General features: G+C 64.6%; 115 protein-coding genes and 4 tRNA genes (2 of these 119 only partly in view). 51 read left to right on the top strand and 68 right to left on the bottom strand.

Annotated features, from left to right (window positions below; genetic code table 11):
* The 3 genes from JYK05_RS05240 to JYK05_RS05230 form a co-directional block, all read left to right on the top strand.
* Positions 1-757, top strand: the 3' portion of a protein-coding gene (locus tag JYK05_RS05240; protein WP_206468007.1) for a haloacid dehalogenase type II. Its footprint begins 53 nt before the window's first position; the window shows 757 of its 810 coding nt (coding positions 54-810); its start codon lies off the left edge, out of view; the stop codon is at positions 755-757.
* 42 nt (positions 758-799) lie between these two features.
* Entirely contained in the window at positions 800-2,410 is a 1,611-nt protein-coding gene (gene aceB, locus JYK05_RS05235) for a malate synthase A (protein WP_206468006.1), read from the top strand.
* A gap of 164 nt (positions 2,411-2,574) precedes the next feature.
* Positions 2,575-2,835, top strand: coding sequence for a DNA-binding protein (locus tag JYK05_RS05230; protein WP_175940097.1), 261 nt, complete (start codon positions 2,575-2,577; stop codon positions 2,833-2,835).
* Between the two features lie 6 nt (positions 2,836-2,841).
* Here JYK05_RS05230 and JYK05_RS05225 read toward each other — a convergent pair whose 3' ends face one another.
* Both JYK05_RS05225 and bamC read right to left on the bottom strand, forming a co-directional pair.
* Positions 2,842-3,132 (bottom strand): putative quinol monooxygenase, encoded by a 291-nt coding sequence (locus JYK05_RS05225; protein ID WP_175940096.1) that lies wholly within the window; start codon positions 3,130-3,132, stop codon positions 2,842-2,844.
* A 478-nt stretch (positions 3,133-3,610) separates the two neighbouring features.
* Positions 3,611-4,813 carry an outer membrane protein assembly factor BamC gene (gene bamC / locus JYK05_RS05220; RefSeq protein WP_206468005.1) on the bottom strand — a complete coding sequence of 401 codons (1,203 nt, stop codon included), beginning with the start codon at positions 4,811-4,813 and terminating at the stop codon, positions 3,611-3,613.
* Between the two features lie 395 nt (positions 4,814-5,208).
* Here bamC and JYK05_RS05215 point away from each other — a divergent pair, with 395 nt between their 5' ends.
* Both JYK05_RS05215 and JYK05_RS05210 read left to right on the top strand, forming a co-directional pair.
* A complete protein-coding gene (locus tag JYK05_RS05215; RefSeq protein ID WP_206468004.1) occupies positions 5,209-5,667 on the top strand; it encodes a DUF2844 domain-containing protein in 459 nt (152 codons plus the stop codon).
* Positions 5,668-5,684: 17 nt separating this feature from the next.
* Positions 5,685-6,998 (top strand): DUF3443 domain-containing protein, encoded by a 1,314-nt coding sequence (locus tag JYK05_RS05210; RefSeq protein WP_206468003.1) that lies wholly within the window; start codon positions 5,685-5,687, stop codon positions 6,996-6,998.
* A gap of 55 nt (positions 6,999-7,053) precedes the next feature.
* Here JYK05_RS05210 and pcaC read toward each other — a convergent pair whose 3' ends face one another.
* Genes pcaC through JYK05_RS05180 form a run of 6 tightly spaced genes read right to left on the bottom strand, consistent with a single transcriptional unit; the run spans position 7,054 to position 12,234 of the window.
* Positions 7,054-7,446, bottom strand: a complete 393-nt coding sequence (gene pcaC / locus JYK05_RS05205; protein WP_175940092.1) for a 4-carboxymuconolactone decarboxylase — start codon at positions 7,444-7,446, stop codon at positions 7,054-7,056.
* The gene (gene pcaD, locus JYK05_RS05200) at positions 7,443-8,237 is read right to left on the bottom strand and encodes a 3-oxoadipate enol-lactonase (protein WP_206468002.1); all 795 of its coding nucleotides are present in this window, start codon (positions 8,235-8,237) and stop codon (positions 7,443-7,445) included. The genes pcaC and pcaD overlap by 4 nt, the downstream gene beginning before the upstream one ends.
* A gap of 4 nt (positions 8,238-8,241) precedes the next feature.
* Positions 8,242-9,618 carry a 3-carboxy-cis,cis-muconate cycloisomerase gene (locus JYK05_RS05195; protein ID WP_206468001.1) on the bottom strand — a complete coding sequence of 459 codons (1,377 nt, stop codon included), beginning with the start codon at positions 9,616-9,618 and terminating at the stop codon, positions 8,242-8,244.
* A 5-nt stretch (positions 9,619-9,623) separates the two neighbouring features.
* Complete coding sequence (gene pcaF / locus JYK05_RS05190; protein ID WP_175940089.1) at positions 9,624-10,826, bottom strand: 3-oxoadipyl-CoA thiolase; 1,203 nt, start codon at positions 10,824-10,826, stop codon at positions 9,624-9,626.
* A gap of 37 nt (positions 10,827-10,863) precedes the next feature.
* Entirely contained in the window at positions 10,864-11,520 is a 657-nt protein-coding gene (locus JYK05_RS05185; protein ID WP_175940088.1) for a 3-oxoacid CoA-transferase subunit B, read from the bottom strand.
* A gap of 12 nt (positions 11,521-11,532) precedes the next feature.
* The gene (locus JYK05_RS05180) at positions 11,533-12,234 is read right to left on the bottom strand and encodes a 3-oxoacid CoA-transferase subunit A (RefSeq protein WP_175940087.1); all 702 of its coding nucleotides are present in this window, start codon (positions 12,232-12,234) and stop codon (positions 11,533-11,535) included.
* 219 nt (positions 12,235-12,453) lie between these two features.
* Here JYK05_RS05180 and JYK05_RS05175 point away from each other — a divergent pair, with 219 nt between their 5' ends.
* The 6 genes from JYK05_RS05175 (at position 12,454) to JYK05_RS05150 (ending at position 16,329) form a co-directional block, all read left to right on the top strand.
* On the top strand, positions 12,454-13,272 hold the full coding sequence (locus JYK05_RS05175; protein WP_206468000.1) for an IclR family transcriptional regulator: 819 nt from the start codon (positions 12,454-12,456) through the stop codon (positions 13,270-13,272).
* A 21-nt stretch (positions 13,273-13,293) separates the two neighbouring features.
* The gene (locus JYK05_RS05170) at positions 13,294-14,217 is read left to right on the top strand and encodes a LysR family transcriptional regulator (protein ID WP_206467999.1); all 924 of its coding nucleotides are present in this window, start codon (positions 13,294-13,296) and stop codon (positions 14,215-14,217) included.
* A 42-nt stretch (positions 14,218-14,259) separates the two neighbouring features.
* The gene (locus JYK05_RS05165; protein WP_206467998.1) at positions 14,260-15,150 is read left to right on the top strand and encodes a LysR family transcriptional regulator; all 891 of its coding nucleotides are present in this window, start codon (positions 14,260-14,262) and stop codon (positions 15,148-15,150) included.
* 103 nt (positions 15,151-15,253) lie between these two features.
* Entirely contained in the window at positions 15,254-15,643 is a 390-nt protein-coding gene (locus JYK05_RS05160) for a hypothetical protein (RefSeq protein WP_206467997.1), read from the top strand.
* A 95-nt stretch (positions 15,644-15,738) separates the two neighbouring features.
* Positions 15,739-15,815 (top strand) — tRNA-Pro (locus JYK05_RS05155).
* A 190-nt stretch (positions 15,816-16,005) separates the two neighbouring features.
* The gene (locus JYK05_RS05150) at positions 16,006-16,329 is read left to right on the top strand and encodes a hypothetical protein (RefSeq protein WP_206467996.1); all 324 of its coding nucleotides are present in this window, start codon (positions 16,006-16,008) and stop codon (positions 16,327-16,329) included.
* Between the two features lie 6 nt (positions 16,330-16,335).
* Here JYK05_RS05150 and JYK05_RS05145 read toward each other — a convergent pair whose 3' ends face one another.
* The 15 genes from JYK05_RS05145 to JYK05_RS05075 all read right to left on the bottom strand — a co-directional run bounded on the left by JYK05_RS05145 (position 16,336) and on the right by JYK05_RS05075 (position 30,621).
* Positions 16,336-16,935 carry a short chain dehydrogenase gene (locus tag JYK05_RS05145; RefSeq protein WP_206467995.1) on the bottom strand — a complete coding sequence of 200 codons (600 nt, stop codon included), beginning with the start codon at positions 16,933-16,935 and terminating at the stop codon, positions 16,336-16,338.
* Between the two features lie 127 nt (positions 16,936-17,062).
* The gene (locus JYK05_RS05140) at positions 17,063-17,446 is read right to left on the bottom strand and encodes a MerR family transcriptional regulator (protein WP_206467994.1); all 384 of its coding nucleotides are present in this window, start codon (positions 17,444-17,446) and stop codon (positions 17,063-17,065) included.
* 83 nt (positions 17,447-17,529) lie between these two features.
* The gene (locus tag JYK05_RS05135) at positions 17,530-17,937 is read right to left on the bottom strand and encodes an integration host factor subunit alpha (RefSeq protein WP_159835930.1); all 408 of its coding nucleotides are present in this window, start codon (positions 17,935-17,937) and stop codon (positions 17,530-17,532) included.
* A gap of 47 nt (positions 17,938-17,984) precedes the next feature.
* Entirely contained in the window at positions 17,985-20,417 is a 2,433-nt protein-coding gene (gene pheT / locus JYK05_RS05130) for a phenylalanine--tRNA ligase subunit beta (RefSeq protein WP_206467993.1), read from the bottom strand.
* A gap of 77 nt (positions 20,418-20,494) precedes the next feature.
* Positions 20,495-21,508 carry a phenylalanine--tRNA ligase subunit alpha gene (pheS, locus tag JYK05_RS05125; RefSeq protein ID WP_175940078.1) on the bottom strand — a complete coding sequence of 338 codons (1,014 nt, stop codon included), beginning with the start codon at positions 21,506-21,508 and terminating at the stop codon, positions 20,495-20,497.
* Positions 21,509-21,722: 214 nt separating this feature from the next.
* The gene (rplT, locus tag JYK05_RS05120; RefSeq protein WP_008350196.1) at positions 21,723-22,082 is read right to left on the bottom strand and encodes a 50S ribosomal protein L20; all 360 of its coding nucleotides are present in this window, start codon (positions 22,080-22,082) and stop codon (positions 21,723-21,725) included.
* 25 nt (positions 22,083-22,107) lie between these two features.
* Positions 22,108-22,305: a 50S ribosomal protein L35 gene (rpmI, locus tag JYK05_RS05115; protein ID WP_004191477.1), complete on the bottom strand. Its 198-nt coding sequence runs from the start codon at positions 22,303-22,305 to the stop codon at positions 22,108-22,110.
* A 241-nt stretch (positions 22,306-22,546) separates the two neighbouring features.
* Complete coding sequence (gene infC / locus JYK05_RS05110) at positions 22,547-23,074, bottom strand: translation initiation factor IF-3 (RefSeq protein WP_175940639.1); 528 nt, start codon at positions 23,072-23,074, stop codon at positions 22,547-22,549.
* Positions 23,075-23,121: 47 nt separating this feature from the next.
* Complete coding sequence (gene thrS, locus JYK05_RS05105) at positions 23,122-25,029, bottom strand: threonine--tRNA ligase (protein WP_206467992.1); 1,908 nt, start codon at positions 25,027-25,029, stop codon at positions 23,122-23,124.
* 302 nt (positions 25,030-25,331) lie between these two features.
* Positions 25,332-25,408 (bottom strand) — tRNA-Val (locus JYK05_RS05100).
* A 117-nt stretch (positions 25,409-25,525) separates the two neighbouring features.
* A complete protein-coding gene (locus tag JYK05_RS05095; RefSeq protein ID WP_206467991.1) occupies positions 25,526-27,748 on the bottom strand; it encodes a bifunctional (p)ppGpp synthetase/guanosine-3',5'-bis(diphosphate) 3'-pyrophosphohydrolase in 2,223 nt (740 codons plus the stop codon).
* Positions 27,749-27,782: 34 nt separating this feature from the next.
* Complete coding sequence (locus tag JYK05_RS05090) at positions 27,783-28,136, bottom strand: RidA family protein (protein WP_206467990.1); 354 nt, start codon at positions 28,134-28,136, stop codon at positions 27,783-27,785.
* A 63-nt stretch (positions 28,137-28,199) separates the two neighbouring features.
* Positions 28,200-29,120, bottom strand: coding sequence for an alpha/beta fold hydrolase (locus tag JYK05_RS05085; RefSeq protein ID WP_206467989.1), 921 nt, complete (start codon positions 29,118-29,120; stop codon positions 28,200-28,202).
* A 152-nt stretch (positions 29,121-29,272) separates the two neighbouring features.
* Entirely contained in the window at positions 29,273-29,914 is a 642-nt protein-coding gene (locus JYK05_RS05080; RefSeq protein WP_206467988.1) for a CoA transferase subunit B, read from the bottom strand.
* Between the two features lie 2 nt (positions 29,915-29,916).
* Positions 29,917-30,621, bottom strand: coding sequence for a CoA transferase subunit A (locus JYK05_RS05075; protein WP_206467987.1), 705 nt, complete (start codon positions 30,619-30,621; stop codon positions 29,917-29,919).
* Positions 30,622-30,808: 187 nt separating this feature from the next.
* On the opposite strand from JYK05_RS05075, the gene JYK05_RS05070 reads away from it, so the two are divergent.
* Positions 30,809-31,354, top strand: a complete 546-nt coding sequence (locus tag JYK05_RS05070) for a LuxR C-terminal-related transcriptional regulator (RefSeq protein ID WP_175940071.1) — start codon at positions 30,809-30,811, stop codon at positions 31,352-31,354.
* 9 nt (positions 31,355-31,363) lie between these two features.
* On the opposite strand, the gene JYK05_RS05065 is transcribed toward JYK05_RS05070, so the two are convergent.
* Entirely contained in the window at positions 31,364-31,834 is a 471-nt protein-coding gene (locus JYK05_RS05065; protein WP_206467986.1) for a thioesterase family protein, read from the bottom strand.
* A gap of 55 nt (positions 31,835-31,889) precedes the next feature.
* Positions 31,890-32,663, bottom strand: coding sequence for an SDR family oxidoreductase (locus JYK05_RS05060; RefSeq protein ID WP_175940069.1), 774 nt, complete (start codon positions 32,661-32,663; stop codon positions 31,890-31,892).
* Between the two features lie 213 nt (positions 32,664-32,876).
* Between JYK05_RS05060 and JYK05_RS05055 the strand changes: the two genes are divergently transcribed.
* Positions 32,877-34,550 carry an electron transfer flavoprotein-ubiquinone oxidoreductase gene (locus tag JYK05_RS05055; protein WP_206467985.1) on the top strand — a complete coding sequence of 558 codons (1,674 nt, stop codon included), beginning with the start codon at positions 32,877-32,879 and terminating at the stop codon, positions 34,548-34,550.
* Positions 34,551-34,592: 42 nt separating this feature from the next.
* On the opposite strand, the gene aroC is transcribed toward JYK05_RS05055, so the two are convergent.
* The 3 genes from aroC to JYK05_RS05040 form a co-directional block, all read right to left on the bottom strand.
* Positions 34,593-35,699 (bottom strand): chorismate synthase, encoded by a 1,107-nt coding sequence (gene aroC, locus JYK05_RS05050; RefSeq protein ID WP_206467984.1) that lies wholly within the window; start codon positions 35,697-35,699, stop codon positions 34,593-34,595.
* Positions 35,700-35,776: 77 nt separating this feature from the next.
* Positions 35,777-37,729: an MFS transporter gene (locus JYK05_RS05045; RefSeq protein ID WP_206467983.1), complete on the bottom strand. Its 1,953-nt coding sequence runs from the start codon at positions 37,727-37,729 to the stop codon at positions 35,777-35,779.
* Between the two features lie 160 nt (positions 37,730-37,889).
* Positions 37,890-38,357, bottom strand: a complete 468-nt coding sequence (locus tag JYK05_RS05040; protein ID WP_175940065.1) for a CBS domain-containing protein — start codon at positions 38,355-38,357, stop codon at positions 37,890-37,892.
* A gap of 230 nt (positions 38,358-38,587) precedes the next feature.
* On the opposite strand from JYK05_RS05040, the gene JYK05_RS05035 reads away from it, so the two are divergent.
* The 3 genes from JYK05_RS05035 to JYK05_RS05025 all read left to right on the top strand — a co-directional run bounded on the left by JYK05_RS05035 (position 38,588) and on the right by JYK05_RS05025 (position 41,167).
* Positions 38,588-39,922, top strand: a complete 1,335-nt coding sequence (locus JYK05_RS05035) for an O-acetylhomoserine aminocarboxypropyltransferase (RefSeq protein WP_206467982.1) — start codon at positions 38,588-38,590, stop codon at positions 39,920-39,922.
* Complete coding sequence (locus tag JYK05_RS05030) at positions 39,919-40,749, top strand: alpha/beta fold hydrolase (RefSeq protein WP_206467981.1); 831 nt, start codon at positions 39,919-39,921, stop codon at positions 40,747-40,749. The genes JYK05_RS05035 and JYK05_RS05030 overlap by 4 nt, the downstream gene beginning before the upstream one ends.
* Before the next feature lie 97 nt (positions 40,750-40,846).
* Positions 40,847-41,167: an Mpo1-like protein gene (locus JYK05_RS05025; RefSeq protein ID WP_206467980.1), complete on the top strand. Its 321-nt coding sequence runs from the start codon at positions 40,847-40,849 to the stop codon at positions 41,165-41,167.
* Positions 41,168-41,173: 6 nt separating this feature from the next.
* Here the strand turns inward: JYK05_RS05025 and JYK05_RS05020 are convergent, their stop codons facing one another.
* Positions 41,174-42,481: a YihY family inner membrane protein gene (locus JYK05_RS05020; RefSeq protein ID WP_241269850.1), complete on the bottom strand. Its 1,308-nt coding sequence runs from the start codon at positions 42,479-42,481 to the stop codon at positions 41,174-41,176.
* Positions 42,482-42,597: 116 nt separating this feature from the next.
* Between JYK05_RS05020 and wrbA the strand changes: the two genes are divergently transcribed.
* The 5 genes from wrbA (at position 42,598) to JYK05_RS04995 (ending at position 46,759) form a co-directional block, all read left to right on the top strand.
* Positions 42,598-43,215 (top strand): NAD(P)H:quinone oxidoreductase, encoded by a 618-nt coding sequence (gene wrbA, locus JYK05_RS05015; RefSeq protein WP_175940060.1) that lies wholly within the window; start codon positions 42,598-42,600, stop codon positions 43,213-43,215.
* A gap of 7 nt (positions 43,216-43,222) precedes the next feature.
* A complete protein-coding gene (locus JYK05_RS05010) occupies positions 43,223-43,615 on the top strand; it encodes a DUF2069 domain-containing protein (protein ID WP_206467978.1) in 393 nt (130 codons plus the stop codon).
* A 158-nt stretch (positions 43,616-43,773) separates the two neighbouring features.
* On the top strand, positions 43,774-45,231 hold the full coding sequence (locus JYK05_RS05005; RefSeq protein ID WP_206467977.1) for an FAD-binding oxidoreductase: 1,458 nt from the start codon (positions 43,774-43,776) through the stop codon (positions 45,229-45,231).
* A complete protein-coding gene (locus tag JYK05_RS05000) occupies positions 45,228-46,031 on the top strand; it encodes a metallophosphoesterase (protein ID WP_206467976.1) in 804 nt (267 codons plus the stop codon). The genes JYK05_RS05005 and JYK05_RS05000 overlap by 4 nt, the downstream gene beginning before the upstream one ends.
* Positions 46,032-46,051: 20 nt before the next feature.
* The gene (locus tag JYK05_RS04995) at positions 46,052-46,759 is read left to right on the top strand and encodes an SOS response-associated peptidase (protein ID WP_206467975.1); all 708 of its coding nucleotides are present in this window, start codon (positions 46,052-46,054) and stop codon (positions 46,757-46,759) included.
* Here JYK05_RS04995 and JYK05_RS04990 read toward each other — a convergent pair.
* On the bottom strand, positions 46,756-46,908 hold the full coding sequence (locus tag JYK05_RS04990) for a hypothetical protein (protein WP_206467974.1): 153 nt from the start codon (positions 46,906-46,908) through the stop codon (positions 46,756-46,758). The genes JYK05_RS04995 and JYK05_RS04990 overlap by 4 nt on opposite strands.
* A 155-nt stretch (positions 46,909-47,063) precedes the next feature.
* Positions 47,064-48,002, bottom strand: a complete 939-nt coding sequence (locus tag JYK05_RS04985; RefSeq protein ID WP_175940054.1) for a LysR family transcriptional regulator — start codon at positions 48,000-48,002, stop codon at positions 47,064-47,066.
* A 253-nt stretch (positions 48,003-48,255) separates the two neighbouring features.
* Between JYK05_RS04985 and JYK05_RS04980 the strand changes: the two genes are divergently transcribed.
* Genes JYK05_RS04980 through JYK05_RS04965 form a run of 4 tightly spaced genes read left to right on the top strand, consistent with a single transcriptional unit; the run spans position 48,256 to position 53,021 of the window.
* Positions 48,256-49,725, top strand: a complete 1,470-nt coding sequence (locus JYK05_RS04980) for an efflux transporter outer membrane subunit (RefSeq protein WP_206467973.1) — start codon at positions 48,256-48,258, stop codon at positions 49,723-49,725.
* Between the two features lie 11 nt (positions 49,726-49,736).
* A complete protein-coding gene (locus JYK05_RS04975; protein WP_206467972.1) occupies positions 49,737-51,917 on the top strand; it encodes an FUSC family protein in 2,181 nt (726 codons plus the stop codon).
* Positions 51,907-52,107 carry a DUF1656 domain-containing protein gene (locus JYK05_RS04970; protein ID WP_206467971.1) on the top strand — a complete coding sequence of 67 codons (201 nt, stop codon included), beginning with the start codon at positions 51,907-51,909 and terminating at the stop codon, positions 52,105-52,107. Before JYK05_RS04975 ends, JYK05_RS04970 begins: the two co-directional genes overlap by 11 nt.
* A gap of 50 nt (positions 52,108-52,157) precedes the next feature.
* Entirely contained in the window at positions 52,158-53,021 is an 864-nt protein-coding gene (locus JYK05_RS04965) for an HlyD family secretion protein (RefSeq protein WP_206467970.1), read from the top strand.
* Positions 53,022-53,091: 70 nt separating this feature from the next.
* Here the strand turns inward: JYK05_RS04965 and JYK05_RS04960 are convergent, their stop codons facing one another.
* The 13 genes from JYK05_RS04960 to JYK05_RS04900 form a co-directional block, all read right to left on the bottom strand.
* A complete protein-coding gene (locus JYK05_RS04960) occupies positions 53,092-53,904 on the bottom strand; it encodes an ABC transporter substrate-binding protein (RefSeq protein ID WP_371826406.1) in 813 nt (270 codons plus the stop codon).
* A 262-nt stretch (positions 53,905-54,166) separates the two neighbouring features.
* Positions 54,167-55,180, bottom strand: coding sequence for a succinylglutamate desuccinylase (astE, locus tag JYK05_RS04955; protein ID WP_206467969.1), 1,014 nt, complete (start codon positions 55,178-55,180; stop codon positions 54,167-54,169).
* Complete coding sequence (astB, locus tag JYK05_RS04950; protein ID WP_206467968.1) at positions 55,164-56,540, bottom strand: N-succinylarginine dihydrolase; 1,377 nt, start codon at positions 56,538-56,540, stop codon at positions 55,164-55,166. The genes astE and astB overlap by 17 nt, the downstream gene beginning before the upstream one ends.
* Positions 56,541-56,555: 15 nt before the next feature.
* A complete protein-coding gene (astD, locus tag JYK05_RS04945; protein WP_206467967.1) occupies positions 56,556-58,028 on the bottom strand; it encodes a succinylglutamate-semialdehyde dehydrogenase in 1,473 nt (490 codons plus the stop codon).
* A 12-nt stretch (positions 58,029-58,040) separates the two neighbouring features.
* Positions 58,041-59,069 carry an arginine N-succinyltransferase gene (gene astA, locus JYK05_RS04940; protein WP_206467966.1) on the bottom strand — a complete coding sequence of 343 codons (1,029 nt, stop codon included), beginning with the start codon at positions 59,067-59,069 and terminating at the stop codon, positions 58,041-58,043.
* The gene (gene aruF / locus JYK05_RS04935) at positions 59,066-60,112 is read right to left on the bottom strand and encodes an arginine/ornithine succinyltransferase subunit alpha (protein ID WP_206467965.1); all 1,047 of its coding nucleotides are present in this window, start codon (positions 60,110-60,112) and stop codon (positions 59,066-59,068) included. The genes astA and aruF overlap by 4 nt, the downstream gene beginning before the upstream one ends.
* 34 nt (positions 60,113-60,146) lie before the next feature.
* Positions 60,147-61,376: an aspartate aminotransferase family protein gene (locus tag JYK05_RS04930; RefSeq protein WP_206467964.1), complete on the bottom strand. Its 1,230-nt coding sequence runs from the start codon at positions 61,374-61,376 to the stop codon at positions 60,147-60,149.
* A gap of 132 nt (positions 61,377-61,508) precedes the next feature.
* Positions 61,509-62,477: a GlxA family transcriptional regulator gene (locus JYK05_RS04925; protein ID WP_241269882.1), complete on the bottom strand. Its 969-nt coding sequence runs from the start codon at positions 62,475-62,477 to the stop codon at positions 61,509-61,511.
* Between the two features lie 70 nt (positions 62,478-62,547).
* A complete protein-coding gene (locus tag JYK05_RS04920; protein ID WP_206467962.1) occupies positions 62,548-63,363 on the bottom strand; it encodes an ABC transporter ATP-binding protein in 816 nt (271 codons plus the stop codon).
* Between the two features lie 33 nt (positions 63,364-63,396).
* On the bottom strand, positions 63,397-64,110 hold the full coding sequence (locus JYK05_RS04915) for an ABC transporter permease (protein WP_206467961.1): 714 nt from the start codon (positions 64,108-64,110) through the stop codon (positions 63,397-63,399).
* A gap of 11 nt (positions 64,111-64,121) precedes the next feature.
* Entirely contained in the window at positions 64,122-64,811 is a 690-nt protein-coding gene (locus tag JYK05_RS04910) for an ABC transporter permease (RefSeq protein WP_206467960.1), read from the bottom strand.
* Positions 64,812-65,081: 270 nt separating this feature from the next.
* Entirely contained in the window at positions 65,082-65,480 is a 399-nt protein-coding gene (locus JYK05_RS04905; RefSeq protein WP_206467959.1) for a hypothetical protein, read from the bottom strand.
* 19 nt (positions 65,481-65,499) lie between these two features.
* Entirely contained in the window at positions 65,500-67,086 is a 1,587-nt protein-coding gene (locus JYK05_RS04900; protein WP_206467958.1) for an EAL domain-containing protein, read from the bottom strand.
* A 332-nt stretch (positions 67,087-67,418) separates the two neighbouring features.
* On the opposite strand from JYK05_RS04900, the gene JYK05_RS04895 reads away from it, so the two are divergent.
* From JYK05_RS04895 to rpsU, 4 genes are all read left to right on the top strand, one after another.
* Positions 67,419-67,946: a GNAT family N-acetyltransferase gene (locus JYK05_RS04895; protein WP_206467957.1), complete on the top strand. Its 528-nt coding sequence runs from the start codon at positions 67,419-67,421 to the stop codon at positions 67,944-67,946.
* A 30-nt stretch (positions 67,947-67,976) separates the two neighbouring features.
* Entirely contained in the window at positions 67,977-68,570 is a 594-nt protein-coding gene (locus JYK05_RS04890; RefSeq protein WP_175940033.1) for a YigZ family protein, read from the top strand.
* Positions 68,567-68,899: a 2Fe-2S iron-sulfur cluster-binding protein gene (locus JYK05_RS04885; protein ID WP_371826405.1), complete on the top strand. Its 333-nt coding sequence runs from the start codon at positions 68,567-68,569 to the stop codon at positions 68,897-68,899. The genes JYK05_RS04890 and JYK05_RS04885 overlap by 4 nt, the downstream gene beginning before the upstream one ends.
* Positions 68,900-69,074: 175 nt before the next feature.
* Complete coding sequence (gene rpsU / locus JYK05_RS04880) at positions 69,075-69,287, top strand: 30S ribosomal protein S21 (protein WP_006999077.1); 213 nt, start codon at positions 69,075-69,077, stop codon at positions 69,285-69,287.
* Between the two features lie 468 nt (positions 69,288-69,755).
* Here rpsU and JYK05_RS04875 read toward each other — a convergent pair.
* The 4 genes from JYK05_RS04875 to JYK05_RS04860 all read right to left on the bottom strand — a co-directional run bounded on the left by JYK05_RS04875 (position 69,756) and on the right by JYK05_RS04860 (position 73,514).
* Positions 69,756-69,832, bottom strand: a tRNA-Met gene (locus tag JYK05_RS04875).
* 55 nt (positions 69,833-69,887) lie between these two features.
* The gene (locus tag JYK05_RS04870; protein ID WP_175940032.1) at positions 69,888-71,414 is read right to left on the bottom strand and encodes a peptide MFS transporter; all 1,527 of its coding nucleotides are present in this window, start codon (positions 71,412-71,414) and stop codon (positions 69,888-69,890) included.
* A gap of 247 nt (positions 71,415-71,661) precedes the next feature.
* Positions 71,662-72,288: a LysE family translocator gene (locus tag JYK05_RS04865; RefSeq protein ID WP_206467956.1), complete on the bottom strand. Its 627-nt coding sequence runs from the start codon at positions 72,286-72,288 to the stop codon at positions 71,662-71,664.
* A gap of 47 nt (positions 72,289-72,335) precedes the next feature.
* Complete coding sequence (locus JYK05_RS04860) at positions 72,336-73,514, bottom strand: porin (protein WP_206467955.1); 1,179 nt, start codon at positions 73,512-73,514, stop codon at positions 72,336-72,338.
* A gap of 204 nt (positions 73,515-73,718) precedes the next feature.
* Here JYK05_RS04860 and JYK05_RS04855 point away from each other — a divergent pair, with 204 nt between their 5' ends.
* Positions 73,719-74,462, top strand: coding sequence for an SDR family oxidoreductase (locus tag JYK05_RS04855; protein WP_206467954.1), 744 nt, complete (start codon positions 73,719-73,721; stop codon positions 74,460-74,462).
* Between the two features lie 3 nt (positions 74,463-74,465).
* Here JYK05_RS04855 and JYK05_RS04850 read toward each other — a convergent pair whose 3' ends face one another.
* A complete protein-coding gene (locus JYK05_RS04850) occupies positions 74,466-75,158 on the bottom strand; it encodes a ribonuclease HI family protein (RefSeq protein WP_206467953.1) in 693 nt (230 codons plus the stop codon).
* 173 nt (positions 75,159-75,331) lie between these two features.
* On the opposite strand from JYK05_RS04850, the gene JYK05_RS04845 reads away from it, so the two are divergent.
* Complete coding sequence (locus JYK05_RS04845) at positions 75,332-75,868, top strand: PRC-barrel domain-containing protein (RefSeq protein WP_206467952.1); 537 nt, start codon at positions 75,332-75,334, stop codon at positions 75,866-75,868.
* Between the two features lie 35 nt (positions 75,869-75,903).
* Here JYK05_RS04845 and JYK05_RS04840 read toward each other — a convergent pair whose 3' ends face one another.
* On the bottom strand, positions 75,904-76,149 hold the full coding sequence (locus JYK05_RS04840; RefSeq protein ID WP_175940026.1) for a hypothetical protein: 246 nt from the start codon (positions 76,147-76,149) through the stop codon (positions 75,904-75,906).
* A gap of 86 nt (positions 76,150-76,235) precedes the next feature.
* Between JYK05_RS04840 and JYK05_RS04835 the strand changes: the two genes are divergently transcribed.
* The gene (locus tag JYK05_RS04835; protein ID WP_371826404.1) at positions 76,236-76,514 is read left to right on the top strand and encodes a hypothetical protein; all 279 of its coding nucleotides are present in this window, start codon (positions 76,236-76,238) and stop codon (positions 76,512-76,514) included.
* 25 nt (positions 76,515-76,539) lie between these two features.
* Here the strand turns inward: JYK05_RS04835 and JYK05_RS04830 are convergent, their stop codons facing one another.
* Entirely contained in the window at positions 76,540-77,277 is a 738-nt protein-coding gene (locus JYK05_RS04830) for a DUF2968 domain-containing protein (protein ID WP_206467951.1), read from the bottom strand.
* A gap of 272 nt (positions 77,278-77,549) precedes the next feature.
* Entirely contained in the window at positions 77,550-78,131 is a 582-nt protein-coding gene (locus JYK05_RS04825) for a hypothetical protein (RefSeq protein ID WP_206467950.1), read from the bottom strand.
* Between the two features lie 213 nt (positions 78,132-78,344).
* Between JYK05_RS04825 and JYK05_RS04820 the strand changes: the two genes are divergently transcribed.
* Complete coding sequence (locus JYK05_RS04820; protein ID WP_175940023.1) at positions 78,345-78,626, top strand: hypothetical protein; 282 nt, start codon at positions 78,345-78,347, stop codon at positions 78,624-78,626.
* A 205-nt stretch (positions 78,627-78,831) separates the two neighbouring features.
* Positions 78,832-79,206: a hypothetical protein gene (locus JYK05_RS04815; protein WP_175940022.1), complete on the top strand. Its 375-nt coding sequence runs from the start codon at positions 78,832-78,834 to the stop codon at positions 79,204-79,206.
* A 694-nt stretch (positions 79,207-79,900) separates the two neighbouring features.
* Here JYK05_RS04815 and JYK05_RS04810 read toward each other — a convergent pair.
* The 5 genes from JYK05_RS04810 to acs form a co-directional block, all read right to left on the bottom strand.
* Positions 79,901-80,290, bottom strand: coding sequence for a DUF3597 domain-containing protein (locus tag JYK05_RS04810; RefSeq protein WP_206467949.1), 390 nt, complete (start codon positions 80,288-80,290; stop codon positions 79,901-79,903).
* 315 nt (positions 80,291-80,605) lie between these two features.
* Positions 80,606-80,695: transfer RNA gene (locus tag JYK05_RS04805), tRNA-Ser, on the bottom strand.
* 43 nt (positions 80,696-80,738) lie between these two features.
* Positions 80,739-82,769: a sodium:solute symporter family protein gene (locus tag JYK05_RS04800; protein ID WP_175940020.1), complete on the bottom strand. Its 2,031-nt coding sequence runs from the start codon at positions 82,767-82,769 to the stop codon at positions 80,739-80,741.
* Positions 82,766-83,122: a DUF4212 domain-containing protein gene (locus JYK05_RS04795; protein ID WP_206467948.1), complete on the bottom strand. Its 357-nt coding sequence runs from the start codon at positions 83,120-83,122 to the stop codon at positions 82,766-82,768. The genes JYK05_RS04800 and JYK05_RS04795 overlap by 4 nt, the downstream gene beginning before the upstream one ends.
* Before the next feature lie 80 nt (positions 83,123-83,202).
* Positions 83,203-85,185: an acetate--CoA ligase gene (gene acs, locus JYK05_RS04790; RefSeq protein ID WP_206467947.1), complete on the bottom strand. Its 1,983-nt coding sequence runs from the start codon at positions 85,183-85,185 to the stop codon at positions 83,203-83,205.
* 383 nt (positions 85,186-85,568) lie between these two features.
* Between acs and JYK05_RS04785 the strand changes: the two genes are divergently transcribed.
* From JYK05_RS04785 to JYK05_RS04745, 9 genes are all read left to right on the top strand, one after another.
* Positions 85,569-86,489 (top strand): DMT family transporter, encoded by a 921-nt coding sequence (locus JYK05_RS04785; protein WP_206467946.1) that lies wholly within the window; start codon positions 85,569-85,571, stop codon positions 86,487-86,489.
* 170 nt (positions 86,490-86,659) lie between these two features.
* Positions 86,660-87,247, top strand: coding sequence for a TIGR00645 family protein (locus JYK05_RS04780; protein ID WP_206467945.1), 588 nt, complete (start codon positions 86,660-86,662; stop codon positions 87,245-87,247).
* 47 nt (positions 87,248-87,294) lie between these two features.
* Positions 87,295-88,818, top strand: a complete 1,524-nt coding sequence (locus tag JYK05_RS04775; protein ID WP_175940015.1) for a fumarate hydratase — start codon at positions 87,295-87,297, stop codon at positions 88,816-88,818.
* Between the two features lie 211 nt (positions 88,819-89,029).
* The gene (bfr, locus tag JYK05_RS04770) at positions 89,030-89,503 is read left to right on the top strand and encodes a bacterioferritin (RefSeq protein WP_175940014.1); all 474 of its coding nucleotides are present in this window, start codon (positions 89,030-89,032) and stop codon (positions 89,501-89,503) included.
* Positions 89,504-89,516: 13 nt separating this feature from the next.
* Entirely contained in the window at positions 89,517-90,371 is an 855-nt protein-coding gene (murI, locus tag JYK05_RS04765) for a glutamate racemase (protein WP_206467944.1), read from the top strand.
* A gap of 194 nt (positions 90,372-90,565) precedes the next feature.
* Positions 90,566-90,790: a bacterioferritin-associated ferredoxin gene (locus tag JYK05_RS04760; RefSeq protein WP_175940012.1), complete on the top strand. Its 225-nt coding sequence runs from the start codon at positions 90,566-90,568 to the stop codon at positions 90,788-90,790.
* A 250-nt stretch (positions 90,791-91,040) separates the two neighbouring features.
* Positions 91,041-91,799 (top strand): energy transducer TonB, encoded by a 759-nt coding sequence (locus tag JYK05_RS04755; protein WP_206467943.1) that lies wholly within the window; start codon positions 91,041-91,043, stop codon positions 91,797-91,799.
* A gap of 28 nt (positions 91,800-91,827) precedes the next feature.
* Positions 91,828-92,574 carry a MotA/TolQ/ExbB proton channel family protein gene (locus JYK05_RS04750; protein ID WP_206467942.1) on the top strand — a complete coding sequence of 249 codons (747 nt, stop codon included), beginning with the start codon at positions 91,828-91,830 and terminating at the stop codon, positions 92,572-92,574.
* 12 nt (positions 92,575-92,586) lie between these two features.
* A complete protein-coding gene (locus JYK05_RS04745) occupies positions 92,587-93,009 on the top strand; it encodes a biopolymer transporter ExbD (RefSeq protein WP_206467941.1) in 423 nt (140 codons plus the stop codon).
* A gap of 323 nt (positions 93,010-93,332) precedes the next feature.
* Here JYK05_RS04745 and JYK05_RS04740 read toward each other — a convergent pair whose 3' ends face one another.
* Complete coding sequence (locus tag JYK05_RS04740) at positions 93,333-94,295, bottom strand: LysR family transcriptional regulator (protein ID WP_175940008.1); 963 nt, start codon at positions 94,293-94,295, stop codon at positions 93,333-93,335.
* A gap of 167 nt (positions 94,296-94,462) precedes the next feature.
* Here JYK05_RS04740 and JYK05_RS04735 point away from each other — a divergent pair, with 167 nt between their 5' ends.
* The 4 genes from JYK05_RS04735 (at position 94,463) to JYK05_RS04720 (ending at position 96,763) form a co-directional block, all read left to right on the top strand.
* The gene (locus tag JYK05_RS04735; RefSeq protein ID WP_206467940.1) at positions 94,463-95,329 is read left to right on the top strand and encodes a pirin family protein; all 867 of its coding nucleotides are present in this window, start codon (positions 94,463-94,465) and stop codon (positions 95,327-95,329) included.
* A gap of 126 nt (positions 95,330-95,455) precedes the next feature.
* A complete protein-coding gene (locus tag JYK05_RS04730) occupies positions 95,456-95,863 on the top strand; it encodes an OsmC family protein (protein ID WP_206467939.1) in 408 nt (135 codons plus the stop codon).
* Positions 95,864-95,896: 33 nt separating this feature from the next.
* Complete coding sequence (locus JYK05_RS04725) at positions 95,897-96,385, top strand: SRPBCC family protein (protein WP_206467938.1); 489 nt, start codon at positions 95,897-95,899, stop codon at positions 96,383-96,385.
* Positions 96,386-96,517: 132 nt separating this feature from the next.
* Entirely contained in the window at positions 96,518-96,763 is a 246-nt protein-coding gene (locus JYK05_RS04720; protein WP_206467937.1) for a hemin uptake protein HemP, read from the top strand.
* A gap of 230 nt (positions 96,764-96,993) precedes the next feature.
* Here the strand turns inward: JYK05_RS04720 and JYK05_RS04715 are convergent, their stop codons facing one another.
* The 6 genes from JYK05_RS04715 to uvrB form a co-directional block, all read right to left on the bottom strand.
* Positions 96,994-97,407, bottom strand: coding sequence for a heme-binding protein (locus tag JYK05_RS04715; RefSeq protein ID WP_206467936.1), 414 nt, complete (start codon positions 97,405-97,407; stop codon positions 96,994-96,996).
* A 24-nt stretch (positions 97,408-97,431) separates the two neighbouring features.
* Entirely contained in the window at positions 97,432-98,784 is a 1,353-nt protein-coding gene (locus tag JYK05_RS04710) for a 4Fe-4S binding protein (RefSeq protein ID WP_206468217.1), read from the bottom strand.
* A 71-nt stretch (positions 98,785-98,855) separates the two neighbouring features.
* Positions 98,856-99,707: an FTR1 family protein gene (locus JYK05_RS04705; RefSeq protein WP_206467935.1), complete on the bottom strand. Its 852-nt coding sequence runs from the start codon at positions 99,705-99,707 to the stop codon at positions 98,856-98,858.
* Positions 99,708-99,779: 72 nt separating this feature from the next.
* Positions 99,780-100,109, bottom strand: coding sequence for a cupredoxin domain-containing protein (locus tag JYK05_RS04700; RefSeq protein WP_175940001.1), 330 nt, complete (start codon positions 100,107-100,109; stop codon positions 99,780-99,782).
* 67 nt (positions 100,110-100,176) lie between these two features.
* Positions 100,177-100,722 (bottom strand): iron transporter, encoded by a 546-nt coding sequence (locus JYK05_RS04695; RefSeq protein WP_371826403.1) that lies wholly within the window; start codon positions 100,720-100,722, stop codon positions 100,177-100,179.
* Positions 100,723-101,012: 290 nt separating this feature from the next.
* Positions 101,013-103,109 carry an excinuclease ABC subunit UvrB gene (gene uvrB / locus JYK05_RS04690; RefSeq protein ID WP_206467933.1) on the bottom strand — a complete coding sequence of 699 codons (2,097 nt, stop codon included), beginning with the start codon at positions 103,107-103,109 and terminating at the stop codon, positions 101,013-101,015.
* A gap of 375 nt (positions 103,110-103,484) precedes the next feature.
* Between uvrB and JYK05_RS04685 the strand changes: the two genes are divergently transcribed.
* Positions 103,485-104,684, top strand: coding sequence for an amino acid aminotransferase (locus JYK05_RS04685; RefSeq protein WP_175939998.1), 1,200 nt, complete (start codon positions 103,485-103,487; stop codon positions 104,682-104,684).
* Between the two features lie 100 nt (positions 104,685-104,784).
* Here JYK05_RS04685 and JYK05_RS04680 read toward each other — a convergent pair whose 3' ends face one another.
* Positions 104,785-105,003: a hypothetical protein gene (locus JYK05_RS04680; protein WP_175939997.1), complete on the bottom strand. Its 219-nt coding sequence runs from the start codon at positions 105,001-105,003 to the stop codon at positions 104,785-104,787.
* A gap of 259 nt (positions 105,004-105,262) precedes the next feature.
* Here JYK05_RS04680 and JYK05_RS04675 point away from each other — a divergent pair, with 259 nt between their 5' ends.
* The gene (locus JYK05_RS04675) at positions 105,263-105,790 is read left to right on the top strand and encodes a hypothetical protein (protein WP_206467932.1); all 528 of its coding nucleotides are present in this window, start codon (positions 105,263-105,265) and stop codon (positions 105,788-105,790) included.
* Positions 105,791-105,882: 92 nt separating this feature from the next.
* Here the strand turns inward: JYK05_RS04675 and JYK05_RS04670 are convergent, their stop codons facing one another.
* Together JYK05_RS04670 and JYK05_RS04665 are read right to left on the bottom strand one after the other, a co-directional pair.
* Positions 105,883-107,295 (bottom strand): lactate utilization protein B, encoded by a 1,413-nt coding sequence (locus JYK05_RS04670; protein WP_206467931.1) that lies wholly within the window; start codon positions 107,293-107,295, stop codon positions 105,883-105,885.
* 9 nt (positions 107,296-107,304) lie between these two features.
* Positions 107,305-108,039: a (Fe-S)-binding protein gene (locus JYK05_RS04665; protein WP_206467930.1), complete on the bottom strand. Its 735-nt coding sequence runs from the start codon at positions 108,037-108,039 to the stop codon at positions 107,305-107,307.
* Positions 108,040-108,175: 136 nt separating this feature from the next.
* Between JYK05_RS04665 and JYK05_RS04660 the strand changes: the two genes are divergently transcribed.
* Positions 108,176-108,979: an IclR family transcriptional regulator gene (locus JYK05_RS04660; RefSeq protein WP_175939993.1), complete on the top strand. Its 804-nt coding sequence runs from the start codon at positions 108,176-108,178 to the stop codon at positions 108,977-108,979.
* Positions 108,980-109,077: 98 nt separating this feature from the next.
* Here the strand turns inward: JYK05_RS04660 and pbpG are convergent, their stop codons facing one another.
* Positions 109,078-110,253, bottom strand: coding sequence for a D-alanyl-D-alanine endopeptidase (gene pbpG, locus JYK05_RS04655; protein WP_206467929.1), 1,176 nt, complete (start codon positions 110,251-110,253; stop codon positions 109,078-109,080).
* Positions 110,254-110,948: 695 nt separating this feature from the next.
* On the opposite strand from pbpG, the gene JYK05_RS04650 reads away from it, so the two are divergent.
* Positions 110,949-111,022 carry the beginning of a phasin family protein gene (locus JYK05_RS04650; protein WP_175939991.1) on the top strand. The gene runs 505 nt beyond the window's last position, so the window shows 74 of its 579 coding nt (coding positions 1-74); it begins with the start codon at positions 110,949-110,951; the stop codon falls past the right edge of the window.

Raw genomic sequence — 111,022 nt, 5'->3', positions numbered from 1 at the left:
CGCAGTCATCTTCGACGCTTACGGTACGCTCTTCGACGTCCACTCGGTCGTCGCTGCCGCCGAGCAGCTTTTTCCCGGCAACGGCCAGGCGCTGTCTGAGCTTTGGCGGCAGAAGCAGATCGAATATACGCAGCTACGCAGCCTCGCCGATCCTTCCGGCAGCCATTACGCGCCGTTCTGGGACATCACCATCGACGCGCTGCGATACGCAGCCGCGCGCCTCGGCCTGACAGACGCGCTCACGGCCGCCGCCGAGAAGCGCCTGATGGACGAATACGCCTGCCTCTCCGCCTTTCCGGACACGCTGCCCGCGCTGAAAACGCTGCGCGAACGCCACGGTCTACCGCTCGCGATTCTGTCGAACGGCAATCCGCCGATGCTCGACGTTGCCGTCAAAAGCGCCGGCATGACGGGCTTCTTCGATCACGTGTTGTCGGTCGAGCCCGTGCGCGCATTCAAGCCGGCCGCCGCTGCCTATGAACTCGGCCTTCAGGCGTTCGGCGCGGCGGCGCGCGAGATCGTGTTCGTCTCGTCCAACGGATGGGATATCGCGGGCGCGACGTGGTTCGGCTACACCACGTTCTGGCTGGATCGCGCGAGCTTGCCGGTCGAGGAACTCGGCGTCGCGCCACGCGGGATGGGGCGCGACATGAACGACCTCGTCGCGTTCATCGAAGGGGGTTGCGTGCAGCAGCCGATTCCCCTCGCCGCCGATCGCGCGGGCGCGCGAAAGCGCTCGTCATCGCCAAAACAGTAGAACCCAAAAGCAAAACCGTCTGACCGACCAAGGAGAAAACACATGACGCACCCTTCGAACCCGCTCGCGTTGCCGGAAGGCATGGCCATTTCGGCTGAGATCAAGCCCGGCTTCGAAGCCATTCTGACGCCCGAGGCGCTCGCGTTCGTCGCGATGCTGCATCGCCGGTTCGAGCCGCGTCGTCAGGAACTGCTCGCCGCGCGCGTGGAGCGCACCCAGCGCCTCGACGCGGGCGAGCGCCCCGGCTTTCTCGAAGAAACGAAAGCGATCCGCGAAGGCGAGTGGACCGTCGCGCCGCTGCCGAAGGACCTGCAGTGCCGGCGCGTCGAAATCACCGGCCCGGTCGAGCGCAAGATGATCATCAACGCGCTCAACTCCGGCGCGGATTCCTACATGACCGACTTCGAGGATTCGAACGCGCCCGTGTGGGAGAACCAGATCGTCGGCCAGATCAATCTCAAAGAAGCCGTGCGCCGGACGATCTCGCTCGAGCAGAACGGCAAGTCGTACACGCTCAACGACAAGATCGCGACGCTGATCGTGCGTCCGCGCGGCTGGCATCTCGACGAAAAGCACGTGACCGTCGACGGCCAGCGCGTGTCGGGCGGCATCTTCGACTTCGCGCTATATCTCTTCCATAACGCGAAGGAACTGATCGCTCGCGGCAGCGGCCCGTACTTCTATCTGCCGAAGATGGAAAGCCATCTCGAAGCGCGTCTGTGGAACGATATCTTCATCGCGGCGCAGGAAGGCGTCGGCATTCCGCGCGGCACGATTCGCGCGACCGTGCTCGTGGAGACGATTCTCGCCGCATTCGAGATGGACGAGATTCTCTATGAGCTGCGCGAACATAGCTCCGGCCTGAACGCCGGCCGCTGGGACTACATCTTCTCGGCGATCAAGAAGTTCAAGAACGATCCCGACTTTTGCCTCGCGGATCGTTCACAGATCACGATGACGGTGCCGTTCATGCGCGCCTACGCGCTCGAATTGCTGAAGACGTGCCACAAGCGCAACGCGCCCGCCATCGGCGGCATGTCCGCACTCATTCCGATCAAGAACGACCCCGCCGCGAACGACAAGGCAATGGGCGGCGTGCGCTCCGACAAGGCGCGCGACGCCACCGACGGCTACGACGGCGGCTGGGTCGCGCATCCGGGGCTCGTGCCGGTCGCGATGGAAGAGTTCGTCAAGGTGCTCGGCGACAAGCCGAACCAGATCGACAAGCAGCGCCCCGACGTGCAAGTGACCGCGCACGATCTGCTCGATTTCCGCCCGGAAGCGCCGATCACCGAAGCGGGCCTGCGCAACAACGTGAACGTCGGCATCCATTACCTCGGATCGTGGCTCGCCGGCAATGGCTGCGTGCCGATTCACAACCTGATGGAAGACGCGGCCACGGCGGAGATTTCGCGCTCGCAAGTCTGGCAGTGGATTCGTTCGCGGAAGGGCAAGCTCGAAGACGGCCGCAAGGTCACGGCCGCGATGGTGCGCGAGATCATCATCGACGAACTGGAGAAGGTGAAGCAAAGCGTCGGCGGCGCGGGCAGCGATACGAAGCCGTATGAACGCGCCGCGAAGATCTTCGAAACGATGTCGACCTCGGAGCAGTTCACCGAATTTCTGACGCTGCCGCTGTACGAAGAAATCTGAAACGCGCGTCGTTGATTGCCGCATGAAAAACGGCCCGCGGGTTCACGCCCGCGGGCCGTTCGCACATGCGGGGCGCGTCACGGGGAACGCATGGCGTGTGCTACATTGCGCATCGTCTTTTTCAACGATTCAACCGTGGAGCGCACTCGCGTGCGAACGACAGCATGAGCAATATTCAACTCGATATCGAATGGACGGAAGCGGCATCGCGCAAGATCGAGAAACTGATGCCGCGCAACGCCAACAAGGACGCGTTTCTGGCGCTGCCGCCGGTCGAATGTCTGCCGATGGAAGGCGACGTGCTGTTTCTCGGGCCGGCAGGCAAGCAGCAGCCGTTTATCGTGGCGGAGCGTCAGTATCACCATGACGGCGAAGCGGACTGGACCATCATCCTGATCCTCGACATCCCGCACGAAACGCACTGATGCCGCTTAAAGCAGCTTGCTCGCGACGTGCACATCGCCCTGTTCGCACAGTTCGGGCGCCTTCGCCCTGAACGCCTGGATGTGCGCGGTCTGGCCGTGGTCCGCGAGCGCAGCTTCGCTTTCCCAACGTTCGACGAAGATAAAGCGGCGCGGCTCCTTGATGTCGCGGTGCAGATCGTACTGAAGCGCGCCGCGTTCCTGGCGCGTCGGCGCGACGTTGGCTTCCAGCACTTGCCGCAACTCTTCTTCCCTGCCCGGCTTGGCCACGAAAATGGCGACGACGGCGACTTCTGACATACGCTTTTTCTCCTATCTTCAATAAACGATTGAAAGCGAAGCATAAACGCGCGGCACAAATCGCGCCGAAAACGATTTAAACGCGCAAAGAAAAAACCCGCGTTCCGGGTGGAACGCGGGCAAAAGCCGTCGCCCTACGAGGATAGGCGACGGGGCCATCGGGACTCGCTGCCGCGAGCCGTTATCGGGTATTGTCTGCGAGTAACTTGCTGCTCTGAATCGAGCGGCGGCGCGTCAATCACGCCATGGACGCAATGTACTGTCCCCCGAGAATTTTTTATAAGCTATTGCGCACATTGAACGGTGAAAAGAATCCTCTGCGCAATATAAGCATGCTCTTCGCATGCAATTCGTCTGGCGGCGCACTTTGCATTCGGCGCGAGAAGCACGTTATTCGCGTCCACGCGGGCAAAAAAAACCGCCTCGTGAAGAGGCGGTTCTCATAGCACTGAGCGATTAGTGCGGTTCAGACGCTGCGTCAGCTGATCTGATCGGCGAGCAATGCCATGATCTGCCGCGCTTGCGGAGACGAATCCACCTGGCCCTTGTCATCGACGATCGCGACGCGCGTTTCGCCTTCGGTAATGGCGCGCACGTTGACCTGATACTGCTTCACGGCGATTTCCTTGCGGCCGTGGAAAACCTGACTCCAGAAGCCTTGCTCGCGCGCCGACTTGTCGTTCGGGTCCGCATAACGCACGAAGTAGACGCCGCGCGCCCGATCCCGATCGTCCACCGTGAAGTTCGCCCGGTCGAGCGCGATGCCCACGCGCAGCCACGCGCGGTCGTACGCTTCGGGCAAGGTCAGTTGCGCCGAGTCGGCTTGCGGCACGGTCTCGTTGCGAATCGGGCTATTGCCGGCGTTCGCGACGTTCTGCGCGGCCGTGGCGGCCGCCTTGCTGTCGCCGCCCTTCGCGGGCTGCGCGTTCGCGGACGCTGTGGTGTCCGCTGCGCCCGCGACACCCGCCGCCTGACGCGAATCAGCGACGGCAAGCGACGACATCAGCCGCTTCAGATATTCGCTTTCGAGCGCCGGGTCGTTCGGACGCGCCTGCCACTGGCTCGTGTCGTTATTCACGCCGGTCAGCGCCTCGCGCATGCCCTTCTGGCTGATGAACACGTACGTGCCGCCGTTCGATCCCGCTTCCAGACGCGTGCGGTACTTGTTGCGCTCGGCGGTCACATAGGAGTTGCCGGTGGCCTTCGCGAGCGTGTCGCGAATGAGGCCGTCCGAAATCTGCGGGTGGGTTTCGTTCCAGTCGGTTTCCATCACGCCCTTGTCGCGCGAATCCACGACGAGCAGGAAGCCCTGCTCCTGCCAGAAGCGGCGAATTTGCGGCCAGACCTGATCGGGCGATTTGTTGTCGATGACGAGCCAGCGTTCCGCGCCGTCGCGCTGGATATGCATGCCGGAAACCGGCGGCACCACGGTCGGCGCGCTCGGCGCGACTTTCTGAACCTGCTGGAGATCCGAGAGCGACGCCTGGCCGCCTTGCGGCGGCAACGAACGCTGGTCGACCGCTTCGTCGAGAAGGTTCGGCGGAACGGCGAGCGACGATTGCTTCGAGCGTTGGTCGCTCTTGTAGTTGATCGCGGTGGGCGATGAGGTGCCGCAACCCGCCACGATTCCGGCCACCGCGAAAAGCGCAGCCATCCGCTTGGTTACACGAAAATCTGTCATGTCTGGAAAGTCCTTCCGCTACGCCACGGGGTCGTCCGTGGATCAACCCAGCATTTTACCGGTCCGGCGCAACGCCGTGCAAAAAGAGGGGTAAGCGCCTCGCGCAGCAAGCTCGACGGGCAGTCAGACCGCGGACCGCCGTCCGTCATCCGGCCCGCCGAGATCGCATCGGGCGCCATCAGCATTCGACCGCTCCCCACACATTTGACAATTTATGACATCCCCGCAAATCGTCAATGGGCAGCGCCGGCTCTGCGCAAGGTCTTGTTTTTTCGGATTTATCTGTCTCATTCTTCAGTTTCCGAGTAAGCCGCGTCCGGTATCGCCCTGCTCCGCATTCATCTTAAAATTCGATCCCAAAAATAGGACTGCTCCTAAAACGATCGGAGAGAACGATGCGGAACTTAAGACATCCTCAGTACCTTGCTGCGACCCTGTGTTTCTCGCTCGGCGTCAGCACGCTGTGCCATGCGCAGCTCGGCGCGACCAAACGCGCGTCGGATGCTTCGGACGGCGCGGTCGTCCACCGGGCGCAGAGCGGGCTCGTGACCTACCGCGAGACGACCGATTCGCACAGGATCGTCGTGCGCGAATACATCGATGCGGCCGGCACCGTGTACGCCGTGTCGTGGCGCGGACCGGCGATGCCGAACGTCGAGGCGCTGCTCGGCGCTTACTTCTCGCGCTTTCGGGACGGCGCGAGCGCAACGGCGGGCGATGCCGGACTGCACACGGCGCGCGTGTCGGACGCGGATCTGACGGTCGAGAATCGGACGCGATTGCGCGAATTCAGCGGGCGCGCATGGCTCGCGAGCGCGTTGCCCCCGGGCGTATCGGCAGCCGATATTCAATAAAGCGCGAGAGACCAGCCATGACCATCCGCACGCTTTGCCGGTTGCCCGTGATCGCCGTCTGCCTGCTGCTTCATGCATGCGGCGGCGGTGGCTCGGGGAGCACGGCCGCCTCGCCCGCCACGCCCGCGCCGACGGCCGCAAGCACGCCCGCGCCGGCCAGCACGCCGGTTGCCGCGAGCGCGCCGCCCGCCGCGAGCGCACCGAGCGCCGCGAGCAACGTCGTCGTTCAGTCGACGACGCCCAACGTGCAGCCGATCCAGGTGACGCGCATTCCCACCGGCACGCGCAACATGCTGCAAACGAGCGTCACGCTCTGCGTGCCCGGCACGAACACGTGCCAGACCATCGACAACATTCAGGTGGATACCGGCTCGCAAGGCTTGCGCGTGCTCGCGTCCGCGCTCGATCCGTCAATTGCGTTGCCTCTGGTGGCGGGTAAGGCGGGCAGCGCGGGCAGCGCGGGCAATTCGGCGGTCGCGGAATGCGCGGTGTTCGGCTCCGGCTACACGTGGGGCGCGGTCCGCCAGGCCGATGTGCGGCTCGCCGGTCAAGTGGCGAGCGCGGTCTCCGTTCAGCTGATCGCGGATTCGGCCGTCCCCTCCGCCGCCACGGATTGCGGCCAGTCCGGTCTGCCGATGCTCACTGCGTCGAACCTGCGCGGCAACGGCATTCTGGGCGTCGGGCCGTTCACGGCCGATTGCGGCGGCGGTTGCGCTGCATCTGCGATGCCGCGCTGGTACTACGACTGCACGTCGAGCGCGTGTTCCGCGACCACGGTCGCCGTCGCGCAGCAAGTGACGAATCCGGTCGCGCGCTTCGCCACGGACAACAACGGCGTGCTGATCGAATTGCCGGCCGTGCCGCCCGAAGGCGCGTCCGCGGTCGCGGGGACGATGACCTTCGGCATCGGATCGCAGGCGAATAATCTGTTGGGCTCGGCGACGGTGCTGAAGTCCAACTCGATCACAGGCTACGTCTCGACGAACTTCGGCGGCAACGACTACGGTTCGAGCTTCATCGACAGCGGATCGAACGGCCTCTTCTTTCCGTCGACCACGCTCGCGTCGTGCGGCGTCTGGTACTGCCCAGCCACGACGCAAACGCTCAACGCCACGCTCAGTTCCGCGACCGGCGCGTCGGCCGGCGTGTCGTTTTCCGTCGCCAAAGCGACGACGCTTCTATCGAGCGGCAACAACGCATTCAGCAATCTGGCCGGGCCCGCGAGCGGCTTCTTCGACTGGGGCCTGCCTTTCTTCTACGGCCGGCGCGTGTTCACCGCACTCGAAGGCCGCCCGACGCCAGCGGGCAACGGCCCGTACTACGCGTTCTAAAAGCGCAAAAGCCGTCTCCGGCATCGCGGAGACGGCTTTTTCGAAGGTGACCCGGTTACTGCCCGCCCGACCGCGCTTCCTCCTCGAAAATCTTCTGCGCGAGGTGGAACGCCGAGTTCGCCGCAGGCACGCCGCAATAGACCGCGGTCTGCATCAGCACTTCCTTGATCTCGTCCTGCGTCACGCCGTTGTTTTTCGCGGCGCGCAGGTGCAGCGCGAGTTCTTCGCTGCGGTTGAGCGCCACCATCATCGCGATGGTGATGAGACTGCGCGTGTGGCGCGGCAAGCCTTCGCGGGTCCAGATCTCGCCCCACGCATAACGCGTGATGAAGTTCTGGAATTCGGTCGTGAGGTCCGTGCGGTTGGCAAGCGACCGGTCCACGTGCGCGTCGGACAGCACCGCGCGGCGCACCTTCATGCCGGCTTCGTAGCGTTCGTCGTCCGTCATTGCTGTTCTCCGAAGAAGTCGAGCACGGCGTGCGTATAGGCGTCGTGCTTCTCGATGTTCGACAGATGCGCGGCATCCAGTTCGACGTAGCGCGATCCGCCGATGACGCCCGCGAGTTCGCGGCCCTGCTCGGCCGTCGTCGACATGTCGTGCGTGCCCGCGATCACGAGCACCGGCAGCGCGATGGTCTTCGCTTCTTCGCGAAGGTCCGCGTCGCGGATCGCCTCGCAGTTGGAGGCGTAGCCGTCGCCCGAGGTGTGGCGGAACACATCGCGGATATTCGCGAGCACGAGCCGCTCCCGCTCGATAAACGGCGCCGTGAACCAGCGCGCGATGACGCTATCGGTGAGCGCGGCCATGCCGCCCGTCTCGCGCGCTTTCGCGGCGCGCGGCGTCCAGACGGCGTCCGAGCCGATCTTCGCGGCCGTGTTGGACAGCACGACGCGCGAGAACCGCTCGGGATGACGCGCGGCGAGGCCGATGCCGGTCAGGCCGCCCATCGACAGTCCGCAGTAATTCGCGCGCTCGATGCCGAGATGATCCATCAGCGCGACGACGTCGCCGATCAGCTGATCGACGGTGTACGGGCCGGGCGGCACATCCGAATGGCCGTGACCGCGCGTGTCGTAGCGCAGCACGCGGTAGTGTTTCGCGAACGCCTCGACCTGCGGGGTCCACATCGACACGTCCGCGCCGAGCGAATTCGAGAGCACAAGCCACGGCGCGTCGTTGCCGGCGGTGGCGTCGATCCGGTAGTGAATCCGGGTTTGATTGATAGCGGCGAAAGGCATGCTGTTATTGCTCCGTATCTTGATCTTGATACTGGCGATGCTGCGCGAGCGCGGCATCGACGAACGCCTGAGCCTGACCGACGTAGTTCGCCGGATCGAGGAGTTCCTTCAGGCGCTCTCGCGAGAGATGCGCGCTGACCGTTTCGTTCGCGGCGAGCACGTCGAAGAGCGACTGACCGCTCGCGACCGCCGCCTTCGACGCGCCTTCGACGAGCTTGTGCGCGTCGAGCCGGCCGATGGCGTCGCCGAGCGCGAGCATCACGGCTTCGCCGAGCACCAGGCCGTTCGTCGCGTTCAGATTCGCCGCGAGCCGCCCGACGTTCACTTCCAGGCCCGGCACGATGTCTTTCACGTTGGCGAGCGCGCCCGCCGTCAGCCGCGCGAGGTCCGGCAACGCTTCCCACTCGGCTTGCCAGCCGCCGAGCGCGCGCTCGTGTTCCTGCACCATGCCCGCGAAGATCGTCGCGACGAGATTCGGGGCGCGCGTGGCCGCCGTGAGCACGGCCGCGCAGCCGACCGGGTTGCGCTTGTGCGGCATCGTCGACGAGCCGCCCTTGCCCGCCGCCGACGGCTCGGCCACTTCGCCGAGCTCCGTCTGCATCATGAGCGAAATGTCCCGCGCGATCTTGCCGAGCGTGCCCGTCAGCATGCCGAAGAACGACGCCGCTTCCGCGATGCGATCGCGCTGCGTATGCCAAGGCAGCGCGGGAAGCGCGAGGCGCAGGTCGTCGGCGAGCGCGTGCGCCGTCGGCAGCGCCTTGTCGCGCAGGCTCGCGAGCGTGCCCGCCGCGCCGCCGAACTGGAGCGCGAGCGCGCGTGCGCGCACATCGGCGAGACGCGCGCGATGACGCGTCACCGCGTCCAGCCATTGCGCGAACTTCAGGCCGAGCGTGATCGGCAGCGCTTGCTGCAGCCAGGTGCGGCCGATCATCGGCGTCGCGCGATGCTTGTCCGCCTGATCCGCAAGCGCGTGTGCGAGCGCTTGCAGATCAGCGTCGATGAGATCGAGCGCCGCGCGCAATTGCAGCACGACGCCCGTGTCGATGATGTCCTGGCTCGTCGCGCCCCAATGCACGTACTTCGCGGCTTCGGCGTCGCGCGCCTTGACGACGGCGGTCAGTTGCTTGACGAGCGGAATCGCGAGATTGCCGCCCGCCGCCGCGCCCGACATGAGCGCGGCCGCGTCGATGTTGGCGGCGTCGCACGCGGCGACGATCGCATCTACGGCGCTCGCGGGAATCACGCCCGCTTTGGCCGACGCGCGCGCGAGCGCCGCTTCGACATCGAGCATGGCCTGCACGGTGGCGCGCGGCGACCAGACCGCGTTGGCCGCTTCGCTGCCGCAGATGAGGTCGGTCAGGCGTCCGGTGGTTTCGAACATGCTCGTCAGACGCGTTCGATGACCATCGCGATGCCCTGCCCCACGCCGATGCACATGGTGCACAGCGCGAAGCGGCCGCCGGTGCGTTCCAGCTGATACGTCGCCGCCGTGACGAGCCGCGCGCCGCTCGCGCCGAGCGGATGGCCGAGCGCGATCGCGCCGCCATTCGGATTGACGCGCGGATCGTCGTCGCCGACGCCGAGCATGCGCAACACCGCGAGCCCTTGCGAGGCGAACGCTTCGTTCAGCTCGATCACGTCCATCTGATCGATGGTCATGCCAAGACGCGCCAACAGCTTTTGCGACGCCGGGCCGGGACCGATGCCCATCACGCGCGGCGGCACGCCTGCGGTCGCCATGCCGAGAATGCGCGCGCGCGGCGTCAGGCCGTGGCGCTTCGCGCTGTCTTCGTCGGCGATCAGAAGCGCGCACGCGCCGTCGTTCACGCCCGATGCGTTGCCCGCCGTCACGCTGCCGTCCGGGCGCACGACGCCCTTGAGCTTCGCCAGCGCTTCGAGGCTCGTTTCGCGCGGATGCTCGTCGCGATCGACGACGATGGCATCGCCCTTTTTCTGCGGGATCGTGACCGGCGTGATTTCCTGCGCGAGCGAGCCGTCCTTCTGCGCGCGCGCCGCCTTCTGCTGGCTGCGCAGCGCGAACGCGTCCTGATCTTCGCGGCTCACCTTGTAGTCGTCCGCGACGTTCTCGGCGGTTTCGGGCATCGAGTCGACGCCGTACTGCTTCTTCATCAGCGGATTGACGAAACGCCAGCCGATGGTCGTATCGTAGATATCGGCCTGACGCGAGAACGCGCTCGTCGCCTTGCCCATGACGAACGGCGCGCGACTCATGCTTTCGACGCCGCCCGCGACGAGCAACCCCGCCTCGCCCGATTTGATGGCGCGCGCCGCGATGCCGATGGCGTCCATGCCCGAACCGCAGAGCCGATTCACCGTGGAACCCGGCACGCCGACCGGCAAGCCCGCGAGCAGCGCGGACATGCGCGCGACGTTGCGGTTGTCTTCGCCCGCCTGATTCGCGCAACCGTAGATGACTTCCTCGACCGCTTCCCAGTCCACTTCCTTGTTGCGCTCCATCAGCGCGCGCAGCGGCACGGCGCCCAGATCGTCCGCGCGCACCGATGACAGCGAGCCGGCGTAGCGGCCGAACGGCGTGCGGATCGCGTCACATACGAATGCATCTTTCATCGCTTGCTCCAATTCTGTTTGTCTCTGCCTATGTCTCTCAGGCTGCCTCGGATACCGGCGTGTACTGAAGCGGCACGTTGGCCAGCTTCTGCAATTCCTCGAACGACAGACCGTCGACGATCTCGCGCACCGCGAAGCCATCGGGCGTGACGTCGAACACGGCGAGGTCCGTGTAGACGCGGTCCACGCACTGCACGCCCGTCACCGGATAGGAACACTCTGCCACGAGCTTGCTCTCGCCCTGCTTCGTGAGCAGTTCCATCATCACGTACACCTGCTTTGCGCCGATGGCGAGGTCCATCGCGCCGCCGACAGCCGGAATCGCGTCGGGCGCGCCGGTGTGCCAGTTGGCGAGATCGCCTTTCGCCGACACTTGGAACGCGCCCAGCACGCAGAAGTCGAGATGTCCGCCGCGCATCATCGCGAACGAATCCGCGTGATGGAAGAACGCGCCGCCCGTCAAGAGCGTGACGTGCTGTTTGCCCGCGTTGATGAGTTCGTCGTCTTCTTCGCCTTTCGCGGGCGCCGGGCCCATGCCGAGCAGTCCGTTTTCGCTGTGCAGGAAGATCTCGCGGTCCGCCGCGAGATGGTTGGCGACGAGCGTCGGCACGCCGATGCCCAGATTCACATAAGCGCCTTCGGGAATGTCCGCGGCCACGCGCTTGGCCATTTCGTCACGAGTCAGTTTCTTCATGGCATTGATCCTTTATGCGGCTTCGGCGGCGAGTTCGGCGGCATGCACCGCTTGCGGCACTTCCACGACGCGCTGCACGAATATGCCGGGCGTCACGATGTGTTCCGGGTCGAGTTCGCCGAGCGGCACGACTTTCGACACCTGCACGATGGCCGTCTTTGCGGCGCTCGCCATGATCGGCCCGAAGTTGCGCGCCGTCTTACGATAGACCAGATTGCCCCAGCGGTCGCCCTTGAACGCCTTCACGAGCGCGAAGTCCGCGTGCAGCGGCGATTCGAGCACGTAATGCTTGCCGTCGATTTCGCGCGTTTCCTTGCCTTCCGCGAGTTTCGTGCCGTAGCCGGTGGGCGTGAAAAATCCGCCGATGCCCGCGCCCGCCGCGCGAATGCGCTCCGCGAGATTGCCCTGCGGCACGAGTTCCAGCTCGATCTCGCCGGCGCGGTAGAGGGCGTCGAATACATGCGAATCCGTCTGCCGCGGGAACGAGCAGATGATCTTGCGCACGCGCTTTGCCTTCAGGAGCGCGGCGAGGCCGGTGTCGCCGTTGCCCGCGTTGTTGTTCACGATGGTCAACTCGCGCGCGCCCTGTTCGATGAGCGCGTCGATCAGTTCGGACGGCATGCCCGCCGTGCCGAATCCGCCGATCATGATGGTCGCTCCGTCGTGAACATCCGCCACCGCGGACGCGAGCGATTCGAAAATCTTGTTGATCATTGCCGTTCTTCTCCGGTCCCGTTCGGCGCGCGCAGACACTGCGCGCTGCGTCGAACTTCGGGTTTACCTGCGCGTCGGTGACGCTTGCGTGAGTATGTTCGATATGCGAACATCGATTCGTTTAGCGAACAACCGAATGGTAGGCCCGCGTTCGTTGCAGTGTCAACGAAACCCGCGCAATTCGCGGGTTTGTACGGAGCCAGAGCCGTCGAGAATGTCATGAACAAGCTTCCAACGCCCTCTTTCGATACCGACGTGCAGGACGCGCCCTCGCGTCCCGGCGACGCCTACGTGCAGTCGTTCGCGCGCGGCCTGGCCGTGATTCGTTCGTTCGATGCGAGCCGCCCCGCGCAGACGCTCACCGATGTCGCCGCCGCCACGGGCCTCACGCGCGCCGGCGCGCGGCGCATTCTGCTCACGTTGCAGTCGCTCGGCTACGTGGAAGCCGACGGCCGGCTCTTTCAACTGACGCCGAAGATTCTCGATCTCGGCTTCGCCTATCTCACGTCGATGCCGTTCTGGAATCTGGCCGAGCCCGTCATGGAGGATCTCGTCGAGCAGGTTCACGAGAGCTGTTCGGCGGCCGTGCTGAACGGCGCCGAGATCGTCTATGTGCTGCGCGTGCCGACGCACAAGATCATCACGCAGAATCTGTCCATCGGCAGCCGTCTGCCCGCGTTCTGCACGTCGATGGGCCGCGTGCTGCTCTCGGCGCTCGACGACGCGCGGCTCGACGCGGTGCTCGACGCCAGCAACATTGTCGCGAGAACGCCGCATACGATCACCGACCGCAATGCGTTGAAAGACGCGATCGCGCTCGTGCGCCGTCAGGGCTGGGCGATTGTCGATCAGGAGTTGGAAGAAGGACTGATTTCGATGTCCGCGCCGATCCGCGACCGGCAAGGCCGCGTGATCGCGGCGCTCAATATCAGCGGCAACGCGCAGCGCAAGAACGCGAAGCAGATGGTGAAGGCGTTTCTCGACCCGTTGCAAAGCGCGGCGCAACGCGTGTCTGAACTGGTCGCGCGACGCGGCTGACGGCGGCCCGCGGTCCACATCATGAACGACCTCGACCTGAACCTGATTCCGTTTCTCGTCGCCATCGAGGAGACGCGCAACGTAAGCCGCGCAGCCGAACGGCTCGGCGTGAGTCAGCCGCGTGTCTCGACGGCGCTCGGGCGGCTGCGCGAGTACTTTAACGATCCGCTCTTCGTGCGGACGTCGCGCGGCATGGAACCGACGCCGCGTGCGCTCGCGCTCGTGCCCGCGGCGCGCGAGGCGCTGAGCCGCATCGAGCGCGGCCTGCTCGACACGCAGCATTTCGATCCGTCTTCGAGCACCGACACGTTCGCGATCGCGCTCTCGGATGTCGGCGAGATCGTGTTTCTGCCGCGTCTGTTGCAGGCGTTCGCGAAGGAAGCGCCGCACGCGAATCTGCGCTCGGTGTCGGCATCGCACGTCGAAGTCGAGCGCGGGCTCGCGTCCGGCGACATCGATCTGGCCGTCGGTTATTTCCCCGACCTGCACGGCAACAACTTCTTCCAGCAGCGGCTTTTCTCACATCGCTTCATCTGCCTGATGCGGCGCGATCATCCGTTTGCGAATGCGCCGCTCACGCTGGAACGCTTCGTCGAATGCGGACACGCGGTGGTGCGCGCCGAAGGTCGCAGCCAGGAAATCCTTGAGAATTATCTGGACAAAGAGCGCGTGCGACGCCGTGCCGTGCTGGAGACGCCGCACTTCATGAGCCTGCCGTTCATCCTCTCGCGCACCGATCTGATCGCGACGGTGCCGCATGCGATCGGCTTCGCCTATGTCGCCGAGCACGCGTCGATCACGCTCGCCGAGCCGCCGCTGCCGTTGCCGCGCTTCGACTTGAAGCAGCACTGGCATCGCAAGTATCACAACGATCCGCGCACGACCTGGCTGCGCGGCGTCGTCGCCTCGCTCTTCAACGACGCGCTCGATGAATGGCCGAAGTGATCCGGCTAAGATCGCGCTTTTCCTTTCCCGCGGACTCTGACGATGGATGCGCTCACCAGCCTGCGCGTGTTTCGCGAAGTAGTCGAAGCCGGCAGCTTCGTGAAGGCGGCCGAGCGCCTCGACATGTCGACGGCGATGACGAGCAAGCATGTCGCGAATCTCGAACGTCAGCTCGGCGTGCGGCTGCTGAACCGCACGACACGGCACCTGAGCCTGACCGAAGCCGGCAGCGTGTATTACGAGCAGTCCCGCGAGGCGCTCGACATATTGCAGGCGGCCGAGGCGGCGGTCGGCGCGCAAACCGCCGAGCCGAAGGGCGTGTTGAAGGTGACCGCGCCGGGCTGGTTCGCGAATCGCCGGTTCGCGGATCTGCTCGTCGCGTATCAGGCGCGCTATCCGGGCGTGCTCGTCGACTTGCGGCTGGAGAACCGCTTCGTCGATCTCGTCGAAGAAGGCTACGACATGGCATTGCGCGCGACGTCGGAGCCGTCGCCTTCGCTAATCGTGCGGCCGCTATGCACGATGCCGTTCGTGCTGGCCGGCTCGCGCGCTTATCTCGAACGTCACGGCGAGCCTCGCCATCCCGACGATCTCGCGCGGCATCGCATGGTCTTGCCGACATATACGAACATCGAGTCCGTCAAGCTCTCCGGCCCGGACGGCGCTGTCATCGTCAAAAATCAAGCCGTGTTGAAAACAAACGACACTTCGATGGCGCTGCAACTGGTGAAAGCCGGCATCGGGCTCGCGTATTTCCCGGTGTGGATTGTCGAAGCGGAGTTGGCATCGGGCGCGCTCGTGCGCGTGCTGCCGAGCTACGCGGCCTTTGCGCCAGCCGTCTACGCGGTGTACACGAGCCGCAAGTACATGACGACGAAGGTGCGCACGTTCATCGACTTTCTCTCCGGGGCGCTGGCGGATCGGCCAAACTGATTAGGAATACTCTTATTCTAGCGAAACGGGACTGCGTGTGAAGATCGCGCCCGGCGTCCGGTTGGCGGACTGCCGATCTCTTCAGCGCATGAGGCATCCGCACATGGACTTCCCCTGGATTCCGTTGTTTTTCAATCTGTTACTGCTGGGCGCCGTGCTCTTCGCGTGCCGCACGGCCAATGCGGCGATCGGCAAACCGGTCTGGAACGGCGCGCTGATTTACTGCGTCTTTTGCGTGCTGGCCATGGTGCTCGACTTCACGCTGACGATGGTGTTCGCGTCCGCTGGCTTCCATGCACATACGCGATATGAGGCCGTCGGGTCGCGCACGGCGTGGAGCGCGCGCGTGCTCGGCTATCTCGTTCCGTGCGCGATGTCGCTGGTGCTGGCGCTGCGGTTCCGGCAGCGGCAACGGAGCGCCCAGCCGCGCGTCGTGGAAGCGAAGATGCCGGACATGGTGGACGCCGAAGCCACTTCCGCTGCGGCGTCGTAACGCATGAGCGGCAGAAGTGGATTCTTCGACGTTTGCCGTAAAAATCGCCGAAGCAGTTCTACTATCCGTTTCGCTCTGATATACTTTCGCTCTTTCGGGGCGTAGCGCAGCCTGGTAGCGTACCTGCATGGGGTGCAGGTGGTCGGAGGTTCAAATCCTCTCGCCCCGACCAAAATTCAAAAGGCTCTCCGGCTTCTGGCCGGAGAGCCTTTTGTCTAATGCGGCAACGGTTTCCTCTCTTCGCCGCGACGAAGCTCCGCGTCGAGCGCGTGTCTCAAAACCGCTGCGGCGCGCAAGAATTCACTTGCGCAACAGCCACTTAAGCTCTAATGTTCGACTGACACATAAGGAGCGGCACCGCAATGCCTCTGTCCGCTTGCGCGCCTGTCGATCACAGGCGCGCCCAGCCCGATTACATCCCATCCTCGTTGCGCAGTGAGATCGCCAGAAGGTTCGATGCGCGAAGTGCTGCGCGCGTCGCGCGCTTCGGCCGCATCTATCCCGGCGGAAGCCGCTATGTCTGTGTCAGCGCGCCCGACACAATACGCGGCGGCTTCTACGCGCTCTATTTCTTTCACCACGGCGCGAACGACTGGCGCATTTACCCACCCCGCGGTATCGGGCCCAGCATCGTCTATTGGTCGGTCGCGGGATCGGAGAAAAGCGTCAAAGCCGCACCGGGCTGACGCTGTTCATCCCTTGGCGACGAGCAGCACTTCTCCGGTCATCGCTTCGTCGATCGTGCGCTTGTATGCCCGCGCCACATCGGCGGCCGGGATGCCGCTCGACGGATCCTTGCCCATCGACTGAAGCGTTTCCGCGACCCATCCCGGACTCACCACGTTGACGCGCATTTTCCCCTGCAACTCCAGCGCCGCCGCACGCGCGAATCCTTCGACGCCCGCGTTGACGATGCTGACCGCCGCGCTGCCGATCATCGGCTGTTGAGCGAGCGTGCCGCTCGTCAGCGTGATGCAGCCGCCCTCGTTCACATGGCCGATCGCGCAGCGCACGAGGTTGACCTGTCCCATCAGCTTGTTGGCGAGACTGAACGCGAAGTCGTCGTCGGAAAGCGCGTCGAGCGGCGCGAACTTCGCCGTTCCGCCGACGCATAGCACCGCGCTCACATTGCCGACCTTCGAGTACATGGCCGCGATGCTCGCCTTGTCGGACAAATCCACGGCCACATCCGAGCCTTTGCGGCTGGCCGTTATCACATCGTGCTCGGGCGCAAGAACGCGCGCGATCTCCGTGCCCAGCAATCCCGTCGCGCCCACGATCAACACTCGCATAAAGCCTCCCTGAAGAGAACGAGAAAGACACGCGGGTATCGTACAGCCGGCGCTCCATGCACGCTCGATGCAAACGAAAAAGCCGCGATACGCGATCGCGGCTTTCTCGTATTCATGCAACCGGCGCTTACCCGCCGAGCAAATCGATCACCTGCATGATCTCCTTGCGAAGCTGATCCACGTCGACGGCGGGCTGCTGCGCCTCTCCCGCGCCGGACGTCTCGGCGGACATGGCATCGTCGCCATTGGCGCGCCCTTGCGCATCGAGCCGATTACGCGCGCCGTTGATCGTGAAGCCCTGCTCGTAAAGCAGTTCGCGAATTCGCCGGATCAGCAGTACTTCGTGATGCTGATAGTACCGGCGGTTGCCGCGCCGCTTGACCGGCCTCAACTGCGTGAACTCCTGTTCCCAATAGCGCAGCACGTGCGGCTTGACACCGCACAACTCGCTGACTTCGCCAATCGTGAAATAACGCTTGGCCGGGATCGGAGGCAAGACGACTTTTTCCATCGTCGATCAACCATCGTGGTGAGTGATGTCGATGAAGCGCGGCGGTCGGACAGCGGGATGCGCCCTTCGGCGCGAGATACGCGTCAGCGAGTCAGACTCGTCTCCGCTCCCGTTTCGACCAGCGCCTTCAACTTCTGGCTAGCATGAAACGTGACGACCCGCCGCGCCGCGATGGGAATGGCTTCGCCAGTCTTCGGATTGCGTCCCGGACGCTGCGGCTTGTCGCGCAACTGGAAGTTGCCGAAGCCCGACAGCTTGACGCTGTCGCCGCTTTCGAGCGCGTCGCGGATGACCTCGAAAAACGCTTCGACCATGTCCTTCGCTTCGCGCTTGTTCAAACCGACGTGGTCGAACAGCATTTCCGCCAGTTCGGCTTTGGTGAGCGTCGGCGTGTCATTCGACAACGCGCCCGAAGTGGTGTTGTCTCGGGTCATGGCGCTACGCTGCGCCGAAAGAAGGGCTTCGAAATCACTCGAGTTCATTTGGTTCATATCGGTAAAACGGCAAATGCGATTGAGACGGAGGGGCCAACTGCAGGCTATCCGCGCAACCGCGCGCCGTGTACTCGAGCCAGGCGATCCACCAGCGTGTTGATGGCCGTGTCGACCGTTTCGTCCTGAAGCGTGCCGCCAGTATCTTGCAACGTTACACGGAAGGCAAGACTTTTCTCATGCGCTCCCAAACCGCCGGAAGTGTTTGATTTTGGACGGAATTCGTCGAAAAGCACAACCCGCGTGACGTACTTGCAGGCGGGCTCCGAACGGGCGTTTTCGAGCTCGTCGAGCAGCGCCTGCACGGGCACGTTCTGATCCACGACGACGGCGATATCGCGGCGCACCGGCGGAAATTTCGATACTTCGGACGGCGTCGGCAGCGCGCGTTCCATGAGCGCCTCCGCATCGATTTCGAAGAGAATCGGCGCGTGCGGCAGGTCGTACTTCTGCATCCAGCGCGGATGCAGTTCGCCAATCCAGCCGACCGCGCGCCCAGCCACGTCGATGCGCGCGCTGCGTCCCGGATGCAGCGCCGGATGCTCGGCCTTGACGAAGCGCGGCACGACCGGCGCGAACAGCGCCTCGACATCGCCCTTCACGTCGAAGAAGTCGACCTGGCGCGACGCCACGCCCCACTGCTCTTCCAGCGCGGGACCATACGCGAGACCGCCGATGCGCTTCGGCTGCGCGAAGCCTTCGACGGTGAGTTCGCCCGCCTTCACCGATGCATCGCGCAGAAACACGCGCCCTGCTTCGAACACGCGGATGCGGTCTGCGCGGCGGTTCAGGTTGTAGCGCAGCACGTCGATCAGACTGCCGAAGAGCGTCGTGCGCATGACCGAGAGCTGGCTCGCGATCGGATTGATGAGCTTGACGGGATTCTCGTTGCCGGCGAAGTCCTTCTCCCACTCGGCATCCACGAAGCTGAAGTTGACCGTCTCCGAATAGTCCCGTGCGGCAACGGCATGACGCAGCACGTGAATGGAGCGGACCATCTCGTTCGTGCGGCGCATCTCGCTCGCGGCCACGGGCGGGCGCGCCGGAATCTTTTCGAAGCCGTAGATGCGCGCGACTTCCTCGATCAGATCCTCTTCGATCTCGATATCGAAGCGATACGGCGGCGGCGTGACCTTGAAGGTGTCGCCGTCGCGCTCGAACGCGAGGTTCAGGCGCGTGAAAATCTGCGCGATCTCTTCCGCGCCGATCTCGACGCCGATGATGCGATGCGCGCGCTCGACGCGCATCGTCACCGGCCGAAGCTCGGGTACGTTGAGGATCTGGTCGTCGACCGGGCCGGCTTCGCCGCCGCAGATATCGAGGATCAGTTGCGAGATGCGCTCGATGTGCTCGACCGTCGTCGAATAATCGACGCCGCGCTCGAAGCGATGCGCCGCGTCCGTCGAGAAGTTGTACTTGCGCGCGCGGCCACGGATGGCGTCGGGCCACCAGAACGCGGCTTCCAGATAGATGTTCGTGGTATCGAGCGACACGGCCGTGCTGTCGCCGCCCATGATGCCCGCGAGACTTTCCACCTGACGATCGTCCGCGATCACGCCGACGCTTTCGTCCAGCTCGACGGTGTTGCCATTCAAGAGCTTTAGCGATTCGCCCTTCTTGCCCCAGCGCACTTCGATGCCGCCGTGAATCTTGTCGAGATCGAACACGTGCGTCGGGCGGCCGAGTTCGAGCATCACATAATTCGAGATATCGACGAGCGCGGAAATGCTGCGCTGGCCCGCGCGTTCGAGACGCTCGACCATCCATTGCGGCGTCTTCGCGCGTGCATTCACGCCGCGGATCACGCGGCCGGAGAAGCGTCCGCACAAGTCCGGCGCGAGCACCTTGACCGGCAGCTTTTCGTCGAGCGTCGTCTTGACGGGCGGCATGTCGAGTGTCTTCAGCGTCGCGCCGGTGATGGCAGCCGTTTCGCGCGCGACGCCGAACACCGAGAGGCAATCCGCCTTGTTCGGCGTGAGCTTGATTTCGAAGACGGTGTCGTCGAGGTTCAACACTTCGCGGATGTCCTGGCCGACCTTCGCATCCGCCGGAAGAATCAGCAAACCGCTGTGGTCTTCCGACAGCTTCAGTTCGCGTGCCGAGCACAGCATGCCCTGGCTGTCGATGCCGCGCAGCTTCGTCGGCTTGATGGCGAACGGCTCGCCGCCCGCTTCGACCGGCGGCAACACCGCGCCGATCAATGCCACCGGCACTTTGATGCCCGGCGACACGTTCGGCGCGCCGCAGACGATGTTCAACTGCTCGCCCGTGCCGGCGTCGACCTGGCAGACGTTGAGCTTGTCGGCGTTCGGATGCTTCGCCACTTCCAGCACTTGCCCGACGACGATCTTCGCGGTCGGCGGCGCGACCAGGCGCAGGTCTTCGACTTCGAGACCGGCCATCGTCAGCGCGTGAGCGAGCTCGTCGGTCGAGAGCTTGGGATCGACGAAGCTACGGAGCCATGATTCGGGGAATTGCATGTGTGTCTACGTTCGAATGAGGTGGTGTCTCTCGCCCGATGCTTTTGCGCAAACCGGGCGTCGCGGGCTGTGCGGCTTCAGGCGAACTGGCGCAGGAAACGCAGATCGTTCTCGAAGAAGAGGCGCAAGTCCTGCACGCCGTAACGCAGCATGGTCAGACGCTCGAGGCCGCTGCCGAACGCGAAGCCGATATACCGCTCCGGGTCCAGGCCCATGTTGCGGATGACGGTCGGATGCACCTGGCCCGAGCCGGAGATCTCCAGCCATTTACCCGCGTTCTTGCCGTGTTCGAACATCATGTCGATCTCGGCCGACGGCTCCGTGAACGGGAAATACGACGGGCGGAAGCGCACGAGAATGTCGTCGCGCTCGAAGAACTTCTTGAGAAAATCGGTGTAGACGCCCTTCAGGTCCGCGAAGCTGATGTTTTCCTCGATCCACAGGCCTTCGACCTGATTGAACATCGGCGAGTGCGTGGCGTCGCTGTCCACGCGATACGTGCGGCCCGGCACGATCACCTTGATCGGCGGCTTGTTCATGCGCGCGTAGCGCACCTGCATCGGGCTCGTGTGGGTGCGAAGCAGCAGCGGGCGTCCTTCGGCGTCCTTGCCATCGACGTAGAACGTGTCCTGCATCGAGCGCGCCGGATGGTTCTCCGGGCTGTTCAGCGCCGTGAAGTTATACCAGTCGGTTTCGATTTCGGGACCATCGGCCACGTCGAAACCGATCGAGCCGAAAATCTGCTCGACGCGTTCCCACGTGCGCATCACCGGATGCAGCGTGCCCGCGCCCGCGCCGCGCCCGGGGAGCGTGACGTCGATCGCTTCGGCGGCGAGACGCTGATTCAGCAGCGCATCGGCCAGCGCCTGGCGGCGCGCGTTGAGCGCGGCCTCGACCTGCTGCTTGGCGAGATTGATGCGCGCGCCTTCCGTTTTCTTCGCTTCGGGATCGAGCTTGCCCAAGCCCTTCAGCAGTTCGGTCAGCGCGCCGGACTTGCCGAGAAAGCGGGCCTTCTCGTTTTCGAGCGTCGTGGCATCGGTGGCGTGTTCAAAGGCGCTTTTCGCGTCGGCGACAATCTGGTCCAGATCCATTGATCCCATCTTTTCAACGTCGAAAGTTCAATCTGATTTACGGTTTTGCGCGTGACCTGGCTGCAACAAAGCCAACGAAGCCCACAGGCCAAGTCATGCGCAAAACCGTCCGGCCAACAAAAACGGGGCTCGGTGAGAGCCCCGTTTTCTGCCTTCGCGCAACCGTCTACGACACGGCGACGCTCAGGCAAACCACGCAGTACTAATTTCGCAATTAGGCTGCGACGGCGGCTTTCACCTGCTTGACGATCGCAGCAAAAGCAGCCTTGTCGAACACAGCCATGTCAGCCAGCACCTTGCGGTCGAGTTCGATCGAAGCCTTCTTCAGGCCGTTGATGAACACGCTGTAGGTCATGTCGTGCTGACGCACCGCCGCGTTGATACGCGTGATCCACAGTGCGCGGAACACACGCTTCTTGTTGCGGCGATCGCGGTAGGCGTACTGCCCAGCGCGCATGACCGCTTGCTTGGCGATGCGATAGACGTTATTGCGACGGCCGCGGTAACCCTTGGCCAGACGAATGATCTTCTTGTGACGGGCCCGTGCGGTAACCCCACGTTTTACTCGAGGCATGTTGCTCTCCTTAAGTTAGATGAGGTTAGGCGAACGGCAGCATTGCGCGGACGGAGTTCAGATCGGAATCATGAACGGCCGTGGCGCCACGCAGATGGCGTTTGTTCTTGGTGGTTTTCTTGGTAAGAATGTGGCGCTTGAAGGCCTGACCGCGCTTGACGGTACCGCCCGGACGCACCACGAAGCGCTTTGCAGCACTCTTCTTGGTCTTCATCTTCGGCATGAAACTACTCCAGTTTATTAGATGGTCATGGGTGTGCGGCTGATCTTCACGTACCGGCCAAGATCCCTTCCCGCCCTTCGAAACCCACGCGCCACTTGTATGCGGACGATCTCGTAAGTAGACCGCCGCTTTTCATGAACCGCGCCACTGAACCGGCGCGCTTCTGAAACCGCTGGCGATGCCGCGCTGTCCACCCTATCTAAAGACCTGGCGGCGCGCGATCCATCGCTGACTACTGTGCTTACTTCGCCTTCTTCTTCGGCGCCAGCACCATGATCATCTGGCGGCCTTCCATCTTCGGCATCTGCTCGACCTGGCCGACTTCGTCCAGATCCGCCTTCAGGCGTTCGAGCATGCGCATGCCGATTTCCTGGTGCGCCATTTCGCGCCCACGGAAACGCAACGTGATTTTCGTCTTGTCGCCGTCTTCGAGGAAGCGCGTGAGGTTGCGCAGCTTGACGTTGTAGTCACCGTCATCCGTGCCGGGGCGGAATTTGACTTCCTTCACCTGCACGATTTTCTGCTTCAGCTTTGCCTCGTGCTGCTTCTTCGCTTCCGAGTACTTGAACTTGCCGTAATCCATCAAACGGCAGACAGGCGGCGAAGCCTGCGGCGCGATTTCGACGAGATCCACGTCGAGCTGTTCCGATTGACGGAACGCCTCGGCCAGTTTCACGATTCCGAGCGGCTCGTTGTCCACTCCGACCAAGCGCACTTCCGGCGCGGTAATTTCACCGTTGATGCGATGTGACGACTTATCAGTAGCGATGTTACGTTTCCTCTAAAAATGAAAAAACTAGCCGCGCTGCGAGTGACTTACTTGAACGCCCGCACTTCCTGCTGCAGACGTTCGAGGAATGCGTCGACCGGCATGACGCCCAGATCGACACCGCCACGAGCACGCACGGCCACGGTTTGCGCTTCACGCTCCTTGTCCCCGACAACCAGCAAATACGGGACCTTTTGCAGCGTGTGCTCGCGTATTTTATAGCTAATCTTCTCGTTGCGCAAATCGGCCTCAACTCTAAGCCCTTGTTTTTGCAACGATTGGACGAGCGATGCCGCGTATTCGGTCTGACTTTCGGCAATATTCAGCACGACTGCCTGCACAGGCGCGAGCCACGGCGGCATGGCACCGGCATGGTGCTCGATCAGGATGCCGAGGAAACGCTCCATCGAACCGACGATCGCGCGGTGAAGCATGACCGGGCGGCGACGGCTGTTGTCCTCCGCGACGTATTCCGCGCCGAGACGCTCCGGCAGCACCATGTCGAGCTGCAACGTGCCGCACTGCCAGGACCGGCCGAGCGCGTCCTTGATGTGATACTCGATCTTCGGGCCGTAGAACGCGCCCTCGCCCGCCAGCTCTTCCCACTTGAGACCACACGCGGTCAGCGCTTCCCGCAGACCCTGCTCCGCGCGGTCCCAAATCTCGTCGGTGCCCGCGCGCTGTTCCGGGCGCAGCGACAGCTTGATGTCGATGTGCTCGAAGCCGAAGTCCTTATACACGCTCATGGCGAGCGTGTTGAAGGCGATCGACTCGGCGATGAACTGGTCTTCGGTGCAGAAGATATGCGCGTCGTCCTGAACGAAGCCCCGCACACGCATGAGACCGTGCAGCGCGCCCGACGGCTCGTTGCGATGGCACGAGCCGAACTCGGCGTAACGCAGCGGCAGATCGCGGTACGAGCGCAGGCCGTGGTTGAAAACCTGCACGTGGCCCGGGCAGTTCATCGGCTTGATCGCATAGTCGCGCTTTTCCGATTCGGTCGTGAACATGTTTTCACGATAGTTCTGCCAGTGACCCGACGCTTCCCACAGCGAACGGTCCATGACCATCGGAGTCTTGATCTCCAGATAGCCGGCTTCGTTCACGCGACGGCGCATGTACTGCTCGACCTGTTGCCACAGCGACCAGCCCTTCGGATGCCAGAACACCATTCCGGGCGCCTCGTCCTGCAAGTGGAACAGGTCGAGTTGCTTGCCGAGCTTGCGATGGTCGCGCTTTTCCGCCTCCTCGAGCATGTGCAGGTACTGATCCTGATCTTCCTTCTTGGTCCAGGCGGTGCCGTAAATGCGCTGCAATTGCTCGTTCTTCGAATCGCCGCGCCAGTACGCGCCCGCGACCTTCATCAGCTTGAAGACCTTGAGCTTGCCGGTGGACGGCACGTGCGGACCGCGGCACAGATCGATGAAATTGCCGTGCGAGTAGAGCCGAATCTCGTCGGATTCGGGAATCGACGAGATGATTTCGGCCTTGTACTGCTCGCCGATGCTCTTGAAGTACTCGACCGCCTCATCGCGCGAGACGACGCGGCGCGACACCGGCTCGTCCTTCTTCGCGATTTCCTGCATGCGCTTCTCGATCTTCTCGAGGTCTTCGGGCGTGAAGGGACGGCTGTACGAGAAGTCGTAGTAAAAGCCGTTGTCGATGACCGGCCCGATGGTCACCTGCGCTTCAGGAAACAGGTCCTTCACCGCGTAGGCGAGCAAGTGCGCCGTGGAGTGGCGAACGACATCGACGCCTTCGGGGTCTTTGTCGGTGACGATGGCGAGCGAAGAATCGTGGTCGATCACGAAGGACGTATCGACGAGCTCGCCGTTCAGCTTGCCGGCGAGCGCCGCCTTGGCGAGGCCCGCGCCGATCGATGCCGCGACTTCCGCGACGGTCACCGGGTGGTCGTATTGGCGGACCGACCCATCAGGCAAACGTACCGAAACCATTTCGTTCTCCAGGACGCCGGCGCACGCCGAGCGAGTTCGAATAAGCACTGGCCCGCGGTGTCGAGAAACAGGAACCGACGGACAAAAAAAATGCGGCCCCGCTTTCGAGGGGCCGCATTCACTTTTCACACATACCGCGAAACAAAAAGGGCAGAAGGCGAAAGAGGTCCTCGACTAGCGTCGCTCCGAATATGTTTCGGTCAACGTTCGAAGTGCCATTTTTTTGTTCGCCTTTTGCGCCTTCGCGCTTCTTGCGGAGTGAAACTCCGTGAACCGATGATTCGCCGAAGTCTCGTTTTCGTTGGTAGGCTCGATTGGACTCGAACCAACGACCCCCACCATGTCAAGGTGGTGCTCTAACCAGCTGAGCTACGAGCCTGAAAGAAGTGAGATTATATGGAGCGTTTCGTATTTTGGCAAGTGTATCTGTACATGAATCGCGAAAATATTCGCCGATCCGTTCAACTTTCCGCGCGATCAGTCTAGGCGCGCCCCGCTAGGCGCGCCGCGACGCGCGGATAACGCCCGGAACCTCGCCGAGCAACGTGCATGCGCGCTGGATCTGCGCCGCGTTCGACACCTCGACCGTGAACTGCATGAACGCGATGTTCCGCCGGCTCTGGCTCTTGACGCCGATCACGTTCATCTTCTCCCGCGCGAACACTTCGGAGATATCGCGCAGCAGCCCCTGCCGGTCCGCCGACTCCACCGCGAGGTCCACCGGATAGACCGACGATCCACCTCCGTTCATCACTTCGGCGGACCACGTCGTATGCAGCACGCGCTCGGGCGAGCGATGCGCCATGCGCTGGAACGTCGCGCAGTCGGTGCGGTGAATCGACATGCCTTTGCCGCGCGTGACGAATCCTGCGATCGGATCGGGCGGCGCGGGACGGCAGCAGCGCGCAAGCTGCGTGAGCAACGCGTCGACACCGACGACCAGCACGCCCGTCGACGCGCCGTGCGCCACGCTCTGCCCGCTGCTGCGCTTTTCGAACTGCGCGGGCGCTTCCGGCTCCGGCTCGGGCGGCGGCGCGTCCGAGAGCGCCTGCTCGATGTTGCGAAGGCTGAACTCGTCCTTCGCGACGACCGCGTATAGCTCCTCGGGCGCCTTGAAGCCCAGCTTCGCCGCGAGCTGATCCAGATTGACCGACGTCTTGCCCTCGCGCTGCAACGTCTTTTCGACGATCGCGCGGCCCTGCGCGACGTTTTCGGCCGCGTCGATCGCGTTGAACCAGGCTCGCACTTTCTGCCGCGCGCGCGGGCTATGCAGATAGCCGAGTTGCGGATTGAGCCAGTCCCGCGACGGCCCGCCCTCCTTCACCGCGATGATCTCGACCGTCTGCCCATTCTGCAGCGGCGTGTTGAGCGGCACCATCGCGCCATCGACACGCGCGCCCCGGCAGCGATGCCCGAGCTCGCTGTGCAGGTGATACGCGAAGTCGACGGCCGTCGAACCGTGCGGCAGCGCGATCACGCGCGCCTGCGGGGTCAGCACGTAGATGTGGTCGTCGTCGAGCGTGGCGTCGCGCAGATGCTGCCAGCCGGGTCGATCGCCTTCCACGTCGTCTTTCCACGCAAGAAGCTGACGCAGCCAGGCAATCTTTTCGTCGTACTTCTCGCTTGCCATGACCTGGCCCGCGTAGCCGCGCGCCCCGGCCTCCTTGTAACGCCAGTGCGCGGCCACGCCGTACTCGGCGAACTGATGCATCTCGTGCGTGCGAATCTGGACTTCGAACGCGCGCCCGTCGTCGCCGACGACGACCGTATGCAGCGATTTGTAGCCGTTGGGCTTCGGCCGCGAGATGTAGTCGTCGAATTCGCGCGGCACCGGCTGCCAAAGGTTATGCACGATGCCGAGCACCGTGTAGCAATCCTTGATATCGCCGACGATCACGCGGAACGCGCGCACGTCGTTGAGTTCCGAGAAGTCGAGATGCTTGCCGCGCATCTTCTTCCAGATGCTGTAGATGTGCTTCGGCCGGCCGCTCACTTCGGCCTTGATGTGCGCGGTATCCAGTTCCTTTTGCAGCCGCGCGATTGCCTCGGTCACATACGATTCGCGCTCGATGCGCTTTTCGTCGAGCAGCTTGGCGATGCGCTTGTACGTCACCGGATCTTCGAAGCGGAACGACAGGTCTTCGAGTTCCCACTTCAGTTGCCAGATGCCGAGGCGGTTGGCGAGCGGCGCGTAGATGTCGAGCGTCTCGCGCGGCACCTCGGGCGGCGGCTCGGTCTTGTTCGCGGCGTGGTAGCGCAGCGTCTGCAGGCGCGAAGCGAGCCGGATCAGCACCACGCGAATATCCTGCGCGAACGCGAGCAGCATCTTGCGCAGCGATTCGACCTGCGCGCGGCGCGCCGCCTGCGCGTCGCGCGTGTTGTCGGGCAAAGCGGCGAGCGTCGCACGGGAACTGACCGAGCCGAGGCGCAAGAGCTTGCGCACGTCGCTCACGAGCCGCTGCACTTCCGGCCCGAAGCGTTCGGCGATCAAGGTCTCGGGATGGTCGAGATGCGGCGCGAGCGCGAACAACGCGGCGGCGGCGACCGCGTGCGGGTCGACGTTGAGCGTCTGCATGATGCGCGCGGTGCCCGCGGCGTGGTCCGCCAGCGATTCGCCCGTCGAGAGCCGCGCGTCCTTCGCGTGCTCGCGCACGAACGCGAGCGCGTCGTCGAACGACGGCTCGGGCAGCGTGTCAGCGGGGACGGTGCTCTCGGTCATACCGTAAAGCCACGACGATGTACTGCTGGCAGGATCAGCTACGCTGCGCAGCCACCACGACGACTTCGACGAGGCAAGCCGGGTTCGCGAGCTTCGCCTCGACGGTGGCGCGCGGCGGCGTGTGGCCCGGCGCGACCCACGCGTCCCACACGGCGTTCATGCCGGCGAAGTGCGCCATGTCCGAGATGAAGATTTGGACGGACAGCAGGTGCGACTTGTCGCTGTTCGCCTCTTCGAGCAGACGGTCGATGTGGCCCAGCACTTCGCGCGTCTGGCCGGTGATGTCCTGATCCGTGTCCTCCGCGATCTGGCCTGCGAGATACACGGTGCCATTGTGAATGGCGATCTCGGAGAGGCGTGCGCCGACGTGATGACGAGTAACTGCCATGTGCTTATCCAGTCCTGTAAAGGGTTCAAAATCGAGACAGAGCGTCACGCGCTCAGCCCGATATTATGCCCCGCGGGCCTCGTTTTCGAGAAAGAAGCGCCGCGCGACGGCGATCTGCTCGCTGTCGAGAAACGCGGGCGCATGGCCGGCGTTCGGCACTTCCACGCTCGATACCGCCTGCCCCTTCTCGACCATGTGCGCGACCGTCTCGCGCGACAGCAGGTCCGAGCTTTCGCCGCGCACGACGAGCACCGGCGTCGCGATCGACGCGAACGAATGCCACAAGAACGCTTCGCCTGCGGCATTCTGTTCGTCCGTGGCCTCGGAAAACGGCGCGGCGATGCCCGGGTCGTAGCGGAACGTCCACGCGCCGTCGCGCTCATGCAGAAGCGGCGCGTTGATGCTCGCCCACTCCTCGTCGGTAAGCGGCCCGAACGACGCCGCGAGCGCCGCCGCCTGCCGGATGCCTTCATCGAGCGATGCAAAACGCGCGGGCTTACCGAGGTAGCTGCGGATACGCTCGAGCGCCACCGGCTCGATATGCGGCCCGACATCGTTCAGGAGCAGCTTGCGGATCGGCGTATTCTTCAATCCGCCGAGCACCATGCCGATGAGCCCGCCCATCGACGTGCCGAACCAGTCGACCGTTTCCACATTGAGCCGCGCGATCAGCGTGACCATGTCGGCGACGTACTGCGCGAGACCGTAGTAACGCGAATCGGCGAGCCAGTCCGAGAGGCCGCGGCCGACCACGTCCGGACACACCACGCGATACTCGCTTGCGAACGCCTGCGCGACCTTGTCGAAGTCGCGGCCCGAACGCGTCAGCCCGTGCACGCACAGCAGCACGCGCGGATTGGCCGGATCGCCCCACTCGGTGTAAGCCATGCGATGCAGCCCCGCCGGACTCGCGCACTGCACGAAACGCTGGCGCGGTGCGGTGAGCGTGGAATGCGAAGCTTCGACGACGATGGATGCGCTCATGGAGATTCCTCGTGGAAGATGTCCGATCGATTCTAAAGCGTCCGGCGCACGGCCGAGCAGTTAGCCGAACGGACGATGCCTTGCGCGCCCCAAAAGCAAAGCGGGCGAAGCCTTCCGCCCCGCCCGCTTCCGAACCGCGTTCTCTTGCGAACTTACTGCACGCCGCTGACGTCGAGCGGCGCGCCGGTCTTGCGCTGAATCTCTTCGACGGTCACGCCGTCGGCGAGTTCGACGAGCTTGAGGCCGTTATCGGTCACGTCGATGACGCCGAGATCCGTGATGATGCGATTCACGACGCCCACGCCCGTCAGCGGCAGCGTGCATTCTTCGAGAATCTTGTGCTGGTCGCCCTTCGCGACGTGTTCCATCAGCACGACGACGCGCTTCACGCCCGCGACGAGGTCCATCGCGCCGCCCATGCCCTTGATCATCTTGCCGGGGATCATCCAGTTGGCGAGATCGCCCTTCTTGCTGATCTGCATCGCGCCGAGAATGGCGAGGTTGATGTGGCCGCCGCGAATCATCGCGAACGAATCCGCCGACGAAAAGATCGACGAACCGGGCAGCGTCGTCACCGTCTGCTTGCCCGCGTTGATGAGATCGGCGTCGACTTCTTCCTCGGTCGGCGACGGCCCGATGCCGAGCAGCCCGTTTTCCGATTGCAGCCACACTTCGACGCCCGGCGGCACATGGTTCGCGACGAGCGTCGGCAAGCCGATGCCCAGGTTCACATAGAAGCCGTCCTGCAATTCCTTCGCCGCACGCGCGGCCATCTGGTCACGAGTCCAAGCCATGGTCATTCTCCTTTCGCGCGGACGATGCGTTGTTCGATGCGCTTTTCCGGATGCGCATTCAGGACGAGCCGTTGCACGAAGATGCCCGGCGTGTGGATCGCGTCCGGATCGAGTTCGCCGACTTCCACGATCTCTTCCACTTCCGCGACCGTGATCTTGCCGGCCATCGCGCACATCGGATTGAAATTGCGCGCGGTGCGGCGATAGATCAGATTGCCCGACTTGTCGGCTTTCCACGCCTTGACGAGCCCGACGTCCGCCGTCAGCGAATGCTCCAGCACGTAGTGGTTCTCGCCGAACTGACGCGTTTCCTTACCTTCCGCGATGATCGTGCCGTAGCCCGTGTTCGTGAAGAACGCCGGAATGCCCGCGCCGCCCGCGCGCAGCTTTTCGGCGAGCGTGCCCTGCGGCGTGAATTCGAGTTCGAGTTCGCCGGCCAGATATTGCCGCTCGAATTCCTTGTTCTCGCCCACGTACGACGAAATCATCTTCTTGATCTGGCGCGTCTCCAGCAACAGGCCGAGACCGAAGCCGTCGACGCCCGCGTTGTTGCTGATGCACGTGATGCCCTTCACGCCCGAATCGCGCAGCGCGGCGATCAGCGCCTCCGGAATGCCGCACAAGCCGAATCCGCCGACGGCGAACGTCTGCCCGTCCTTGACGATGTCATCGAGCGCCGCTTTCGCGCTGGGATAGACCTTGTTCATCTGTTTGTCCCTTCCATGTTGAACCCGACTAAAGAACCGGTTTTAGCACCGCCAGACAGCGCGCGGCGGCGTTTTCATCTGGCCGAAAGGGTACGCTGCGCGATCCATCCTGCACAATACGCAAAAATACATAAGTCATTGCCCGCGCCCGTCGTTGCTTGCGACGCGGCCGGGCGCCGGAATCGACATGCGTGAACTGGACTATCAAACCGCGTTTCATCTCGCGCCCGTCGGGCTCGTGTTGTCGCGAGAGCGCACCATCGAGGACTGCAACGAGGAGGTCTGCGCGATTTTCGGCGCGACGCGCGAGACGCTCATCGGCTGCTCGTTCGAGGTGCTCTATCCGACGCCGGACGAATTCGCGCGCATCGGGGAGCGCATCGCGGCGCATATCAGCGGCCGCGGCACGTACAGCGACGACCGCATCATGAAACGCGCAAACGGCGAACTCTTCTGGTGCCACGTGACCGGCCGCGCGCTCGACCGCGCCGCGCCGCATGCGGCGGGCGTCTGGACGTTCGAGGACCTGAGCGCGACGCGGCGCGTCGCCATCGAACTGACGCCGCGCGAACGGGAGATCGCCGCGCAACTCGTCACGGGCAAGACGAGCAAGCAGATCGGCCGCGTGCTCGATATCAGCCCGCGCACGGTGGATATCTACCGTGCGCGGCTCATGCGCAAATACGACACCGGCAACGCAACGGAGCTTCTGCAGCGGCTGCTCGGCAACTGAGCCGCGCGATCAGGATGCGACGGGCGCGGCCGTTTCAATCATCTGACGCAGCAGGTCGGGAATCGGCACCGACTTGCTTGCCGCGTAGTCCACCCACACGACCTTCGCCGCGCCCCGCGCGTAGAGCGTGCCGGGCGCGTCGGCGCGATAGAGCTCGAAGCGCGTATCGAAACTGCTGCGTCCCGGCTTGCCGACCGACATCCGCGCGATGACGTCGCCGGGATAGTGGAGCTGCTTCAGGAACTCCATCGACGCATTCACGATGACGGGCCCCTGGCCCTCGCCGTTGCCGCCCGCCGCGCCGATCTGCTCGAACCACGAGATGCGGACCTGCTCCATGTAGCGGAAGTAGACCGTGTTGTTGACGTGCCCGAAGGCGTCCATGTCGCCCCAGCGGATGGGCATGGACATTTCGAAGACCGTGTGAAATTCGGGGTCTGCGTTCAAAGGCGCGTTCTTGGGCGTATCGGTGTTGCTCATTCAACCTTCCAGTGTCTGAAAACAGCGCACCGCGCGGCCTTTTCCCGCGCGATGCTCATAGTGAAAAACCGTCGTCCGCCGAAATGACCGAACCGTTCATGAACTGCGATTCGTCGGCCGCGAGCAGCAGCAACAGGCCGTCGAGGTCTTCGGGCGCGCCGACGCGCCGGCGCGGCAGCATCGACACGAGCTTCTGGCCCTGCTCGGTCTTCCAGTGGTGGTGATTGATCTCGGTGTCGATATAACCCGGGCAGATCGCGTTCACGTTGATGCCGTGGCGGCCCCATTCCATGGCCATCGCCTTGGTCATCTGCACGACGGCGGCCTTGCTCATGGAGTACAGGCCGATTTGCGGAAACACGCGCAGCCCCGCCACGGAGGCGATGTTGATGATGCGATAAGCGGGCTTGGCCGCGCCGTTGCCGCGCATGATCATGCGCTTGGCCACTTCCTGCGCGACGAAGAACGCGCCGCGCACGTTCGTGCCGAAGACGAACTCGAAGTCCGCCGGCGTCACGTCGGTCAGCTTCTGCGTGGTGGAGACGCCCGAGTTGTTGACGAGAATGTCGATGGTACCGGCTTCCGTCTCCGCGTGCGCGACCGCCGCCTTGACGCTCAGGTAGTCCGTCACGTCGAGCGAAACGACGTGCGCCGCGCCGCCGGACGCCTCGATTTCGGCGCGCAGCTCCTTCAGCCGCTCGACGCGGCGGCTCGCGAGCACCACTTTCGCGCCCGCCTGCGAGAGCACCTGCGCAAAACGCTTCCCGAGCCCACTGGACGCGCCGGTAATCAGCGCGACCTTGCCTTCCAGGTTGATCGAACGGCCCATTGTGCTTCCTTCTTGTACGGTTGATTCAGCCTTGCGGGGGACGCGGGCAGCGCGAGGCGCGCGGTCGCGCCACTTGGCGTAGACACCGATACCACGGTATCACGAAAAATAGTACGATCGTGCAGATCAAGACACCTTCGGTTGCAGCCCGCCTGACGTTCGCTGACAATACGCGATCTTGGAAGGCCATTCTAACGGTAGAGAGGAACATTGATGACCCCGGCGAGCCTCATCGAGCAATACGGTCCCCGCGAATCGATGGAATACGACGTGGTGATCGTCGGCGGCGGCCCAGCGGGTTTGTCGGCAGCGATTCGCCTGAAACAACTGGCGGCGGAAAAAGGCGTCGAAATCGGCGTCTGCGTGCTGGAGAAAGGCTCGGAGGTCGGCGCGCACATTCTCTCGGGCGCGGTGATGGACCCGCGCGGCCTCACGGAACTCATCCCCGACTGGAAGGAAAAAGGCGCGCCGCTCGACGTGGATGTGACCGAAGACCGGTTCCTGTTTCTATCGCCGACCGGCGCAAAGCAGGTGCCGAACTGGCTGCTTCCCGACAACTTCAAGAATCACGGCAACTACGTCGTGAGCCTCGGCAACGTCACGCGCTGGCTCGGGCAGCAGGCCGAAGCGCTCGGCGTCGAAATTTTCCCCGGCTTTCCGGCAGCGGAAGTGCTCTATGCCGACGACGGCTCGGTGCGCGGCGTCGTCACCGGCAACATGGGCGTCGGCAAGGACGGCCAACCGACCGACAACTTCCAGCTCGGCATGGAACTGCACGCGAAGTACACGCTCTTCTGCGAGGGCGCGCGCGGGCATCTCGGGCGCCAGCTTATCGACAAGTTCAAGCTCAATCAGAATGCCGACCCGCAGGTGTACGGCATCGGCATCAAAGAATTGTGGGAGATCGATCCGGTCAAGCACAAGCCGGGACTCGTAATTCACACGGCCGGCTGGCCGCTGGAACCGGACACGTACGGCGGGTCGTTCCTGTATCACATGGACAATAACCAGGTCGTGGTCGGCTTCGTCGTCGGGCTCGGGTATTCGAATCCGTACCTGTCGCCGTTCGAGGAATTCCAGCGTTACAAGACGCATCCGTCAATCCGCGGGTTTCTCGAAGGCGGCAAGCGCCTGTCCTACGGCGCGCGGGCCATTACGGCGGGCGGTCTGATGTCGCTGCCGAAGCTCACGTTCCCGGGCGGCGCGCTCGCTGGCGACGACGCCGGCTTCCTGAACGCGTCGCGCATCAAGGGCAGCCACGCGGCAATCAAGACCGGCAAGATGGCCGCCGAAGCCGCGTTCGACGCCGTGCAGGCCGGACGTCAGGCCGACGAACTAACCGCGTATCCGGAAGCCTTCGAGAACTCCTGGCTCAAGACCGAGCTCTACCGGGCGCGCAACTTCAAGCAGTGGATGAGCAAGGGCCTGTACCTCGGCTCGTTCATGGTCGGGCTGGAGCAGAAGGTGATGGGCGGCAACGTGCCGTGGACGCTGCATCATCAGCATTGGGATCATGAGATGCTGAAGCCGGCGTCGCAGTGCAAGCCGATCGTGTATCCGAAGCCCGACGGCAAGCTCACGTTCGATCGCCTCTCGTCCGTGTTCATCTCGAACACGAATCACGAAGAGAATCAGCCGGCGCATCTGACGCTGAAAGACCCGAGCGTGCCGGTCAACGTAAATCTGCGGACGTATGCCGGTCCCGAAGGCCGCTACTGCCCCGCAGCGGTCTACGAATTCGTGAAATCGGAAGACGGTAGCGATCGCCTGCAGATCAACGCGCAGAACTGCGTTCACTGCAAGACGTGCGATATCAAGGACCCGACGCAGAATATCGTCTGGGTGACGCCGGAGGGCGGCGGCGGGCCGAACTATCCGAACATGTGACGAGAGCGCCGGTTTCCACGACCGGCGTTTTTTTCTGCGGCGTTACTTGCCCGGTACGTGGGCGGGAATCTTCGGCGTCGCAACGGTCACATCGCCGCATTGCGCGCGGTGCCGCAGCGCGTGGTCCATCAGCACCAGCGCGAGCAGCGCCTCCGCGATAGGCGTCGCGCGGATGCCGACGCATGGATCGTGGCGCCCGAACGTCTCGACGGTAGCCGGCGCGCCCGCCTTGTCGACGGACTGACGCGGCGTGCGGATGCTCGACGTCGGCTTGATCGCGATGGACACGGTGATGTCCTGCCCGCTCGAAATGCCGCCCAGAATGCCGCCCGCATGATTGGTAGCGAAGCCTTCGGGCGTCATCTCGTCGCCGTGCTGCGAGCCGCGTTGCGCGACGCTCGCGAATCCCGCGCCGATCTCCACGCCCTTCACCGCATTGATGCCCATCATCGCGTGGGCGATGTCGGCATCCAGCCGGTCGTACAGCGGGTCACCAAGACCGACCGGCACGCCGCTCGCCACCACTTCGATGCGCGCGCCGACCGAATCGCCATCGCGGCGCAGAGCGTCCATGTACGCTTCGAGCTGCGGCACGACATCCGCGTTGGGCGCGAAAAACGGATTTTCGCGCACGTGCTTCCAGTCGACGAACGGAACCGGAATCTCTCCGAGCGCGCTCATGTATCCGCGCGTCTCGATGCCGAACTTCTCGCGCAGCCACTTTTTCGCGACCGCGCCCGCCGCGACTGTCGGCGCAGTCAGGCGCGCGGACGAGCGCCCGCCGCCGCGATAGTCGCGCACGCCGTACTTTTGCCAGTAAGTGTAGTCGGCATGACCCGGACGGAACGTTTCCGCAATGTTGCCGTAGTCCTTGCTGCGCTGATCCGTGTTGCGGATCAAGAGCGCGATGGGCGTGCCGGTGGTGACGCCTTCGAAGACGCCCGACAGAATTTCGACCTGATCGGCTTCCTGCCGCTGCGTCACGTGGCGCGACGTGCCCGGACGGCGCCGGTCCAGTTCCACCTGAATGTCGGCTTCCGTGAGCGCCATGCCCGGCGGGCAGCCGTCGATCACGCAGCCGATCGCCGGTCCATGCGATTCGCCAAAATTCGTGACGGTGAAGAGCGTGCCAAGGGTGTTGCCGGACATGAGTCGACCTGAGAGAAGTGTCGGGGGAGACCGCTATTATGCCAGCGCCGTCTGGCGTCTACCGCTATCGTCCACCGCTACCGCCGCGCGCCGCGCAGCGCCGTCACGCGGTCCTGCAAGTGCTGCGGCGTCGCGTCTTCCGGGGCGATCGGCTCGCCCACCGCCAGCGTCAGGCGCGTCATCACGCCCCGCCGAATGGGACGCGGCCACTGCGCGTTCTGATCGCGCGAGAAGACGCTGCCCCACAGTCCGCGCAGCGCCATCGGCACGACGGGCGCCGGATGCCGCCGCAAAATCTCCGAGATACCGTGCCTGAACGGGTTCATTTCCCCGGTCCGCGTGAGTTTCCCCTCGGGGAAGATGCAGATCAGATCGCCGTCTTCGAGCGCGCGTGCGCATGTCTGATACGCGCGTTCGAGCAGTTCCGCGTTTTCGTGCGCGGGCGCAATCGAAATCGCCTTCACATGACGGAACAGCCAGCCGACGAATGGCGTGCGGAAGATGCGATGATCCATCACGAAGCGGATGGGGCGCGGACTCTCGGCCATGATGACCACCGCATCCACGAAACTCACGTGATTGCACACGAGCACCGCCGCGCCGTGCGACGGAATGCGCGCGGCGTCGACCAGGCGAATGCGATAGAACGTGTGCACGAGCATCCACGCGATGAATCGCAGCAGGAACTCGGGCACGAGCGAGTAGATATACACGGCGACGAGCACGTTCAGCAGCGCCGTCACGAGAAAGAGACCGGGAATGCCGACGCCCACCGACGTGAGCGCAAGCGCCATGAGCGCCGAGACGATCATGAAGAACGAATTGAGAATGTTGTTGGCGGCGATGATGCGCGCGCGGTGCGTCGGCTGGCTGCGCGCCTGAATGAGCGCGTAGAGCGGCACGCTGTAAAAGCCGCCGAACATCGCGAGGAGAAACAGGTCCGCGAGAATGCGCCAGTGCCGCAGCACGAGCAGAAATTCGCTGACGTTCAGCAGATGCGCAGCGGGCGCGATGCGGTGACTCGCGAAGAACAGGTCGATCGCAAACACGCTGATGCCGATGGACCCGAGCGGCACCAGCCCTATTTCGACGCGGTGTTTCGAGAGCCGCTCGCACAGCAGCGACCCGGTGCCGATGCCGAGCGAAAACGTCGCGAGCAGGATGGTCACGACATCCGGATTCGCGGACAGCACGTCTTTCGCGAAATTGAAGAAGGACGTGAGAAACGTCGCGCCGACGAACCACAGCCACGAAATGCCGAGCAGACTGAGAAACACGGTTCGGTCCGACCGGGCGAGGTTCAGATTGCGCCACGTCTCGGACACCGGATTCCAGTTGATGCGCACGTCGCGCTGAGACGCCTCCGACTTCGGCACGAAGCCCGACACGACGCGCCCGACAATCGCCAACGCGAGGCACGCCGCCGCGAGCAACAGCGCGCCGTGCTCGGCCGCGCCCGCCGCCGCCCCGCCGATGATCGTGCCGATGAGAATGGCGACGAACGTGCCCATTTCCACGAGGCCGTTGCCGCCGACGAGTTCCGTGCCTTTCAGATGCTGAGGCAGATAAGCGTACTTCACGGGACCGAAGACGGTCGAATGCACGCCCATCAGGAAGGTGCAGACGTACAGCAGCGGCGCGCTGTGCAGCAGGAATCCCGCGCCGCCGATCAGCATCACGACGATCTCGAAGCTCTTCACGAGGCGCGCGAGCACGGCCTTGTCGTACTTGTCGGCGATCTGTCCGGAAGTCGCCGAAAACAGCACGAACGGCACGATGAAGATGGCGGAAATCAGAAACGCCGCGGTCTTGGGATCCACGCCGGAGAAGCGCGCCGCCTGAAAAGTCACCAGCGACGTGAAGCCGACCTTGAAGACGTTGTCGTTCATCGCGCCGAGGAACTGCGTCCAGAAGAACGGTGCGAAGCGGCGCTCGCGCAGCAGACGGAACTGGCTCTCGCCTGCTGCGGGCGACTTGCGGGAAGCACGCGGGCTTGCGTCGTTTTCTGCGCCCAACGGATTGTCACTCATGGGTGTATCGGTCAGATTGTGTCTTTGTGTGCTCAAACGCCGGGCGAAAAAAAACGCGCCCTTCGGCGCGCTGCGATGTTCCGGCTCGACTTCTGTATGGCGATTTCGGTCACTTCAGGCAGCCGCGCGACGACGACGCGCGCGGCATGTTGCCCTGACTTCAGCGAACGTTCTGCTGCTCCTGCTGGCCCTGCTCTTCCGGCCAGTCGCGGATATACGCCTTCAACATGCGATTCTCGAAACCCTGCTCCTCGACCACGGCCTTCGCCACGTCGTAGAACGAGATGACGCCCATCAGCGCGCGATTTTCCATGACCGGCAGATAGCGCACGTGATGCTCCAGCATCATGCGGCGGATTTCGTTCACGTCGGTTTCCGGCGTACAGGTGAGCGGATGGTCGTCCATGACCTTGCGGATGGTCGTGGTGCCGACGCCGCCGCCGTTCTCGCGCAGCGTCAGGATGATTTCGCGGAAAGTCAGCATGCCGACCAGATCGCCGTATTCCATGACGACGAGCGAGCCGATGTCGTGCGCCGCCATGACGTTGATCGCGTCGGAGAGCGGCGTATCGGGCGTAACGGTGAATAGCGCGTTGCCCTTCACCTTCAGAATGTCGCTGACTCGCATGACTTTCTCCTTGCGAAATGCCCGTTCAGATGCCGAAGCGTTTGTGAAACCATGGGTCGATGCTATCGGAAAGGCCCGCAAAAGGAAAGCGAACGGCGCCCGCGTTAGCCTTTCGGATAAGGCTTCGCGGCCCGGCGGCAGGCGTTCGCCCTAGGTTTGCGCGCGCCGCCGCGATGATAGGATGGCCGACCGACATTTTCGCCGGACGCACGCCGCGCCGGCCGCCGACGATGCCCGCCAACCGCTTCGATACGCTCGCGCTGCACGCGGGCGCCGCGCCCGATCCCGCCACCGGCGCCCGCGCGACGCCGATCTATCAGACCACGTCGTTCTCGTTTCGCGACACCGACCACGCCGCCGCGCTCTTCAACATGGAACGCTCGGGGCACGTCTATTCGCGCATCTCGAATCCGACGGTCGCGGTTTTCGAGGAGCGCGTTGCGGCGCTGGAGAACGGCGTCGGCGCCATCGGCACCGCGAGCGGCCAGGCGGCGTTGCATCTGGCGATCGCCACGCTGATGGGCGCGGGCTCGCATATCGTCGCGTCCGCCGCGCTGTACGGCGGCTCGCACAATCTGCTGCATTACACGCTGCGGCGCTTCGGTATCGAGACCACGTTCGTGCCGCCGCACGATCTCGACGCGTGGCGCGCCGCCGCCCGGCCGAACACGCGCCTGTTCTTCGGCGAGACGCTCGGCAATCCGGGGCTGGACGTGCTCGATATCGCAGGCGTCGCGGAGATCGCGCACGCGCACGGCGCGCCGCTGCTCGTCGATTCGACCTTCACGACGCCCTACCTGCTGCGCCCGTTCGAGCACGGGGCGGATCTCGTCTATCACTCCGCGACGAAGTTTCTCGGCGGCCACGGCACCACCATCGGCGGCGTACTGGTGGATGGCGGCACCTTCGACTTCGCCGCCAGCGACCGCTTCCCCGAATTCACCGAGCCTTACGAAGGCTTTCACGGCATGGTCTTCGCCGAGGAAAGCACGGTCGCGCCGTTCCTGCTGCGCGCCCGGCGCGAGGGCCTGCGCGACTTCGGCGCGTGTCTGCATCCGCAGGCCGCGTGGCAACTGCTTCAAGGCATCGAAACCTTGCCGTTGCGCATGGACCGGCATGTCGCGAATACGCGCAAGGTGATCGAATTCCTGCTGAGTTCGCCCGCGGTCGAAGGCGTGGCCTATCCCGAACTGCCGACGCATCGCGACCATGCCCTTGCCAGGCGTCTGCTGCCGCGCGGCGCGGGCGCCGTCTTCAGCTTCGATGTGCGCGGCGGCGTGCCGGCAGCGCGCGCGTTCATCGAATCGCTGTCGCTCTTCTCGCATCTGGCGAACGTCGGCGACGCGCGCTCGCTCGTCATTCATCCCGCCTCCACGACGCATTTCCGCATGGACGCCGCCGCGCTCGTCGCCGCGGGCATCGGGCCGGGACGGATTCGCCTTTCGATCGGGCTGGAAGATCCGGACGATCTGATCGACGATCTGAAGCGCGGGCTGAAGGCGGCGCAAAAGGCCGCCGATAGTGGCGATCAGGCGAACGCGACGCCGCTCGGGAGCCGCGCATGATGCTCGATCTCGACGGCCGCCGCGCCTACGCCTACACCGGCGGCAAGCCTTTCGACGCGGCGCGCCCCGCCGTCGTCTTCATTCACGGCGCGCAGCACGACCATAGCGTGTGGGCGCTGCAGACGCGCTACTTCGCGCATCACGGCTTCGGCGTGCTGGCGCTCGATCTGCCCGGCCACGGCCGCAGCGACGGTCCGGCGCGACACGACATCGCCGGGCTCGCGGACTGGGTCATCGGCGTGCTCGACGCCGCTCGTGTGCGCCGGGCCGTGCTCGTCGGCCACAGCATGGGCTCGCTGATCGCGCTCGACGCCGCCGCGCGCTATTCCGACCGCGCCGCCGGCCTCGCGCTGATTGCAACCGCCGCGCCGATGACTGTCTCCGACGCCTTGCTCGACGCCGCCCGCGAGCGCGAGCCGCAGGCGATCGGCATGGTGAATCAGTGGTCGCATTCGACGATTGCAGCGAAACCGTCCAGTCCCGCGCCCGGCTTCTGGCTGCAAGGCATGAATCAGCGGTTGATGGAGCGCGTGAGCGCATTGGGCGAGGCGCAGCTTTTCCATACGGACTTCAGCGCCTGCAACGGTTATACGGAGGCGCTCGACCGCGCCGCGTCCGTGCGCTGTCCCGTGAGCGTGCTCTACGGCAAGCGCGATGTGATGACGCCGCCGCGCGCCGCCCGCGCCCTCGTCGATGCGTTGCGCAAAAGAGGCGCGCGCGTGCGCACGGTCGAACTGGACGGCGGCCACGCGCTGATGTCGGAACAGCCGGACGCCGTTCTGGATGCGCTATTCGCGTTCGCGCTGGATTGTGCCGAAGGCCAGTGAGGCGCGGCTTGCGCGCTCGGGGCCGCCGGTCGCAGAATGAATCTTGCTGATGAATCGGATACCCGCTCGGTAGCGGCTCGTCGACACGGAGGCCATCATGGCGCACACGGCACACGGGGAGCACTTCGCGAGCTTCGCCGAGTTCTATCCGTATTACCTCGAAGAGCACCGCAACCTGATCTCGCGCAGGCTGCATTTCATCGGCTCGCTGGGCGTGATCGGGTGCCTGGCGATGGCGCTCGCCACCGGCGACTGGCTCTGGCTTCCGGCCGCCGTCGCCTGCGGTTACGGCTTCGCGTGGATCGGTCACTTCTTCTTCGAGAAGAACCGCCCGGCCACCTTTCGCCATCCGCTCTACAGCCTGATGGGCGACTGGGTCATGTTCAAGGACATCTGCATCGGTCGAATTTCGCTTTGAGCCGCGTTATGCCGTTTGTTGCGGCATCGGCGAACGCGGCGTCTCGCGCACCGGCGCATTCGGCAGTTCCTTCGCGCGCGCCGCGATCAGCGAGCCCAGCGTCGCTTCGAGTTTCTCGTTCTCCAGCGCGTTGATGAGCGCATCGCGCTCGATCTGCGTCGCATCCAGACGCAACTGGTAGTCCAGTTCTTCACGGTCGACGACGAATTCCTGAAACAGCATGGTGAGCGTGATCTGGTTCGGATTCGCGATCATCACGTAGCGCGGCATGCGCGCGTCCTCCAGTCTGCCGATCCAGCCGAGCGTGTCGAGACGCGCGATGATGCGCGTGGACGTATCGAGATCGCTGCGCACCATCTTCGACAATTCGAGCGCGGTATAGCCGGGCTTGCCCTCCTCGCGGGCCTCGACGAGCCGGGCGAGAATCTCGAGCGCGTCCAGCAGATCACTGCCCGGAAACGCGCGCCGGTGATACTGCCCGATGCGGATAGCGGGTAGCGCCGAGGTCAGCATCGCGCCGACGAGCGCGATCATCCAGCAGAGATACACCCACAGCAGAAACACGGGCAGCGACGCGAACGCGCCATACACGGCGGTATAAGTCGGGATGCTGCGGACGTACAGCCCGAAGCCGCGCTTGCCGATTTCGAACGCGACCGCGGCGATCAGCCCGCCCACGACCGCATCGCGCCACTCGACCTTGCAATTCGGCATGTAGACGTAGGTGATCGTGAAGCCGAATACCGTGAGCGGCAATGAGACGCCGGTGAGCAGCCATTCGACGACGGGCGGCATCAGATTATGCGAGCCCGCGTACGCGACCGAATGCGCGAACACGTAGGACGAAATCGACAGGCTGCAGCCGAAGAGAATCGGGCCGAGCGTGATGATCGACCAGTAGACCAGCACGCGCTGCGCGAGCGGGCGCGCCTTCTTCACGCGCCAGATGACGTTGAATGCCGATTCGACGGTCATCATGGTCATCACGGACGTGACCAGCAGGATGATCATCCCGACGGTCGTGAGCCCTTTGGCCTTCGACGCGAATTCGTTCAGGTATCCGAGGATCTGGCTGTTGATCTGCGCGGGCATCAGGTGATCCGCGAGGAAATCCTGCAACGAAGCCTGAAACGACCCGAAGATCGGGAACGCCGTAAACAAAGCGAAAGCGACAGTGGCGAGCGGCACGAGCGACAGCACGCTCGTAAACGTAAGACTGCCTGCCACTTGCGCGACGCGATCCTCGCCGATGCGCCGCGCGACGAAACCGGCGAGGCGCTTCACTGCTGCGAGATCGATTGAAAGACGCTGCAAACGTTTTCTCCTATGCATCGAAACGGGTCGCCTTGCCTCGCGAAGCCAGCAGCCTGACCGCCTCGCCCACGCCCGCCGACCCAATCCCTATAATAGCCGTTCACCAAAAAGCTCATATGAACGACATCCTCGTGCTTTACTACAGCCGCCACGGCGCGACGCGCGAGCTTGCGCTCGCGATCGCGCAGGGCGTCGACAGCGTTCCCGGCATGCAAGCCCGCGTGCGTACGGTGCCGCCGGTTTCCACCGTCTGCGAGGCGACGCAACCCGACATTCCGGCAGACGGCCCGCCGTACGCGGAGTTGCGCGACCTCGAAGAATGCGCGGGCCTTGCGCTCGGCTCGCCGACGCGCTTCGGCAACATGGCCGCGCCGCTCAAATACTTCCTCGACGGCACCACGCCGCAATGGCTCTCCGGCGCGCTCGCTGGCAAGCCCGCGAGCGTCTTCACATCGACCGGCAGCCTCCACGGCGGCCAGGAAACCACGCTGCTTTCGATGATGCTGCCGCTCTTGCACCACGGCATGATGATCGTCGGCATTCCGTACACCGAGTCCCGGCTGACGACGACGCAAACCGGCGGCACGCCGTACGGCGCATCGCATCACGCGCGCACCGGCGACGAGGCCGGCCGGCAAGGCATCTCCGCCGACGAGAAAGCGCTCGCCGTCGCGCTCGGCGCGCGTCTTGCCCGCACGGCGCGCGACCTCGTGCGCGGCGCGCAGGCGAACTGAGCCGGCCATGCGCGCGCCTTCCGTCGACGAAACCCGAAACCACGGCGCGTTCGCGCTCGGCGCCACCGCGAGCCTCGCCGCGCTCATCGCGCTCACGCTGCTCTGGGAGTTGTGGCTCGCCCCGCTGCGCCCCGGCGCGTGGGTGCTCGCGTTGAAGGCGCTGCCGCTCGCGTGCGCGCTGCCGGGCGTCGCGAAACGCAACGTCTACACGATGCAATGGTCGTGCATGCTCGTGCTGCTGTATCTCGCCGAAGGCATCGTGCGCGGCATGAGCGAAGCAGGCTTGTCGGCGCGGCTCGCGTGGCTCGAAGCGCTGCTTGCGCTCGCATTCTTCGTCTGCGCGATCGCCTATGTCGCGCCCTTCAAGCGCGCCGCGCGTGCGAGGAAACGCCACGGATGACCGCTGTCGTGCCGCTTCGTGCTTGCGCTGAGAAGCTTTGTAGCACGAAATACGGCCGAAAGCGCATCCGTCGCGCGTGCCTATGCCATTCGGCCGATGCTTCGCGGATCGCCCGCCTGCGCGATACTGTCGCTTAATCTCAGCACTTCCCTTCGCCCATGACCGCTTCTGCCGCAACTTTCATCGACGCCTGCGTTCAACTGCTCGGCGCGTCGCACGTCCTAACCGATGACCACGACACGGAGCCGTATCGCGTGGACTGGCGCAAGCGCTATCGCGGCAACGCCTGCGCCGTGCTGCTGCCCGCCGGCACCGAACAGGTCGCCGGCATCGTGCGGCTCGCGCGTGAGCATCGCGTGGCGATCGTGCCGCAAGGCGGCAACACGGGACTCGCGGGCGGCGCGACGCCGGACGCGAGCGGCGAGCAAGCCATCATCAGCCTGAAGCGGCTGAACCGCATTCGCGGCGTGGACCCGCATAACAATACGATCACCGTGGAAGCGGGCGTCGTGCTCGCCGAGATTCAGGCGCGCGCCGAGAGCGCGCAGCGTCTCTTCCCGTTGAGTCTCGCGGCCGAAGGCAGTTGCACGATCGGCGGCAATCTCTCGACGAACGCGGGCGGCACCGGCGTGCTGCGCTACGGCAACACGCGCGAGCTGTGCCTCGGTCTGGAAGTGGTGACGCCGCAAGGCGAAATCTGGGACGGCCTGCGCGGACTGCGCAAGGACAACACCGGCTACGATCTGCGCGATCTCTTCATCGGCGCGGAAGGCACGCTCGGCATCATCACGGCGGCCGTGATGAAGCTGCATCCCGCGCCGGTCGCCAAGGTCACGGCGCTAGCCGGGCTGGCGTCGCCGCATGCCGCGCTCGACTTTCTCGCGATGGCGCAGCAGCACGCCGGCCCGCTCTTGACCGGCTTCGAACTGATGTCCGACTTCTCGATGCGCCTCGTCGGACGCCACTTCCCGCAACTGCGCTACCCGTTCGGCGAGCCGCACGGGCAGACCGTGCTCCTGGAGTTGTCCGATAGCGAAAGCGACGAACACGCCCGCGCGCTCTTCGAACGCCTGATGGAGCAAGCCATCGAAGAAGGCATCGTCGAAGACGCGGTGGTGGCCGAGAACCTCGCGCAGTCGCAGGCGTTCTGGGACTTGCGCGAGCACATTCCGCTCGCGCAGGCGCAGGAAGGGCTCAACATCAAGCACGACATCGCCGTGCCCATTTCGAGCATCGGCCGCTTCATCGACGAAACGGATGCGATCATCGCGAAAGCCGTGCCGGGCGCGCGCATGGTCACGTTCGGGCATCTGGGCGACGGCAACCTGCACTACAACGTTCAGGCGCCGGAAGGCGTCGATCAGAAGGCGTTTCTCGTCGAGTTTCAGACGCCGATCAACGCGCTCGTGTATGAGCAGGTGCACAAGCATCGTGGAAGCGTCAGCGCGGAGCACGGGCTCGGGCAACTGAAGGTCGACGAAGCCATGCGCCTGAAATCGCCGGTCGAAGTGCGGCTGATGCAAACCATCAAGGCCGCGCTCGACCCCGAGAATCTGATGAACCCCGGCAAGGTCGTGCGCTGGAATGCCGAAGCCGGCAAGGAGAAGACCGCATGAAGATTCGTGTGCTGTCGGACCTGCATCTGGAATGCGACGAGCCGCTCGCCATTCCCTATGCTGACGCCGATCTCGTCGTGCTCGCGGGCGACATTCACAACCACGCGGAAGGCTTGCGCTGGGCAGCGGAGAACTTCGACAGCGGCGTGCCCATCGTCTATGTGCCCGGCAATCACGAGTATTACGACGGCGAATTCGGCGCGATGGAAGCCGCGATGCACGACGCCGCGCGCAGCGTCGACAACGTGCACTATCTGAACAACGCCGCGCTCGTCGACCGCAAAGGCGCCTGGCGCGTGCTCGGCACGACGCTCTGGACCGACTTCGCCTTGTTCGGATCGGCCGCGGACGAAATCGAGAAAGCCAAGGAAGCGTGCGCGAAGGTGATGCTGGACTATCGCGGATTGATTCAGCTCGCCTGGCCCGAACCGGACGGCGAGCCGCGCGCCTTCACGCCGGACGATTCGCTCGCGCTGCACGTGCAGGCGCGCGCGTGGCTCGAAAGCGAGCTGGCGAAGCCGTTCGCGGGGCAGACCATCGTGGTCACGCACCACGCGCCGCTGCGCGAAAGCCTCGCGCCGCGTTATGCAGAGGATATCGTGTCGGCGGGCTTCATCAATCACTTGCCGGCACTCGCCCGCGAGCCGGCCGCGCTCTGGATTCACGGCCACACGCATACGGCGTTCGACTACACCGTGAACGGCACGCGCGTCGTGTGCAATCCGCGCGGCTACTTCGACAGGCGCACGCAGCGCTGGGAGAACCCGGAATTCGCCTGGGACAAGGTCGTCGAAATCTGACGCCGAAGTGGAGGAACGCCATGTGCGGCCGAATCAGCCAGTACCGACTGCCGATGCACTATGCCGAGCGCCTGCATCTGAAGAACCCGTTCGTACTCGTGGATGCCGCCGACCGCCGCCCCGGCTATAACCTGTCGCCCGGCACGCATCCGCTCGCGGTCTATCCCGATGAGACCATCCGCGCGGTGCATTGGGGCTACTGCCCGCCGTGGGCCCGAGAAAAGAAGCTGCCGCAGACGATCAACGCGCGCGTCGAGACGGCATCGACGAGCGCGTATTTCCGCGACTTGTGGCGCAACGCGCGCATCCTCGTGCCGGCGGACGGCTGGTTCGAATGGCGCGTGGAACCCCGCCCGGGCGATCGCGCGGGCAAGCCGTTCAAGCAGCCGTATTACATTCGCCGCGCGGACGGCGAGCCGATGTTTCTCGCGGCGCTCACGAGCATCGTGGGCGATGAAGACGCCGCGACGCCGGGCGCGGGCTTCGTGATCGTGACGTCGAAGGCAGACGAAGGCCTCGTCGATGTGCACGACCGCCGTCCGCTCGTCTTCTCGCCCTCGGCAGGCCGGCGCTGGCTGGACGCGACGGCCACGCCCGCCGATCTCCACGCGCTCGTGAAAAGCGATGGCGTGCCGGCCGCGCACTTCGTCTGGCATCGCGTGACGAGCGACGTCAATCGCACGGTCAACGACGAACCGCGCCTCATCGAGCCCTTAGAAGCCGCTTAGCGACGATAGCGGTCACGCTCGTCGTCGATCCGCACCGGCACGAGGCGCCGCTTGGCCTCACGCTCGGACTGGGCGCGCATTGCCTGAAAGAGATCGCGCGAGGCAGGCACGGCGACCAACACCAGCAGCGCGGCAAGGGCGAACAACAAAGGCGTACTCATTCGACGTTTTCCCGAAGAAGTTGCGTTGAGGGGAGTCCAGACCAGTCCAGACGAGTTCAGACGTTACCAAGCTGCGGACGAACCGGGAGTAAGCAAGTGTTGCACCGCGCTTTATTCGGTAACCAAAGACTCGGACGCGCGCATCAGGTCGCGACGAACTCTTTGAGCGACTCCTCGTCGGCCGCGAGCGTCGCCGGCAGCGCCTCGCGCAAGAACTCGACCCATGTGCGGATTTTCGCGTCCAGATACTGGCGCGATGGATACAGCGCGTAGACCCGCAACTCCTGCATCGTGTATTGCGGCAGCACGCGCACGAGCGTCCCTGCGCGCAGCGCGGGCAGCGCGGAGGACGTCGGCAGCACGCCGATTCCCATGTTCTCCCGAATCGCGACGACCATCGCTTCAGCGACATTCACCGTGAACGTGGACGGCCCGAGCGTCACGGTTTCCTGCCCGTTCGGTCCGTCGAAGACCCATCGGCCGGGCGGAAACACCGGCGTGATCAGATGCAGACAGGTGTGGTGCGCCAGATCGGCCAAGGTGTGCGGCGCGCCGTGCTTCTCGATATACGCCGGCGACGCGCACGCGATGCTGAACACCGTGCCGAGCCGCGCCGAAACGAGGCCCGAGTCCGGCAGTTCGGAGGCGAGCACGAGCGACACGTCGTAGCCTTCGTCGAGCAGGTCCGGCATGCGCTGCGCGAGCGTCAGATCGACCTGCACTGACGGATGCCGCTCCTGATAGCGCGAGATCATCGGCACGACGTAATGCTGGCCGAAGCTCGTCATCGAATGCACTTTCAGACGGCCGGCCGGACGCGCGTGGGCGTCGCTCGCCTCGGCTTCGGCCTGATCGACATACGCCAGAATCTGCTCGCAGCGTTGCAGGTAACGCTCGCCCGCTTCGGTCAACGCAATGCGGCGCGTCGTGCGATTCAGAAGGCGCGTGCGCAGATGCGCTTCCAGATCCGACACGGCCCGCGACGCGTACGCGGTCGTCGTATTCAGATGTTGCGCGGCGGCGGTGAAGCTGCCCGCCTCGACCACGCGCACGAATACGCGCATGTTTTGGAGCGTGTCCATATCGTTCTTCGACCCTGAACTGTCCTGTCGTCTCGTCAGACTCGAGCGACTGCCCTCGCATTGTTGCATGCGCTAGAAGTCCGCATTCTCTCACGATCTGCAAGAATTCTTTGCGTGAGCGCCGGTTATTCGGGGATCGTTGCAAAAATATAATCACCGCTTGGTCGATTTTTTTACGATTGAGGAGCGGAACGTGCAAGGCCGGGGGTTCAGACGCGCAAGCTGCGCGGCGCTGCTAACAACAATACTCACGATGGCCGGCTGCGCAAGCACGGGCCACATCGCGCCGCAGGACTCGCTGAAAGACGCTTCGACGCTCGATGCCGGCCACGCAATCGAAGCGGCCACGCGCGCCGCCGATGCCGACGCCGCCTGGCCCGACGCCCAATGGTGGCGCGCCTACCGCGACCCGCAACTCGACGCATGGATCGCCCGCGCGACGGCCGGCAATCCGACACTGGCGATGGCTGCGGCGCGCGTGCGCGAGGCGCGCGAACAGGCGGGCGTCGCGCGCTCGGCGTTGTATCCGCATGTGGACGGCAACATGAGCGTCACGCGCAAAAAATGGCCGGACAACGCGTTCTACGGGCCCGGGCCCTTCGCGGACGCGACGACCTGGGACAACACGGCCGGTCTGACTCTCTCCTACGATCTCGACCTATGGGGCCGCGACGAGCACGCCGCCGAGCGCGCGCTCGATGTCGCTCACGTGCGGGCCGCCGATGCGCGGGCCGCGCAACTGGAACTCGAAACGAACGTCGTGCGCGCCTACGTCGGCTTCTCGCAGTCTTTCGCGCTGCTCGACATCGCGCAGCAAACGTACGACCAGCAGTCGCGCATTGCCGAACTGGCGCGGCGGCGGCTGAAAGGCGGGCTCGGCACGCAGCTCGAAGTGAGTCAGGCCGAAGCGCCGCTGCCCGAGTACGAACGGCAGATCGATCTGTACAAGGAAGCGATCCAGCTCGCCCGGCATCAACTGGCCGCGCTGGCGGGCGAAGGTCCCGGCGCGGGCGAAGCGCTCACGCGCCCGGCGCTGTCGCTCGCGACGCCGTTGCCGCTGCCCTCGTCGTTGCCCGCGGAACTCGTCGGGCATCGGCCGGATATCGTCGCGGCGCGCTGGATGGTCGCGGCACAGGCGCGCGGCATCGACGTCGCGAAGGCGCAGTTCTACCCGAACATCAATCTGGCGGCGTCGCTCACGCAGATGTTCGCGGGCGGCGCGCTGCTCAGCTTCCTGACGAGTCAGGCGACCGGCTACGCGTTCGGCCCGGCGCTCTCGCTGCCGATCTTCGAAGGCGGACGGCTGCGCGCGCAACTCGGCGCGGCGTCGGCGCAATACGACCAGGCGGTCGATCACTACAACGCGACGCTCGTCGCGGCGCTCAAGGACATCGCCGATCAGGTCGTGCGCGTGCAATCGCTCGACACGCAGCTCGAAACCTCGGGCCGCTCGGTCGCCGCCGCGCGCAAAAACTACGACCTCGCCAACGAAGGCTACAGGCGCGGCCTGACCGATTACGTCAACGTGCTGATCGCGCAGTCGCAACTGCTGCGCGCAGAGGACGGCGAAGCGCGCGTGCGGGCGCAACGGCTTGTTGCCTACGCGACGCTCACGGCCGCGCTCGGCGGCGGCATCGACGATCCCGCGAACGGACCGGACGCGGCGAAGCTCGCGCCGTCGAAGCATATCGGGCCGCTCGCTCGCATTGCCGGCGAGAAGTAGAGGGAACGCGCATGTCGTCTCTAACTGCCAAACCCGCGCGCCCTTCCGCGATGGACGCGCTCGCCGACTGGGCGCGCACCGACGGCCTCGCGTGGATCTACATCTTCAAGGCCGTGCTCGCGGCCCTGCTCGCGCTCTGGATCGCGATGCGCCTCGACATGCAGCAGCCGCGCACCGCGATGACCACGGTCTTCGTCGTGATGCAGCCGCAAAGCGGCATGGTGCTCGCAAAGAGCTTCTATCGCTTCTGCGGCACGATGGTCGGTCTCGTCGTGATGCTCGCGCTGATCGCCGTCTTCGCGCAGCAGCCGGTGCTCTTTCTGTCGGCGACGGCGCTGTGGGTCGGCATCTGCACGGCGGGCGCGGCGCGCAACCGCAATTTCCGCTCATACGGCTTCGTGCTCGCCGGCTACACGGCCGCGCTGATCGGCATTCCGGCCGCGCAGCATCCGGACGGCGCGTACCTGTCGGCGCTCACGCGCGTGGGCGAAGTCACGCTCGGCATCGTCTGCGCGGGCACGGTCAGCGCGCTCGTTTTTCCGCAGCACGCAGGCGAGCAGATTCGCGCTACCGTGCGCCGCCGCTTCGTGCAATTCGTTGATTACGTATGCCGCGCGATGTCGGGCGACATGGAGCGCGCGCAGATCGAGCGGGCGAATCTCGGCTTCGTCGCGGATGTCGTCGGCTTCGAGGCGGCGCGCAGTGTCGCCGTGTTCGAACACCCGGAATCGCGGCGGCGCGGCGGGCGGCTCGCGCGCCTCAATAGCGAATTCATGATCGCCTCGACGCGCTTTCACGCGCTGCATCAGTTGATGAACCGTCTGCGCGACGGCGCGTCCGCGACGACCATCGCGGCGCTGACGCCGTTTATCCACGAAGTGCCGCCGCTCTTGCTCGACGCCGGCCAGCCCGTGCGCAATGCGGCCGAAGCCGCGCACGCCGCCGCGCGATTGCGCGAGTTCAAGGCCGCGCTGCCGAAGCGCGTGCGCGCGGCGCGCGAGACGATCGCGAGCGACGCGGCGTTCGCGCCGCTCGAGTTCGACACCGCGACCGAACTGCTCTACCGCTTCGTCGACGACATGCTGGCCTACGCCGAAACGTACGCGTCGCTGGCTTCGCCGTCGCATGAACGCGAGCGCTGGGCCGCGCGCTACGTGCCGAAGACCAACCTCCTTGCCGCCGCGATCTCCGGCGTGCGCGGCGCCATCGTGATGTTCGTGCTCAGCGCGTTCTGGATCGCGACCGCGTGGCCGAGTGGCGGCACGATGGTGCTGAACGCGGCGGCGGTTTGCGCGCTCGCGTCGTCCTCGCCGCGCCCGACGCTCATGTCGGCGCAAATGGCCATCGGCACGGCGCTCGCCGCGGTCGTCGGCATGATCGTCGTGTTCGGCGTCTTCCCGCACATGGACGGCTTCGTGCTGATGTGCGTCGCGCTCGTGCCCGCGCTGCTGCTCGGCACGTTCCTGAGCACGCGGCGCGCGGTGGCGGGCGTGGGCATCGGCTATTGCATCTTCTTCTGCTTTCTTGCGGGGCCGGACAACGTCGTTCACTACGATCCGACCGGCTTCATGAACGACGGCATCGCGCTCGTGCTGTCGATGATCGTCTCGGCCGTCGCGTTCGCGATCATCCTGCCGACCGATGCGCCGTGGCTGCGGCGACTGTTGCTTGCCGACCTGCGTCGCGAAGTCGTGCTCGCGCGACGCGGCCGCCTGACGAACGTGGCGACGCGCTTCGAAAGCCGCACCCGCGACGTGCTCTCGCAGATCAATGCGCTCGCCGCCGGCCGGCCCGCGCTGCAACGCGAGGCGCTGCAATGGCTCTTCGCGGTGCTGGAGGTCGGCCGCGCGGTCATCGACTTGCGGCGCGAAATCGCCGCGCTGTCCGACGCGCCGGACCATGCGGCCGCTCAACCGTGGCGGCGCGCGATCGACGCCACGCTCGATGCCGTCGCGCGTCTCTTCGATCGCCCGAACACGGCGCGCTTCGATGCCGCGCTGCGCTGCGCGGAAACCGCCATCGCGGACGTGCAGCGTCTCATCGCCGCGTCGGAGCGTCCGCGCGAGGACCGGCACCGGTTGCAACGCATCGCGAGTCATCTGCATTTCATTCGCACCGCGCTGCTCGATCCCGAGTCGCCGTTCGCCACGCCCGAAACCGATCCGCCCGAAGGAGTGCCCCATGCCGCGTGACACCGCGATTCTCGAAGCCTATGTGCCGACGCTCCTGCTGCTGTTCGTCGCGGGCGCGCTGATCACATGGGTCATCGACCGCGCGCTCGCGCTGACCGGCATTTATCGCGTGGTCTGGCATCCGGCGCTGTTCCGAGCGAGCCTGCTCGTCTGCATCTGCGGCGCGCTCGGGCTCGCGGTGTATCGCTGAAAGCGGTCATTCACTCACACACGTACTTACACGTTCACAAGAGTTGCATCATGGTTCTCAGGAAAATCATCGGCTTCGTCATGACGATCGTCATTTTCGCGGCCGCGCTCGTCATCGGCCGCATGCTGTGGGTGCATTACATGGATGAGCCGTGGACGCGCGATGGCCGCGTGCGCGCCGATGTCGTCAACGTCGCCCCGGATGTGTCGGGCGCGGTCGTGCAGATGCCCGTGCGCGACAACCAGTTCGTGAAGAAAGGCGATCTGCTGATGGAGATCGATCCGTCGCATTACCGCATCGCGGTCGAGCAGGCCGAGGCGAACGTCGCGGCGCGCGCCGCCGAACTGCGCATGCGTCGCTCGGACGCGGCGCGGCGCGCGGACATGGACAGCCTCGTCGTCTCGAAGGAAGCGCAGGAAAACGCGATGCAGACGGCATCGACGGCGGCCGCGCAGCTTCAGCAGGCGCAGGCGGCACTGGATGCCGCCAAGCTCAATCTCGAGCGCACGAAGGTCTATTCACCGGTGGACGGCTACGTGACCAACCTGAACGTGTATCGCGGCGACTACGCGACGGCGGGCGCGGCAAAGCTCGCCATCGTCGATAGTCATTCGTTCTGGGTCTACGGCTACTTCGAGGAAACGAAGCTGCCGCACGTGCGCGTGGGCGATCGCGCGCAGATTCGCCTGATGAGCGGCGGCGAGCTGACCGGACATGTGGAAAGCATTTCGCGCGGGATCTATGATCGTGACAATCCGCAAAGCCGCGAACTGCTCGCCGATGTGAACCCGACGTTCAACTGGGTGCGGCTCGCGCAGCGCGTGCCGGTGCGCGTGAGAATCGACGAGGTGCCGCAAGGCGTCATGCTCGCGGCAGGGACGACGTGCACGGTGGTGATCGCGCCGTCGATGTGAGCCCTTCATCGACGCAAAAAAGCCCGCCCCGGCCACCACCGGAAGCGGGCTTCGCACCACCCTCACGCCATTACTTCAACACCACCTTCACATCGAAGTACTTCGCGGCAAGCCGGTCGATGGAGCCATCGTCCTTCAGCTCCTTCAGCGCGCGGTTGAGCGCGTCCTTGAGAGCCTTGTCGCTCTTGCGCACGCCGAAGCCCACGCCCGAGCCGAGCAGCTTGTCGTCGCTGACCGCCGGACCCGCGAACGCGAAGCCCGCGCCCTGCGGCTGCTTCAGGAAGCCCTTCGACGCCGCTTCGGCATCCTGAAACGCTGCATCTAGACGCCCCGACGCGAGATCCGCGTAGATCTGGTCCTGCGCCTGATACGACTCGACATCGATGCCCGCGGGCGCCCACTTCGCCTTCGCGTACGTCTCCTGAATCGAGCCCTGCAGCACGCCAACGCGCTTGCCCTTCAGGCCGTCCACCGTCGGGAGAATCGCGCTGCCCTTCTTCGCGATCAGCTGGTTCGGAATCGTATAGATGGGATCGGTGAAGTCGATCGCGAGCTTGCGCTTGTCGGTGATCGTCATGTCCGAATTGATGCCGTCGAACTTGCGCGCCTCCAGGGCCGGAATCAGCCCGTCGAACGAGTTCTCGACCCACACGCACTTCATCTTGAGCTTCGCGCAGACCGCGTTGCCGATGTCGATATCGAAGCCGGTCAGTTCGCCCGCCGGCGTCTTCGATTCGAACGGCGCGTACGACGCCTCCACGCCGAAGCGCAGTTCCTTCATGTTATCGGCGGCGTGTGCGGTCAGCGACGCGGCGCCCGCGGCGGTCATGGCGCCCAGCACCGCGAGCGCGGCGAATTTGCGGTTGATCCATTGCGAGTTCATCTACTGCGATCTCCTTCCAGTGTGTTTCGTGATCTGTCGTCCGATGCGGCACAACGCCGGCCAATGCAGAATCGCGGCGTCAATAAAAACGCTCAAACGAGGCGCACGCTTTTGATGCGCCGCATCATGGACAGGGCCGCGATTGTATCGCGCGCCCGAAGCCGCACCCGCGCGGCGGCGCGCGGCGTGTGCGGCAAAAGAGGAAACGAAAACTGGCAAGCGGATGTCGCGCCGATGCAAGTCCGGGCGCGAGGAGGCGGGATTATTCGAGCGATGCGAGCGTCGCGTCGGTCGTATCGACGACCATCAAACCCGCGCGCAGGCCCGGTTTCACCTTGGGATTCGGAAACACGATGCGCTCTTCGTCATGCTTCACGCGATAGATGTAATCGCCGTCGCGCGCGAGCTCCGTGCCTGCCGGAAACGCGGTGAAATTCGGCACATCGGCCGCGACATTCAGCACGAATGCTTCGCTCTGCTTGTCGATTTGCGCGACGACGGTGAAGACGCGCAGCGGCGCGTCTTCAACCGGCGCGCTGCCCGCGACGAGCCGCCGCAAAGCCGCATCCGATGCCGCGAAGCGCGCGAGATCGTTCTGACCGAAGGGGCGCACCTTGCCCAGTTCGAGCGTGCAGGCGAGCGCGCCGCACTGCTCGGCGGTGAAATGCGTGAACGTGTTCCCCTTCTCCCGATGCAGAAGCACCGCTTGCAGACGCGCATCCCGCAGCCAGTCGAACATCGCGCGCGAAAGCGGCGCGCCGGTGTGCGGCAACAGCGCGAACTGCTCGAAGACCGACGCGCGAATGGCCGTATGCATGTCGATGTGCCACTTCGGATGCGCGACGCCCTCGAAGAAGCCGCGCGCCGCGCGTTCGAGCTCGGCTGCGCGCGGCGCTTCCGCGCTCGCAGGCAAGTTCGCGTGACGGCCGCTGAAGAGGCGATTGAGGTCGTCGTCGGCGTAGCGCACGCCCGCTCGCATCGCACTGATGTTGCCGAGAATCACCAGCACGCGGGCCGCGAGCGCGGCCTTTCCGCTCGCGATATCGGCGACAAGGCGCGACAGCATTTCGATCGGCGCCGTTTCGTCGCCGTGAATGCCGGCCGACGCAATCACGCTATGCGTCGCGGGTTGCGCGGCGGGTTCCAGCAGCAAGACGCCTTCGCCCTGCCACGTCCAGCGCACGCCGGATGCCGCCGTGCCGGACGCAACCGGCGGCTGCTTCCCCGAAAGACAGAACGCCAGGAAGTCGTCGAGAAGCTCAGTGCTGGAAGTCATAGATCGCGCCCAGTCCGAGAAGCGTCGTCAGTTCGTCGAGCGCCCTGCGCGATTGATCCAGCAGTTGCGGATCGGCGAGATCGGCGGGCGCGAGGCGATCGCGATAATGCGTGTCGATCCACGCGTCGAGGCGCGCGAAAAGCGCATCGTTCATCCACACGCCGGGGTTTACCGCCGCGCGCTCGGCAACGTTCAGCACGACGCGCAGCCGCAGGCACGCCGGGCCGCCGCCGTTCTTCATGCTCTCGCGTAAGTCGAAGACGAGCACTTCGTCGATAGGCGTCGCGCGCGTGGCGACCGAATCCAGATACGCCGCCACGCGCTCGTTCTCGCGGCATTCCTGCGGCACGACGAGCACTTGCGTGCCGTCTGCCCGCGACAGCAACTGGCTATTGAACAAATACGACGACACCGCATCCGCCACGCTCACTTCGCTCTGCGGAACTTCGAGCGCCGTGAACGCCGCGCCGTGTTGCGCGAGCTTCGCGGCGAGCTCGTCGTAGACTTTCTGCTGATCGACGAACGCGCGCTCGTGGCAAAACAGCGTCGTGCGATTGCCGACCGCGATGACGTCGTTGTGGAACACGCCGGCGTCGATCACATCGGGCGATTGCTGCGCGAACACGGTCGACGCGTCCGAGAGTCCGTGCAGGCGCGCGACGGCGCGGCTCGCCTCCAGCGTCTGCCGCGCGGGAAAGCGCTGCGGCTGCGGCCCCTGGCCGTATTCGCTGCGGCCATACACGAAGAACTCGACGCCCTTCTCGCCGTATTCCCGTGCGAACCGCGTGTGATTGGCCGCGCCTTCGTCGCCGAGCGCGGGCGTGCCCGGCAGCGCATGATGAATGCGAAAGCGCGCTTCGTCGGCGAAGATCGCGGCAAGCGAGCGGCGCGTTTCGCCATGCTCGATCGCGCGATGCAGCTTCGCCGCGAGATTCGCGGGCGTGAAGTGGACGCGGCCATCGGCGGTATCGGCCGAAGGGCTCACGGTCGCGGCGTTGGCGGTCCACATCGCGGAGGCCGAGCTCGCGGCCGCGAGCAGTTCCGGCGCTTCGCGGGCGGCGCGCTCGATCACGGCGGCATCCGTTCCGGTGAAGCCGAGACTCTTCAAGAGCCGGATCGACGGACGTTCGAGCGGCGGCAGCACGCCCTGATGAAAGCCCAGGTCCGCGAGCCGCTTCATCTTGCGCAAGCCCTGCTTCGCCGCGGCCTTCGGATTCGCGACGGACTTCTCGTTATTGCGCGACGCCACGTTGCCGAACGACAGCCCCGCATAGTTGTGCGTCGGCCCGACGAGCCCGTCGAAATTCGCTTCGCTCGCCGCGCGAGCTTCGTGGGACTGATTGGCTTGCTGTGCCTGCATGTCGGATTCCGGTGCTTAGAACGTGAGACCCGGCGATACGCTCGCGGGCATCTGCAATTGCGCGCTTTCCACGGACGCCATCGGATACGAGCAGTAGTCCGCCGCGTAATACGCGCTCGGCCGATGGTTGCCCGAGCGCCCGACGCCGCCGAACGGCGCGACCGACGACGCGCCGTTGGTCGGCCGGTTCCAGTTGACGATGCCCGCGCGAATCGTGCGCTGGAAGTGCCTCCAGGCGGTTTCGTCGTCGGCGAGCAGGCCGGCGGAAAGGCCGAAGGCCGTGTCGTTCGCGCGCTCGATGGCTTCATCGAACGTCTTGTAGCGCGTGAGTTGCACCATCGGGCCAAAGTGCTCTTCGTCGGGAACGTCGCGGGCGTCGGTCACATCCAGAATCGCGGGTGTGACGAAACCGAGATTCGCCGCGCGCTGCTGCATTGTCAGCAAGGGCCGTGCGCCGGCTTCGATCAGCTGCGTTTGCGCCGCGACGAGCCGCGCCGCCGCCCGCGCCGAGATGACCGCGCCCATGAACGGCTGCGGCTCGTCGTCGTAGGCGCCGATGCGGATGCCCGCGCTCACTTCCGTGAAGCGTTGCAGGAAGCGCTCGCCGAATGCATCGTCCGGAACGAATAGGCGGCGCGCGCACGTGCAACGCTGACCGGCCGAAAGAAACGCCGATTGAATCGTGTGATGCACGGCTGCGTCGATGTCCGCGACCGGCGCGACGACGAGCGGATTGTTGCCGCCCATCTCCAGCGCGAGCACGATTTCCGGCCGCCCGCCGAACTGGCGATGCAACAGCGTGCCCGTATCCGAACTGCCGGTGAAGAACAGCCCATCGATCTGCCGATGGTTGGCGAGCGCGATGCCCGTGTCCTTTTCGCCTTGCACGAGATTGAGCACGCCCGCGGGCAGCCCGGCTTCGATCCACAGCGCGACGGTCGCCGCCGCGACGCCCGGCGCGAGTTCCGAAGGCTTGAACACGACCGCGTTGCCCGCGATCAGCGCCGGCACGATATGGCCGTTCGGCAAGTGCCCCGGAAAGTTGTACGGCCCGAACACGGCGACCACGCCGTGCGGCCGGTGCCGCAGCACGGCGACGCCATCGGCCATCGGCGCGCGCTTTTCGCCGGTGCGCTCGTGATACGCCTGCACGGAAATATCGACCTTCGCGGCCATCGACGCCACTTCGGTGCGCGCTTCCCACAGCGGCTTGCCGGTTTCGCGGCCGATGGCGTGCGCGAGCGATTCCTTGTTCTCGTTCAGCAGCGACGCGAAACGCTTCGCGACCGCCACGCGCTCGTCGAAGCTCACCGCCGCCCAAGACGCGAACGCGCGCCGCGCCGAGGACACCGCGCGGTCCACGTCGTCGGCGGATGCGCTCGCGCCTTGCCACACGGTTTCATCGGTTGCCGGATTGCGCGACGCGAACGACGCGCCCTGCCCGTGCTGCCACTCACCGCCGATATACAACTGGTTTCGGATATCCATGACGTCTCTCAGTTATTTCGCGCGCTGCGATGTCAGCACGCGCACGGTGTCGCCGTTCTTCACGCGCAAGGCGGCGGCTTCTTCGGCGGTCAGCAGGAACGTGCCGTCGTCGACCGCGCCGGTGGTCGCGCCGCAGCGGAAGTCGTCGAGCGAGGTGTTCGACACCAGGCTCTTCGCATCGCTTTGCGCGTCGTCGCGCTCGCCGATGCGCACGGTCGCTAGCACGCTTTCGCGCACCGTGCGCAAGTCCGCGATGTGGCATTCGAGCACCGGACCGGCATCGAAAATATCGACGTGGTTCTCGTAACGCAGGCCTTCGGCTTCGAGCATCTTGCGCGCGGGCGCGGTGTCGCGGTGCGTGACGCCGACCGTCTGCTGCGCGGACTCCGGCAGCAAGTCTAGATACACCGGATAGCGCGGCATCAGTTCCGCGAGGAACGACTTCTTGCCGTGCGAGCTCAGGTAATCGGCTTCGTTGAAGTCGATCTGATAGAAGTGCGAACCGACCGCGTTCCAGAACGGCGATTCGCCGTTCTCGTCGAAATGGCCGCGCAACTCCGCGCACAGCCGCTGCGGAAAGCGTTCACGGAATTGCGCGATGAACATGAACCGCGACCGCGACAGCAGCCCGCCCACGCCTGCCGTGCGATAACGCGGGCTCAGGAACAGCGAGCAGACTTCCGAGTAGCCCGTGAGATCGTGCGAGATGTTGAGCAGCGACATGCGCGTCCACACGCCCATGTCCTTGCTCGCATGCACGACCGTCGACACGCGATAGTTGTAGAACGGCTGCTCCAGCCCGACTTCCGTTTCGATGCCGCACACGCCCGCGACGTCGCCCGTGGCGGTGTCTTCCATCACGAAGAAGTAGCCGGCTTCGAACGGCTCGGCCTCGCCCGCGAGCGTGCGCCGCGCCCGTTCGACGCGCGCCGCCAGCGCGGCGCGATCCGGCTTGAACGTGGTGAGCCCCGGGCCCGTTTCCAGCGCCAGCGCGACGAGCGCGTCGACATCTCCCGGCTGCACGCAGCGCACGACGATCATTGCAATTCTCCCGAGGCTTGATGCAGCGGCACGCAGCGCACCGTGTCCTTTTCCGCGACGCCGAGCGCGCCGCACGCGTCGGCGCTCAATGCCGCGCCGTCCGAGCGCGTGCCCGTCAGTTCCGCGACGATGCAGCGGAACTCGTGCGCCCCGCCCGCCGCGACGAGATACGCCGCGCCTTTCGTGTCCGTGCCTTCGCGCACCGCGCGCAGTTCGCCCGAGCTCGCGGATGCGCTCTTGTCCACGGCGAGAGTCAGCACCGGGCCGGCGTCGAAGATATCGACGAAACGGTCCGGCTCGAAGCCTTCTTCGAGATGAATGTCGTAGGCGAGCAGCGTGCTCGCGTTCGGCTCGCCGAGCACGCGCTGCGCCTCGCCAGGCAGAAGCGGCACGTAGAGCGGATACGTCGGCATGACTTCCGCGATGAACGTGCGGCTGCGTCCGCCCGATTCCAGTTCCACCTGCTCGAAGTCGCGGCCGAAGAACTTGCGGCCGACGGCTTCCCAGAACGGCGACACGCCCGCGTCATCGGTGACGCCCAGCATCAGCGAGAACACTTCGCTCGAAAACCGCTTGCGGTTCGCCGCGATGTACATCATGCGGGCGCGCGAAAGCAGATGCGCGGTGGCTTCGCCCTCGGGCGTGCGCAGCGACGGATCGATATAAAAGCCCGTGAGCCGGCTTTTTCCCGTCAGTTCGTGCGACATGGTGAGCGCGTGAATCTTGCGGTTCACCTTGAGTTCGCGCGATGCGTGGATCAGCGCGTCGTTGCGGAACGTGTAGAACGGCTCGGAATAGCCCGCCGACGCGACGATGCTCGACGTGCCGTAGAGCTTGCCCGTCTGCGCGTCCTCCAGCACGAAGAGATAGAACTCCTCGCCCGGAAAGTCGACTTCGGCGCGGAACGAATCTTCGGAGAGCGCGACGCGGGTTTCCAGCGCGCGCCGGTCGCGCGGCAACGAGTGCAGCACGGGCGCGGCCGAGCGCGCCATGCGCTCCAGCTCGTCGAGATCGGAGAGTCTTGCCGGACGAACGAATAGCATCGCCGTTTCCTGTAAAGCGGTGATCAACGATGAATCAGCGTGCGACGGCCGTCGCGCCCACGACCTGCTCGATCGCCTGCTCGATGCGCGCGAAGCCTTCGTCGAGATCGGCCATCGGCATGATGAGCGACGGCGCGAAGCGCAGCACGTTCGGCCCGGCGATCAGCATGATGACGCCGTTGGCCGCCGCCGCGTTCAGCACGTCCTTCGCGCGGTCCTTGTAGGCGTCGGCGAGTTCCGCGCCGATCAAAAGACCGCGGCCGCGAATCTCTTTGAAGAGGCCGAAACGCTCGTTGATACGCGCAAGATGCGCCTTGATCGCTTCGCTGCGCGCGCCGACGCCTTCCAGCAATTTCGGATCGCTGATCAGTTCGACGACCTTCTCCGCGATGGACGCGCCGAGCGGATTGCCGCCGTACGTCGTGCCGTGAACGCCTACCTTGAAGTGCTGCGCGATGGCATCGGTGGTCAGCATCGCGCCGATGGGAAAGCCGTTGCCGAGCGCCTTGGCGGTCGTGAGAATGTCGGGCGTCACGCCGTATTGCATGTAAGCGTAGAAGGTGCCCGTGCGGCCGACGCCCGTCTGCACTTCGTCGAAAATCAACAAAGCGCCGTGCTTGTCGCACGCTTCGCGCAGGCCCTTCAGGAACGCGGGATCGGCGGGCAGCACGCCGCCTTCGCCCTGCACCGGCTCGACGATCACCGCGCAGGTCTTGTCGCCGATGGCTTCGAGCGCCTGCGCAAGATCGTTATACGGCAGATGGCGGATGCCCTGGGGCTGCGGACCGAAGCCTTCCGCGTACTTCGGCTGTCCGCCGACGCTCACCGTGAAGAACGTGCGGCCATGAAACGACTGCGTGAACGAGATGATCTCGATCTTCTCGGGACCGAACTTGTCGATGGCATAACGGCGCGCGAGCTTCAACGCCGCTTCGTTCGCCTCGGCGCCCGAGTTCGCGAAGAACGCGCGATCCGCGAAAGTCAGGTCCGTCAGGCGTTTCGCGAGACGCAATACCGGCGCGTTCGTATAGCCGTTGCCGATGTGCCAGAGCTTCTCGCCCTGCTCGTGCAGCACCTTGAGCAGTTCGGGATGGGCGTGGCCCAGCGCCGTCACGGCGATGCCGCCCGCGAAGTCGATGTAATCGCGGCCTTCGGTGTCCCATACGCGCGAGCCGCGGCCTCTGTCCGGCACGAAATTGGCGGGCGAAAACACCGGAACCATTACTTCGTCGAACGTACCGCGATTCACATTGATGTCGGTCATGTGCCACTCCTCTACGGGTTCTTGCTGCAGTCGTATTGCAATGCTTTCGATATTAGGCGCTTGCGTGCGTTCCGTCTTGCGCGTTCGCGACATGCTTTCATGCGCTTTCACGCTCGCCTTCAGTGCGTCGATTCAACGAGACTCGGGCGGCTCGATCAACGCCCCGCCGCGCGGTTCGTCGAGCGCGCCGCGCTGCTTTTCGATCCAGTTGCGCCGCTCCTCGCGCGGCGTCACGCCGAAGCGGTCGCGATACGCATTGGAAAAATGCGCCGCCGATGAAAACCCGCACGCGAGACTGATCTGCACGACCGATTTGCTCGTGCGCTGCAATTGCGTGCGCGCCTTCGTCAGACGCAGATTGAGGTAATACTTCGAGGGCATCGCGCCGAGATACTGACGGAAGAGCCGCTCCAGTTGCCTGCGCGAGATACCGACGAGATTCGCGATGTCATCGGTGGACAGCGGGTCTTCGATATTCGCTTCCATGAGTTGCAGCGCGTCGTTCAGGCGCGGATGCCGCTCGCCCGGCGCGGTCACGAACGGAATGCGCTGCCGTTCAGTGCCCGCGCGCAACGCGCCGACGCCGAGCGAATCCGCGATGCGCTCCGCCAGATCCTGACCGTGATCGCGGGCGATCATCGCGAGCATGAAGTCGATGCTCGCCTGACCGCCGGCGCACGTCGCGCGGTCGCGGTCGATCTCGAAGATCTGCTGCGAGACGATCGCGCGCTCGAACTGCTCGGTGAACTGCTGGTACGTCCCCCAGTTCACGGCCACGCGATACTGCGCGAGTTGCCCGGCCATTGCGAGCCACCAGACGCCGTGATGAATGCCGGAGACGAGCGGCGTGCGCGGCGCGACGCGCGCGAGGCTCGCGAGAAAGAGCCGGTAATCGGCGAACTGCTGATAGCGTTCGGAGACCACGATGAGCCAGTCGCAATGGACGGCGTCGTTGAACGCGCAATCGGCGGGAAGCTGCGCGCCGCCCGAAAGCGGCACCGGACGGCCGTCCCACGAACAGACGCGCCAGTCGTAGAGACGATGCCCGTCGATTTCGTTGGCGAGCGCGAGACTGTCGATGATCGGCGCGATGCCGCTCATCGATACCGGCGGCAGCGCGACGATCGCCACTTGCAGCGGCCCGCGCGCCGGGCCCGAAGCGCTCGCCACGTTACTTGAGACTGCCCGACAGGAACTGCTTCAGGCGCTCGCTCTTCGGCGCGCTCAACACCTCCGACGGCGCGCCTTCTTCTTCCGTGCGTCCTTGGTGCAGAAACATGACGTGATTCGACACGTTGCGCGCGAAGCCCATCTCATGCGTCACGACGATCATCGTGCGGCCTTCTTCGGCGAGCCGCTGCATGACCTTGAGCACTTCGCCGACGAGTTCGGGGTCGAGCGCGGACGTGGGTTCGTCGAAGAGCATGACGTCCGGATGCATGGCGAGCGCGCGCGCAATCGCGACGCGCTGCTGCTGCCCGCCCGACAGATGCGACGGATACTGCTTTTCCACGCGCGGCGGCAGGCCGACTTTCTCCAGATACTCGCGCGCGCGGTCCTCGGCTTCCTTCTTCGAGACGCCGAGCACGTGAATGGGCGCTTCCATCACGTTCTCGATGGCCGTCATGTGCGACCAGAGATTGAAGTGCTGGAAGACCATCGCGAGCTTCGTGCGCACGCGCTGAAGCTGCTTGTGATCGGCCACTTCGAGATTGCCGTTGCGGTCGGTTTTCGTGCGCACGGCTTCGCCATCCACGACGATCTGCCCCGCGTTCGGCTTCTCCAGGAAGTTGATGCAGCGCAGGAACGTGCTCTTGCCCGAGCCGCTCGCGCCGATGATGCTGATGACATCGCCCGCGCGCGCCGCGAGCGACACGCCCTTCAGCACTTCGTTGTCGCCGTAGCGTTTGTGGATGTCCTCGGCGACGAGCTTCGTCGCGACGTCTTTGGCTTTCGGCTCCAACGCAATCTCCTCGGGTGATGACATGATTCTCCGCACGGCTTGGAATTTTACCGCTCGTCAGGCGCGCGACGGGCTCAGGTACGCGAGCCAGCGCCGCTCCGCGCGTCGAAACGCCGCGACGAGCGCGAACGAAATCGCCAGATACAGAAGCGCCGCGATGCCGAACGAGCCGAACGATTCATACGTCGCGGAATTTGCATCGCGAGCGACCTTCAGGATGTCCGGCACCGTCGCCGTGAACGCGACGGTGGTCGCGTGCAGCATCAGGATCACTTCGTTGCTGTACAAAGGCAAGGCGCGGCGCAGCGCGGACGGCAGGATCACGCGGCGATACATCGTGAAGGTGCCCATGCCGTAGGCGCGCGCGGCTTCCACTTCGCCGTGCGGAATCGCGCGGATCGCGCCGGCGAAGATCTCGGTCGTGTAGGCGCAGGTGTTCAGCGCGAACGCGAGCACCGCGCAGTTGAAGCCGCTGCGAAAGAACGCTTCGAGCAAGGAATGCGTGCGCACGAATTCCAGGCTGTACATGCCGGTGTAGAGCAGCAGCAGTTGCACGTAGAGCGGCGTGCCGCGAAACACGTACGTGTAAAGGCGCACGGGCGTCGAGAGCCAGCGGCGCTTCGAGACCCGCGCGCACGCGAGCGGCACGGCCGCGCAGAAGCCGATGGCAATGGACGCCGCGAGCAGCCACAGCGTCACGACGAGGCCCGACGCGCGCATGCCGTCGGAATACAGAAACGGACGCCAGTATTCGGCGAAGATCGACATCATGGTGTCTGTCCTCAAAGATCGGCGTGGCGCACGCCCGTCGAATAACGTTGTTCCAGCGCCATCAGCACGAAGTTCGACGCCGTGGTGATGGCGAGATAGATGAGCGCGGCGATCAGAATGAAGAAGAACATGTTGAACGTGCTCTTGCCCGCGTCCTGCGCGGCCTTGACCACATCCGCGAGGCCGATGATCGACACGAGCGCCGTCGCCTTCACGAGCACTTGCCAGTTGTTGCCAATGCCCGGCAGCGCGAAGCGCATCATCTGCGGAAACAGGATGCGGCCGAACACGCGCATGCCGCTCATGCCGTATGCGCTGCCCGCTTCCAACTGGCCGCGCGGCACCGCGAGAAACGCGCCGCGAAACGTCTCGGTGAAATACGCGCCGTAGATGAAGCCGAGCGTGAGCACGCCCGCCGTGAACGGGTCGATGTCGAACTGATCCCAGCCGAACGCATCGGTGACGCGGTTGATCGCGATCTGGATGCTGTAGAAGAGCAGCAGCATCAGCACGAGATCGGGCACGGAGCGGATGAGCGTCGTGTAAGCGGTCGCGATGCCGCGCAAGAGTCCGTGCCGCGAGAGCTTCGCCGACGCGCCGACCAGTCCGAGCAACACCGACACCGCGAGCGAAAGCAGCGCGAGCGCGAGCGTTTCCTTTGCGCCCGCCCAGAGCAGCGGGCCGAAGCCGTACAGCGACATGAGCGCCTCCTGTTTCGTCTAACGGAGGCGGCAGTTCTGCCGATGCGCGCCTCCCGGATTGGCGCGGATAGTCGCAAGCGAAAAATAATCGCTCAAAGAAGCGGCGTCGGCTTGCTGCGATGCAGCATCCGGTACGCGGGGGCGGCGCGCGGTTCATGCGCCCGCGCTGCAACGTCGGCAACGCGCGACAGCCGTGAAAACCCGCATCGGCGCGTCGTGCGGAATTCGTGCTTTTGCGTCGCTTTTTCGATAGCGCTGGACGCGGCGCCGTCAGCCCGCCGACACGCCCCGCACGACCTGCACGACATGGCCGTTGGCGACCGCGATCTCCGGGCTCTCTTGCAGAAGCGGCAGAAAGCGTTCGGCGAAGGCGGGATCGCGCGTTTCGGCGCGGAACATGCCGATGACCGCCTTCGCGTGCCCGACGCGCGCATCCGGCGTGGCTTCGTCGTCGTCGAGCACGTCGTCGAGGGCGGCGATGAGCGTCGACAGCGGCGAGAGCCAGCGATACGCGCTGCCGTTGATCACGATCTGCAGAAATTCGCCCGGCGACACCGGCCCGAACTCGGCCTCGTGCGCGTGACGCAAATGCGCGAGCACCGCGCGATGCAGCGCGAGCAGCGGATGCCGAACATCGCGGAGAAAGGAAACGGCGGTTTGATCGTCCATGAAGGCGTCCGGTTGGGCATTAGTGGGCGCGTGTCGCGCCCGCGTAGCGGATGAATTCGGCGGCCGTGAGCGGCGGCGAAAAGAGCCAGCCTTGCCCGAACTGCGCGCCGCGCGCATGCAGATAGGCCGCCTGCTCTTCGCGCTCGATGCCTTCGGCGATCACCTGCACGCCGAGGGTCGCGGCCATCTCGATGATATGCGAAGCGACGCTGCTCGACGCCGCGTCCTGTCCGACCGTATCGACGAACGACTTGTCGATTTTCAGGCCGTCCACGCGAAACGTCTGCAAGTGCGACAGGCTGGAATAACCGGTGCCGAAGTCGTCCAGATAGACGGCGTGGCCCGCCGCCCGGAACGCGCTGATGACCTCTTTTGCCGCGTCGGCATCCAGAAAGCCGCGCTCGGTGGCCTCGATGCGGATCTGCTGCGGCCGGATGCCTTGCCGCGCGAGCGCGGGACCGATCACGCCGAGAAAACGATGTGTCGTCAGGTCCGGCGCGGACACGTTCACGGAGATGTAATAGTCGGCGTAGCGCCTGAGAAAGTCGCCCAGTTCCAGCAGAACGGTGTCCAGCACCTGATCGGTGATCGCCTGAATGAGCCCGCGATGCTCGGCGAGCGGAATGAAATGGTCCGGCCGCACGATGCGGTCGTGATGCTTCCAGCGCACGAGCGCTTCGGCGCCGACGCATTGGCGCGTCGCGAGATCGACGATCGGCTGATAAGCGACGATGAACTGGTGGCGGCGCACGGCGTCGCGCAACTGACCGCGCGGCGAGAGCCTGCGCACGATGGCATAGGCGGCCCAGCTCGCGCACAGCACGCCCGTCGCGATCCCGGCGAGCAGCCACTCCCACGGCAGCGAGCGCGCGCGCGTGCGCCACGTCTCGCGCGGCGTGCTGACGACGACCGCGAGCGGCATCGTCGCCGAGCGGCGCACAGCCACCGACGCGCAATCCAAGAGCGACGGCAAGCTGCGATAAACGGCGAGGACCGCGGACGCATCCGTGGCGGGCGTGCCGGCGATTACGCGCCGCGCCTCGGTGTTGATGACAGCGACCTCCGGCGAGCGTGCAATGTTCGCGTCGATGCCGTCGACGTAGAGCGACGGATCCGCGGCAATGTAGACGCCGCCGCGCCCCATCACGAGCGAATCCTTGCCTCCGGGCAGTCGCGCCATGCCGTACCACGCGCTCACGCCATCGCGAGAACGCCAGTCGGGCGGCGGCAATGCGAGACTGTCCGACGCGCCCGCCGACACCGCGCCGAGCGACGACGAGCATTGCCACCGGCCGTCGCGGTCGTAGGCGCCCGCATCGCGCAGCGGCGCATTCGTGAGCGCGATGTGCCGCAGCGCCCGAAGATAGCTGGTGGAGCACGGCGCGTCGCTGACGTTGCCGATGTCGCCCAGCGCGCCCGACAGACGCCGCGTCAACTCTTCCGCGCGAAGGAGCGTGGCATCGGCGAGCTTGCCGAGCCGCTCGACGCGCGCCTGCCGTTCGCTGCGCGCGGCAAGCGTCAAGCCGATCACCGCCGGCGCGAGCGCCGCGATCATCACGACGACGATCAGGAGCGCCGCCAGCGCCCCGCGTTGAAGTTTGTTCATTCGTATTGTGGTCGTGCGCCGCAAGGCAAGGACGCTCGGGCGCGTTGCCGCGCCGCGTGGGCTGATCGCGCTGACGTGCCTGCTTTGCGACGGCTGCACTGGAAGCGCGGACAGGGACGCCGCATGAGGCGCATGCGCCGGCTCGGTCGACAGGCGCCTTAGTGTAGAGGGCGGCCAGCGCGCGACTCAACGCTTATTTAGCCAGAAAGTCGCGCATTGAGTGGGCTGGCGCACGGCCGCAAGCGATTTTCCGGTCCCGGTGCGGCGTGCGAAAATCCCGGCTGCACAGCCCGCCGGTGTGGGCTGCTCCGACCGCCATCCGAGAAACCGCCATGACATCGAGCCGCGCGCCAGCGCCCATCATTCGCGACGCCGCGTCCGGCGACTTCGACGCCATCGCGCGCATCTATTCGCACTACGTTCTTCACGCGCTGGCGACGTTCGAGGAGGCGCCGCCGACGGCCGACGAGATGCGCGCGCGCCACCAAGCGGCAGTCGCGGCGGGCCTGCCCTATCTCGTCGCGGAACTCGACGGCGAGGTCGCGGGTTATGCGTATGCCTCCACGTATCGCGCGCGCTCGGCGTACCGGCATACGATCGAAGATTCCGTCTATGTCGCCGACGGCCTCGGCGGACGCGGCATCGGGCTCGCGTTGCTTTCGGCGCTCGTCGAGCGATGCGAGCGCGGCCCGTGGCGGCAGATGATCGCGGTGATCGGCAACAGCGGCAACGCCGGGTCCATCGCGCTACATGCGCGGCTCGGCTTCGAGTATGTCGGCGTGTTGCGCGACGTCGGCTTCAAGCTCGGCCGATGGGTCGATACCGTGCTCATGCAGCGCCCGCTTCGCGCCTCGGTCTGAATCCACTCTGTTCTAGTAGACGCTGCCGCCTTGCCCACTTATACGCTCGCCTCTCCCGTCAGCGCCGAAATCGACGTGCGCAAGAGCCGCTTCATCGCGCTCGCCATTCCGGTATCCGACCGCGACGCCGCGATGCAGGAACTCGACCGCCTGCGCGCCGAGCATCCGACGGCCACCCACGTATGCTGGGCGCTGCTGGCGGGCGGGCAGTCGGGCATGTCCGATGACGGCGAGCCCTCCGGCACGGCGGGCCGCCCGATTCTCGAAGTCCTGCGGCATCACGAAGTGGACGGCGTGTTGGCGGCGGTCGTGCGCTACTACGGCGGCATCAAGCTGGGCGCGGGCGGACTCGTGCGCGCGTACACCGACGCCATCGCCACCGCGATGCAGTCGGCCGAGCGCGTCGAGCGCATCGAGCGTGGCCTGCTCGCCGTCGAGATCGACTACGCCGACGAAGCGCGTGTGCGCCGCTGGATCGAGCAGCATGAAGCCGAGCTGGTCGACAGCGCGTACGGCATGACGGTGCGGCTCGTCGTGCGCATGGCCGCCGCCGCGCGCGAATCGGCGGCCGCCGAGCTGCGCGATCTCACGCACGGACGCGCGAACGTCGAGGTGCGCACGTGAGCGAGCCGCGCGTCTTCGCGATGACCGTCGCGCCGCGCGGCGATGTCGTCGAGGTGCAGCCGGGCGAAACCCTGCTCGACGCGGCATGGCGCGCGGGGCTGTCGCTGCCCCGCTCGTGCCGCAACGGGACGTGCCGGACATGCATGTGCCGGCTGGGATCGGGCGAAGTGGACTATCGCATCGAGTGGCCGGGGCTCACGGCGGAGGAAAAGGCGGACGGCTGGATTCTGCCGTGCGTGGCGCTCGCGCGCTCGGACGTGACTATCCACCAGCCGGACGCGGGACCGCGCGAGCTCGAAGACCGTCCGCGCCGTTCCCGCGGCTTCTGAGCCAACACGAGGCCGGGTTATTCAGGATTTGTCGTCTCGATTCAACAACCTACGATGTGAATCCCGAGCCGCGCCGCACAGAATCTCGTGCAAAGAGGATGCAGCGCGCCTCTCAGAAAGTGTACAATTGCGCTTTGCCCTAAATTCTGGCAGGGCCAGATCAACCGAGATTTCAATGACTAAAGTACTGTTGAAAGAGAATGAGCCTTTCGACGTCGCCATGCGACGTTTTCGTCGTACCGTCGAACGCACGGGCCTGATTCAAGAACTCAAGTCGCGCATGGCGTACGAAAAGCCGACGACCGAGCGCAAGCGCAAGAAAGCTGCTGCTGTTGCTCGTCTTCGCAAGCAAATCCGCCGCGCGCAACTGCCGAAGAAGTTTTATTGATCGCTGCGCGAAGCCATCGACGGCGGGTGTGACGCCCTCGTCTTTCGGATTGCGTGGTGGGTCGGCGGTCTGAATTCGAACGGGTCGCGGTTTCGCGGAAGCGGCGGTCAAAACGCCGGACGCGAAAGCTCGCTGATAGCACGTCTTGCGCGTGCGCCTGGTCGGACGACGGCCAAAGGATTCGCAAAAAGCCTGCATGAGTTGGTGCTCATGCAGGCTTTTCGTGTTTGGGGTGGTCCGCGCTGAGCGAGGGCTTCAGGCGAACCAAGTAAGTCGAGCCGACGACGAACGCACTCGCCTAGCGACCGAACAGGAGCATAGAGAGTTTGACGATGGACGGAGAACAAGCAACGCAACTGCGTTGTTCCGATGCGTCGAGGAGAGAATATTAGATCGGCGCTTGCGCCACTGAGACAACGTCTCCAAGCGGCGTGTTACAACGGCCGCCGGAAACGCGATTTTGAATTCTGGTTGCGGGGGTAGGATTTGAACCTACGACCTTCGGGTTATGAGCCCGACGAGCTGCCAGACTGCTCCACCCCGCGTCTGAAGACTTAGATTATAGACTGAACCGCTCCGCGTCGTCAAACAGTGTTTCGCTCAAGACGCAGAAACGGGCGTCATGCGCTCCGCATCGGCGCTCGCACCCGAGCCTGCCGCGCGATGATGCGCCAGCGACAGTCTGCCGAGCAGCGGCAACAACACGAGCGCGATCGCCGCCCCGCCCGTCGCCAGCCAGCCGAGCGACACGAAAAGATGCGTGTACAGAGGCAAGGACTGAAGCGGATCGAGATGGCCCGGCGGCATGCGCGCGACATTCGCCACGACAGTGCCGAGATACTGCGACACGCCTGTCGCCACGAAATACGCGCCCATCATGAACCCGCTCATGCGGGCCGGCACGTAGCGCGCGATCATCGCGAGGCCGAGGCCGGACACCAGCAATTCACCCAGCGAATAGAGGCCGTAGCCCGCCACCATGAACCACGACGACACACGGCCCTCCACCGCGTAGCGTCCGCTCAGCCCGAACACGAAGAAGCCCACCGCGACCACCACGAAGCCGAACGCATACTTGGCAGCCACCGACACGTCGCGGCCGCGCCGCGCGAGTGCCGCATAAGCAACGGCGAGCAGCGGACTCAGAATCATGATCCAGATCGGGTTCAGCGCCTGGAACTGCGCTGCGCTCCACGTGAAGAGATGCACGCCGGCAACCGAGAAAGCAGGATCAACATTGCGCAGCGCGAACAGCGTGAGCGACGTCGACATCTGCTGATAGAACACGAAGAACAAGATGACCTGCAGCGTCAAAATGAGCGCCGCCCAGAGGCCGGCCCGCTCGCAGCGGTCGCAGCGCACGAGCATATAGCCAAAGATCGCGAGAATGCCGAGCGCGGCGGCCCAGACGCAAACCCTCGCCACCGTCTGATGCTGGAGGATGAACACCGTCGCCGCCGCGAGCACGGCACCGCCGGCCGCGACCGCGACAAAGCGGCCCCAGCGCATCGGCTGGTCGTCCGGTGCGGAACCCACATGCGCAAGCGTGCGGCGCGTCAGCGCGGAATTCACGAGACCGAGCACCATGCCGCCGCAGCATACGGCGAACGCCGCGTGCCAGCCCCAGTGGTCCTTGATCCACGGCGTCGCGAGCATCGAAAACGTCGATCCGATATTCACCGCCATGTAGTAAATCGTAAAGGCACTGTCGATGCGCGCTTCGTCGCCTTCGTAGATGCGGCGCACGAGATTCGCCGCGTTCGACTTGAAGAGCCCGTTGCCCACCACGATCACGCCGAGCGACGCATACATGAAGCCGAGCGCGTCGTAGGGCAGCGCGAGCATCAAATAACCGAGCGACAGCACGATCGCGCCGAAGGTCATCGTGCGGCGGGCGCCGAGCACCTTGTCGCCGATCCAGCCGCCGATCGACGGCGCCGAGAACACGAGCGCGGAAAATGCGCCCCATGTGAGATTGGCGTAATCGTCGGCGAAACCGACTTTATCGATCATGAACAGCACGAGTAGCGCGGCCATGCCGTAATAACCGAAACGCTCCCACATTTCGATTAGAAAGACGGTCGCAAACGCGCGCGTCTGCGACGCGGCGGGCGATTGATTATTCATGGGAAATTCCTTCAACCACAGAAGCGGTACGACGCCTTCGAAAACGCGTAAAGATTGAAACGAACTCGTCCTAAACAGACGACGACTGAGGAAAAGCACGTGATTATCGCTTATCGCTGCTTGAGAAGGCGTGCATAAGCCGCAACGACTTATTCCGAATCAAGTCGCCGAGCTTTCAAACGCGCGATTGGAGAAAATCGTGAAAAGAAAAATGACAAACGTCCCGGTGCGCGGACGAGGCGCGTTCTCAGGCCGCCGGACGGCGCACCAGCGCGAGCATCACGCCGAAGCCGACCATCAGCGCGCCGCTCACGCGATTGAACCACCTGAAACCGCGAGCGCCGCGCGAAAGCGTACCGAGTCGCGCGCCGAGCGCCGCGTAAATGACGATCGCGACAAGCTCGAACAGCAGGAATATCGCGCCGAGAATCGCAAAGCTCGTCGCATACGCGCCGCGGTCGACGAATTGCGGAAAGAAGGCGGTGAAGACGAGAATCGCTTTCGGATTACCGGCGGCGACGAGAAACTCCTGCTTCGTGAGCCGCGCCAGTCCGGCAGCGCCCGCGCCCTCCGCGCCCGTGACGGTTTGCGGTCCCGAGCGGATCAGCTTGATGCCGATCCACACGAGGTAAGCCGCGCCCACGAGCTTGATCGCCGTGAAAAGCGTCTCGGACGCGAGCAGCAACGCGCCGAGTCCCAAGCCGGCAATCGCGATCATGACGGCGAACGCGGCGAGCCGTCCGAACGACGCGAGCACCGACACGCGCACGCCTCGACGCGCGCCGTTAGAAAGCGAGAGCATGTTGTTCGGCCCGAACGCCATGTTGATGGCGAAACACGCCGGCACGAACAGCGAGAACGTCTGAATCGACATGAGACCCCCTTCGAGGCGAGCAACGGATTCTCGCCAAATTAACAGATTCAGAAGCGGTGGCGAATGCCTGTCGTGAACATCAACTGATTGCGGCCGCTCGACGGGTCGCTCGTGTTGATGACGGCGGGCGCGTCCGACGACGCGCGCTGATAGATGGACTCGACATACACGTCGGTGCGCTTGCCCAGCAGATAGTCCACCTGCAACGCGCCTTCGTGCCAGTGCGCGCCGCCGCCGTTCGTGTACACGTACATGCCGGCGAGCAGGATCGCGGGCGTCAGCTTGTAGATGCCGTTGATCTCGTAGTTATTGAGCGCGAGCGAGGGCAGCGCAGCGCCGGTATCCGCGTCGTTCACCCCGGAATTGATCGAGCGGGAGAACGCGCCGGCAAGCTGAAAGTCGCCGATGCCGTAGCTCATCGCGACGCCGAAGGTGTTCTGCCGCTGCACGTTGGCCGCGATGACGGCGCCCGGCGCGTTGCCGGGCAGCGCGAGCGCGTCGTACGCGCCGCCGGTCGTGTTGCCGCGTCCGTCGTTGTGCAGATAGGCCGCCCCGGCGCTGAACGAATCGAGCGTGTAGTTGGCGCCGACGCTGTACGCGCGGTTATTCGCGAACCCGCCCGCCGCGTTCGAGAACGCGTACAAGCCGCCGAAGCTGAAGCCGCCGTACGTCGCGCTCGTGTATTTGACGGAGTTGGCCGCGAGGAACGAGTTGTTCGCGTTGTCGTTGTCGAGCACATGCGCGAAGGCCGTGCCGCCCGTGCCGCCCGTCAGCGTGAAGGGCGCGAAATAGTCGTGGATGGAGTCGTACTGACGGCCGAACGTGAGCGTGCCGAGCGCGTCGGTGCCGAGGCCGACGTACATCGGGTGATCGTTGAGCCCCTGCCCCGTCGACACCGCGTAGCCGCGTTCGAGCCGGAAGATCGCCCGCGCGCCGCCGCCCAGATCTTCGCTGCCTTGCAGCCCCCAATAGCTGCCGTCGATGGTGCCGGTCGTCAGCCGGTACTGCGCATGCCCGCCGACATTGCTGACATACGCGAGGCCGGCGTCCAGTTCGCCATAGAGCTGCACTGAGCTTTGCGCCCATGCCGCGCCGGGCACGCCGATGAATCCGATGCAGGCCGCGAGCGCTGCCGCGAAGTTCGGGCGGGCGGCTGCGGGAGATGCTGTGCGCCGGGCACGGCTGACGGACGGCGCGGCCTTGCGCGCGGTTGGACGGATGGGCATGAAAAAACTCCAGATCGTTTCGCGGCTGACGATTGTCGATTCTGCAGCGCATCTTGTCAGGTAAAAAAGCGCCCGTCGCGCAGATGTGACTCATTACCAACGGATGAGCGCGAGCCCCTTTCCAATCCGGCATTTCGGCGCTATTGAGGCGAGCGCCGCTAGAATCGGAAGACATCGGCTCCTTTCATGCAAACGGACCTCTCCATGCCACAGACCACTCTCGCGATCGTTACCGGCCACACGCGCGGCCTCGGCGCGGCGCTCGCCGACGCCCTGCTCTCCCGCGACGCCGAGATTCTCGCGATCTCGCGCAAACGCAATGCAGCGCTGGCGGCGCGCTTTCCCGGCCGGCTGCACGAAGCCGAGCTGGATCTCGCCGATCTGGCCGCGCTCGGCGCCTGGCTCGCGGACGGCGCGCTCGGCCGCTTTCTGGCGCGCGCCGATCGCGTGCTGCTCGTCAACAATGCCGGGATGCTCGCGCCGGTCGGTCCGCTCGCGGATCAGCATGCGGGTGCGGTCGCGCGCGCAGTCAGCGTCAACGTCGCGGCTCCGCTGATGCTTGCCGCAGCCTTCGCCGCCGCGAGCGCGCACGTGGCGGACCGGCGCGTCGCCCATATTTCGAGCGGCGCGGCGCGCAACGCGTATCCCGGCTGGAGCATCTACTGCGCGACGAAGGCCGCGCTCGACCATCACGCGCGGGCGGTCGCGCTCGACGACAACGGCGGCTTGCGCATTTGCAGCGTCGCGCCGGGCGTCGTCGATACGGACATGCAAGCCGAGATTCGCGGCACCGCGCTCGAGCGTTTCCCTCTGCGGGAGCGCTTCGATACGCTTAAGCGCGAGGGCCAGCTCGCGACGCCCGAGCAGTCGGCAAGCAAGCTCGTCGATTTCCTGCTGAGCGATGCCTTCGGCAGCACGCCGACCGCGGATATCCGCGAACTCGGCTGACCGTCAGGCCGCCGACACGGCGCACGCGGGCGCATCGGCGACGGCGAGCGCCTCGCGCGACAGCCGGTCCGCGTGCGCGTTGCGGGCGCGCGGAATCCATTGCAGGCGAACTTTGCCGATTTGCGCGATGAGCTTCCGCACGCGCGCCGCGTGATCCGCGAGCGAGCGGATGCCCTCGGCTTCGCCGCCCCGAACGTCGTCGATGACCACGCGGCTGTCGCCATAGATCGTCAGATTGGCGGCGCCTTCGCGCTGCGCCGCTTCGAGGAGCGCAGTCAGCGCGAGATACTCGGCCACGCTGCTGTCGCCTTGCCCCGCCGTCGCGCTGATTTGCAGCGTGCGGCCCTCCGGACTCTTGAGCACCGCGCCGATACCGATGCGCCCCGGATTCGGCAGCGCGGAACCGTCGAACCAGCCTGTCCACGCGCTGGCATCGTCCGGTCGCGGCGCGGAGGAATGCGGCCGCGGCGGGCGGTTCGCACGCGCCAGCCTGCGCTGGCGCAGCGCGTCGGCGGCTCGCGCGTGCGCGGCGCGACGCGCATCGACCAATTCTCTCAAGGACTGCGTGCCCGCTGCCTTCGTCAGCGTCTTCACGAGCGCCGCGTGCTCGGAAAAGGCCGCGCTCTTGACGAGCCGGCGGCTTTCCAGACGTTCCCTCTTGTAGGCGACGGCGAGCAGTTCCTCGAATTCGATCATGGGCGGCACGAAGGATGAACGAGCCCGCAGCTTAGCAGAACGCGGCGGGCGCACGGGCGCGGGAATTGCTTATCGAGAGGAGCCCGAACAAGAATCGACGCAGCAAACCGGGCAACGATGAACGGTCAGCCAGACACACGCCTGAACATCAAGGAAACGCCAAGGAGCAGATCATGAACCGACCGATGGAGGAATCGTCCGGTGGTGCAAAGATCATCGGCAAGGGCGCCGCGACGGCCGCGGGTCCCGGCCCCGACGTCATGGCGGCGAGCACGCTGGATGGCAACGCGGTGCTGAGCAGCGACGGGCACGACGTCGGCTCGCTCAAGGAAATCATGCTGGATGTGACGAGCGGCCGCGTGGCGTACGCGGTGCTGTCGAGTGGCGGCTTTCTCGGCATCGGGGACAAGCTGCTGGCCGTGCCTTGGAGCGCGCTGACGCTCGACACGGACAACCGCTGCTTTCGCCTCGCGGCGACGGCCGACCAGGTGCGCAATTCGCCGGGATTCGACAAGGACGCGTGGCCGTCGATGGCCGATCCCGTCTGGGCGAGCTCGGTGCATCAGCACTATGGGCGCGAGCCGTACTGGTCGAGCGGGTCGAGCGGGTCCAGCGGGCCCGGCGCGCCGAGCACAAACGACGTCACCGACACGGGCGCGATCCCGCCCGGCGGCGTCGACGCGCCGGAAGCCGGCGGCGTGAAGCTGTAGCGAAGCGCGCGCCGGACGGCGCGCGTGAGCGGCAATCAGTCGAGCGGACGCTCGCCGAGCGGCAAGTCGACGTCTTGCGCGTCGTCGCCCATGAGCACGCGCAGGACATCGGTTGCGAACTCTTCCACCGCAAAGTGCCATTCGAGCGAGCCGACCGGGAAGTCGTTCGGGCTGCACTTGCCCTGCGCGCGACGGATCGCGCCGACGGACAGACTCAGCGCGCGCGCGTGCTGGAAATGCGGATCGTTTGAATCGAGAAACGGCAATTGATCTTTATCCATGACACCCTTCTGGCCCCGGCCGCTGACACATAACAACGATATCGGCCGGAACCGGAAATTCTTTAGTACCGGCTTTGATTAAATCCTTGCCGCCCGCCCTGCGGCGAGAACGTGCGGAGAAAACGCTTATGCAGCCCTATCGGAACGTTGCGGGCAATTCCGGCGTGTCGGCTTACGAGATTCTGCGCGACGGCATTCGCGTGCGCTTCGCCGACGGGCGGACGTATCTCTACAACTACCGCGAGTCGGGCCGCGCGCACGTCGAGCAAATGAAGCGGCGCGCCCGCGCCGGTCGCGGGCTCAGCAGCTACATTTCGCAGACTCGCGTTCCGTACGCCGCCAGAGACGAGCGGAGAGACGCCTGACGGCGCGAGCGCCCGAGATTTTGCCTCAACGCCCCGATGGCAGATGTGGCACCGTTTCGTTGCTGGTCGCGGCGAGCTGGTGCATTTGCCGTTGCAACTTACTCAGCTGCGCCTGAGCCGCAACGCGCCGGGCTTCGAGCTGCGCGAGATCCTTGCGCACCTCTTGTTGCCTGAGCGCCACTTCCTGGTCCTGCGTACTGCCGCGCTGGAGATCCACGCGAGAACGTTCGACCTGCGCTTCCGACTCGGCAATCAGCCGTGCGAACTGCTCGTTTTGCGCCTGCAAGTGCGCGCGCCGCAATTCCGCTTCCGCGAGCCGCACTGCCTGCTCGACGAAATGACGGAACGCGGGCTCGGCGGCGTCGATATCGCCCGCTTTCAGCACGCGCCATACGGCGTCCTCATGATAGAGCACGGCATAGTACGTCAGGTCGCGCGGATAGAACAGCAGGCTCGCACTATACGCGAAACTCTGAAATGTCCGGAAAACGGCGAGCGTCGACTGCTGGATCAGCCACTCCACCTCGGCAATTTGCGCCGCCTGCAGAGCGTGCGTGGCGAACGGCGTCGACGCGCCGTTCGGGCGCAGCGGCGTGACGCGGGTGGCGGTCGAAGGCGCGGCGGGTGCCGCTTCGTCGGAGGACTCGAGTCCGTCGGGCTTGTTCTGCGCAGCGAAGCGAACCGGAGCATTCGGTTTTTGGCGCAGGAGAAACGACGGCGCGTTATCGAGCAATGTGCCTCGTCTGCTCAGCAGGCTTTTCACGATGACTCCACGTTTGACTTACGGCTGCGATTTTGACGGTTCCTGACGACAGCCAGGGTGCTTTTATCCGCGTCGCATATTTTGAATATTCGCAGTGATTATTCTGGATAACGAACGAGCGGCGATGCAAATTGACCGAATTTTCGGCTGATGAAACAGTATAGGCGAGCGATTTCCAGATGCAATCGAAGCTGCGCGAGCGACAAAACCCTCCGCGAGTCAATGCGGTAAATGGTGCGTAAAGCCGCTTTTCGTTTCGCGGGCACAAATCATTACATGTGCCGGTAGACGGCCTGCATTCCGCTCACGCGCAAATTGGCAAGTTGCGCCGAGCGCGCTTTCGACATCAGCGCCACCATTCGCATGATTCGGATGCCCTGAATGCCGCACGCGATGCCGGGCGTATCGGCCAGCCGCGCTTCGAGATTCTTCATCCGCCCGTAGAGGTTCACGATCGGCTCGGCCGGCGTTCCCACCTTGATCGCGTAATTCGCGTCGCCGTTCGTCACGACGGGCACGCTCAGCCGATCGGGGCCGGCCTGACCGTCGACGAAAGAATCGGCGAGAATCTCGGGCGCTTCGAAATGCAAGCGCCCTTCGTTGCGATCCCGAAAATATTCATAAACCGCCTCGAGGTGCGCAGTGGAAGTCCGTTCGATACGCCGTGCCGTTGCCGCACAACGATGCAGTTTCCAGTTCTCTTGCTGACTCACAGCGGCAATCAGATCGGCAATACGCGATCTCAATTCCGTTTCGCGTTTCTCGATGAGAGCGTCGAGCATTTTCGCTTCGTCGCTATTGCGGTCCGGCAAGCTTTCGCTCCATGCCAATAAATCGTTCAGTGTGATCGACATGAAACACTCCGTTGGATTGGCCCATTGACTCGAATTCGGGCGGCTCAGGTTCGTTTGGAGCGCGAATTGTAATGAATCGGCATCCGTTTGGTAGCGCCAATAATCATCGTAGATGGTTTTGAGATATGCGGCACGTTTCGTCTAAAGAGCGCGGCACAGCCGATGCTAGTTCCTCTGCACGGCGCGCCTCGCGCCTGGAACCAGGAGACAGCCATGAAAGCGACCGCAGCGATCGCAGGCGCCCTTCTCGCGCTTGCCAGTACCGCCTCCCTCGCGCAGGAGATGTCGCGCGACCAGTTGAACCAACGCCCACAGACGCAGCAGCAGGGACAGAACGCGTCGCCGGGGGGCGCAAACGATGCGTCGCAAGGCGGCGCGCCTTCCGGCACGTCCGGAAGCGGCACGCTCATGCAAAAGCGCGAGCAAGGCATGTCGCCGGATACGTCGCAACCGCCGGCGCGCGGATCTAAGTCCACCGGGACGATGAAGCAGTAACGCTCACGCCGTCAGATGGAGGCCGCACAGCGACGCCGGACGGCGAACCGGCGTTGCTGCGCGTGGCCGTCGCGAGCCGATCTCTGACTCATCGACGGAAAACGTAAAGGATCGTTGCCGACTGCGCGAATAGGAAAAGTCCTGCTGTATTTTGTCCGGCGAGCCGATTTAATGCCGCATTCTTCCGAAAAATGAGGCTCGCATCATGAAAGACCTGCACATTTCCGTCGACGCGAACGGCCGCGCAACCCTGTCGCACTCCACGCACATCAAGGAGCACTGCCTGAACCGCGCGCGTTTGCTGACGTCGCTCGTCAATATTGTCGCGGCGCCCGGCGGCTTCGAGCACTTCTGTTCGTACCCCGAGTCGATGCGCCGCGACATTCTGAGTCTTCTGCACTCGGTCGCCGAAGAACAGATTCCGCTCATCTCGGCACTGGAAGAACACACCGCGCGCGCGTCGTACGACCGCGGCGTGCAGGCCGCGCGCGAGTTCCTCATGCAGGAGCAGGCGGCGAATTCCGCGCTGCACTTCGACGCCGAAAATCACCAGCCGGACCAGATGGTCATCGCGCATTGAGCGACGGGTTCGTCCCATCTAACGCGCTAAGCAATCGGTGATGGATCGGGCCGCGCGCGCCATGTCGCGCGGCCGTCACCGTAACGCGCTTAGAAATCGAAAACGACAAGAAGAAAGACCATGCTCGTACGAAACGCCTGCTTCGCTCTCCTGTTTCCCGTCGCCGTCCTGACACTGAACACTGCCGCCTTCGCCAAGTACTCCGAAGAGTGGATCGGAGCCGGCAACGTCACGCACTCGCAGACGGCGCCGCGCACCAGCGAGAAAGCGGCCGCCGCTTCGGGCGCGGCAGCGTCGCGCGCGCCTTCGCAGCCGAGCCGTTCGAAAACGCCGCAGACAGCTTCACCGTTCGACAAAGATCCGATCGCCGCTTATGCCGACGATCCAATCGCGGAGTTCGCGCGTCCTCGGTCGAAACGCAACCATCTTTGATGCTGCAAGGAGAAAGCGCGAATCGTCCGATTCTCCGCCTCCGCGCGCTCGGCTAATCTTGCGCGCTGTCGCAGGGGGCGCTCTGCCATCGCCCGCCCTGCCATGTGCGCGACGGTTTGCGCATTATCAGAGGCGCGGACGTGCAGGCAGGCGACCTCTTGCGACGCCCTCTTTCTGCATCAGCGCAAAGCGATGAACGCGAAAAAGCCCGCGATTCAGCAATGAAAATGCTGGATCGCGGGCTTTTGCTTTGCGCGCGCGTTCAGCCGACGAGATCGGCCGGCAACTTGCCGCCGTTCGCGGCGAGCGCCTGCATCAGTTGCTTGTGCAGCCAGATGTTCATCGAAGCGGAGTCGTTCATGTCGCCGCTGTACTTGAGTTCTGTGGCGAGTTGCTTGCGATGATCGAGACTGCTGTCGACGTCGAGCAGCTTCATCATGTCGACGATTGAAACGCGCCAGTTCAGTTGCTGGCTGCTCTCGCTCGCCAGTTGATCCATGACGGCGGCGACGTCGATGTCGGACAGCGGCGCGGGAGCGGCAGCCGCCTCGACGATTGCCTGCGGCGCGGGGTCCGGCGCGGCGACGGGTGCCGGGTCGGCGGGTTTCGCTTTGTGGAAGATCTTGCCTACGATGTCACCGAAGATGCTCATGTCTGTATCCTTTGCGAGTTAGCTACGGAAGTGCCGGCCGCTTGCCGGTCAGCGACGGGACGCGGCGATGGCTGCCGGGGCTTCAACGTTGGGCGCTTCGGGAAGTTGACTCGTTGCGACAAAACGGGGCGGATCTTGATGAATAGTTGCAGTGGTGATTAGGAGTCCGGTTCATGCTGACCAAAGCTGCCTTGTTGCACGATCCCTTTCGGCGGACGTTGCGACCGCGCTACGACACCCACATGCCCTTGCCGAGCATCGACAAAAACAAAAATCCCGCAAGCCGATGAGCTGTGCGGGATTCGGGAATCAGGCTGGCGGAGAGAGGGGGATTCGAACCCCCGATAGGTTTTACCCTATACACGCTTTCCAGGCGTGCGACTTAAACCACTCATCCATCTCTCCGGAAGACTGCGATTATACCAAGTTCCCGCCGCCCGCCTAGCCCCTACGGGTGACGAATGTAGTCGACGAGCGCGCGCGTGTACTCGTCCGGTTTGCGATCGAAGAGACTCACCGCAATTGCCACCGCGAAGCCGGCCGGCACGCCGAACACGCCCGAGCTGATCGGCTCGATGCCGAACCAGCGCGGCCCGTCGAAGCCCGTCAGGTGCGTGAAGAACGGATACGTCGACACGATGTAATACACGCACACGATCAGCCCCGCGATCATTCCGGCGACGACGCCCCGCTGCGTCGTGCGCTTCCAGAAGACGCCGAGCACCAGCGCCGGAAAGAGACTCGACGCCGCGAGCGAAAACGCCGCGCCCACGAGAAACAGAATGTTCCCCGCATTGAGGGACGCGACGTATGACGCAAGCAGCGCAACGCCGAGCAGCAGTATTTTCGAAATCGTGACGCGCCGCTGGCTCGTCGCGCGGCGATCCACCATGCAGTAATACACGTCGTGCGACAACGCGTTCGCGATGGTGAGCAGCAGGCCATCCGCCGTCGAAAGCGCCGCGGCCAGCGCGCCCGCCGCAATCAGTCCGGACATCACGTAAGGCAGGCCGGCGATCTCGGGCGCGGCGAGCACCACCATGTCCGGCTGCATCTGAATGCCGGCCCAGCGCACGACGCCATCGCCGTTGATATCGCCGATACGGATCAAATACGGCTCGATGTGGCGCCACTGCGTCACCCATTGCGGCAGCTCCGCGAAGCGATGTCCGACGAGCCCCGTCAGAATTTCGTGCTTGATCAGCACGGCGAGCACCGGCACCGTCAGATAGAACAGCGCGACGAAAAAGAGCGTCCAGCCGACCGAACGCCGCGCCGATGCCACGGACGTCGTCGTGTTATAGCGCGTGAGAATGTGCGGCAAGCTCGCCGTGCCGATCGACAAGCACAGGATGAGCGAGAGAAAGTTCAACCGGTGCGCCCGCGCGCTGCCCTGCTCAGCCGTGCCGGAGGACGACGCGAACGCAGCGGTCAGCGGCACCGGGGCGGCGACGCGCTCGTTCAACGCATCGCGTTCGCGCGACCACTTCGCCTGCGCATCGGCGGGATCGCGCGGAAACGACGCGAGTTCGCGCTCGCGTTCGCTGATCTCGCGCAGCGGGCCGTTGTGCCGGCGCAAATCGGCGATCTCGGCAACGAGCCGCGCGTGCTCGTCGAAGAACGATCGCGGCAGCGCATCGATGCGCTCCTGCGCGCGCGCCGCCTGACGCGCAAGATCGGCGCGGGCGCGCGCTTCGTCGGGCGAGACGGCGAGCGCGCGTTCGAGCGTCTCGACGCGTTCCATCACGCGGCCATAGTTGAGTTGCGGGAACCATCCGAGCCCGTCGCGATGCGCGATCATCGAGACGGGAATCAGCATCGCGCTGATCAGGATGATGTATTGCGCCACCTGCGTCCACGTCACCGCGCGCATGCCGCCGAGAAACGAGCACACGAGAATGCCCGCGAGCCCGCAGAAGATGCCGATCGAGAACTCGATGCCGATGAAGCGCGACGCGATCAGCCCGATGCCCTGAATCTGCGCGACCAGATAGACGAACGAGCACAGGATCGCGGCGATGGCCGCGAGTCCGCGCACAAGGTTGCTCGAGAAGCGCGTGCCGAGAAAATCGGGAATCGTGTAGCGCGCGAGCTTGCGCACGTACGGCGCGAGCAGGAAGGCGACGAGGCAATAGCCGCCGGTCCAGCCCATCATGTAGGCGAGGCCGTCGTAGCCGCTCGCGTAGATGGAGCCGGCCAGTCCGATGAACGACGCCGCCGAGAGCCAGTCCGCCGCCGTCGCCATGCCGTTGAACGCGGAAGGCACGCGCCGCCCGGCCACGTAGTATTCGACGAGATCGGACGTGCGCGAGAGCAGCCCGATAACCGCATACACGGCGATCGGCACGAACAGGAACACATAGCCGACCCACATGCCCGCGCCGGCCGTGCGCTCGATACGTTCCATCACGAAGATGAACAGCAGAAAGCCGAGCGTATAGAGCGCGTAAGTGACGATGAGCCGGTTGGTGAGCTTCATCGCCGGGCGTCGTCCTGCTCGCCATCGTGCGCGCTGGCTTCGTCGACGGCGCGCGCGAGCCGCGCATCGGCGAGTTGCATCAGCACGATATAGACGGCGATCAGCGTCACGTAGACGAGAATCGCGCCCTGCGCGCCGAAGAAGAACGGCAGCGGAAACCCGGCGATGCGCAGGTGTTGCAGACGCTCCGCGAAAAGCGGCACGCAGAACGACACGACGAATCCGACGGCAAGCAGCACCGAGATCAGCGCGACATTGAAGCGCCAGTACGCGCGATGCGCGCGCGCCGCGGCCGCCGGGACGCGCGGCGGCGGGGCAAGCGTGGGATTGAGCGGATCGGCAGGCGTGACCATGCGGTTATGTACCAAAACCGCGTGGCATCGGCAATCGGGATCGACCGCCGCTTATTCGGCGGCGGTCGTTTAGAACAGCTTTAGCGCGCTTCGCCCAGTTGATCGAGAATCGCGGGATTCTCCAGCGTGGACACGTCCTGCGTGATCTCCTCGCCCTTCGCGAGCGAGCGCAACAGACGCCGCATGATCTTGCCCGAGCGCGTCTTCGGCAAATTCTCGCCGAAGCGGATGTCCTTCGGCTTCGCGATCGGCCCGATCTCCTTGGCGACCCACGCGCGCAGCTCGTTGGCGACCTGCTTCGCTTCATCGCCTTCCGGACGCGCGCGCTTGAGCACAACGAACGCGACCACGGCTTCGCCAGTCGTGTCGTCGGGACGTCCGACCACGGCTGCTTCCGCGACGATCGGATTCGCGACCAGCGCCGACTCGATCTCCATCGTGCCCAGACGATGGCCCGAGACGTTGAGCACGTCGTCGATGCGGCCCATGATCGTGAAATAGCCGGTCTCCTTGTCGCGGACCGCGCCGTCGCCGGCGAGGTACAGCTTGCCGCCGAGTTCTTCCGGGAAGTAGCTCGTCTTGTAGCGGTTCGGATCGCCCCAGACATTGCGCAGCATCGACGGCCACGGGCGCTTCACGACGAGAATGCCGCCCTGCCCGTTCGGCACGTCTTGCCCGGTTTCATCGACGATCGCGGCCATGATGCCCGGCAGCGGCAGCGTGCACGAACCCGGCACGAGCGGCGTGGCGCCCGGCAGCGGCGTGATCATGTGGCCGCCGGTTTCCGTCTGCCACCATGTATCGACAATCGGACACTGCCCGCCGCCGACGTTCTCGTGGTACCACATCCACGCTTCCGGATTGATCGGCTCGCCGACCGTGCCGAGAATGCGCAGCGTCGAGAGATCGTAGCTCTTCGGATGCACCTTCGCGTCCGCTTCCGACGCCTTGATGAGCGAGCGGATGGCCGTCGGCGCGGTATAGAAGATCGTGACCTTGTGGCGCTGGATCATGTCCCAGAAGCGGCCCGCGTTCGGGTACGTCGGCACGCCTTCGAACATGATCTGCGTTGCGCCGATGGCCAGCGGCCCGTACGCGATATAGCTGTGTCCCGTGATCCAGCCGATGTCGGCGGTACACCAGAAGATGTCGCCCGCCTTCATGTCGAAGGTCCACTTCATCGTCTGCGCGGCCCACAGCAGAATGCCCGCCGTGCTGTGCTGCACGCCCTTCGGCTTGCCCGTCGAGCCGGACGTGTACAGGATGAAAAGCGGATGCTCCGCGCCGACCCACTCGGGCTCGCACTGCGCCGCTTCGTTCTCGACGATTTCGTGCAGCCACACGTCGCGCCCTTCGTTCCACGCAACGTTACCGCCCGTGCGCCGATACACGATGACGTCCTTCACCGCGTCGCAGCCGCCGGCCGCAAGCGCTTCGTCGGCGATGCTCTTGAGCGGCAGCGCCTTGCCGCCGCGCATCTGCTCGTCGGCGGTGATGAGCGCGACCGCGCCGACATCGACGAGCCGCTCGTTGAGCGACTTCGACGAGAAGCCGCCGAACACCACCGAATGCGTCGCGCCGATACGCGCGCACGCCTGCATGGCGACGACGCCTTCCACGGACATCGGCAGATAGATGACGACGCGGTCGCCCTTCTTCACGCCGCGCTTCTTGAGCGCATTGGCGAGGCGGCAGACGCGTTCGAGCAGGTCCTGATACGTGACGTTGGTCACGGTGCCGTCGTCGGCTTCGAAGATAATCGCGTTCTCGTTGCCGCGCCCCGCTTCGACGTGCCGGTCGAGACAGTTATACGAAGCGTTCAGCTCGCCATCCGCGAACCACGTATAGAACGGCGCGTTGCTTTCGTCGAGCACGTTCGAGAACGGCTTGTGCCATGAGAGCGTTTCCCGCGCGAGCCGCGCCCAGAAGCCTTCGTAGTCGCGCTCCGCTTCGGCGACGAGCGCCTTGTACGCGTCCATGCCCGAAATCGCCGCGCCGGACGAAGCCTTGGCTGACGGCGGAAACACACGTTTTTCCTGAAGAACCGATTCGATCGCAGACATCGACAACCCCTCCGATGGTGATTCCAAAAGCCGGCGGCGCGCTCGACGCTTGAGGCGGGCACGCCGCATGTTATTGAGGTTCGAAAGCGTCACGCGCACGGGCGTTCTCGCCGAACCCTGTCTCCTGTCGACCGGCTCCGCCGTCTCGCGGATTGCCGGCCACTTGCAACCTTGCCAGCGCGCTTCGTTCGAGAAACGCGCTTGCCGACTCATTGCAGCCTGCATGAAGATCAAGATATGCCGCGCAACTTACCCGCTTCTTACGCGGCCGACGGCTTCGGCACGGGGTATACACGGAGTCGGCGCGGCTTCTACAATGCGTCCCCACAATCCTAACTGAACTCGCCGCGCGCTTGTCGTGCGCTCGACGCCGAAATCACAGCTTGAATCGCTACGCCCTCTATCTCATCGCGTCGATGCTGCTCGTCGGGAGCAACGTCGGCATCGGCAAGTCGATCGTGGCGTCCGTGCCGGTGCCGCTTTTCGCGCTGCTGCGCTTCGTCATCGCGCTGGCGGTGCTGTGGCCGCTGTTGCGTCCGTCGAAGATGAAGCGCGTGGCGCGCGCCGAGTGGATCAACCTCTTTCTGCAGGCGCTCTTCGGCACATTCGGCTTCACGCTGCTGATGCTCAACGGCGTCGCGCGCACGAGCGCAGTCGCGGCGGGCGTCATCACGAGCACCATGCCGGCCGTCGTCGCGCTGTTCGCGTGGCTCTTTCTCAGGGAGAAGCCGGGCGGACGAGCGTTCGCTTCCATCGCGCTGGCGGTCGTGGGCGTCGTCGTCATCAACGTCGCCCAGAGCGGCGGCGGCGGCGATCACGGCGGCGGCTCGCTCGCGGGCAATCTGATGGTGGTCGGCGCGGTCTGCTGCGAATCGCTGTACGTGATCCTGTCGCGGCGGCTGACGCAGACGCTGCCCGCCATCGACATCTGCGCGTATACCCACGGGTTAGGCTTTCTGCTGATGTTGCCGCTCGGTCTGCCGACCGCGCTCGCGTTCGACTGGCGCGGCGTCGACGGAATCACCTGGGCGCTCGTCGGATGGTATGCGCTTTCGGCGAGCGTCTTCTCCTTCTGGCTGTGGATGAAAGGCATCCGACACGTCGCCGGAAGCCTCGCGGGCGTCTTCTCGGCCGTCCTGCCGATCGCGGCGGCGCTCTACGGCATCGCGTTCCTCGGCGAGCGGCCGACGCTCGCGCATGGCATCGCGCTCGCGTGCGTGATGGCGGGCATCGTCCTCGCGAGCCTGAAGCGCCGGGCGCCCGTGGCGCGTGACGAGCGTGGGAGCCGCGAAAGCAACGTCTAGGGGCGAGTGGCCGCGCATTCCATCCGATTGACACAACAGTGCTTGCCGCTGCGTTCCGGCAGGCTCGCGCGGCGACACGCTACAATACCGGGCTTTCCCGGACGGGCCACGAACCGCCCGTTTCACGTTCCCAGCACTTCGATCTCCGCCGCCCGACCGACACGCCGCCCATGTCCGCTCAGAAGCACTTCCCCGACTCGCCCGCTCGCCCCGGCCCGATGAAGGCGCTGCCCAGATTCATCTTCATGAGCCGCTGGCTTCAGGTGCCGCTCTATCTCGGACTCATCGTCGCGCAGGGCGTCTACGTCGTCCTGTTCCTGAAGGAGGTCTGGCACCTCGTCACGCACGCGATGACGCTCGACGAAACCAACGTCATGCTGGTCGTGCTCGGCCTGATCGACGTGGTGATGATCTCGAACCTGCTCATCATGGTGATCGTCGGCGGATACGAAACGTTCGTGTCGCGTCTCGGCGTGGAAGGCCATCCCGACGAACCCGAGTGGCTCGATCACGTCAATGCGGGCGTGCTGAAAGTGAAGCTCTCGATGGCGCTCATCAGCATCTCGTCGATTCATCTGCTGAAGACTTTCATCAATCCGGATCAGCACACGTTCCATACGGTGCTGTGGCAAGTCGTGATTCACGTGGCGTTTCTCGTGTCCGCGCTCGTCATGGCCTATGTCGACCGGTTGACCACGCATACGCATCCGCGGCATTTCCACAGCGAAACGGCAACACCCCGCAGCGCACTCGATTGAAGCGTCGAAGAGAACGCACGCAGTCTTTCGTCCCCAGAGCCCAAGCCATGACCGTCATCAAGCAAGAAGACCTGATCCAGAGCATCGCCGATTCTCTGCAGTACATCAGCTACTACCATCCGCTCGACTATATTCAGGCGCTCGGCCGCGCCTACGAGTTGGAGGAAAGCCCCGCCGCGAAGGACGCCATCGCGCAGATCCTGACCAACAGCCGCATGTGCGCCGAAGGCAAGCGCCCGATCTGTCAGGACACGGGCATCGTCACGGTGTTCGTGAAGGTGGGCATGGACGTGCGTTGGGACGGCGCGACGATGTCGGTCACCGACATGATCAACGAAGGCGTGCGCCGCGGCTATCTGAACCCGGACAACGTGCTGCGTGCGTCGATCGTGAGCCCGCCCGAAGGCGCGCGCAAGAACACGAAGGACAACACGCCGGCTGTGATCCATTACGAGATCGTGCCGGGCGACAAGGTCGACGTGCAGGTCGCGGCGAAGGGCGGCGGCTCGGAGAACAAGTCGAAGTTCGCGATGCTCAATCCGTCGGATTCGATCGTCGACTGGGTGCTCAAGACCGTGCCGACGATGGGCGCGGGCTGGTGCCCGCCGGGCATGCTCGGCATCGGCATCGGCGGCACGGCCGAAAAAGCGATGGTGATGGCGAAGGAATCGCTGATGGACCCCATCGACATTCAGGACATCATCGCGCGCGGTCCGCAGGACTGGATCGAAGAACTGCGCGTCGAACTGCATGAGAAGGTGAACGCGCTCGGTATCGGCGCGCAGGGTCTCGGCGGCTTGTCGACCGTGCTCGACGTCAAGATCATGGCCGCGCCGACGCACGCGGCGAGCAAGCCCATCGCGATCATCCCGAACTGCGCGGCGACGCGCCACGCGCACTTCACGCTCGACGGCTCGGGTGCAGCCAAGCTCGACGCCCCGCCGCTCGACGCATGGCCGAAGGTCACGTGGCAGCCGAACACGGAGACGAGCAAGCGCGTCGACCTCAACACGCTGACGCCGGAAGAAGTCGCGTCGTGGAAGCCGGGCCAGACGCTCTTGCTCTCGGGCAAGATGCTGACGGGCCGCGACGCCGCGCACAAGCGCATCGCCGACATGCTCGCGAAGGGCGAAAAGCTGCCGGTCGATTTCACGAACCGCGTGATCTATTACGTCGGCCCGGTCGATCCGGTGCGCGACGAAGCGGTCGGTCCGGCAGGCCCGACGACGGCCACGCGCATGGACAAGTTCACGGAAACGATGCTCGCCCAGACCGGCCTCATCTCGATGATCGGCAAGGCCGAGCGCGGTCCGGTCGCCATCGAGGCGATCAAGAAGCACAAGGCCGCGTATCTGATGGCGGTCGGCGGCGCGGCGTATCTCGTCTCGAAGGCGATCCGCGAGGCCAAGGTGCTCGCGTTCGAAGACCTCGGCATGGAAGCCATCTACGAGTTCGACGTGAAGGACATGCCGGTTACGGTCGCGGTCGATTCGAACGGAACGTCGGTCCACAAGACCGGCCCCGCCGAATGGCAGGCGAAGATCGGCAAGATTCCGGTCGCGACGGCGTAAGCACGAGACGCGGACCGCATCGCGCATGATCTGCGCCGCGCGGTCGGAAAGCCGGGCCGCGCGCCCGGCTTTTCTTTGCAAGCCGCATTTGCCGATAGAGCGTTCCATTCTCTTTTTCGGCCGCGACAAAAAATTCCCTCTTAACCTTGGCAGGCCCCAGTCCCAAGGTTTATCTTTCCCCCATGCTCACACGCCCGGAACAAGGACACCTATGAAAGGCGACGCGAAAGTCATCGAATATCTGAACGCGCAGCTGAAGAACGAGCTCACCGCGATCAATCAATACTTCCTTCACGCCCGGATGTACAAGCACTGGGGCCTCGAGCAACTGAACAAGCACGAATACGACGAGTCGATTGGCGAGATGAAGCACGCCGACTGGCTGATCCAGCGCGTGTTCATGCTCGACGGCTTGCCGAACCTGCAGGACCTGCACAAGCTTTTGATCGGCGAAGAGACCAAGGAAATCATCGAGTGCGATCTGAAGCTCGAGCAGATTTCGCAGTCGACCTGCAAGGAAGCCATCGCGTATTGCGAGTCCGTGCGGGACTACGTTTCGCGCGATATCTTCGACAAGATTCTGAACGACACCGAAGAGCACATCGACTGGCTCGAAACGCAACTGGATCTGATCGACAAGGTCGGCATCCAGAACTATCAGCAGAGCATGATGGGCGAGCAATAAGCCGTCTCAAACGATGTCCGCTGTCGTCGCATCCCCCCTCGCCGCGAACGCGCGCGCGCCGGCTGGCGCAGACGCGCCTGTCGGCATCTTCGATTCCGGGCTCGGCGGTCTGTCCGTGTTGCGCGCGGTGCGCGCGCTGCTGCCGCACGAGCAGTTGATCTACGTGGCGGATTCGCTGCACGCACCCTACGGCGAGCGCGACGATGCGTTCATCACCGCGCGCACCACGGCCATCGGCGAATGGCTCGTCGGACAGGGCGTGAAGGCGCTCGTCGTCGCATGCAACACGGCGACCGCGCAATCCATCGCGCACGTGCGCGAGCGGCTCGCGATCCCGCTCGTCGGCGTCGAGCCCGGCGTGAAGCCGGCCGCGGCGGTGTCTAGAACCGGCGTGGTCGGCGTGCTGGCCACGCAGGCGACGCTGCGAAGCGCGCGCTTTCAGTCGCTTCTTGACCGCTATGCCGGCAATTGCCGCTTCATATGCCAGCCGGGGCACGGGCTGGTGCAGGCGGTGGAGCGGTGCGACACGTCGTCGCCCGAACTCATGGCGCTGCTCGAAAGCTATCTCAAACCGATGCTCGACGCGGGCGCCGACACCCTCGTGCTCGGCTGCACGCACTACCCTTTTCTTGACCGCGCCATTCGCGAGATTGCGGGCGAGCGGCTGCATATCGTCGATACGAGCGTCGCAGTCGCGCGGCAACTCGAACGCCTGCTCGACGCGAGCGGACTCCGCAACGCCGATGCGTCGGTCGCAGCGACCCCGCTTTTCTACTCCACCGCCGATGGCGAACCGCAGCGACAACTCGCCGCCTCGTTGCTGCAAATCCAGGCGAATGTGCGGCATGTCGATATTCCGAGCGCCTAAATCTCCACAGCGCGCGCAGGGTTGCTGCTTAGCCTTGAGGCGCGAGGACAGCCGCTCTGCCCCGCCCGGCAAGCCTCCGGCGGGCGAACCGGCCGAGTCCCGCATCCTGTTACAAAAATCCCCGCTCCTCGCTTGCCAAGCTCGCGACACTGAATGATAATAATTCGCATTAACGGAAGCTATCGCGAACCATCATGATCGTCTGTGTCTGCAAGTCAGTGTCCGACAGAAAGATTCGCGCCGCCATCGCGGAGGGCGTCGATACGTTCGACGAGCTCCAGTTCGAACTCGGCGTCGCCATGTGCTGCGGGAAGTGCGAAGAGAGCGTGCGCGATGTGATGGTGCAAAGCGGCGTCTGCGCCTCGCATTGCGGCGTGCAGGCAGCGCCGGTCACGTTCTACGAACGCCAGGCGGCCTGACGCTCCCGCGCCAGCGGTCGCGCCGTTTGGCCGCGGCCGCGCCGGTAGCCAACCGCAGTACCTTCTGCAAACCGTTCAGTCCTGTCCGAGGAGAACGAGATGGAATTGCTGATCGGTTTTGTGGCTACCCTGTTCATTTCGCTGCTGATATTTCGTCGATGACTTCGCCCTTCGCTTTCGGGCCAGCTTATGTTCGGGATCTCAGCATCAGGAGCCGTCAGGCAAGCAGACTCTCGAACAACGCCCAAGAATGCAGTCCCCGACCACGTCTTCAGCCGCCTTTTCGCCCGCGCCGTCATCCGGCATCAGTCCTCGCATGGTCGCCGCGTGCGCGCTGGTACTCGCGATTCATGCGGCGCTCCTCGGCACCGTGCTGACGATGCGGCACGAAGCGCCGCCGCGCCCAGTCGAAGCCAAGGCGATCACCGCGCAGCTGATTAGCGAGACGCCGCAGCCCGCGCCCCAGCCGGTTGCCGTCCAGTCACCGCCGACGCCCCAGCCGCCGAAACCCGTTCCGCAGCCGAAGCCGCAGCCGCAGCCGAAGATCAAGCCCAAGGCCGAGCCGAAGCCCGCGCCGATGCCGGTCACGCCAGCGCCGGCGCCGATTGCGGCGCCCGCGCCCGAGCCCACGCCGCCGGCGCCCCCCGCTCCGCCGCCGCCCGCCCCCGCGCCGGCCGCCCCGGCGCCGGCCGCGCCCGCCATCGGCAAGCCGACGATGGACCTCGCCGCGCCGAAGAACGTCGCGCGCCTGTCGTGCAATATCGCGCAGCCGGACTATCCTGCCATGTCGCGCCGCCGGGGCGAGACGGGTACGGCGCTGGTCAAGCTGACCGTCGGCCTGTCGGGCAAGATCGAAAACGTGACGCTGCAAAAAAGCAGCGGCTCCTCGCGCCTCGACGACGCCGCGCTCGACGCCGTTCGTTCCAGCGCATGCACGCCCTACAAGGAAAACGGCGAGGCGATCCGCGCCACGGCCACCGTCCCGTTCGTCTTCAGCCTGAACGACTGACCGGTTTTTTGGAAACAAGGAAACAGCAATGCAAAACTACGGAATTGCGCACGTCTGGGCGCAAGGCGATTTCGTGACGCGCGGCATCGCGCTCGCGCTCGTCATCATGTCGGTGCTCTCGTGGACGGTGATCGTCGTGAAGGCGTGGAACGTCGTGCGGCTCAAGCGCCTGACGAAGAACGCGGAGCAGGCGTTCTGGCATTCGGACGATTTCAACGACGGCATCCAGAAACTGGGCGCGCAGTCGTCGAGCGCAGCGGACAACCCGTTCCTCGCGCTCGCGCTCGCAGGCCAGGAAGCGGCGGACCATCATCACCAGACGCAGCCGCATCTGCACGATCGCATGGATGTCTCCGACTGGATCACGCGCTGCCTGAAAGACGTGATGGACGAAGGCGTCGGCCGGATGCAGGCGGGGCTCGCGGTGCTGGCGTCGATCGGCAGCACGTCGCCGTTCGTCGGACTGTTCGGCACGGTGTGGGGCATTTATCACGCGCTCCTGACCATCGGCGCGACGGGGCAAACGTCGATCGATCAGGTCGCGGGCCCGGTCGGCGAATCGCTCATCATGACCGCGTTCGGCCTCTTCGTCGCGATTCCGGCGGTGCTCGGCTACAACGCCCTCACCCGCGCGAACAAGAGCATCGTGACCAAGCTGAACCGCTTCGCGCACGGCCTGCACGCGTTCTTCGTCACGGGCTCGAAGCTGTCGTCGACCAAGCGCGCGACGACCGGGCAATCCGACAGCCTGCGTCTTGCGACGCGCGCAAGCTAAGCGGAGGTTCGCATGGCCATGAGCCCATTCGCCGGCGACGAAGACGACGGCATGATGAGCGAGATCAACATGACGCCGCTCGTCGACGTCATGCTCGTTCTCCTCATCATTTTTCTGGTGACCATTCCCGCGATGCATCACGCGGTGAAGATCGACTTGCCGCACGCGAGCAGCCAGCCGCAGGACGAAAAGCCCGCGCATGTCGACGTCGCGATAGAGGCCGACGGCACGATTCTCTGGAACGACCAGAAGATCGACGACGCAGCGCTCGACGCGCGCATCGCGCAGGCGTCGAAAAAGACGCCGCAGCCGGAATTGCGCCTGCGCGCGGATCGCAAGGTGCCGTATGAGCGCGTCGCCGATGTGATGTCCGCCGCGCAGGCGGGCGGCTTGTCGAAGATCGGTTTCGTGACGCAGCCGAAGAGCGCCAAGTAAGCGGCCGACAACGCGCGACAAAGCAAAAGGCCTTCATCGTCGGATGAAGGCCTTTTTTCGTGCGCACTCGGCGCATTCGGGCGAGACGATTACTTCGGGCTCGAATACCCTGAGCCGCCAGAACCGTCACATGCGGCAGCCGTGGTCGACACGGACAGCGCGATCAGCCCTATCAGGCTAACTATCAGAGTAGCCGTCAGTTTTCGCATAAGAAGCTCCTTAGCGAAAGAGACCTCAATATAACGCCGCCGATTTTGCCGTACAAGATTCCGCGCGATTGAATCTCTGCATCGCAAACGCGTGCTTCAATGTCTGAAGCGATGCTAAACCGTCTCCTGCTCGGCAGGCTCGATGACCGGACATTCGCCGGGAAAGCGCTTGCCGTCGTCGATGCATTCGACGAGAAAATCGACGAACGCGCGAATAGCCGGGACCATGCCCTGCCGCGACAGGAACACGGCGTAAAGCTGCGGCGTCGGAAAGGTCCAGCCCGGCATCACGGGCGAGAGCTGCCCGCTTCGGAGCGGCGCGCCGTACATCATCTCGGGCAACGCCGCGATGCCGACACCGCGCATCACGGCTTCGCGAATCATCGAAAGGTCGGCGGTCACGAGCCGCGGCTCGTGCTCGAACTCGTGACGTGTGCCGTCGGGCGCGATGAGGCGATACACGTGCCGCCCGTCCGCCGATGGCATGTCGAGCGTGTCGTATTGCGCGAGGTCCGCGACGCTCATCGGCGGCGCGTTCGGCTTGAGCAGCGAGGGCGCGGCAACCAGCATCTGCTGCGTGCGCCACAGCGGCCGCGCGACGACGTTGGAACTCGCGGGCGGCTCCGAGCGCACGCGCAGCGCGACGTCGATGGCGTCCTCGAAGAGATCCACGACGCGGTTCGTCACGCGCAACACGACGCGCACTTCCGGATAGCGATGCATGAAGTCGGGCATGACGGCCGCGAGGAAGGTCTGCGCGATGGTCACGGGCACGCTCACGCGCACGGTGCCGCGCGGCGAATCGCGCAGGCTCTGCACGACGTTGACGGCGGCCTGCGCCTCGGCGAGCATCGCCTGGCAGTGCTGGTAGAACAGTTGTCCTGCTTCGGTGAGCGCGAGCTTGCGCGTGGAACGCTGCAAGAGCCGCACGCCGAGCGATGCCTCCAGTTCCGACACGCGCCGAGACAGCCGCGACTTCGAAATGCCCAGCACGCGCTCGGCCGCGGAAAAACCGCCGTGTTCGACGACGTGCGAGAAGTACATCAGATCGTTGAGATCGTGCGAATCGGATGTCATGGCGTGTGCGGCTCTGGCTGTTGTCGCCGGCGCGAGGCCGGTTTGTTTATCGCAGCAGGACAATCCATTGCGCTGCGGCGTCTTTTACCCACAAATACGGCTCATATAATAGCTTCGTGTTTCACATTTATCGCTATTCCCCTAATGGCGAAGCGAGGCAAAACATCATGAGCCGCACCATTTCGAGCATCATTCCCGCCATGCGCACCGTCGAAGGCGGCGGATTCGTCGTGCATCGCCCGTTTCCGACGCGCCTTCTGATGGACTTCGATCCGTTCCTGTTGCTCGACGAGATGGGCCCGATCGACTACGCGCCCGGCGAGGCGAAAGGCGCGCCCGATCACCCGCATCGCGGCTTCGAAACGGTGACGTACATGCTCGAAGGCGAGTTCGGCCACAAGGATTCGGCCGGGCATTCCGGCACGCTGCGTCCAGGCGACGTGCAATGGATGACCGCCGGCGCGGGCGTCGTGCACAGCGAAATGCCGGGCGAAGCGTTCGCGCAGCGCGGCGGGCGCGTGCACGGGCTGCAACTGTGGGTGAATCTGCCCAAGCGCGACAAGATGATCGCGCCGCATTACCAGGAGATCCCGTCCGAACGCATTCCCGTGGCGACGAGCGAGGACGGCAAAGTGCGCGTGAAGGTGATCGCGGGCGAAGCGCTCGGCGTGAAGGCCGCGATCGAAACGCGCACGCCCATCCTGTATCAGCATTTCTCGCTGCAACCGGGCGCGACCATCGAGCATCGCGTGCCGCGCGATTTCCGCGTGTTCGCCTACAGCCTCTCGGGCACCGCGCTGTACGGTCCGCAGCGCCAGCCGGTGCGCGCGCAGCAGATGATCATCTTCCGCGACGATGCCGATACGATCACGCTCGCCGCAGGAGACGAGCCCGCCGAAGTGCTGCTGTTCGGCGGCGTGCCGCTGAAGGAGCCGGTCGTGCGCTATGGCCCGTTCGTGATGAACACGGAAGACGAGATTCGTCAGGCCGTGATCGACTTTCAGGCGGGCCGCATGGGCGCGATCACGCACTGAGCGGGCGTATCGCAGCGTTGAAATAATGCGCGACGGCGCGGCAAGAACGGGTACATTGCGTCACAATGACCGTTCGGCCGGCGCCGTCTTTTCGCGCTTGTCATCGATAAATCCGAGGAAACGCGCATGTCCGCTCCCGTCGTGACCGCCACCATCGGCAGCGCCGATTACGAAACCCGCCTCGAAGACGGCACGCATACGTGGTTCGCCGACGAGCCGGCTAGTCTCGGCGGCGCGGATTCGGCGCCGCAGCCTTCGTCGCTCCTCCTGTCGAGCCTCGGCGCGTGCACGTCCATCACGCTGCGCATGTACGCGAAGCGCAAAGGCTGGCCGCTCACGTCACTGCGCGTCGAGCTGTCGATGAACACCACGGCGGACGGCACCGTGATCGACCGCCGCATCTCGCTGGACGGCCCGCTCGACGAAGCGCAACGGGAACGTCTCTTGCAAATTGCCAATGCCTGCCCGATGCACAAGGTTCTCGTCGGTGCCATTCGCATCGACTCGGGGCTCGTTCCCGCCGAACCGGTGTGACCGGGCGTCACGAACGTCCAAGGAAACGTCGTCTTGAATTTCGAACACCTGATCCAGATTAACGATCCGACGAACCCGCTCGTCGACTCGCTGACGCGCGAGCAACTGTGGGAAGGCCTCGTGCTGCGCGCGGAACAGCCGCAGCTTTTCGTGCTGGGCCTCGATAGCTGCGCAATCCTTTTCCGCGAAGGCGATGTGATGGAGCGCGAGCTGCACTACGGTCAGGCCGTGGTGCGAGACCGCGTGACGCTCGATCCGCACAACAGCGTGCGCTACGACATCCTGCCAACTGCCGAGCACGTCGGCGGCTCGCTCACGATGGCTATCGAGCAGCCCGACGCCCTACAGCTTTTCCTGCGCTTCACCTACAGCACGACGCTGCCCGAGAGGGAGAACTCCACGCCCGACGAGCGGCAGACGCAGGAGATCGTGAAATCGGCGTATCGCGAGTCGGATATCGATACGGTGAGGCTCATTCGGCAGTACGCGCACGGGCGCACGGGCGAGAGTCCGCTCCACTGACGCACGACGGATGAAGCGCGGCTATCGGAAGCCGCGTTTTCATCGGAAAGCCTTAGTTGCAAATAGGAATAGTTATCATTTACTATGGGTCCAACGAATCAACGACAGCACTTTCCGACCGACACGACCGACATGACCGACACGCCGCGATCCACCACGCTCAGGCTGCGCCGCCCGCTTGCTCGCGACGCGGCCATTACTCGCCCGAAGGCGCCGGCGGAAGCCGCGGAGCGCGTCCCGGCGAACGATGCCAACAGCGAACGGTCGTTGCGCAGCGACGCGCTGCTGCAAGGCCGCAGCCATGTCGCCATCGTGCATAACGGGGAAACGTATCAATTGCGCGCGACGCGTCTGGGCAAGCTCATCCTGACGAAGTAGCGCGAAAGAACAGCAGGACGTACCGGGTATTGTGGGGACCACCTCGCCAAGAGGTGTTTGGCCTTAGCCAGCAAGGACGACTTGCACGCGAGAATTTAGACCCCTTCGTGCAAACACCAGCCAGTCGTCGGTAGCCAGCGAAGCCGTTTTTTTGCCGCTCCAACGCTTAAACAAACGGCGCGATCTCTTGCGAGACGGCGCCGTTTTTCTATCTGCGATCAACCGCGAACTCAGACGTTCTCGATTCCCAACGCCGCGATACCCGCGCGCGCGATCTGTGCATCCTGATCCGACTTCACGCCCGACACGCCGACCGCCCCGACGATATCCGTGCCGACGAAAATCGGCACGCCGCCTTCGAGCATCGCCGTCATCGGCGCGGAGAGGAACGCGGTGCGCCCCTGCTTGATGGTGTCTTCGTAGACCTTCGTCTCGCGGCGGCCGAGCACGGCCGTGCGCGCCTTGCCCGTCGCCATTTCCACCGTGCTCGCGCCCGCTCCTTCCAGCCGATGCAGATGCAGCAGATGCCCGCCGTCATCGACGATGGCGATGGTCACGTTCCAGTTGTGATGCTTCGCGTGCGCCTCGGCGGCGGCGGCCATGGCTAACACGTCGTCGTCGGTCAGTGCGGGTTTCGTTCTCACTTGGCGCGCCCTCGCGTGCTGGCGTTATCGGGAAAAGCCCCAAAACATCAGGTACCAGGCGCTGTCGACCACGGCCAGCGCCGCGATCAACCATATCATCGAAAGCAGCCGGGGACCAGGCGTCGACGCATAGCGCCCGGTCACGCGCCACGCGAGCCACGCGCTCCACACATTCGCGATGGCCAGAAGCGCGAGCCGCAAGTCCGCGACCCACCACAGCGGCACGTGCTCGGCGCGCAGAAGCGAAACCGTGGTCGCCGAAAGACCGAGGAATACGCCGACGCCCGCAATCGGAATCAGCGCGAGCGTCAGATGATGCACCCGCGTCGCGTTCAGCTTCCCGAGCATGCGCGCGCCCATTGCGATGAGCCCGAGCAGCGTCGTGCCGTAGACGAGCGCCGTCGCGAGGATGTAGCCGACGACCATCGTGCCGTCGAGCCACGAGAAGACGTCGTTCTGTTCCGGATAATGCGTGAACAGAAACCACGGCGCGTTGGTGTCGAGCGGCCAGAGGATGTTGTGATCGATCAGCCAGCCCGCGAAAAGCTGCTTCAGATCGACGAACCACGTGCTCACCGTCCAATGGAACGCGCCGATGGCAATGCCGAGCAGGCCATAGAGAATCAGCGCGGTGTCCCACGGATTCGCCGCCTTGTCGCCGAGCTTCACGACTTCCTCGGCGGGCGAGCGCCACGTCAGCGCGATCGCATCGCGATGGCCGCTGCAACGCCCGCACATATGGCAATCCGCGGCGCCCTTCATGTTGCGCAGCGGCACGAGCGGCGCGCAGTTGATCGGAATGACGCGGTGCCCGTGTTCGCCCTGCTTGTAAGAGCGGCGCCACGCGTCTTCGCTGACCTTGTAGTGAAACGGCGCGAGACGCGCGAGCAGCGAGAACACGCCGTTGACCGGACACAGATACTTGCACCACACGCGCTTCTCGCGGCCGTACAGCAGGCCGATGATGATCGCCGCGACCGTCGAGCCGCCGAGCACGAGCAGCACGGCCTTCGGATATTGATAGACGCTGACCATCTGGCCGTAGATGGTCGTGAGTCCGAACGCGACGAACGGCCAGCCGCCCCAGCGCATCCAGTGCGGAATCGCGCGCCCGCGGCCGAAGCGGCTCGCGAACTCGGTCAGCGCGCCTTCGGGACACAGCACGCCGCACCACACGCGGCCGAGCATGACCATCGACAGGAGCACGAACGGCCACCAGATGCCCCAGAACACGAACTGCGCCGCGAGCGTCAGGTTGTTCCAGAGATGCGCGGAGCCGTCGGGCAGCGGCAGCACGGCCGGAACGATGATCAGAAACGCATACACGGCAACGACGACCCACTGAATTCCGCGGATCACGCTGCCGTGCCGTTGCATCCAGTGGCCGGCTTGCTGCAGCCGGCTCTGGGCTTGCGTATCGGGTTGCACGCTTTGTTGCATCGAGGAGCTCATGCCGGGCGTCCGGCCGCCTTCTGTTTCTGCGCCATCTGGCTATTCGAGCGGCGCAACAGGAGATAGATGACGATCCAGTACACCGCATACGCGACGATGTTCATCCCCGCCGGATGCGCGCGATACCCCGTGAGCGTCGCGACGAGCGAGCCGAAGGTGCCGGAGTCGTCGAGGATCGCGGAGGTGTTCCACATCTGATTGACGATGACGGGCAGCACTTCCATGTCGATCAGCTTGTCGACGCCCGTCTCGAAGAGACCCGCGGCGAGGAACAGCAGCATGATCTCGGTCACGCGGAAGAACGCGCGCCACGAGAACACCTTGCCGCCGAGCTGAAGCACGTAGAAGGTGAGGAGCGCGAGCCCGAATCCGATGATGATGGCCGCATACTGCGAAGCCGCGACGTGCCCGGTTTGCCCGAAGCCGACGCCGTACAGGAACACGGCGGTTTCGCTGCCTTCGCGCGCGATGGCGAGCGCGACGAGCAGCGCGATGCCCCACCAGTGGCCGTCCTGCGTGGTCTTTTGCAGCGACGTTTCCATGTCGCGTTTCAACGTGCGGCCGTGGCGCTTCATCCACAGCACCATCTGCACGATCAGCACGCACGCGACGAGCACCATCGCCGTCTGAAAGTAGTCTTGAGCATTGCCGGAGAGGACTTCGGTAAAGCCGATCAGCGCTGCCCCGAGGCCGACCGCCGCGAGCAATCCCGCCACGACGCCGAACCACAGATAAGGCAGGCCGCGACGCGCCTGATGATCGCCGTTCTTGAGCCACGCGTACAGAATGCCGACGACGAGAAGCGCCTCGACGCTTTCCCGCCACACGATGAAAAGTACCTGCCCCATATCGAAACTCCCTGCCCGTTCTGCTGTATCGGCCGCGCGATGCCTATGCTGAAGCGCCGCGCGGCTCAATCATCACTTCGCGACGATCACGCCTTGCGCCGTCTGATGAAAATCGTCGAAGAACTTGTACTCGCCCGGATCCAGCGGCGCGATCACCACGAACGAATCCGCGCCCGGCGCCAGCACTTTCTCTTTGCGCAACTGCACGCTTTCGAACTCGGCCGCGCCCTTGCCCACGTTGTGCACTTCGATCTTGATGCGCTGTCCCGCCGGCACCTCGATGCGCGCCGGGTTCAGCTTGCCGTCGTTCATTTCCAGCTTGAACGTCGGCAGATCGGCCGCGCTCGCCGTGCCGGCCAGCACGGACAACGCGAGCGCCACTGCCTGAATTTTCGAGTTCATTCTTTCTTCCCGAAGATGCACGCGCCCGCTTCATGCGACACGCCGGGCGCGCAATCGAGCGAACTGCTTAATATCCGCCCTTCTTGCCGATGCCCGCGAACGGGAAGTCGTACTCGATGGTGAACGGCTTGAACCACGCGCCGACGCCCGTTTCCTTGTCGGTGTGACGGCCGAACGCCATGTGGCCCGTCTCCGACGGCGGCGCGATATGCAACTTCAGGTGATACTTGCCCGGCCCGAACAGCTTGACGTTGTCGCCGTAGTGCGGGCCGTCGCTCGCGACCATCGGCATCAGGTCGCCCTTGATCGACTGCGTCGTGCCGACCTTGCTCAGTTCGTACGTGACGTTCAGGTACGGCATCCAGTCGCCTTCCGCGAAACCGGTCGGATTGTTCTTGACCGCGTGGATGTCGGCTTCCAGATGGATGTCCGAATCCGACGCCTTGCGCATCATGCCTTCCGGCGCCATCGTGATCGGCTGAAGATAGACGGCCCCCGTTTCCATGCCGCCTTCGATGTGCTGCTTGCCGATCGGATATTCGGCAGCCGAGGCCGCCATCATCGCCGTGAGACCAGCGGCGGCGACGAGGCCGCGCGTCAACGTTGAAACCATCAAACACACTCCTTTCTTGTTATCGGTCGGCGCGTGCGGCGTTGCTTCGCGCTGCCTTGCCACGAGACGGCTGCATCGACATTTCGGGTCACCCGAGCGGGTTGTGCCGTAACGTTAATGCGAACCATTCTCAATGTTTGTCAGTTTAGCATCGTTTGATGCGGCGAACAATTTGATGGAGTGAATGAGACTAATGCTGGTAAGGGTTTTCGGCTGACGGGCGGCTTTCACCGACGGCCACGAGAGTCGCGAAAGGCGGCGAACTCCAGCCTCGTCGCCTTCCCGGACGCTCATTTGCCGCCGATTCCGCCCACGTGATCGCCCACGTTCGCGCCGAACACACGCTGGCGCAGGAGCGCCAATTGGTCGCGGGTTTGCGCCGCCTTCTCGAATTCAAGGTTCTTGGCGTGATCCATCATCTGCTTTTCGAGGCGCTTGATTTCCTTCGCGATCTGCTTCTCGCTCATGTCCTCGAACTTGGCGCGCGCCTGCGCTTCCTTCAGCTCGGCGCGCGCTTCGTCGGCGCTGTAGACGCCGTCGATGATGTCCTTGATGCGCTTCTCCACGCCGCGCGGCGTGATGCCCATCGCCTGGTTATGCGCGATCTGCTTCGCGCGCCGCCGCTCGGTTTCGTCGATGGCGCGCTTCATCGAGTCGGTCATATTGTCGGCATAGAGAATCGCCTTGCCGTTCACGTTGCGCGCCGCCCGGCCGATGGTCTGGATCAGCGAACGCTCGGCGCGCAGGAAGCCTTCCTTGTCGGCGTCGAGAATCGCGACGAGCGACACTTCCGGGATATCCAGCCCTTCGCGCAGCAAGTTGATGCCGACGAGCACGTCGAAGGTGCCGAGCCGCAGATCGCGGATGATTTCGACGCGCTCGACAGTATCGATATCGCTGTGCAAGTAGCGCACTTTCACGCCGTGATCCGAGAGGAACTCGGTTAACTGCTCCGCCATCCGCTTGGTCAGCACGGTGACGAGCACGCGCTCCTGCACGGCCACGCGCGCGTTGATCTCCGAGAGCACGTCGTCCACCTGCGAGCGCGCGGGCCGCACTTCGATTTCCGGATCGACGAGGCCGGTCGGGCGCACGAGCTGCTCGGCGACCTGCCCCGCCTTCTTTTGCTCATAGTCGGCGGGCGTGGCCGAGACGAAGATCGCCTGACGCATCTTGCGCTCGAATTCGTTGAACTTGAGCGGCCGGTTGTCGAGCGCGGACGGCATGCGAAAGCCGTAATCGACGAGATTCTCCTTGCGCGCGCGGTCGCCGTTGTACATGCCGTTCAACTGGCCGATCAGCACGTGCGATTCGTCCAGAAGCATCAGCGCGTCGGGCGGCAAATAATCGACGAGCGTCGGCGGCGGCTCGCCGGGCGCGGCGCCCGAGAAGTGCCGCGAGTAGTTCTCGATGCCCTTGCAGAACCCGAGTTCCTGAAGCATTTCCAGATCGAAACGCGTGCGCTGTTCGAGCCGCTGGGCCTCGACGAGCTTGCCCTCGCGGTGGAAAAACTCCAGCCGGTCGCGCAGTTCTTCCTTGATCGTCTCGATGGCGCGCATCACGGTGTCGCGCGGCGTCACGTAATGTGACGACGGATACACCGTGAAGCGCGGAATCTTGTTGCGCACCCGCCCGGTGAGCGGATCGAAGAGCTGCATCGCCTCGATCTCGTCGTCGAACAGCTCGACGCGCACGGCCATTTCCGCATGTTCCGCCGGAAAGATGTCGATGGTGTCGCCGCGCACGCGGAACGTGCCGCGCTGGAAGTCCGCTTCGTTGCGGTTGTACTGCATCGCGATCAGCCGCGCGATGATGTCGCGCTGGCCGAGTTTGTCGCCCGTGCGCAGCGTCAGAATCATCTTGTGATACTCGGACGGATTGCCGATACCGTAGATCGCCGACACCGTCGCCACGATCACCACGTCGCGCCGCTCCAGAAGGCTCTTGGTGGCCGAGAGCCGCATCTGTTCGATGTGCTCGTTGATCGACGAATCTTTCTCGATGAAAAGATCGCGCTGCGGCACGTACGCTTCCGGCTGGTAATAGTCGTAGTACGAGACGAAGTACTCGACCGCGTTGCGCGGGAAGAACTCGCGGAATTCCGCGTAGAGCTGCGCGGCGAGCGTCTTGTTCGGCGCAAAGACGATGGCCGGCCGGCCGAGCCGCGCGATGACGTTGGCCATCGTGAAGGTCTTGCCGGAGCCCGTGACGCCGAGCAGCGTCTGGAACGAGAGGCCGTCCTCGACGCCTTCGACGAGCGTCGCGATGGCGTCGGGCTGGTCGCCGGCGGGCGGATACGGTTGATAGAGCTGAAACGGCGAGCCGTCGAAGGTGACGAACTTCGACTCGTCCAGTGCGTCGGGCGCTTCGATGAGGGTATCGGACATGGGAAACGGAGTCTTCGCCGGGACAAACACTTATTCTAGCGGCTGCCGCAAAACTGGCGCGGCGCCCGGACGGGTGCGAAAAGGGCGTCGGAATGACGCGTATGAAAATGCACATTGGGCTCGTCCGGGCGATCTCAAGCGCTTTCTCGGCGCTCGCCGGGCGCCTTGCGACCGAACCGGTAAAAAGCACGCGCGTTCTCGCCACTGCGCGCCGAAAAGATGCGACGGATTCGATACAATGTGCGACTGGGCTGAACGGCGCGCGAGCGTTTTCTGAACCGCGCACCGCCGTCGATGCCCACGCGCCGCATTCGTCGCCGCGCGACCGCCGTCCGCATTTGCCGCAGCCTGTCCTTTCCACACTGCCGATAGATCATGTCCCTTTTTTCTGCCGTCGAACTCGCCCCCCGCGACCCGATTCTGGGCCTCAACGAAGCCTTCAACGCCGATCCGCGCCCGACCAAAGTCAATCTCGGCGTCGGCGTGTACACGAATGAAGAAGGCAAGATTCCGCTGCTGCGCGCCGTGCGCGAGGCGGAAAAAGCTCGCGTCGAGGCTGCGCTGCCGCGTGGTTATCTGCCGATCGACGGCATCGCCGCGTATGACGCCGCCGTGCAATCGCTGCTGCTCGGAAAAGACTCGCCGTTGATCGCAGACGGCCGCGTCGTCACGGCGCAGGCGCTCGGCGGCACGGGCGCGCTGAAGATCGGCGCCGACTTTCTGAAGCGCATGAACCCGAACGCGATCGTCGCGATCAGCGATCCGAGTTGGGAAAACCATCGCGCGCTGTTCGAAGGCGCGGGCTTCGAGGTCGTCAACTATCCGTACTACGACGCCGCGACGCACGGCGTGAACTTCGAAGGCATGCTGGCCGCGTTGAACGGCTACGCGGCGGGCACGATCGTCGTCTTGCACGCGTGCTGCCATAACCCGACTGGCGTCGATCTGACCGACGCGCAGTGGGCGCAGGTCGTCGAAGTGGTGAAGGCGCGCAATCTCGTGCCGTTCCTCGACATCGCGTATCAGGGTTTCGGCGAGAGCATCGAGGCCGATGCCGCCGCCGTGCGCCTCTTTGCCGCGGCCGGACTGAACGTGTTCGTGTCGTCGTCGTTCTCGAAGTCGTTCTCGCTGTACGGCGAGCGCGTCGGCGCATTGAGCATCATCACCGCGAGCAAGGAAGAATCGGCGCGCGTGCTGTCGCAACTGAAGCGCGTCATCCGCACCAACTATTCGAATCCGCCGACGCACGGCGGCTCGATCGTCGCGGCCGTGCTGGCATCGCCCGAACTGCGCGCGACGTGGGAGCAGGAACTCGGCGAAATGCGCGACCGCATTCGCGCGATGCGCAACGGCCTCGTGCAGCGTCTGAAGGCGGCTGGCGTGGACCGTGACTTCTCGTTCGTCGACAAGCAGCGCGGCATGTTCTCCTACTCGGGGCTGACCGCCGCTCAGGTCGACCGCCTGCGCGAGGAGTTCGGCATCTACGCGGTGAGCACGGGCCGCATCTGCGTGGCTGCGCTGAACACGCGCAATCTCGATGTCGTCGCCAACGCGGTCGCCAGCGTGCTGAAGTAAGCGGCGTTAACGCGCGATCGCTGGAAACACAAACGGCGTCTTTCGCATGAAAGACGCCATTTTTTGTGCGCCGCGTGGACGGCCATAGTGGCCGGAGCGGTCAGAGCGCGCGGGAAGCCGGGCCGACAGCGGGCGCCGCTTCGTCCGATTCGACGAGACCGTAGGAAATCGCGCGGGCCAATTCCGCGCTCACGCTCGCGACGCCCGGTTGCTTGTGACGCACGGCGGCGGACTCGCGCTCCTGCGCGTGCATGCATACGGTCAGCGCGGCGAGCAACAACACCGCGAGAGGCCAGTAGGTCGATATTTTCTTTCTCATGGGACTACCTTCATTGGATGCCGGAGCGGGCAGATCGCCCACTTATCGACGCTACGAATGGTACGGAATCGTCCATCTCTTAAAAAGCCGGCTATGAGCGAAAGTCCGTTGCGCGAAGGACAACAAGCAAGGCCCGGCCCGACCGCTTCACTGAAACGAAAAGTGCAACAGCGGTCATAAAACCTTACAAAGTTCTTGGGGACTTTGGCCTCAAGCTGATGTCTCATGAAACATGCTTGCAACGAAACGCTCAACGGTCATGAAAGTCGCTGGATTGCTTGTCTTCTCATCTGCGCTGCTGCTCGGCGGCTGCGCAGCCTACCCTGACGGTCCCACGTACGGCGGCTATTCCGCCCCGTACTACGGCGATCCGGGTTACGACGCGTACGGATACGGCGGCCCCGTGGTGCAGCCGGGCGTCGTGATTCAGGGTGGTTATTACGGCGGCGGCGGCTATTACCCCGGCCCCGGACGCTACTGGGACGATGGCCCTGGCTGGCGCCACGCCCCTCCGCGCGGATGGAACGACGGCGGCCACCACCGCGGCGGTCCGCCGCCGGGTCACGAGGGACAGGCCGGCGGTCCGCCCCAGCACGGCGGCGGTGGCAATCCCCAGGCGGGCGGCGCGCCGCATGGCGGCGGCGGTGGCCCGTTGCCGCAGGCAGTCGGCGGCGCGCGACCACGGCCGCCACAGCCCGCGCCTGCCCCGGCACCCGCGGGCGGCCGCGGTGAACCCGGTCGAGGCGCAGCCGATCAGCGCGGCTTTCTCGGGCGCACCGGCGGCTAGCGGGCACTGAGGAACGGCGAAATGGAAAAGGCCGCGCCGAATCACGCGATCCGGCGCGGCCTTCCCTTATGCGCGATGAGTCGACCGACCAATCAGCCGATGTGCGACCGCTGCGCCTTATACAACTCCCGGAACGTGCGGCCGACTGGCGCGGGCATATCGCGCGTGGCAGTCCACCCCGCGCCGAACGGCAAACGCGAGATCGCCTTCCGGCTGCCGCCCGCGCGTTCCAGCACGCGCACCATCAGTTTGGTCAGCAGCGCATACGCAGCAGGCCGCATCGCCAGATAGCCCCACGCCGCGAGCGCCGCGCGTTCGGTCCACGGCCGCAGCCGCCGCTCCATCTGCTTTTCGCGCAGTTTGCGAAGCAGGTCCGAGATCGGAATGCCCACCGGGCACACGCTATTGCATTCGCCGCAGAGCGTCGCGGCTTGCGGCAGGTCCAGCGCCTTGTCGATGCCCACATACGCCGGCGTGAGCACCGACCCCATCGGCCCGGGATACACCCAGCCGTACGCGTGTCCTCCGACTTTCTGGTAGACCGGGCAATGATTCATGCACGCGCCGCAGCGGATGCAGCGCAGCATCTCTTGGAAGTCGCCGCCGATGAGCCCGGTGCGCCCGCCGTCGACGAGCACGAAATACATGTGCTCCGGCCCGTCCGTCTCGCCGGGCGCGCGCGGGCCGGTCAGCAGCGAAAAATAGTTCGAGATGGTCTGGCCGGTCGCCGAACGCGGCAACAAGCGCATGGCCGTGGCGAGATCTTCGAGCGTCGGCAGAATCTTTTCGATGCCCGTTACCGCGACGTGCACGCGCGGCATGACGGTGCACATGCCTTCGTTGCCTTCGTTCGTCACGACCGCGACCGATCCGGTCTCCGCGATCAGGAAGTTGCCGCCCGTCACGCCCATGTCGGCCGTCATGAAATGCGGCCGCAGGACTTCGCGCGCCTCGCGCGTCATCGCGGGAATATCGGTCAGGCGTGGCCGGCCGTGCGTCTTCGCGAACAGGTCCGCGATCTCGTCCTTATCCTTGTGCACGACCGGCGCGATGATGTGGCTCGGCGGCTCGTTGTCGTTGATCTGCAGGATGTATTCGCCGAGATCCGTCTCGATGGACTGCACGCCCATCTCGCCGAGCACGCGGTTGAGCTGCATCTCCTCCGACACCATCGACTTCGTCTTGATGACCTTCTTCACGAGATGCTCGCGCGCGATGTCGGCGACAAGACGCGCCGCGTCCGCCGTCGATTCGGCGTACAGCACCGTCGCGCCGCGCCGTGTCGCCTCGCGCTCGAAAGTCTCGAGCCACACGTCGAGGTTCTCGAGCGCGCGATTGCGCCGTTCCTTGAGCGCCGCCCGCGTGGCGTCGAAGTCGATGTCGCGCACGGCGCTCGCCCGCGCGCTGACGAACTTGGTCGAGAGCTTGGTGAGATTGTGCTGAAGCCGCTCGTCGGCAAGCTTGCTGCCGGCGCGCGCCTTGAAGTGCATCGTCTGTACTTGCATGAGTGGCTCTCAGGTGAGGCGCTGCGCGTCGCCAGCGAGCACTTGCGCGATATGCAGCACGCGCGTCGTGGCGTCGCCGGTGCGGCGCAGGCGGCCTTCGATGTTGAGCATGCAGCCGAGGTCGCCGAGCACGACCGCCTCCGCCCCGCTCGCCTTGATGTTCGCGCATTTCTCGTCGACGATCGCGGTCGAAATGTCGCCGTACTTCACCGCGAAGGTGCCGCCGAAGCCGCAGCAATGCTCGCAGCCGGCCATCTCTTTCACCCGCACGCCGGCCTGCGCGAGCAGTTCGCGCGGCTGCGACTTCACGCCGAGTTCACGCAAGCCCGAGCAGGCATCGTGATACGTGACGATGCCGTCGAACACGCCCGGTTCCAGGCGCGCTTTCGCGACCGTCACCAGAAAATCGGTCAGTTCGAACACGCGCGGCTGCAAGCGCGAATAGCGGTTCATGAGTTCGGGATCGTCGCGGAACAGGTCTCCGTAGTGCGCGCGGATCGTCCCGCCGCACGACCCCGACGGCACCACCACGTAATCGAACTGCTCGAATTCGCGCAGGGTTTTTTCGGCCAGATCGCGGGCGAGGCGGCGGTCGCCGGAGTTGTAGGCAGGCTGACCGCAGCACGTCTGCGCGGGCGGCACGCTGACCTCGAAGCCCGCGCGCTCGATCAGCTTGATGACGGAGAAACCGATCTCCGGCCGCATCATATCGATGAGACACGTCACGAATAAACCGACCCGCATGGCGTTTCCTTGTTTGAGTGGATGCGAAAGCGCGGCCATTATCCACCGACGCTCGGCTGTTTCCGAACCCGCCTTCTTTTCACATTATGAGATACAATCGATCTTCCGCTGTTTGACGCATCAACCGATTCAAACGATGAGCGATACGAACCCGGAATCAAAAACCTCCATTCAGGTCATCGAGCGCATGATGAGCCTGTTGGACGCCCTCGCCGATCATACCGATCCGGTCAGCCTGAAGGAACTCTCGCACAACACGGGGCTGCACCCTTCCACCGCGCACCGCATCCTAAACGACATGGTGCTGTGCCGGCTGGTCGACCGCTCCGATCCGGGCACCTACCGGCTCGGCATGCGCCTGCTCGAACTCGGCAATCTCGTGAAAGCGCGGCTTTCCGTGCGCGAAGCGGCCATGTCGCCGATGCGCGAGCTGCACCGCCAGACCGGGCAGACCGTGAATCTCTCCGTCCGTCAGGGCGATGAGATCGTGTATATCGAGCGCGCGTATTCAGAGCGCTCCGGCATGCAAGTGGTTCGCGCGATCGGCGGACGCGCGCCGCTGCATCTGACGTCGGTCGGCAAGCTCTTTCTCGCCGCCGACGAAGCCGCCCGCGTGCGCGCCTACGCGATGCGCACCGGCCTGTCGGGGCACACGCAGAACAGCATCACGGATCTCGCCAAGCTCGAACGCGAGCTGTCGTTCGTGCGGCAGCAGTCGTGCGCGCGCGACAACGAGGAACTCGAACTGGGCGTGCGCTGCATCGCGGCAGGCATCTATGACGACACCGGACGGCTCGTCGCGGGTTTGTCGCTGTCCGCGCCGGCCGACCGGCTTCAGGACGCCTGGCTCAAGCAGCTGAGCCATACCGCGCTGGAGATCTCGCGGTCGCTCGGCTATCAGGAACACCAGCCGGGCGAGGCGCATCAGCCGCAGCGTTGATCGCGGGATCGAACGAAAAAGCCGGATTCGTCTTTCGACGAATCCGGCTTTTATTTGGCCGCTGACTGCTGCGCTGACCGCTAACTTTGCTTACGCGATCACGGGTTCGCGCCGCTACCCATGTCGGCGCTCATGATGCGCGGCTCGCCGAGCGTATCGAGGTACGTGCGCAGACGGGTTGCATCGGCGAAACGCGAGTACTTCCCGTACGAATCGAGCAGCACCATGATGACGGGGCGCCCGTGCACGTTTGCCTGCATGACAAGGCACTCGCCCGCTTCGTTGATGAAGCCCGTCTTCTGCAAGCCGATGTCCCACGACGCGTTACGCACCAGCGCGTTGGTGCTGTTGTACGCGAGCGTGCGCTTGCCGGTGAAGACGTCGTAGCTGCGGTCCGTGGAGAACTTGCGGATCAGCGGATACTGATACGCCGCGTTCACCATCTTGACGAGATCACGCGCGCTCGAGACGTTGAGGCTCGTGAGCCCGGTGGAATTCTCGAAGTGCGTGTCAGTCATGCCGAGCGACTTCGCCTTCGCGTTCATCGCCGCGATGAACGCGGGACGCCCGCCGGGGTAATAGCGCGACAGCGCGGCCGCGGCGCGGTTTTCAGACGCCATCAGCGCGATGTGCAGCATGTCTTCGCGATTCAGCACCGAGCCGACGGAAAGCCGCGAGCCGGTGTACTTCTCGTAATCGCGGTCTTCGTCCGTCACCGTGATTTCGTCGGTGAGCGGCATGTGCGAGTCGAGCACGACCATGGCGGTCATCAGCTTCGTGATCGACGCGATGGGCACGACGGCGCGCGAGTTCTTGTCGAAGAGCGTCTCGGACGTGTCCTGGTCGACCACGTAGGCCACGCTCGAACGCAGCGCGAGACTATCCGCCGTGTCGTGCAGGCCGAACGCCTGACCGACCGACGTGGCGCGCGGCTGATACGCCACCGCATGCACGGCGGACCGGCGCGCGTGGGGGTCCATCCGGTAGTTCACGCGATGCTTGCGCGAGACCTTCGGCGCGTCGTCGTCATCGCCGGCTGCGGCGACTTTCGCGGCGCGCGCCGACTTGCCCGCCTTCGCGACACGAGCGCGGCCAGCGGTCTTTTCTTCGGTAGCGGACTTCTTGTGATGGGTGACGGTGGCGGATTTGGCGAGGGCTTCAGCCGGAGCCGCTGCAAACGATGTCGCTACAGCCAGTGATACGGCGAGGGACAAAGCTGAGCGCAATGCCACGCCGTGCACCACTTTTAGCGACGAAAACATTTCGGTTTTCATTAGTGTTCTGTTGGGCGGCTGAGAGTACCGCCAAGTGTAGTGAAGCTGCGAAATTTAAGCAATATTAAGCACTTATCGACGCTCGTTAAACTGAGTTGTAAGCGTTGATTGCTTGTTTCTGACACATCGCGAAACGCGATCGGAAAAAACGATCGCTTTCTGCAGACCGAATGCCGCTGAGAACGCGCTTTTGTACGACACGACTCACGCGTTATCGGCAAATTCTTCTGAACCTTGAGCGCTGAACTGATGAAAGGTGCAATCCGCTCTCGAACTGGCCTCGATGCTGCGAGGCATCAGGAGCGTCCGATCAACAGTCGAAATGTTAACGGTTCTTCAACAATTTGGTGTACGGCGGCATCCTAAAAATAGGACGGATGCACGAATCGTCTTAGTCGGCTGCGACGCGTGGCGCGCACCGGCGTCGCTCACGCACCTGCTCTAAGCGTTCGGATGCGGTGCAGGGGTTTTCCGCAGTGCCGGTCACTGTGCCAACGTCGATTACTTAAGTCCATGATTCACAACGTCTTCGCAACGATTGTGCAATGCACAAAAACTGCTTGACATCACTAAGAATATCTCTAAAATGGGCTTCATGTTGCGACGCACCAATAGAAGTAGCACCAACTAGCAGCACTTCGCTGCATCCACCAAGCCACGACCCGCCATGATGGGTCGGCAATCAGGAGCCTGAGATGACCCTACTGACCCCCGAACAAATCGCCGCTGCACAGAAAGCCAACTTCGACACGCTGTTCGGTCTGACGAA

Origin of the sequence: Caballeronia sp. M1242 (assembly GCF_017220215.1) — a bacterium.
GTDB lineage: Bacteria > Pseudomonadota > Gammaproteobacteria > Burkholderiales > Burkholderiaceae > Caballeronia.
The sequence above is the reverse complement of the archived record's forward strand: the minus strand, read 5'-3'. Positions and strand labels throughout refer to the sequence as shown.

Bases quoted from the DNA above. Each gene is read 5' to 3' on its own strand.
- aceB (WP_206468006.1), top strand. From the start codon at position 800: ATGACGCACCCTTCGAACCCGCTCGCGTTGCCGGAAGGCATGGCCATT.
- JYK05_RS05230 (WP_175940097.1), top strand. From the start codon at position 2,575: ATGAGCAATATTCAACTCGATATCGAATGGACGGAAGCGGCATCGCGC.
- JYK05_RS05225 (WP_175940096.1), bottom strand. From the start codon at position 3,132: ATGTCAGAAGTCGCCGTCGTCGCCATTTTCGTGGCCAAGCCGGGCAGG.
- bamC (WP_206468005.1), bottom strand. From the start codon at position 4,813: ATGACAGATTTTCGTGTAACCAAGCGGATGGCTGCGCTTTTCGCGGTG.
- JYK05_RS05215 (WP_206468004.1), top strand. From the start codon at position 5,209: ATGCGGAACTTAAGACATCCTCAGTACCTTGCTGCGACCCTGTGTTTC.
- JYK05_RS05210 (WP_206468003.1), top strand. From the start codon at position 5,685: ATGACCATCCGCACGCTTTGCCGGTTGCCCGTGATCGCCGTCTGCCTG.
- pcaC (WP_175940092.1), bottom strand. From the start codon at position 7,446: ATGACGGACGACGAACGCTACGAAGCCGGCATGAAGGTGCGCCGCGCG.
- pcaD (WP_206468002.1), bottom strand. From the start codon at position 8,237: ATGCCTTTCGCCGCTATCAATCAAACCCGGATTCACTACCGGATCGAC.
- JYK05_RS05195 (WP_206468001.1), bottom strand. From the start codon at position 9,618: ATGTTCGAAACCACCGGACGCCTGACCGACCTCATCTGCGGCAGCGAA.
- pcaF (WP_175940089.1), bottom strand. From the start codon at position 10,826: ATGAAAGATGCATTCGTATGTGACGCGATCCGCACGCCGTTCGGCCGC.
- JYK05_RS05185 (WP_175940088.1), bottom strand. From the start codon at position 11,520: ATGAAGAAACTGACTCGTGACGAAATGGCCAAGCGCGTGGCCGCGGAC.
- JYK05_RS05180 (WP_175940087.1), bottom strand. From the start codon at position 12,234: ATGATCAACAAGATTTTCGAATCGCTCGCGTCCGCGGTGGCGGATGTT.
- JYK05_RS05175 (WP_206468000.1), top strand. From the start codon at position 12,454: ATGAACAAGCTTCCAACGCCCTCTTTCGATACCGACGTGCAGGACGCG.
- JYK05_RS05170 (WP_206467999.1), top strand. From the start codon at position 13,294: ATGAACGACCTCGACCTGAACCTGATTCCGTTTCTCGTCGCCATCGAG.
- JYK05_RS05165 (WP_206467998.1), top strand. From the start codon at position 14,260: ATGGATGCGCTCACCAGCCTGCGCGTGTTTCGCGAAGTAGTCGAAGCC.
- JYK05_RS05160 (WP_206467997.1), top strand. From the start codon at position 15,254: ATGGACTTCCCCTGGATTCCGTTGTTTTTCAATCTGTTACTGCTGGGC.
- JYK05_RS05150 (WP_206467996.1), top strand. From the start codon at position 16,006: ATGCCTCTGTCCGCTTGCGCGCCTGTCGATCACAGGCGCGCCCAGCCC.
- JYK05_RS05145 (WP_206467995.1), bottom strand. From the start codon at position 16,935: ATGCGAGTGTTGATCGTGGGCGCGACGGGATTGCTGGGCACGGAGATC.
- JYK05_RS05140 (WP_206467994.1), bottom strand. From the start codon at position 17,446: ATGGAAAAAGTCGTCTTGCCTCCGATCCCGGCCAAGCGTTATTTCACG.
- JYK05_RS05135 (WP_159835930.1), bottom strand. From the start codon at position 17,937: ATGAACCAAATGAACTCGAGTGATTTCGAAGCCCTTCTTTCGGCGCAG.
- pheT (WP_206467993.1), bottom strand. From the start codon at position 20,417: ATGCAATTCCCCGAATCATGGCTCCGTAGCTTCGTCGATCCCAAGCTC.
- pheS (WP_175940078.1), bottom strand. From the start codon at position 21,508: ATGGATCTGGACCAGATTGTCGCCGACGCGAAAAGCGCCTTTGAACAC.
- rplT (WP_008350196.1), bottom strand. From the start codon at position 22,082: ATGCCTCGAGTAAAACGTGGGGTTACCGCACGGGCCCGTCACAAGAAG.
- rpmI (WP_004191477.1), bottom strand. From the start codon at position 22,305: ATGCCGAAGATGAAGACCAAGAAGAGTGCTGCAAAGCGCTTCGTGGTG.
- thrS (WP_206467992.1), bottom strand. From the start codon at position 25,029: ATGGTTTCGGTACGTTTGCCTGATGGGTCGGTCCGCCAATACGACCAC.
- JYK05_RS05095 (WP_206467991.1), bottom strand. From the start codon at position 27,748: ATGACCGAGAGCACCGTCCCCGCTGACACGCTGCCCGAGCCGTCGTTC.
- JYK05_RS05090 (WP_206467990.1), bottom strand. From the start codon at position 28,136: ATGGCAGTTACTCGTCATCACGTCGGCGCACGCCTCTCCGAGATCGCC.
- JYK05_RS05085 (WP_206467989.1), bottom strand. From the start codon at position 29,120: ATGAGCGCATCCATCGTCGTCGAAGCTTCGCATTCCACGCTCACCGCA.
- JYK05_RS05080 (WP_206467988.1), bottom strand. From the start codon at position 29,914: ATGGCTTGGACTCGTGACCAGATGGCCGCGCGTGCGGCGAAGGAATTG.
- JYK05_RS05075 (WP_206467987.1), bottom strand. From the start codon at position 30,621: ATGAACAAGGTCTATCCCAGCGCGAAAGCGGCGCTCGATGACATCGTC.
- JYK05_RS05070 (WP_175940071.1), top strand. From the start codon at position 30,809: ATGCGTGAACTGGACTATCAAACCGCGTTTCATCTCGCGCCCGTCGGG.
- JYK05_RS05065 (WP_206467986.1), bottom strand. From the start codon at position 31,834: ATGAGCAACACCGATACGCCCAAGAACGCGCCTTTGAACGCAGACCCC.
- JYK05_RS05060 (WP_175940069.1), bottom strand. From the start codon at position 32,663: ATGGGCCGTTCGATCAACCTGGAAGGCAAGGTCGCGCTGATTACCGGC.
- JYK05_RS05055 (WP_206467985.1), top strand. From the start codon at position 32,877: ATGACCCCGGCGAGCCTCATCGAGCAATACGGTCCCCGCGAATCGATG.
- aroC (WP_206467984.1), bottom strand. From the start codon at position 35,699: ATGTCCGGCAACACCCTTGGCACGCTCTTCACCGTCACGAATTTTGGC.
- JYK05_RS05045 (WP_206467983.1), bottom strand. From the start codon at position 37,729: ATGAGTGACAATCCGTTGGGCGCAGAAAACGACGCAAGCCCGCGTGCT.
- JYK05_RS05040 (WP_175940065.1), bottom strand. From the start codon at position 38,357: ATGCGAGTCAGCGACATTCTGAAGGTGAAGGGCAACGCGCTATTCACC.
- JYK05_RS05035 (WP_206467982.1), top strand. From the start codon at position 38,588: ATGCCCGCCAACCGCTTCGATACGCTCGCGCTGCACGCGGGCGCCGCG.
- JYK05_RS05030 (WP_206467981.1), top strand. From the start codon at position 39,919: ATGATGCTCGATCTCGACGGCCGCCGCGCCTACGCCTACACCGGCGGC.
- JYK05_RS05025 (WP_206467980.1), top strand. From the start codon at position 40,847: ATGGCGCACACGGCACACGGGGAGCACTTCGCGAGCTTCGCCGAGTTC.
- wrbA (WP_175940060.1), top strand. From the start codon at position 42,598: ATGAACGACATCCTCGTGCTTTACTACAGCCGCCACGGCGCGACGCGC.
- JYK05_RS05010 (WP_206467978.1), top strand. From the start codon at position 43,223: ATGCGCGCGCCTTCCGTCGACGAAACCCGAAACCACGGCGCGTTCGCG.
- JYK05_RS05005 (WP_206467977.1), top strand. From the start codon at position 43,774: ATGACCGCTTCTGCCGCAACTTTCATCGACGCCTGCGTTCAACTGCTC.
- JYK05_RS05000 (WP_206467976.1), top strand. From the start codon at position 45,228: ATGAAGATTCGTGTGCTGTCGGACCTGCATCTGGAATGCGACGAGCCG.
- JYK05_RS04995 (WP_206467975.1), top strand. From the start codon at position 46,052: ATGTGCGGCCGAATCAGCCAGTACCGACTGCCGATGCACTATGCCGAG.
- JYK05_RS04985 (WP_175940054.1), bottom strand. From the start codon at position 48,002: ATGGACACGCTCCAAAACATGCGCGTATTCGTGCGCGTGGTCGAGGCG.
- JYK05_RS04980 (WP_206467973.1), top strand. From the start codon at position 48,256: ATGGCCGGCTGCGCAAGCACGGGCCACATCGCGCCGCAGGACTCGCTG.
- JYK05_RS04975 (WP_206467972.1), top strand. From the start codon at position 49,737: ATGTCGTCTCTAACTGCCAAACCCGCGCGCCCTTCCGCGATGGACGCG.
- JYK05_RS04970 (WP_206467971.1), top strand. From the start codon at position 51,907: ATGCCGCGTGACACCGCGATTCTCGAAGCCTATGTGCCGACGCTCCTG.
- JYK05_RS04965 (WP_206467970.1), top strand. From the start codon at position 52,158: ATGGTTCTCAGGAAAATCATCGGCTTCGTCATGACGATCGTCATTTTC.
- JYK05_RS04960 (WP_371826406.1), bottom strand. From the start codon at position 53,904: ATGAACTCGCAATGGATCAACCGCAAATTCGCCGCGCTCGCGGTGCTG.
- astE (WP_206467969.1), bottom strand. From the start codon at position 55,180: ATGACTTCCAGCACTGAGCTTCTCGACGACTTCCTGGCGTTCTGTCTT.
- astB (WP_206467968.1), bottom strand. From the start codon at position 56,540: ATGCAGGCACAGCAAGCCAATCAGTCCCACGAAGCTCGCGCGGCGAGC.
- astD (WP_206467967.1), bottom strand. From the start codon at position 58,028: ATGGATATCCGAAACCAGTTGTATATCGGCGGTGAGTGGCAGCACGGG.
- astA (WP_206467966.1), bottom strand. From the start codon at position 59,069: ATGATCGTCGTGCGCTGCGTGCAGCCGGGAGATGTCGACGCGCTCGTC.
- aruF (WP_206467965.1), bottom strand. From the start codon at position 60,112: ATGCTATTCGTTCGTCCGGCAAGACTCTCCGATCTCGACGAGCTGGAG.
- JYK05_RS04930 (WP_206467964.1), bottom strand. From the start codon at position 61,376: ATGACCGACATCAATGTGAATCGCGGTACGTTCGACGAAGTAATGGTT.
- JYK05_RS04925 (WP_241269882.1), bottom strand. From the start codon at position 62,477: ATGAGCGGCATCGCGCCGATCATCGACAGTCTCGCGCTCGCCAACGAA.
- JYK05_RS04920 (WP_206467962.1), bottom strand. From the start codon at position 63,363: ATGTCATCACCCGAGGAGATTGCGTTGGAGCCGAAAGCCAAAGACGTC.
- JYK05_RS04915 (WP_206467961.1), bottom strand. From the start codon at position 64,110: ATGATGTCGATCTTCGCCGAATACTGGCGTCCGTTTCTGTATTCCGAC.
- JYK05_RS04910 (WP_206467960.1), bottom strand. From the start codon at position 64,811: ATGTCGCTGTACGGCTTCGGCCCGCTGCTCTGGGCGGGCGCAAAGGAA.
- JYK05_RS04905 (WP_206467959.1), bottom strand. From the start codon at position 65,480: ATGGACGATCAAACCGCCGTTTCCTTTCTCCGCGATGTTCGGCATCCG.
- JYK05_RS04900 (WP_206467958.1), bottom strand. From the start codon at position 67,086: ATGAACAAACTTCAACGCGGGGCGCTGGCGGCGCTCCTGATCGTCGTC.
- JYK05_RS04895 (WP_206467957.1), top strand. From the start codon at position 67,419: ATGACATCGAGCCGCGCGCCAGCGCCCATCATTCGCGACGCCGCGTCC.
- rpsU (WP_006999077.1), top strand. From the start codon at position 69,075: ATGACTAAAGTACTGTTGAAAGAGAATGAGCCTTTCGACGTCGCCATG.
- JYK05_RS04870 (WP_175940032.1), bottom strand. From the start codon at position 71,414: ATGAATAATCAATCGCCCGCCGCGTCGCAGACGCGCGCGTTTGCGACC.
- JYK05_RS04865 (WP_206467956.1), bottom strand. From the start codon at position 72,288: ATGTCGATTCAGACGTTCTCGCTGTTCGTGCCGGCGTGTTTCGCCATC.
- JYK05_RS04860 (WP_206467955.1), bottom strand. From the start codon at position 73,514: ATGCCCATCCGTCCAACCGCGCGCAAGGCCGCGCCGTCCGTCAGCCGT.
- JYK05_RS04855 (WP_206467954.1), top strand. From the start codon at position 73,719: ATGCCACAGACCACTCTCGCGATCGTTACCGGCCACACGCGCGGCCTC.
- JYK05_RS04850 (WP_206467953.1), bottom strand. From the start codon at position 75,158: ATGATCGAATTCGAGGAACTGCTCGCCGTCGCCTACAAGAGGGAACGT.
- JYK05_RS04845 (WP_206467952.1), top strand. From the start codon at position 75,332: ATGAACCGACCGATGGAGGAATCGTCCGGTGGTGCAAAGATCATCGGC.
- JYK05_RS04840 (WP_175940026.1), bottom strand. From the start codon at position 76,149: ATGGATAAAGATCAATTGCCGTTTCTCGATTCAAACGATCCGCATTTC.
- JYK05_RS04825 (WP_206467950.1), bottom strand. From the start codon at position 78,131: ATGTCGATCACACTGAACGATTTATTGGCATGGAGCGAAAGCTTGCCG.
- JYK05_RS04820 (WP_175940023.1), top strand. From the start codon at position 78,345: ATGAAAGCGACCGCAGCGATCGCAGGCGCCCTTCTCGCGCTTGCCAGT.
- JYK05_RS04815 (WP_175940022.1), top strand. From the start codon at position 78,832: ATGAAAGACCTGCACATTTCCGTCGACGCGAACGGCCGCGCAACCCTG.
- JYK05_RS04810 (WP_206467949.1), bottom strand. From the start codon at position 80,290: ATGAGCATCTTCGGTGACATCGTAGGCAAGATCTTCCACAAAGCGAAA.
- JYK05_RS04800 (WP_175940020.1), bottom strand. From the start codon at position 82,769: ATGAAGCTCACCAACCGGCTCATCGTCACTTACGCGCTCTATACGCTC.
- JYK05_RS04795 (WP_206467948.1), bottom strand. From the start codon at position 83,122: ATGGTCACGCCTGCCGATCCGCTCAATCCCACGCTTGCCCCGCCGCCG.
- acs (WP_206467947.1), bottom strand. From the start codon at position 85,185: ATGTCTGCGATCGAATCGGTTCTTCAGGAAAAACGTGTGTTTCCGCCG.
- JYK05_RS04780 (WP_206467945.1), top strand. From the start codon at position 86,660: ATGTCCGCTCAGAAGCACTTCCCCGACTCGCCCGCTCGCCCCGGCCCG.
- JYK05_RS04775 (WP_175940015.1), top strand. From the start codon at position 87,295: ATGACCGTCATCAAGCAAGAAGACCTGATCCAGAGCATCGCCGATTCT.
- bfr (WP_175940014.1), top strand. From the start codon at position 89,030: ATGAAAGGCGACGCGAAAGTCATCGAATATCTGAACGCGCAGCTGAAG.
- murI (WP_206467944.1), top strand. From the start codon at position 89,517: ATGTCCGCTGTCGTCGCATCCCCCCTCGCCGCGAACGCGCGCGCGCCG.
- JYK05_RS04760 (WP_175940012.1), top strand. From the start codon at position 90,566: ATGATCGTCTGTGTCTGCAAGTCAGTGTCCGACAGAAAGATTCGCGCC.
- JYK05_RS04755 (WP_206467943.1), top strand. From the start codon at position 91,041: ATGCAGTCCCCGACCACGTCTTCAGCCGCCTTTTCGCCCGCGCCGTCA.
- JYK05_RS04750 (WP_206467942.1), top strand. From the start codon at position 91,828: ATGCAAAACTACGGAATTGCGCACGTCTGGGCGCAAGGCGATTTCGTG.
- JYK05_RS04745 (WP_206467941.1), top strand. From the start codon at position 92,587: ATGGCCATGAGCCCATTCGCCGGCGACGAAGACGACGGCATGATGAGC.
- JYK05_RS04740 (WP_175940008.1), bottom strand. From the start codon at position 94,295: ATGACATCCGATTCGCACGATCTCAACGATCTGATGTACTTCTCGCAC.
- JYK05_RS04735 (WP_206467940.1), top strand. From the start codon at position 94,463: ATGAGCCGCACCATTTCGAGCATCATTCCCGCCATGCGCACCGTCGAA.
- JYK05_RS04730 (WP_206467939.1), top strand. From the start codon at position 95,456: ATGTCCGCTCCCGTCGTGACCGCCACCATCGGCAGCGCCGATTACGAA.
- JYK05_RS04720 (WP_206467937.1), top strand. From the start codon at position 96,518: ATGACCGACACGCCGCGATCCACCACGCTCAGGCTGCGCCGCCCGCTT.
- JYK05_RS04710 (WP_206468217.1), bottom strand. From the start codon at position 98,784: ATGCAACGGCACGGCAGCGTGATCCGCGGAATTCAGTGGGTCGTCGTT.
- JYK05_RS04705 (WP_206467935.1), bottom strand. From the start codon at position 99,707: ATGGGGCAGGTACTTTTCATCGTGTGGCGGGAAAGCGTCGAGGCGCTT.
- JYK05_RS04700 (WP_175940001.1), bottom strand. From the start codon at position 100,109: ATGAACTCGAAAATTCAGGCAGTGGCGCTCGCGTTGTCCGTGCTGGCC.
- JYK05_RS04695 (WP_371826403.1), bottom strand. From the start codon at position 100,722: ATGGTTTCAACGTTGACGCGCGGCCTCGTCGCCGCCGCTGGTCTCACG.
- uvrB (WP_206467933.1), bottom strand. From the start codon at position 103,109: ATGTCCGATACCCTCATCGAAGCGCCCGACGCACTGGACGAGTCGAAG.
- JYK05_RS04685 (WP_175939998.1), top strand. From the start codon at position 103,485: ATGTCCCTTTTTTCTGCCGTCGAACTCGCCCCCCGCGACCCGATTCTG.
- JYK05_RS04680 (WP_175939997.1), bottom strand. From the start codon at position 105,003: ATGAGAAAGAAAATATCGACCTACTGGCCTCTCGCGGTGTTGTTGCTC.
- JYK05_RS04675 (WP_206467932.1), top strand. From the start codon at position 105,263: ATGAAAGTCGCTGGATTGCTTGTCTTCTCATCTGCGCTGCTGCTCGGC.
- JYK05_RS04670 (WP_206467931.1), bottom strand. From the start codon at position 107,295: ATGCAAGTACAGACGATGCACTTCAAGGCGCGCGCCGGCAGCAAGCTT.
- JYK05_RS04665 (WP_206467930.1), bottom strand. From the start codon at position 108,039: ATGCGGGTCGGTTTATTCGTGACGTGTCTCATCGATATGATGCGGCCG.
- JYK05_RS04660 (WP_175939993.1), top strand. From the start codon at position 108,176: ATGAGCGATACGAACCCGGAATCAAAAACCTCCATTCAGGTCATCGAG.
- pbpG (WP_206467929.1), bottom strand. From the start codon at position 110,253: ATGAAAACCGAAATGTTTTCGTCGCTAAAAGTGGTGCACGGCGTGGCA.